The 115,343-nt window shown below is 48.1% G+C and carries 98 protein-coding genes, 2 tRNA genes, 2 pseudogenes and 1 riboswitch (2 of these 103 cut by a window edge); of the genes and pseudogenes, 64 read left to right on the top strand and 38 right to left on the bottom strand.

What is annotated here, in order from left to right; all coding sequences use genetic code 11:
* Positions 1 to 48 (top strand): annotated as a pseudogene (locus tag BLU97_RS16175) (inositol monophosphatase family protein); its annotated part reaches 738 nt to the left of the window's first position; the annotation flags it as partial.
* Between the two features lie 33 nt (positions 49 to 81).
* Positions 82 to 642: an HD domain-containing protein gene (locus BLU97_RS16180; protein ID WP_175456329.1), complete on the top strand. Its 561-nt coding sequence runs from the start codon at positions 82 to 84 to the stop codon at positions 640 to 642.
* A 46-nt stretch (positions 643 to 688) separates the two neighbouring features.
* Here BLU97_RS16180 and BLU97_RS04835 read toward each other — a convergent pair whose 3' ends face one another.
* A complete protein-coding gene (locus BLU97_RS04835) occupies positions 689 to 1,093 on the bottom strand; it encodes a DUF4890 domain-containing protein (RefSeq protein WP_074760505.1) in 405 nt (134 codons plus the stop codon).
* Between the two features lie 196 nt (positions 1,094 to 1,289).
* On the opposite strand from BLU97_RS04835, the gene BLU97_RS04840 reads away from it, so the two are divergent.
* Complete coding sequence (locus BLU97_RS04840) at positions 1,290 to 2,150, top strand: hypothetical protein (protein ID WP_074760506.1); 861 nt, start codon at positions 1,290 to 1,292, stop codon at positions 2,148 to 2,150.
* Between the two features lie 3 nt (positions 2,151 to 2,153).
* On the opposite strand, the gene BLU97_RS04845 is transcribed toward BLU97_RS04840, so the two are convergent.
* Positions 2,154 to 3,071, bottom strand: coding sequence for a 2-dehydropantoate 2-reductase (locus BLU97_RS04845; RefSeq protein WP_074760507.1), 918 nt, complete (start codon positions 3,069 to 3,071; stop codon positions 2,154 to 2,156).
* A gap of 102 nt (positions 3,072 to 3,173) precedes the next feature.
* On the opposite strand from BLU97_RS04845, the gene BLU97_RS04850 reads away from it, so the two are divergent.
* The 3 genes from BLU97_RS04850 to BLU97_RS04860 all read left to right on the top strand — a co-directional run bounded on the left by BLU97_RS04850 (position 3,174) and on the right by BLU97_RS04860 (position 5,202).
* Positions 3,174 to 3,569 carry a hypothetical protein gene (locus BLU97_RS04850; RefSeq protein ID WP_139208824.1) on the top strand — a complete coding sequence of 132 codons (396 nt, stop codon included), beginning with the start codon at positions 3,174 to 3,176 and terminating at the stop codon, positions 3,567 to 3,569.
* Between the two features lie 105 nt (positions 3,570 to 3,674).
* Positions 3,675 to 4,625 carry a glycoside hydrolase family 43 protein gene (locus BLU97_RS04855; protein WP_410543907.1) on the top strand — a complete coding sequence of 317 codons (951 nt, stop codon included), beginning with the start codon at positions 3,675 to 3,677 and terminating at the stop codon, positions 4,623 to 4,625.
* Between the two features lies 1 nt (position 4,626).
* Positions 4,627 to 5,202 (top strand): hypothetical protein, encoded by a 576-nt coding sequence (locus BLU97_RS04860; protein ID WP_139208826.1) that lies wholly within the window; start codon positions 4,627 to 4,629, stop codon positions 5,200 to 5,202.
* A gap of 329 nt (positions 5,203 to 5,531) precedes the next feature.
* Here BLU97_RS04860 and BLU97_RS16360 read toward each other — a convergent pair whose 3' ends face one another.
* A complete protein-coding gene (locus BLU97_RS16360; protein ID WP_317039886.1) occupies positions 5,532 to 5,777 on the bottom strand; it encodes an adenine-specific methyltransferase EcoRI family protein in 246 nt (81 codons plus the stop codon).
* 728 nt (positions 5,778 to 6,505) lie between these two features.
* Here BLU97_RS16360 and BLU97_RS04870 point away from each other — a divergent pair.
* From BLU97_RS04870 to BLU97_RS04880, 3 genes are all read left to right on the top strand, one after another.
* Complete coding sequence (locus BLU97_RS04870) at positions 6,506 to 6,865, top strand: hypothetical protein (protein WP_139208827.1); 360 nt, start codon at positions 6,506 to 6,508, stop codon at positions 6,863 to 6,865.
* Positions 6,862 to 9,141 (top strand): VapE domain-containing protein, encoded by a 2,280-nt coding sequence (locus BLU97_RS04875; protein ID WP_081352876.1) that lies wholly within the window; start codon positions 6,862 to 6,864, stop codon positions 9,139 to 9,141. The genes BLU97_RS04870 and BLU97_RS04875 overlap by 4 nt, the downstream gene beginning before the upstream one ends.
* Positions 9,142 to 9,326: 185 nt before the next feature.
* Positions 9,327 to 9,542, top strand: a complete 216-nt coding sequence (locus BLU97_RS04880; RefSeq protein ID WP_074760512.1) for a DUF4248 domain-containing protein — start codon at positions 9,327 to 9,329, stop codon at positions 9,540 to 9,542.
* An 86-nt stretch (positions 9,543 to 9,628) separates the two neighbouring features.
* Here the strand turns inward: BLU97_RS04880 and BLU97_RS04885 are convergent, their stop codons facing one another.
* From BLU97_RS04885 to BLU97_RS04900, 4 genes are read right to left on the bottom strand one after another with little or no spacing between them, the layout of a single operon-like run.
* Complete coding sequence (locus BLU97_RS04885) at positions 9,629 to 11,041, bottom strand: aspartate ammonia-lyase (RefSeq protein ID WP_074760513.1); 1,413 nt, start codon at positions 11,039 to 11,041, stop codon at positions 9,629 to 9,631.
* A gap of 33 nt (positions 11,042 to 11,074) precedes the next feature.
* Entirely contained in the window at positions 11,075 to 12,241 is a 1,167-nt protein-coding gene (locus tag BLU97_RS04890; RefSeq protein ID WP_074760514.1) for a porin, read from the bottom strand.
* Positions 12,242 to 12,262: 21 nt separating this feature from the next.
* Positions 12,263 to 13,312 carry an L-asparaginase 2 gene (gene ansB / locus BLU97_RS04895; protein WP_074760515.1) on the bottom strand — a complete coding sequence of 350 codons (1,050 nt, stop codon included), beginning with the start codon at positions 13,310 to 13,312 and terminating at the stop codon, positions 12,263 to 12,265.
* A 36-nt stretch (positions 13,313 to 13,348) separates the two neighbouring features.
* Complete coding sequence (locus BLU97_RS04900; protein ID WP_074760516.1) at positions 13,349 to 14,695, bottom strand: anaerobic C4-dicarboxylate transporter family protein; 1,347 nt, start codon at positions 14,693 to 14,695, stop codon at positions 13,349 to 13,351.
* Positions 14,696 to 15,092: 397 nt separating this feature from the next.
* Here BLU97_RS04900 and BLU97_RS04905 point away from each other — a divergent pair, with 397 nt between their 5' ends.
* The 3 genes from BLU97_RS04905 to BLU97_RS16420 all read left to right on the top strand — a co-directional run bounded on the left by BLU97_RS04905 (position 15,093) and on the right by BLU97_RS16420 (position 17,362).
* The gene (locus BLU97_RS04905) at positions 15,093 to 15,674 is read left to right on the top strand and encodes a DNA-binding protein (protein WP_074760517.1); all 582 of its coding nucleotides are present in this window, start codon (positions 15,093 to 15,095) and stop codon (positions 15,672 to 15,674) included.
* 568 nt (positions 15,675 to 16,242) lie between these two features.
* Positions 16,243 to 16,668 (top strand): N-acetylmuramoyl-L-alanine amidase, encoded by a 426-nt coding sequence (locus tag BLU97_RS04910; RefSeq protein ID WP_074760518.1) that lies wholly within the window; start codon positions 16,243 to 16,245, stop codon positions 16,666 to 16,668.
* Positions 16,669 to 17,017: 349 nt separating this feature from the next.
* Positions 17,018 to 17,362, top strand: coding sequence for an acyltransferase (locus BLU97_RS16420; RefSeq protein WP_410543909.1), 345 nt, complete (start codon positions 17,018 to 17,020; stop codon positions 17,360 to 17,362).
* Positions 17,363 to 17,539: 177 nt separating this feature from the next.
* Here BLU97_RS16420 and BLU97_RS04920 read toward each other — a convergent pair whose 3' ends face one another.
* Positions 17,540 to 18,415 carry an NmrA family NAD(P)-binding protein gene (locus BLU97_RS04920; RefSeq protein ID WP_074760520.1) on the bottom strand — a complete coding sequence of 292 codons (876 nt, stop codon included), beginning with the start codon at positions 18,413 to 18,415 and terminating at the stop codon, positions 17,540 to 17,542.
* Positions 18,416 to 18,603: 188 nt separating this feature from the next.
* Here BLU97_RS04920 and BLU97_RS04925 point away from each other — a divergent pair, with 188 nt between their 5' ends.
* Both BLU97_RS04925 and BLU97_RS04930 read left to right on the top strand, forming a co-directional pair.
* A complete protein-coding gene (locus tag BLU97_RS04925; RefSeq protein WP_074760521.1) occupies positions 18,604 to 19,467 on the top strand; it encodes a helix-turn-helix domain-containing protein in 864 nt (287 codons plus the stop codon).
* Between the two features lie 124 nt (positions 19,468 to 19,591).
* Positions 19,592 to 20,071, top strand: a complete 480-nt coding sequence (locus BLU97_RS04930) for a GNAT family N-acetyltransferase (protein ID WP_074760522.1) — start codon at positions 19,592 to 19,594, stop codon at positions 20,069 to 20,071.
* Positions 20,072 to 20,089: 18 nt separating this feature from the next.
* On the opposite strand, the gene sstT is transcribed toward BLU97_RS04930, so the two are convergent.
* Positions 20,090 to 21,307 carry a serine/threonine transporter SstT gene (sstT, locus tag BLU97_RS04935; protein ID WP_074760523.1) on the bottom strand — a complete coding sequence of 406 codons (1,218 nt, stop codon included), beginning with the start codon at positions 21,305 to 21,307 and terminating at the stop codon, positions 20,090 to 20,092.
* 167 nt (positions 21,308 to 21,474) lie between these two features.
* On the opposite strand from sstT, the gene BLU97_RS04940 reads away from it, so the two are divergent.
* Genes BLU97_RS04940 through BLU97_RS04950 form a run of 3 tightly spaced genes read left to right on the top strand, consistent with a single transcriptional unit; the run spans position 21,475 to position 25,473 of the window.
* The gene (locus tag BLU97_RS04940) at positions 21,475 to 22,578 is read left to right on the top strand and encodes a cation diffusion facilitator family transporter (RefSeq protein ID WP_074760524.1); all 1,104 of its coding nucleotides are present in this window, start codon (positions 21,475 to 21,477) and stop codon (positions 22,576 to 22,578) included.
* A 41-nt stretch (positions 22,579 to 22,619) separates the two neighbouring features.
* Entirely contained in the window at positions 22,620 to 23,081 is a 462-nt protein-coding gene (locus BLU97_RS04945) for a GNAT family N-acetyltransferase (RefSeq protein WP_074760525.1), read from the top strand.
* Between the two features lies 1 nt (position 23,082).
* Positions 23,083 to 25,473, top strand: coding sequence for a DUF3943 domain-containing protein (locus BLU97_RS04950; RefSeq protein ID WP_074760526.1), 2,391 nt, complete (start codon positions 23,083 to 23,085; stop codon positions 25,471 to 25,473).
* A gap of 32 nt (positions 25,474 to 25,505) precedes the next feature.
* On the opposite strand, the gene BLU97_RS04955 is transcribed toward BLU97_RS04950, so the two are convergent.
* Complete coding sequence (locus BLU97_RS04955; protein WP_081352877.1) at positions 25,506 to 26,903, bottom strand: hypothetical protein; 1,398 nt, start codon at positions 26,901 to 26,903, stop codon at positions 25,506 to 25,508.
* 88 nt (positions 26,904 to 26,991) lie between these two features.
* A pseudogene (locus BLU97_RS04960) lies at positions 26,992 to 27,192 on the bottom strand (pyridoxamine 5'-phosphate oxidase family protein); the annotation flags it as partial.
* A 174-nt stretch (positions 27,193 to 27,366) separates the two neighbouring features.
* Between BLU97_RS04960 and BLU97_RS04965 the strand changes: the two are divergent.
* The 3 genes from BLU97_RS04965 to BLU97_RS04975 all read left to right on the top strand — a co-directional run bounded on the left by BLU97_RS04965 (position 27,367) and on the right by BLU97_RS04975 (position 30,514).
* The gene (locus BLU97_RS04965) at positions 27,367 to 28,602 is read left to right on the top strand and encodes a permease (RefSeq protein WP_074760935.1); all 1,236 of its coding nucleotides are present in this window, start codon (positions 27,367 to 27,369) and stop codon (positions 28,600 to 28,602) included.
* Between the two features lie 39 nt (positions 28,603 to 28,641).
* The gene (locus BLU97_RS04970) at positions 28,642 to 29,157 is read left to right on the top strand and encodes a flavodoxin family protein (protein ID WP_074760528.1); all 516 of its coding nucleotides are present in this window, start codon (positions 28,642 to 28,644) and stop codon (positions 29,155 to 29,157) included.
* 88 nt (positions 29,158 to 29,245) lie between these two features.
* On the top strand, positions 29,246 to 30,514 hold the full coding sequence (locus BLU97_RS04975; RefSeq protein WP_074760529.1) for a serine dehydratase subunit alpha family protein: 1,269 nt from the start codon (positions 29,246 to 29,248) through the stop codon (positions 30,512 to 30,514).
* A 15-nt stretch (positions 30,515 to 30,529) separates the two neighbouring features.
* Here BLU97_RS04975 and BLU97_RS04980 read toward each other — a convergent pair whose 3' ends face one another.
* On the bottom strand, positions 30,530 to 32,758 hold the full coding sequence (locus BLU97_RS04980) for a glycoside hydrolase family 2 TIM barrel-domain containing protein (protein ID WP_254771663.1): 2,229 nt from the start codon (positions 32,756 to 32,758) through the stop codon (positions 30,530 to 30,532).
* Between the two features lie 256 nt (positions 32,759 to 33,014).
* Here BLU97_RS04980 and BLU97_RS04985 point away from each other — a divergent pair, with 256 nt between their 5' ends.
* From BLU97_RS04985 to eno, 3 genes are all read left to right on the top strand, one after another.
* Positions 33,015 to 33,359 (top strand): hypothetical protein, encoded by a 345-nt coding sequence (locus BLU97_RS04985; RefSeq protein ID WP_139208829.1) that lies wholly within the window; start codon positions 33,015 to 33,017, stop codon positions 33,357 to 33,359.
* A 55-nt stretch (positions 33,360 to 33,414) separates the two neighbouring features.
* A complete protein-coding gene (locus BLU97_RS04990) occupies positions 33,415 to 35,622 on the top strand; it encodes a TonB-dependent receptor (protein ID WP_254771664.1) in 2,208 nt (735 codons plus the stop codon).
* A 160-nt stretch (positions 35,623 to 35,782) separates the two neighbouring features.
* Positions 35,783 to 37,090, top strand: a complete 1,308-nt coding sequence (gene eno / locus BLU97_RS04995; protein ID WP_074760530.1) for a phosphopyruvate hydratase — start codon at positions 35,783 to 35,785, stop codon at positions 37,088 to 37,090.
* A gap of 96 nt (positions 37,091 to 37,186) precedes the next feature.
* On the opposite strand, the gene BLU97_RS05000 is transcribed toward eno, so the two are convergent.
* A complete protein-coding gene (locus BLU97_RS05000; RefSeq protein ID WP_139208832.1) occupies positions 37,187 to 38,692 on the bottom strand; it encodes a pectinesterase family protein in 1,506 nt (501 codons plus the stop codon).
* A gap of 291 nt (positions 38,693 to 38,983) precedes the next feature.
* Between BLU97_RS05000 and BLU97_RS05005 the strand changes: the two genes are divergently transcribed.
* The 4 genes from BLU97_RS05005 (at position 38,984) to BLU97_RS05020 (ending at position 41,703) form a co-directional block, all read left to right on the top strand.
* Entirely contained in the window at positions 38,984 to 40,162 is a 1,179-nt protein-coding gene (locus BLU97_RS05005; RefSeq protein ID WP_074760531.1) for a PDZ domain-containing protein, read from the top strand.
* A 21-nt stretch (positions 40,163 to 40,183) separates the two neighbouring features.
* A complete protein-coding gene (locus tag BLU97_RS05010; RefSeq protein ID WP_013064104.1) occupies positions 40,184 to 40,501 on the top strand; it encodes a heavy metal-binding domain-containing protein in 318 nt (105 codons plus the stop codon).
* A 147-nt stretch (positions 40,502 to 40,648) separates the two neighbouring features.
* Entirely contained in the window at positions 40,649 to 41,080 is a 432-nt protein-coding gene (locus BLU97_RS05015; RefSeq protein WP_074760938.1) for a hypothetical protein, read from the top strand.
* A gap of 140 nt (positions 41,081 to 41,220) precedes the next feature.
* Entirely contained in the window at positions 41,221 to 41,703 is a 483-nt protein-coding gene (locus tag BLU97_RS05020; RefSeq protein ID WP_139208834.1) for a hypothetical protein, read from the top strand.
* A 73-nt stretch (positions 41,704 to 41,776) separates the two neighbouring features.
* On the opposite strand, the gene BLU97_RS05025 is transcribed toward BLU97_RS05020, so the two are convergent.
* The 4 genes from BLU97_RS05025 to BLU97_RS05040 all read right to left on the bottom strand — a co-directional run bounded on the left by BLU97_RS05025 (position 41,777) and on the right by BLU97_RS05040 (position 45,095).
* Positions 41,777 to 42,883, bottom strand: a complete 1,107-nt coding sequence (locus tag BLU97_RS05025) for a radical SAM protein (RefSeq protein ID WP_074760533.1) — start codon at positions 42,881 to 42,883, stop codon at positions 41,777 to 41,779.
* 6 nt (positions 42,884 to 42,889) lie between these two features.
* Positions 42,890 to 43,294 (bottom strand): ferritin family protein, encoded by a 405-nt coding sequence (locus BLU97_RS05030; protein ID WP_074760534.1) that lies wholly within the window; start codon positions 43,292 to 43,294, stop codon positions 42,890 to 42,892.
* A 152-nt stretch (positions 43,295 to 43,446) separates the two neighbouring features.
* A complete protein-coding gene (locus BLU97_RS05035) occupies positions 43,447 to 44,193 on the bottom strand; it encodes a peptidylprolyl isomerase (RefSeq protein WP_074760535.1) in 747 nt (248 codons plus the stop codon).
* Positions 44,190 to 45,095, bottom strand: coding sequence for a LytR/AlgR family response regulator transcription factor (locus tag BLU97_RS05040; protein WP_074760536.1), 906 nt, complete (start codon positions 45,093 to 45,095; stop codon positions 44,190 to 44,192). Before BLU97_RS05040 ends, BLU97_RS05035 begins: the two co-directional genes overlap by 4 nt.
* A gap of 269 nt (positions 45,096 to 45,364) precedes the next feature.
* On the opposite strand from BLU97_RS05040, the gene BLU97_RS05045 reads away from it, so the two are divergent.
* The 7 genes from BLU97_RS05045 to BLU97_RS05075 all read left to right on the top strand — a co-directional run bounded on the left by BLU97_RS05045 (position 45,365) and on the right by BLU97_RS05075 (position 56,356).
* Positions 45,365 to 45,718 (top strand): hypothetical protein, encoded by a 354-nt coding sequence (locus tag BLU97_RS05045; protein ID WP_074760537.1) that lies wholly within the window; start codon positions 45,365 to 45,367, stop codon positions 45,716 to 45,718.
* A 111-nt stretch (positions 45,719 to 45,829) separates the two neighbouring features.
* On the top strand, positions 45,830 to 47,953 hold the full coding sequence (locus BLU97_RS05050) for an outer membrane beta-barrel protein (protein ID WP_175456308.1): 2,124 nt from the start codon (positions 45,830 to 45,832) through the stop codon (positions 47,951 to 47,953).
* Between the two features lie 191 nt (positions 47,954 to 48,144).
* On the top strand, positions 48,145 to 49,092 hold the full coding sequence (locus BLU97_RS05055; RefSeq protein ID WP_254771665.1) for a DUF418 domain-containing protein: 948 nt from the start codon (positions 48,145 to 48,147) through the stop codon (positions 49,090 to 49,092).
* Positions 49,083 to 49,577, top strand: coding sequence for a GNAT family N-acetyltransferase (locus BLU97_RS05060; RefSeq protein WP_081352878.1), 495 nt, complete (start codon positions 49,083 to 49,085; stop codon positions 49,575 to 49,577). The genes BLU97_RS05055 and BLU97_RS05060 overlap by 10 nt, the downstream gene beginning before the upstream one ends.
* A gap of 87 nt (positions 49,578 to 49,664) precedes the next feature.
* A complete protein-coding gene (locus BLU97_RS05065) occupies positions 49,665 to 50,495 on the top strand; it encodes a radical SAM protein (protein WP_254771666.1) in 831 nt (276 codons plus the stop codon).
* Between the two features lie 21 nt (positions 50,496 to 50,516).
* Positions 50,517 to 52,883 (top strand): TonB-dependent receptor domain-containing protein, encoded by a 2,367-nt coding sequence (locus BLU97_RS05070; protein ID WP_081352879.1) that lies wholly within the window; start codon positions 50,517 to 50,519, stop codon positions 52,881 to 52,883.
* A 254-nt stretch (positions 52,884 to 53,137) separates the two neighbouring features.
* Positions 53,138 to 56,356, top strand: a complete 3,219-nt coding sequence (locus BLU97_RS05075) for a S41 family peptidase (protein ID WP_074760543.1) — start codon at positions 53,138 to 53,140, stop codon at positions 56,354 to 56,356.
* On the opposite strand, the gene cobT is transcribed toward BLU97_RS05075, so the two are convergent.
* The 3 genes from cobT to BLU97_RS05090 are packed head-to-tail and all read right to left on the bottom strand — an operon-like array spanning position 56,353 to position 58,650.
* The gene (gene cobT, locus BLU97_RS05080) at positions 56,353 to 57,375 is read right to left on the bottom strand and encodes a nicotinate-nucleotide--dimethylbenzimidazole phosphoribosyltransferase (RefSeq protein ID WP_074760544.1); all 1,023 of its coding nucleotides are present in this window, start codon (positions 57,373 to 57,375) and stop codon (positions 56,353 to 56,355) included. The genes BLU97_RS05075 and cobT overlap by 4 nt on opposite strands.
* A 1-nt stretch (position 57,376) precedes the next feature.
* Positions 57,377 to 57,874 (bottom strand): bifunctional adenosylcobinamide kinase/adenosylcobinamide-phosphate guanylyltransferase, encoded by a 498-nt coding sequence (cobU, locus tag BLU97_RS05085; RefSeq protein WP_074760545.1) that lies wholly within the window; start codon positions 57,872 to 57,874, stop codon positions 57,377 to 57,379.
* On the bottom strand, positions 57,871 to 58,650 hold the full coding sequence (locus BLU97_RS05090) for an adenosylcobinamide-GDP ribazoletransferase (protein WP_074760546.1): 780 nt from the start codon (positions 58,648 to 58,650) through the stop codon (positions 57,871 to 57,873). Before BLU97_RS05090 ends, cobU begins: the two co-directional genes overlap by 4 nt.
* A gap of 76 nt (positions 58,651 to 58,726) precedes the next feature.
* Between BLU97_RS05090 and BLU97_RS05095 the strand changes: the two genes are divergently transcribed.
* Both BLU97_RS05095 and BLU97_RS05100 read left to right on the top strand, forming a co-directional pair.
* Positions 58,727 to 59,833 (top strand): ABC transporter substrate-binding protein, encoded by a 1,107-nt coding sequence (locus tag BLU97_RS05095; protein ID WP_074760547.1) that lies wholly within the window; start codon positions 58,727 to 58,729, stop codon positions 59,831 to 59,833.
* Positions 59,830 to 60,849 carry an iron ABC transporter permease gene (locus tag BLU97_RS05100; RefSeq protein WP_013064059.1) on the top strand — a complete coding sequence of 340 codons (1,020 nt, stop codon included), beginning with the start codon at positions 59,830 to 59,832 and terminating at the stop codon, positions 60,847 to 60,849. The genes BLU97_RS05095 and BLU97_RS05100 overlap by 4 nt, the downstream gene beginning before the upstream one ends.
* Here the strand turns inward: BLU97_RS05100 and cbiD are convergent.
* Genes cbiD through BLU97_RS05120 form a run of 4 tightly spaced genes read right to left on the bottom strand, consistent with a single transcriptional unit; the run spans position 60,773 to position 66,829 of the window.
* Positions 60,773 to 62,542: a cobalt-precorrin-5B (C(1))-methyltransferase CbiD gene (gene cbiD, locus BLU97_RS05105; protein ID WP_074760548.1), complete on the bottom strand. Its 1,770-nt coding sequence runs from the start codon at positions 62,540 to 62,542 to the stop codon at positions 60,773 to 60,775. The genes BLU97_RS05100 and cbiD overlap by 77 nt on opposite strands.
* Positions 62,539 to 64,314, bottom strand: a complete 1,776-nt coding sequence (cobM, locus tag BLU97_RS05110; RefSeq protein WP_074760549.1) for a precorrin-4 C(11)-methyltransferase — start codon at positions 64,312 to 64,314, stop codon at positions 62,539 to 62,541. The genes cbiD and cobM overlap by 4 nt, the downstream gene beginning before the upstream one ends.
* Positions 64,302 to 65,555 (bottom strand): precorrin-6y C5,15-methyltransferase (decarboxylating) subunit CbiE, encoded by a 1,254-nt coding sequence (gene cbiE, locus BLU97_RS05115; protein ID WP_074760550.1) that lies wholly within the window; start codon positions 65,553 to 65,555, stop codon positions 64,302 to 64,304. Before cbiE ends, cobM begins: the two co-directional genes overlap by 13 nt.
* Complete coding sequence (locus BLU97_RS05120) at positions 65,552 to 66,829, bottom strand: cobyrinate a,c-diamide synthase (protein WP_074760551.1); 1,278 nt, start codon at positions 66,827 to 66,829, stop codon at positions 65,552 to 65,554. The genes cbiE and BLU97_RS05120 overlap by 4 nt, the downstream gene beginning before the upstream one ends.
* Positions 66,830 to 66,910: 81 nt before the next feature.
* Positions 66,911 to 67,101: riboswitch (cobalamin riboswitch) on the top strand.
* A 54-nt stretch (positions 67,102 to 67,155) separates the two neighbouring features.
* On the opposite strand from BLU97_RS05120, the gene BLU97_RS05125 reads away from it, so the two are divergent.
* Genes BLU97_RS05125 through cbiB form a run of 6 tightly spaced genes read left to right on the top strand, consistent with a single transcriptional unit; the run spans position 67,156 to position 76,248 of the window.
* Entirely contained in the window at positions 67,156 to 69,270 is a 2,115-nt protein-coding gene (locus tag BLU97_RS05125; protein WP_074760552.1) for a TonB-dependent receptor plug domain-containing protein, read from the top strand.
* Positions 69,257 to 70,417: a sirohydrochlorin cobaltochelatase gene (locus BLU97_RS05130; protein ID WP_074760553.1), complete on the top strand. Its 1,161-nt coding sequence runs from the start codon at positions 69,257 to 69,259 to the stop codon at positions 70,415 to 70,417. Before BLU97_RS05125 ends, BLU97_RS05130 begins: the two co-directional genes overlap by 14 nt.
* Before the next feature lie 20 nt (positions 70,418 to 70,437).
* Positions 70,438 to 72,501, top strand: coding sequence for a TonB-dependent receptor plug domain-containing protein (locus tag BLU97_RS05135; protein ID WP_074760554.1), 2,064 nt, complete (start codon positions 70,438 to 70,440; stop codon positions 72,499 to 72,501).
* A gap of 6 nt (positions 72,502 to 72,507) precedes the next feature.
* Positions 72,508 to 73,908, top strand: a complete 1,401-nt coding sequence (gene cobJ / locus BLU97_RS05140; protein ID WP_074760555.1) for a precorrin-3B C(17)-methyltransferase — start codon at positions 72,508 to 72,510, stop codon at positions 73,906 to 73,908.
* Entirely contained in the window at positions 73,905 to 75,326 is a 1,422-nt protein-coding gene (locus tag BLU97_RS05145; protein ID WP_074760556.1) for a cobyric acid synthase, read from the top strand. The genes cobJ and BLU97_RS05145 overlap by 4 nt, the downstream gene beginning before the upstream one ends.
* Positions 75,319 to 76,248: an adenosylcobinamide-phosphate synthase CbiB gene (gene cbiB, locus BLU97_RS05150; RefSeq protein WP_074760557.1), complete on the top strand. Its 930-nt coding sequence runs from the start codon at positions 75,319 to 75,321 to the stop codon at positions 76,246 to 76,248. Before BLU97_RS05145 ends, cbiB begins: the two co-directional genes overlap by 8 nt.
* On the opposite strand, the gene BLU97_RS05155 is transcribed toward cbiB, so the two are convergent.
* A complete protein-coding gene (locus BLU97_RS05155) occupies positions 76,226 to 78,679 on the bottom strand; it encodes a glycoside hydrolase family 2 TIM barrel-domain containing protein (RefSeq protein ID WP_074760558.1) in 2,454 nt (817 codons plus the stop codon). The two genes, cbiB and BLU97_RS05155, sit on opposite strands and share 23 nt — an antisense overlap.
* A gap of 127 nt (positions 78,680 to 78,806) precedes the next feature.
* On the opposite strand from BLU97_RS05155, the gene ilvD reads away from it, so the two are divergent.
* The 4 genes from ilvD to BLU97_RS05175 are packed head-to-tail and all read left to right on the top strand — an operon-like array spanning position 78,807 to position 83,634.
* Entirely contained in the window at positions 78,807 to 80,609 is a 1,803-nt protein-coding gene (gene ilvD / locus BLU97_RS05160) for a dihydroxy-acid dehydratase (protein WP_074760559.1), read from the top strand.
* Between the two features lie 25 nt (positions 80,610 to 80,634).
* On the top strand, positions 80,635 to 82,344 hold the full coding sequence (ilvB, locus tag BLU97_RS05165; protein ID WP_074760560.1) for a biosynthetic-type acetolactate synthase large subunit: 1,710 nt from the start codon (positions 80,635 to 80,637) through the stop codon (positions 82,342 to 82,344).
* Positions 82,345 to 82,358: 14 nt separating this feature from the next.
* A complete protein-coding gene (ilvN, locus tag BLU97_RS05170; protein WP_074760939.1) occupies positions 82,359 to 82,901 on the top strand; it encodes an acetolactate synthase small subunit in 543 nt (180 codons plus the stop codon).
* A complete protein-coding gene (locus BLU97_RS05175; RefSeq protein WP_074760561.1) occupies positions 82,894 to 83,634 on the top strand; it encodes an acyl-[acyl-carrier-protein] thioesterase in 741 nt (246 codons plus the stop codon). The genes ilvN and BLU97_RS05175 overlap by 8 nt, the downstream gene beginning before the upstream one ends.
* A gap of 39 nt (positions 83,635 to 83,673) precedes the next feature.
* Here BLU97_RS05175 and BLU97_RS05180 read toward each other — a convergent pair.
* Positions 83,674 to 83,747: transfer RNA gene (locus tag BLU97_RS05180), tRNA-Arg, on the bottom strand.
* A gap of 103 nt (positions 83,748 to 83,850) precedes the next feature.
* Positions 83,851 to 84,342: a hypothetical protein gene (locus tag BLU97_RS05185; protein ID WP_139208837.1), complete on the bottom strand. Its 492-nt coding sequence runs from the start codon at positions 84,340 to 84,342 to the stop codon at positions 83,851 to 83,853.
* Between the two features lie 129 nt (positions 84,343 to 84,471).
* Here BLU97_RS05185 and BLU97_RS05190 point away from each other — a divergent pair, with 129 nt between their 5' ends.
* Both BLU97_RS05190 and BLU97_RS05195 read left to right on the top strand, forming a co-directional pair.
* Positions 84,472 to 85,656 (top strand): tetratricopeptide repeat protein, encoded by a 1,185-nt coding sequence (locus tag BLU97_RS05190; RefSeq protein ID WP_074760563.1) that lies wholly within the window; start codon positions 84,472 to 84,474, stop codon positions 85,654 to 85,656.
* Positions 85,657 to 85,782: 126 nt separating this feature from the next.
* The gene (locus BLU97_RS05195) at positions 85,783 to 87,528 is read left to right on the top strand and encodes a phospho-sugar mutase (protein ID WP_074760564.1); all 1,746 of its coding nucleotides are present in this window, start codon (positions 85,783 to 85,785) and stop codon (positions 87,526 to 87,528) included.
* A 58-nt stretch (positions 87,529 to 87,586) separates the two neighbouring features.
* On the opposite strand, the gene BLU97_RS05200 is transcribed toward BLU97_RS05195, so the two are convergent.
* On the bottom strand, positions 87,587 to 89,035 hold the full coding sequence (locus BLU97_RS05200; protein ID WP_074760565.1) for an anaerobic C4-dicarboxylate transporter: 1,449 nt from the start codon (positions 89,033 to 89,035) through the stop codon (positions 87,587 to 87,589).
* A 204-nt stretch (positions 89,036 to 89,239) separates the two neighbouring features.
* On the opposite strand from BLU97_RS05200, the gene ileS reads away from it, so the two are divergent.
* Genes ileS through BLU97_RS05240 form a run of 8 tightly spaced genes read left to right on the top strand, consistent with a single transcriptional unit; the run spans position 89,240 to position 98,696 of the window.
* Positions 89,240 to 92,800, top strand: coding sequence for an isoleucine--tRNA ligase (ileS, locus tag BLU97_RS05205; protein ID WP_074760566.1), 3,561 nt, complete (start codon positions 89,240 to 89,242; stop codon positions 92,798 to 92,800).
* Between the two features lie 30 nt (positions 92,801 to 92,830).
* Positions 92,831 to 93,211 carry a TraR/DksA family transcriptional regulator gene (locus BLU97_RS05210; protein WP_013065585.1) on the top strand — a complete coding sequence of 127 codons (381 nt, stop codon included), beginning with the start codon at positions 92,831 to 92,833 and terminating at the stop codon, positions 93,209 to 93,211.
* 29 nt (positions 93,212 to 93,240) lie between these two features.
* Positions 93,241 to 93,855 (top strand): lipoprotein signal peptidase, encoded by a 615-nt coding sequence (locus BLU97_RS05215; RefSeq protein WP_013063735.1) that lies wholly within the window; start codon positions 93,241 to 93,243, stop codon positions 93,853 to 93,855.
* 37 nt (positions 93,856 to 93,892) lie between these two features.
* Positions 93,893 to 94,795: a DUF4296 domain-containing protein gene (locus tag BLU97_RS05220; protein WP_139208839.1), complete on the top strand. Its 903-nt coding sequence runs from the start codon at positions 93,893 to 93,895 to the stop codon at positions 94,793 to 94,795.
* A gap of 5 nt (positions 94,796 to 94,800) precedes the next feature.
* A complete protein-coding gene (locus tag BLU97_RS05225; RefSeq protein WP_074760568.1) occupies positions 94,801 to 96,111 on the top strand; it encodes an MFS transporter in 1,311 nt (436 codons plus the stop codon).
* Between the two features lie 22 nt (positions 96,112 to 96,133).
* A complete protein-coding gene (locus tag BLU97_RS05230; protein ID WP_074760569.1) occupies positions 96,134 to 96,853 on the top strand; it encodes a 16S rRNA (uracil(1498)-N(3))-methyltransferase in 720 nt (239 codons plus the stop codon).
* Positions 96,854 to 96,909: 56 nt separating this feature from the next.
* Positions 96,910 to 98,232 carry a phenylacetate--CoA ligase family protein gene (locus tag BLU97_RS05235; protein WP_074760940.1) on the top strand — a complete coding sequence of 441 codons (1,323 nt, stop codon included), beginning with the start codon at positions 96,910 to 96,912 and terminating at the stop codon, positions 98,230 to 98,232.
* A complete protein-coding gene (locus BLU97_RS05240) occupies positions 98,229 to 98,696 on the top strand; it encodes a DUF3256 family protein (RefSeq protein ID WP_074760570.1) in 468 nt (155 codons plus the stop codon). Before BLU97_RS05235 ends, BLU97_RS05240 begins: the two co-directional genes overlap by 4 nt.
* Positions 98,697 to 98,945: 249 nt before the next feature.
* Here the strand turns inward: BLU97_RS05240 and proS are convergent, their stop codons facing one another.
* Positions 98,946 to 100,427 (bottom strand): proline--tRNA ligase, encoded by a 1,482-nt coding sequence (gene proS / locus BLU97_RS05245; protein ID WP_013064667.1) that lies wholly within the window; start codon positions 100,425 to 100,427, stop codon positions 98,946 to 98,948.
* A 79-nt stretch (positions 100,428 to 100,506) separates the two neighbouring features.
* Positions 100,507 to 101,004: a hypothetical protein gene (locus BLU97_RS05250; protein ID WP_139208842.1), complete on the bottom strand. Its 498-nt coding sequence runs from the start codon at positions 101,002 to 101,004 to the stop codon at positions 100,507 to 100,509.
* A gap of 531 nt (positions 101,005 to 101,535) precedes the next feature.
* Here BLU97_RS05250 and BLU97_RS05255 point away from each other — a divergent pair.
* Positions 101,536 to 102,591 (top strand): linear amide C-N hydrolase, encoded by a 1,056-nt coding sequence (locus BLU97_RS05255; RefSeq protein WP_081352881.1) that lies wholly within the window; start codon positions 101,536 to 101,538, stop codon positions 102,589 to 102,591.
* Here the strand turns inward: BLU97_RS05255 and BLU97_RS05260 are convergent.
* Together BLU97_RS05260 and BLU97_RS05265 are read right to left on the bottom strand one after the other, a co-directional pair.
* Positions 102,578 to 102,763, bottom strand: coding sequence for a hypothetical protein (locus BLU97_RS05260; RefSeq protein ID WP_074760573.1), 186 nt, complete (start codon positions 102,761 to 102,763; stop codon positions 102,578 to 102,580). The two genes, BLU97_RS05255 and BLU97_RS05260, sit on opposite strands and share 14 nt — an antisense overlap.
* On the bottom strand, positions 102,760 to 104,181 hold the full coding sequence (locus BLU97_RS05265; protein WP_074760574.1) for a DNA methylase: 1,422 nt from the start codon (positions 104,179 to 104,181) through the stop codon (positions 102,760 to 102,762). Before BLU97_RS05265 ends, BLU97_RS05260 begins: the two co-directional genes overlap by 4 nt.
* A gap of 153 nt (positions 104,182 to 104,334) precedes the next feature.
* Here BLU97_RS05265 and BLU97_RS05270 point away from each other — a divergent pair, with 153 nt between their 5' ends.
* Together BLU97_RS05270 and mtgA are read left to right on the top strand one after the other, a co-directional pair.
* A complete protein-coding gene (locus BLU97_RS05270; protein ID WP_074760575.1) occupies positions 104,335 to 105,015 on the top strand; it encodes an OmpA family protein in 681 nt (226 codons plus the stop codon).
* Positions 105,012 to 105,698, top strand: a complete 687-nt coding sequence (gene mtgA, locus BLU97_RS05275; RefSeq protein ID WP_074760576.1) for a monofunctional biosynthetic peptidoglycan transglycosylase — start codon at positions 105,012 to 105,014, stop codon at positions 105,696 to 105,698. Before BLU97_RS05270 ends, mtgA begins: the two co-directional genes overlap by 4 nt.
* A 4-nt stretch (positions 105,699 to 105,702) precedes the next feature.
* Here the strand turns inward: mtgA and BLU97_RS05280 are convergent, their stop codons facing one another.
* Genes BLU97_RS05280 through BLU97_RS05290 form a run of 3 tightly spaced genes read right to left on the bottom strand, consistent with a single transcriptional unit; the run spans position 105,703 to position 108,106 of the window.
* Complete coding sequence (locus BLU97_RS05280) at positions 105,703 to 106,509, bottom strand: TrmH family RNA methyltransferase (RefSeq protein ID WP_074760577.1); 807 nt, start codon at positions 106,507 to 106,509, stop codon at positions 105,703 to 105,705.
* A complete protein-coding gene (locus tag BLU97_RS05285; protein ID WP_074760578.1) occupies positions 106,506 to 107,738 on the bottom strand; it encodes a M64 family metallopeptidase in 1,233 nt (410 codons plus the stop codon). The genes BLU97_RS05280 and BLU97_RS05285 overlap by 4 nt, the downstream gene beginning before the upstream one ends.
* Positions 107,735 to 108,106 carry a 2-amino-4-hydroxy-6-hydroxymethyldihydropteridine diphosphokinase gene (locus BLU97_RS05290; RefSeq protein WP_074760579.1) on the bottom strand — a complete coding sequence of 124 codons (372 nt, stop codon included), beginning with the start codon at positions 108,104 to 108,106 and terminating at the stop codon, positions 107,735 to 107,737. Before BLU97_RS05290 ends, BLU97_RS05285 begins: the two co-directional genes overlap by 4 nt.
* A gap of 297 nt (positions 108,107 to 108,403) precedes the next feature.
* Between BLU97_RS05290 and serC the strand changes: the two genes are divergently transcribed.
* From serC to BLU97_RS05315, 5 genes are all read left to right on the top strand, one after another.
* Positions 108,404 to 109,471: a 3-phosphoserine/phosphohydroxythreonine transaminase gene (serC, locus tag BLU97_RS05295; protein WP_013064757.1), complete on the top strand. Its 1,068-nt coding sequence runs from the start codon at positions 108,404 to 108,406 to the stop codon at positions 109,469 to 109,471.
* Positions 109,472 to 109,481: 10 nt separating this feature from the next.
* Entirely contained in the window at positions 109,482 to 110,399 is a 918-nt protein-coding gene (locus tag BLU97_RS05300) for an NAD(P)-dependent oxidoreductase (protein WP_013065456.1), read from the top strand.
* Between the two features lie 79 nt (positions 110,400 to 110,478).
* Positions 110,479 to 110,904 (top strand): HIT family protein, encoded by a 426-nt coding sequence (locus tag BLU97_RS05305; RefSeq protein ID WP_074760580.1) that lies wholly within the window; start codon positions 110,479 to 110,481, stop codon positions 110,902 to 110,904.
* A 4-nt stretch (positions 110,905 to 110,908) separates the two neighbouring features.
* Positions 110,909 to 112,156: a DUF1015 domain-containing protein gene (locus tag BLU97_RS05310; RefSeq protein ID WP_074760581.1), complete on the top strand. Its 1,248-nt coding sequence runs from the start codon at positions 110,909 to 110,911 to the stop codon at positions 112,154 to 112,156.
* A gap of 4 nt (positions 112,157 to 112,160) precedes the next feature.
* The gene (locus BLU97_RS05315) at positions 112,161 to 112,433 is read left to right on the top strand and encodes a TIGR03905 family TSCPD domain-containing protein (protein WP_074760582.1); all 273 of its coding nucleotides are present in this window, start codon (positions 112,161 to 112,163) and stop codon (positions 112,431 to 112,433) included.
* 46 nt (positions 112,434 to 112,479) lie between these two features.
* Here BLU97_RS05315 and BLU97_RS05320 read toward each other — a convergent pair.
* The 3 genes from BLU97_RS05320 to carB all read right to left on the bottom strand — a co-directional run.
* Positions 112,480 to 112,567: transfer RNA gene (locus BLU97_RS05320), tRNA-Ser, on the bottom strand.
* 142 nt (positions 112,568 to 112,709) lie between these two features.
* A complete protein-coding gene (locus tag BLU97_RS05325) occupies positions 112,710 to 113,294 on the bottom strand; it encodes an IMPACT family protein (protein ID WP_074760583.1) in 585 nt (194 codons plus the stop codon).
* A gap of 17 nt (positions 113,295 to 113,311) precedes the next feature.
* Positions 113,312 to 115,343 carry the 3' portion of a carbamoyl-phosphate synthase (glutamine-hydrolyzing) large subunit gene (carB, locus tag BLU97_RS05330; RefSeq protein ID WP_074760584.1) on the bottom strand. The gene runs 1,229 nt beyond the window's last position, so 2,032 of the gene's 3,261 nt are visible here — the last part of the coding sequence; its start codon lies beyond the right edge, outside the window — the gene reads right to left on this strand; the stop codon is at positions 113,312 to 113,314.

Here is a 115,343-nt window from a genome sequence, read left to right on the forward strand (position 1 = left end):
GGCATCATTCAGAGTGATTTGCTGAAGCATCTCACCAACGAGAAACCTCACGACAAGAAAAAGCAAACCATCGATTCAAGCATGGTTGATCGTGCTATCTGTTTTGCTACCAAAGCCCATTCGGGTGTGGTTCGTAAGGGTACTAAAATACCTTACATTGCGCATCCTCTCGAGGCGATGGCTATCGTGGGTTCTATTACCGACGATCAGGAACTGTTGGCAGCAGCCGTACTGCACGATGTGGTTGAGGATGCCGGCGTAAATGTGGCCGATATCCGCACCGAGTTCGGCGACCGTGTAGCAGCTCTGGTTGATTCCGAGACCGACAGCGAGGTGCCCGGCATGAGTCATATCGATAGCTGGCAGATACGCAAACAGGCTGCTATCGATCATCTCGCAGCAGCCAGTCGCGATGTTAAGATTGTGGCGCTTGGCGATAAACTGTCAAACATGCGTGCCATGCTCCTTCATTATCATGAGCAGGGCGAGCAGGTATGGCAGCGCTTTAATCAGAAAGATCCAGCGTGCCACGCCTGGTATTATCGCCAATTGGTAAAAAGTCTCTCGTCGCTCAGCGACACCGATGCTTTCCAGGAATTCGCAGCTCTGGTAGATCAGGTATTCTCAAAATACGAAAAATAATTATAAAAGCGGGCTTGTTTGATAACAGGCTCGCTTTTATATTTGTTTATTCTTTCTTTCCCGGTCGCTTACCGTGTGGCGGCTGCATTTTCTGGTAATTTTTGTACTGCTCGTCGGTAAGAATCTGCTTCAGCTTCTTCTCGTACTCCTGTCGCTTAGCCATGTGCTTGCTGTCGGGTTTCTTTGGCATAGCCTTGTCGCCATTCTTTGGTGGCTCAGGTCTGCTGCCATCGACATTCTTAGGTGGCTCGGGTGGCATCAGTATATCCTGATACTCCTTGTTCAGCGCAGCCACTTTGGCTTTCTGTGCATCGTTCAGCTTCAGTTTACTGGTCATCTGGGTTGTCATCTCCTGATGCGTCATCTTCTTGGGAGCCTTACGGTCCGATGGCTGAGCCATTGCTGAAGTCATAGTCAGCAGGGCCACCATCATTACAAAAATCTTCTTCATTGTCTCTAAGTTTTTATAATTGTTATTACTATCAATATCGCCGATGTTGTATTTCGACGCTGCAAAGATAGTAATATGCTCAATACCAGCAAAATAATTTCAGCCAACCTGCATTTTTCTTCAGCAAGCACTTGTATGTTTCAAAATAAAGTACTATCTTTGCCGCCAAATATTAATATTAACCATATTACAACGTATGAGAAAATTGCTGCTAATGGCCCTCTGTCTGGTTTTTGGACTGGAAACTTGGGCACAGGATGAGAGAAATGCCCGTGTAGTGGTAGGTATGAACAATCTTACCTACACGGTGAAAAAGACAAAGACACTTGAAAAGGTACTGGATGTACTGCTGACAGGTGAGGTTTCGAAGGATCAGTCGAAGTATCAGGATGCCGTTAGGGCTGCTATCCTGAAGGGAATATCGCAGTCGCACCGCATGTCGGCTATCGACGGACAGCTATCGGCTCAAGAGGCTGCACTCCCAGGCGCACGCTATGTAGATGCTACTGTATCTACCTTATCGACCACATCTAAAACCGAAACAGAGTATATCGACAAGGAGAAGAAAAAGACCCGCACCAAGACCTATTACAAGGCTCTGATTGGTATCACCATGCAGTTTAAGAGCGCAAAGACCGACGAGATTCTGGCCAGTCCTACGTTCAACGTAACCGAAACCGACTTGTCTTGGATTGAGACCGAAGACGGTGCTATGCTGAAGGCCCTTGACCGTCTTTCATATTATGTAAACAGATACTGCAACCGCTGGCTGCCTTTGCGCGCTAACGTACTGGAGGGTGCTCGCGACAAGAAGGACAAACAGAAGGAAGTGTATATCGACCTGGGCAGTGCCGAGGGTGCTTACAAGGGTCTGCACATGGGTGTATATACCGTAAAGACCGTTGCCGGTAAGGAGGCCAAGAAGCAGATTGGCAAGCTGAAGATCGAGGAAGTTCAGGGCGACGACATCAGTCTGTGTAAGGTGCAGAGTGGTGGCCGCGACATCAAATCAGCTCTCGACAACGGCGATACACTCGTTATCGAGACTACTGATTAGTTTTCAGCTATTCAGCTGGGCTTCTATAAACTTTAATTCGGCTTCGAGCATGGCTAGTTTCGGCATCTCGAAGCCGACTTTCTTTGCTTCTGCTATTGGGCGCGAATAGAGATATTCAATCTCCATGGGACGATGATAGTCGAAATCAAGTTTCATCGACGGACTATAGGGTACCATCTCGTCGGTCATCTGCATCATCTTATCAGCAAATTCAGATGTCAGGGTGTTTACACCTAAAGCATTAGCGGCGCCAATCACCTCCATCATCTGGTCGTATATCAGCTGGCGTGTGGCTGGGTTCTTCAACAGCTTGTCGGTACTGGTGTTCAGGGCTACCGTCATACCGTTAAATGGCATGTTCCATACAGCCTTCTTCCATCGTGCTTCCAGATATGGTACCTCGGCAGCTTGGATGCCGGCATCTGTCATATCCTGCAACAGCACCTCGAACTTTTCCTGCTGGCACGAGTAGTTACCCAGATTAATGCTACCATAGCACTGATGCGAAACATGACCTGGACCAACCTTGGCCGAACATATAAATGCCAAGCCAGCCACAATCTGCAGGCCTGGGAACTCTTTCTGCATATCATCCTCCAGTCCTATACCATTTTGTATAAGTATTACAATCGAATTCTGGTGTACGATAGGGCGTAGTAGCTCTGGTAATACATCGTGGTTTTTAACCGATTTCAATCCTACGATGATCACATCTGTCTTTGGCATATCCTTCTGAGTAGCGTAGGCATTAATATGTGGAAGATAGAAATCGCCGTCGCACGAATCTACTCGCAATCCATTCTGTAACACATATTGATAGTCACTATGTGAGAGGAAATATACCTCACGTCCTGCCTTTGCCAAACGTCCGCCATAATAGCCTCCGATGGCTCCCATACCTATTATCGAATAACTTAACATGCTGATACTTTTTAATTAAATCCGTGCAAAGGTAAACAAAAATCTGTAAATCCTTGTAAATTCCAAAACAAAATTGTACATTTGCCCTCAAAATATACGTGTATGATATCAGCAAAAGGATTCTTTACATCTTTAATAGCGCTATTGTTGGTGACTCCTGTTGCAGGCTTGGCACAGAGCTTAACAGCCGAGATGCATCATGTCGACTCTGTGATGGTGGAGTTGCAGGCGAAGTACGATCCGTATCATTTGCTGCGTATCGAATCCGAGCATCAACAGTCGTTGCTTGTTAATCGCTATGGCCATCTTAAAGCCAATCCCAATGCCCTCAAAATTCCAGGAGTGGTATGGGTGCCTGAGCAGAAAGGATTATTTGAAGATCAGGAAGAGCGCCAGAAACTGTATGGAGATTACTCCTTTGGCGATGCCATCCTCGACACCACACTTGACATTATCTCCGACATCTTCAGCCCCAAAAGAAAAACCAAGAAGAAATAATCTTATGTACCATCTGTATATCGTGGTATGCATCTGGTATATTGACTAATAATATTTTGTATGAAAAGAGTATTTCTCAGTATTGTCGCTTTGATGTGTCTGACAATGGTTCAGGCTCAGCCGCGGGCCTTTAAGGTTCGCAGTAATATACCAACCGACTCCATCCGTTTGAGCGATCCCGCCATCCTGGCAGACCAGAAAACCAAGATGTACTACATGACGGGTACTGGCGGTATGATGTGGCGTAGTGCAGATTTAAAACTGTGGGAGGGACCATTTCGCGTTACCGAGTTCGATGCCAACTCATGGATGGGCGCACATCCTATGATATGGGCTGCCGAGCTGCACCAGACGGGCGATGGCTTTTATTACTATTTTGCTACGTTCACTAATCAGGCTGTAAAGATTGATACCGTTCGTGGCAATGTTATCGAGCGCCGTGCCAGTCAGGTGTTACGTGCCGATAACCCTATGGGACCATATCGTGCTTTTGGCGATGCCACCTATCTACCTGCCAATCGTCCTACACTTGATGGTACGTTTTGGCGTGATACCGATGGTAAACCATATATGGTGTTCTGTGGCGAGTGGCTGCAGAATTGGAACGGCACCATCGAGAAGATTGAATTAAAGCCCGACCTGAGTGGTACCATAGGTGATCCTAAGTTGTTGTTCCGTGCCAGCGATTCGCCCTGGAGTCGCGAGAAAGACGAACAGGGCAACATCACCTGGAATAAAGTGACCGATGGTCCATGGCTTTTCCGCACCGGTACTGGTCGTCTTGGTATGCTGTGGACATCGTGGGTATATGATGTTTATACCCAGGGTGTGGCTTATTCGGCTAGTGGCACCCTTGATGGCCCATGGATTCAGGAGCCCGAGCCCATCACACCTCCCACTTACGGTCACAGTATGCTGTTCCAGCGTTTCGATGGCCAGTGGATGATGTCGGTTCATAGTCATGCTAAAGATGCCCAAGGCCGTACCGTCCGCATTCCCCATTTCTTCGAAGTAGATCTCTCCGGCGATAAGCTCGTGGTAAAAAATTCAGATTGATATGTCACCAATATTTTCAATAGGCACAATAGTAATTGCGTTCTTATTGTTCTATATCTGCTATGTTATTCATTGCAGACAGAAAAAGAGAATAGTAACAGAGTCGTTTATCGATGATGATAGCTATATAGAGTCGATCCAGCATTTATCTGGTAAGGTAGGTATCTGGGTTTGGCAGCAGTACGATATCTTGTTGGCAGCTCAGCCGTATGGATGGGAAACCATGGTTGATTTAGCAGCATATCTTGAAACGGCAGATATCAATCCTATCGACAGCCTGACAGTATCTGACATGCCAAACGACGAGGCTGTTGAATTATCCCATGTTTACAACCAGTCGAAGGTGGAACTTATGAATTTCGACAAGTTGAACGAAGAACGAGGCGTATTAAGCATCGCTGGTCATAGCCGAACATTAAATAATGACGTTAAAATCGTTTGGTTCAACCAATCTCGAGGGCTGCGTCTCTTCACCCGTAGTAACGACGAAACCCTCGTCCGCAAATACGTCGAAACCCTTATCCGTAGAACCTTCGGCACCCCCGATGCCATGAAACTTGCCCAACGCCAAAGATAAAAAACGACCACCACTCAATCGAGTGATGGTCGCTATGTTTATAAAACCAAGCGGCAAGGTCGAATTGCTCATCATCACACAGATGCCACCGTTCCGCACATCGTGGCTCTACTTGGTTCCACCTTTCACGCTGCAAAGATAGGAAGATATTTTGAAACTTCCAAATAATTTCCTGTTTTTTTATTATTGATGGCTTTATATCAATACGGTTGTCACCAGTAATGTCGCGTTCAAGAACAAATATCTTGCCATTCGTTTTGCTCATATCTACGTTGTAATGTGGTTGCGACGTTTCAAATAGGGTAGGTTGGTAAGGCATTTTGTACTTCTTACTTTCGGGAGCATAACTGGTAGAGATGAGTTTTCTTAAGTCCAAACAGCTGAAAGTTCTGAGCAAAAAACTTAGTGAAGTTACTCCACTCAGGATCGTCGCAAGGCAGTAGCACCGTCTTGTTACGAAACACATCTGGATTATAGTCCAGGTAAGCGTTTATTTCTTTCTGTATGTCAGCATACTGCGTGTAGAACTCATCGTTCTTTGCATTTTTTGCGTTTGCTAAGTTCGTATTTGCCATATTGCGATTGATAGTCTTTTAAATGGCACTCAACTATCAATCACGCTAAGACGCAAAAAAGCGTGATGCACCTTTTGCGTCCAGCTATGAGGCAGCCTCGGATGGAAACCCCAGTCGTCTTTACAAGTATGCACCACGCCGTAGCGTGAATGCATTGCTATACAAAAGACGACTAAGATGCTCCATACCGAACACCTTATCACTTATTATCTCAGTGCGTTGTTATTTCCAAGAAGTTTCCGAGGCTTTTGGCTGAACGCGAAATAATAGCGAATGCTTTATAATTTACCCACAAAAGTCACACCGGCCATTCCCGAACAGAGTTCGCCTACCCGTGGCCTTTCACTATGGTATGTGCCGGCGATCGTTTGCAAAGGTAGTTAAAAGCGGACAATAATCAAAGAAAAATGGCGTTTTTCTTGCTTTTTAGCATCAAAATTGGGCTGTGGGTACAACAATTTGCAGGTTTTAGGGATGTTTTTAGTAAAAACGTCCCTAATTATTTGTAGGTTTGATTTCTTGTTGTTAACTTTGCGTGTAAATATGACACAAACTGTAATTAAATATGACAACTAACAGTATTCACCCTGGCTCAGCTTCATGGAAGGCTTTCCTTGAGATGGGCGCCAGATTCGAACATTCACCCGACTGATCGGTTTAACTTATCAGTTCCTGTGTGTGTGCTGACTGATGATCTCAGGCACACTTAATGTTAAACAAAAACAAATATGAATATGAACAACATTGAAAAGAGGGAATACTCTCTTTATGGTATTCTGTACCCATGCGACATGCATAAATTGCGTGATTCGCTTAGTAAATTGGCTAAAGCTATCAAAGAGATTCGTAGCAAGAGTAACCCACAACAACTGGTTAAGGTAGTGTTTGATTTTAAGCTCATTAAAAAAGGCGACGTGTATAAGTTTTTGGTAACTGCATCTAAATCGCCTAATGGTTTAAAATGCTCACAGCGTAAACTGGCTGTTATTCTGGCCACGTTTACCAATCTGGCTGATAATCCTGTTTGCAGCAAACGGGTTAACACCATACTGCGCAGTTATAAACGCTATAAAAAGTTATTGAAATGATGGATATCAACAAACTAAAGGTATCACTATTTGCTAACCATACAAGCTACTCTAACGTACTTAAAACTCTAAATGAGATTGTACACCTTATACGTTACGATAAAATTGTTGCCGCCAATACCGTTAGCTATCGTAAAACAATGGCAGCGATGGGCAAAAAGCAGGCTGATAGTTATATCAAATCGCAACTGCAGCCTGCCTTTGGTGTGGCAGTAAATTTTAGTGGGTTAGGACATAGTGCGGCGCAGGCCTGTGGATGGACGAGGCTTGCCCTGTGTGATATCGATCAATTTGAGAGTGTGGAAGAATTGGAGGCCGCCATCGAGCGGCTCTCCAAGGATCCGCATGTACTGTTGATGTATCGCTCGATAGGCGGATTAGGTTTGCACATCATCTATTGTTACGAGCGCGAGGGTGGTAAACGTATCGATGATACCTCGTGGCAGGGCGCTTTTATCAAGGGTAATGAGTATCTGGCTGCCGTGGCACAGCACCCTTACGATAAGGCCAACAGCGATTTTACACGCTTGTCGTGTTTGGCTGGCGATCCCGATGTGTATTTTAACGAGCAGGCCGTACCTTTCGTTATTTCCGACGATATGATAGTGGAACAGAACTGCGAGCATCAGGAACACGGCCGTCCCCGTAAGGTTTACGATGCTAAATCGTTCGAGGTAAAAGCTGAAGAGGCGTGGCAACATATCGAGCAGCAGTTGTCGCAGAAACAGATACGCTATGAGCCTGGTCACCATCACGATTACATACTGCATGCCGCTTACCTGTTTAACCGTTACGGTGTGCCGAAAGACGAGCTTGTGAAGTTTGCCGATGTAGAGTGGCGCGACCACACAAAGAAAGAGCGCGACAGGGCCATCAGTCATTGCTATAAAAAGGAAGCACTGCATGGCACCTGGCGCCTGCCCGGGATGGAGAAACCACGCGGTAACGTACTGATGACACTGCCCGAAATAAGAAAATGGCTATCCGAACGTATCGTGTGCTGCTTTAATATATTAACCAACGCCTTGCTATGGTGCTCGAGGGATGATATCGCCGAAACTGAGGGGGATGATGATGACGACTTGATTTCTTCGTTGCCGCCATTAACATCCGACAAATGGCAACCTGTTGATGATGTAGAGATAAACACCCGCATGTATCAGATAGAACTTGATACAGGAAAGCGTGTAGAGGAGAAACATCTGAGGGCTGTTTATAAAAGCGACTTTGCGCTGAAAGTGCATCCCATCCGACAATATATGAAGCTGCTACCTGAGTGGGATGGTATCGACCGTGTGAAAGAGCTATCCGACCATATCCATGCTGTTTCGGCCACACCGGATATGACCGACAAGGAGGCACAAGAGGCCATGCACTGGGCTTTTCATAAATGGATGGTGGCTGCGGTGGGCACATGGCTCGACGACCGTGTAATGAATCACTGTATTTTTACGCTCGTTGGTCCGCAGGGAAAGTATAAAACCGAGTTCTTCCGTCATCTGCTGCCACCACAGCTCCAATCCTATTTTATGGAGAACCGCACCAACTCTGTATCGCAGAAAGACGATCGTATAGCTATGCAGGAGCACTGTGTGATAGAGCTCGAGGAGGTGTCGGCTTTTGAGGGCACGGAGCTGGCTAAATTGAAAGCATTGGTTACTGCCGATAAGATAAAAGAGCGCCCTGTTTATGGTCGCGCACGTGAGGAGAAACCACGTTTAGCCTCGCTATGCGCATCAACCAACGAGCAACAGATATTGACAGATGCAACCGGTAACCGGCGATGGCTTTGCTTTAAGTTAAGCGAGATTGACAGTCCGTTTGAGTGGACCATCGATTACGCACAGTTGTATGCTCAGCTACAAAAGGAGTACTATGAGGGGTTTAAGTATTACTTTTCGAAAGCCGACGAGAAGCGTGTAAAGCAACTTAACGAGCCTTTCAGGGTTATCAGCCCCGAAGAGCAGATGATTGTAATACGTTTGCGCAAGCCAAAGAAGAATGAACCTTATCAATTGATGAGTTCGCAGATGATAAACCTGTTTTTAAACTATGGCAGGCATAATAACTTTTTCTCAAATCGTAAGATAGGGGATATTATGATCGAACTGGGATATGAAAGCATGCATAAGCGTAATGGCAACTTCTTTAAGGTTGTTGAAATCCCGCTCGACCATCAGCAAGTATATATTGCCTCCGAAGATTTTAACTTTGAATTTAAAGAGGCGGATGACGACGAAGCGGCTGAATATCAGCAACTTGGACTGCCTCTGTGATCGAAAGTGTGAATCAGTGATTTAGTAATATGCAACTTTTATCATACAAAAAATAAAATGTTGCACATTTTCCTTTTTTGTATACAAAACTTTGTATTTCTCTAATTCACAAAATCACACTATTATATATAAATAACTGAATACCAATAAGTTAAATAGTAAAATTTTAAATAATATAAGTAATTATGTTAGAAGTAAAAGACTATTCTAAGCAAGAACTGGCGGATGCTTTGTATGCCGGTAACATTAAACCTGAGAGCCGAATGAAAAAGTTGTGGCGCGACGTTAACGGGTGCCCCGACTTGTTGCGCGATTTGTATCGGCTGCACTACCATTCGGGCGATTCGGGGTTTACAGCCCAGATGGTGGAGCGCATTAAATACTGGCTGTGTATTGACTAACGGGGTGGGGGCGATGCATCATAAAAAAATCTCCAGCCGCAAAAACTATGCGACCGGAGATTTTTATCAGGAAATCCTTAAGTATCTTACTTGATAAACTTGTGGGATACAAGCATGTTCTTCGGGTCGAGGGCCTCGTCCAGTTTCTCCTGTGTCATCAGGCCCTTCTCCAGCACAATGTCGTAAACCGAGCGGTTGGTCTCCAGCGCCTCCTTGGCCACCTTGGTAGAGGTCTTGTAGCCAATATAAGGATTCAGGGCGGTTACGATACCGATAGAGTTCTTAACCATCTCCATGCAGCGCTCCTTGTTAACGGTGATGCCCAGGATACACTCCTCGGTCAGGGTCTCGATGGCGTTCTTCAGCCAAATCAGGCTCTCAATAAGGCACTCGGTAATCACTGGCTCCATTACGTTGAGCTGCAGCTGACCGGCCTCGGCAGCAAAGCTAACAGCCGTATCGTTACCAATAACCTTGAAGCAAACCTGATTAACCACCTCGGGGATAACTGGGTTAACCTTACCTGGCATGATAGATGATCCAGGAGCCTTTGGTGGCAGGTTGATCTCGTTAAGACCGCAACGAGGACCCGAAGCCATCAGTCGCAGGTCGTTACAGATCTTAGAGAGCTTCACGGCCAGGCGCTTCAGGGCCGACGAGTAGCTTACGTAAGCACCCGTATCAGGTGTAGCCTCTACCAGGTCGGTAGCGCTTACAAATGCCTCGCCAGTGAGCTTAGCCAGATTGGCAGCACACAGTTTGGCAAAGCCAGGAACGGCATTCAGTCCGGTACCGATGGCTGTACCACCCATATTAATCTCGTGCAGCAGCTTTACGTTACGCTCCAGGTTCAGAATCTCCTCCTCCAGGTTGTTGGCATAGGCATTAAACTCCTGGCCGCTGGTCATTGGCACAGCATCCTGCAACTGGGTACGACCCATCTTTATGCAATCTGCAAACTCATCGCCCTTGTAGCGCAGGGCACTAATCAAGCCTGTGAGTGCTGCTACCAGACTCTTGTTCATACGTATCAAAGCCAAACGGATGGTGGTAGGATAAACATCGTTGGTACTCTGACCGCAGTTACAGTGATCGTTAGGATAGCAATGCTGGTAGTCGCCCTTCTCGTAGCCCATAATCTCAAGGGCACGGTTAGCAATCACCTCGTTGGCATTCATGTTTACCGATGTACCTGCACCTCCCTGCATCATGTCGATAGGGAAGTTATCGTGCCACTTGCCATCGATCAGCTCGCGACAGGCCTGCGAGATGGCGCCGGCTATCTCGTCGTTAATCACGCCCAGGGTGTGGTTGGTCTCAACAGCAGCCAGCTTTACATAAGCAATGGCAATGATGAAGTCGGGATACCACGACATTTTTTTGCGCGAGATGTGATAGTTGTTAATACCGCGCTGTGTTTGTACGCCGTAGAGTGCATCGGCTGGTACTTTGAGTTCGCCTAAAAGGTCAGACTCTACTCTATATTTCTGTTCTGCCATAATCTTAAATCTTTAATGTATAATTTTAATGTATCAGAACATCGGCAACTGCCAGATGTAACCTAACGAAATGCGATTGGTGCTGTAATCATCGGCACCATATGCCTTTGCCTTATCGGTATAGCTGTAGTGACGGCCTACGTAGGTAAGGAAGAAATGCAGGTTGCTATTCTTGAGTGGATAGAACTCTAATCCTGCCAGATAGCCGTAAGCTGTGCGATACTTTCCTTTCCTGATGTTGCCGTTGGCCTTACTGAAGCCTTCGTTCTCAAGCATACCCTTTACAAAGAAGTTCCACTGAGGGCTGAAGCGATACTGTGCCTTCATAACCAGCGACAGATACTCGGCATCATTCTGATGACCACCCGCAGCATTGTTGCCTACGATGCTTGATACGATACCCTCGCGATCGATGCCCTCGCGCATGTACATCACATCAAAGAATGCATCGAAATTGTTGATGGTAAGCTCGTTACCTAATGCCAGATAATGACTCTGATGACCTCTGGCCTGACTCATGATAGAGTAGCTCCAACGGGTGTTAAACACACCACCAAAGTTACCATTCCAGTTAACGGTATAAACCAGGGGCACCTTCGACTGCTCGTAACCTGCACCATACATATCGTTCATGCTGGCACTACGGCTGTCGAGAATCTGTAACTGCAACTGGTGGTTGGGGTTAAGCTGGAACTGGAAGTTGGCACCTGTCAGGAAGTTGCTCATATTGTCAACCATATCCGAGTACTCGTAAATCTCGATGGGGTTCAGGTCGAACTCGATACCACCATAGGCGGCACACTGCTTACCTAAGAACATCGAGAAAGCATCGCTTACCTTTACACCGATACCAGCCACATCGATACTTGACGAAGGCATGTTATCGATACCGTCGGGAGCCGGCGAGTTGTTACGGTTCAGGCGCTGACGCCAGCGGAACGAGAATGTCTCGTTGATGTTACCCTTGGCCTCGATACGCAGCTGGCGCATGTTGAACTTGGCATTCTCGAATCTGCCATCGCCCTGATTCACGTCGAAGCTGTTGTTCATGTTCAACAAGAAGTGGAAATTATCCTGCTTCTTCTCCATCTTCATGACCTTCTCGAATAGCGACTGCTCGCCTGCCGAAGCGTCCTTATCCTGCTGGGCCATCATGCTTGTTGGCACCAAAAGCAGTGCTATCAAAAATATCTTTTTCATAATGTTCAATGATCAATGTACTTAGTATTTCTTGAAGTATTCCTGAATCTGCTTCCAGTCGCGTGTCTTAGTGAGCGCCAGCATCAGCAGTACGCGCGCCTTCTGTGGATTCTGATCGAGAGCTGCAACAAACTCATATTTCTCGTCGTCGACCTCGCCATTCAAGCAGGTAGGACCTGTTGGGCAGCGACTTGAGCGAACCACGTTGATACCCTTCTGACGAGCCTTTACAGCTACATCGAATACCTCGTGATAGAAGTTGCCATCACCTACACCAGCCAGTACTACACCATCAAATTTGGCATCAACAAATGCCTGGAAGGGCAGAGGAGAGCAGTTGGCATAACCATATACGATACCTACCTGTGGCAGCTTTTCGAGATTGGTTACATCAAACTCACTCTGTGTAGTGTGCAGGGCCTCGGGCTTGGTAAAGTAGTGAGCCTCGCCATTGTAAACGTAGCCTACAGGTCCGGCGTTGGCAGCTTCGAATGTTGCCACATCGGTGGTGTGCACCTTAATCACGTCCTTGGCATAAATCAGGCGGTTGTTCATGCAGCACAGCACGCCACGACCCTTTGTGTTTGGACTTGCAGCAGCAGCCACACCAGCATACAGGTTGCCAGGACCATCGGCACTGATGGCTGTAGATGAACGCATAGAACCTACCAGGATAACAGGCTTGTTGCTCTTCACCGTCAGGTTCAGGAAGTAAGCCGTCTCCTCCATGGTATCGGTTCCGTGAGTGATTACCACACCATCGTAACCCTCTTTGTTAAGCAGCTCGTTAATACGCTTAGAAAGTTTAAGCCAAACCTGGTCGTTCATGTCCTGTGAGCCAATGTTTACCAGCTGCTCGCCAGAGATATCAGCCAGATACAGCATCTGCGGAACGGCGTCGATGAGCGTCTGTACGCCTACCTGACCTGCCGTGTAGGCCGACGATGTAGAAGAAGCGCTTACACCAGCGATGGTACCGCCGGTAGCAATAATACGGATTTTGGGTTTGGCCACGATGTTGACCGAAACCAACACTGCTAAAAGCAGCAATACATTACGCCATGTTTTCATACAATAATTGTTTTAAGAAGTTAGTAAAATATAAGTTTAATATAGGAATGTTATAATAAGATAGCCTACGCCAATGCTCACAAAAGTGGTGATAAAGCCCGAAAGCTGGAACGAGTGGTTAAGCACGTACTTGCCGATACGGGTAGTACCCGTGGTATCGAAGTTGATGGCTGCCACCTCGGTAGGATAGTTGGGGAAGAAGAAGTAGCCGTTGACAGCGGGGAACATAGCCACGAGTGCCAATGGCGGAATGCCCAAGCCAATACCCAGCGGGAAGAGCGTGCGTACCGTGGCTGCCTGCGAGAACAGCATGATACTCATGATAAACAGGGCCACGCTGAACAGGAACGGATACTGTGTTACCACGTCGGCTATGTGACTCTTAAAGAACTCCAGGTTGCCATTAAAGAAGGTGTCGCCCATCCAGGCAATACCAAAGATGGCAATCATGGCATTCATACCTGCACTGAATATATTGCCGCTCACAGCCTTCTTCACACTGGCCTTACCAACCAGCAGAATCACTGCTGCCATCGACATCATCAGTATCTCGATGGTCTCAGGCATCGATAGCTGGGTAACCACGCCGTCAACCTCGAACGATGGGCGCAGCGAAGGAGCGCTACCAAAAACAATCACTAGCACAACGCCCAACAGGAATGCCAGCACACTCCACTTGGCATGTGGATTGGGACTCTGTTCCATCTGTGCCATCGCCATGGCTTCGGCTTCCGGGTCAATCAGTCCTTCACGTACTCGGCGCTGGTATTCGGGGTCATCTTCAAGTTCCTTGCCCACACGGTTCTGCACAAACGATGCCACCAGGATGGCTATCAGCGAGGCAGGGATACACACCAGCAGGATATCCTTCAGTTCTATGCCCTGTCCGCCAAGCAGATCGGTACTAATCACAGCTGCCGTAGCCGCCGACATGGGCGAACCAGTGATACCCAGCGAGGCCGCGATGGTGGCCACTGTCATGGGGCGCTCCGGACGTATCTTAGAATTCTTGGCAATCTCCGAGATAATAGGCAGCAGCGAGTAAGAGGTATGGGCTGTGCCTGCTACCAAGCAGAACAACCAGGTGGTGAGCGGACCATAATAAGTAATGTGTGTAGGGTGCTTACGCAGGAACCTGGCTGCCAATCCTACCAGGTAATCCAAGCCACCAGCAGCCTGCAGCGCCGCCGTAGCCGTAATTACCGATGCTATGATCAGCATCACATCAATGGGCACCTTGCCGGGATGCATGCCGAAGATAAACACGAGTATGAACACTCCCACCATACCGTAGATGCCCAGTCCGATACCACCAACCCTGGCGCCGATAAATATAAGGGCCAATACGATAAACAGTTGTAAAATAACCAAGAATGTCACCATAGATTGTAAAATAATTAGTAGAGTAAGATTGTTATATTGCGCAAATATACGATTAATTATGATTGCAACAAAGAAAAAATCGATTTTTTTTCGAATGAATGTTAAATTAATGCAGAATCTGCCGATTGTACGGATAGTGCTGAATATGCAGACAAAACGCTCTCCGAAATGTGGTATCTTTGTAAGCGGTAAGCAAGATGAGCCGTGGGGATGGCACTTATGCCTCGCTCAGACGTCACGAACCACTCGTTCAGATTATCTCCATACCCCTATAGGGATTATCCGAACACCTGGTAAAGACTATCCGGATAGCACACGCAGACTATCTGAGCAACCCACAACCTACCTCGGCTGCCGAAAAATGTAAAAATTCAAAAATGTAACAATCAAAAAAATTATGAGTCAGAAGTTTATTAAGCTTAAGAACAACAACCGCGCCAATGTAAAGGCCTACGGTAAGTATTTTGCCACAGCGGTTTACGACAACCATTTTGTGGGTACCGACGAGATTGCTGATTTTATCCAGCGCCAGGCCTCGGTTAAGAAGAGCGATATCAAGGCTGTGCTGCAGGAGCTGGGCGAGGCTATGAAGCATTTCTTTGAGATGGGACAGAAGATTAAGCTGGAGGGCATCGGTATCCTGAAGGTTGGTTTCTCGAGTATCGGTGTGGCAAAGGCCGAAGAGTGTTCGGCTTCAACCATCACTACCCGCCGAATTCTGTTCCAGCCTGAGACAGAGCGTGTTGTGGTTGGTCAGCAGAAGCGTGGTGATGGCACCGTTAAGCAGAAGTATGTTACTGCCATCAGTCTGCTGAAGGATGTTACCTTTGAGGAGACCCACGATAACTCGATGAACGTGGAGAGTGAGTCTAATCAGCCTTCGACTGGTGGTAATACCAATGGTGGAAATACCTCAGGCGGCGGTAGTGCCTCTGGTGGTGGTAACACCGGAGATGATGATGAATCATATGGTGACTAATTGAGCAGGGGCTTCCCCCTGCTTGGGGGACCCCAAACCCAATCTGTCCTTTTCTCTGGCGCAGAGAAAAGAACTAAAAGAGACATCCACCTTCCCCAAGCCCCTCCCTATATGGAGGGGATGTAAATGATTCCGAGGGAAAACCCTCTTCATCATAGTTTTGGTATGGCTCTCCAGCCTTTGTCCCTTCGGGATTCGCCATATATTGCTTAATAGGGGCTGCTCGCCCCTAATACCCTCGGTGTTTAAACATGGTATAGATTATAAGGGGTTTGGGGGCATGCCCCCATTAAGGAAAAACACGCCAGGGCTTTGATGCCCTGAGCGTACCTTAATGAAAGAGCGACAGGAGGAGCGGTTAAGTCCCTTGCCAAAGATTGGCGAGGGGTTTGGGGAGTGGTTTGAAGCCCTCCTTAGGATGAAGGAGGGTTGGGTGGTTGTGAAAAAGATTATTAACGTATTAAAAAGTAGATTTTATGATAAAAGTAAATTGGAATAGAGTAGCTAAGTGGTTGCGATTTGCAGCAACAGTGATTACAACAGCTCTGGGAACTATTGCTGTACAGTCATGCGGATAATAACCCTTATTGTGATTCATTGTTCGGCAGTGCGGCCCGACCAGACATCGTCGGTGGCCCAGATAGATACCTGGCATCGTGATAGAGGCTTTAAGTTTGGCGTAGGCTATCACTACGTGGTCCGTCGTAACGGAGAGATTGAGCAGGGTAGGCCGGAATGGCTGGTGGGAGCTCACTGCGTGAACCATAACAAGTACTCCATCGGTGTGTGTTACGAAGGAGGACTGAATGCCCGCGGACAACCCGCCGATACTCGTACACCTGAGCAGAAGGCTGCCATGCGCACACTACTGGAAGATTTGCACCGCCGCTATCCCCGAGCGGTTATCGTGGGCCATCACGATCTAAACCCGCTTAAGGCCTGCCCGTGCATCAACAACGTAACCCAGGAGTACGCCGACCTTCAGCCCAAGTAAAAATTCTAAATCCCAAGGCAAAATAAACCTGCCTTGGGATTTTCTTCTCGTATCCTAAATAATGTTAATTAATGCCATTTTGTTATCACTTATTCGTATCTTTGCCAAATAATAAAAACAATAAGGTATGTTTGATATCATAGATGCTACGGGTTCTGTCTACAAGAACGACCCTCGTATGCGCAACGTGGAGGGTGAGATGATAAGAAGTCATGAGCTGTGCCTGAAAATCTCTGCCAAAAAGCCCACTGATCCTGATTATAAAGGACTGTTGGAAGAGCTGTTCCAGTGCAAGATTGATGATAGTGTCGCTATCGTCTCCCCATTCTATTGCGACTGCGGATGTCGGATGACAATCGGCAAGAATGTCACTATCAACAAAGGTGCCACCATTCTCTCGCCTGGGAAGGTGGTGATAGAGGACAACGTACTGATTGGCCCCGAAGTTAAGATTGCAACGGTGGATCACGATCTCTATGATCGTCACAACCTGTTCCATTTCGGACAGGTGACCATCAAAGAGAATGCATGGATCTGTATCGGAGCCATCATCTGTCCAGGCGTAACCATCGGTAGGAATGCCGTCATTGCCGCTGGTGCTGTCGTCACAAAGGATGTACCTGACAATGTGGTCGTCGGCGGTAATCCTGCCCGAATCATCAAAAAGATTAATCCCACACAAACTGGACTTTAATACCACCAACTATTTCACCCGATACGTATATGTCAGGGACCTGGTACCTGGCATAAAGGTACTTGGCATAAAGGACTACAATACTTTAAGAAACCACTCACTGCATGATGTTAATTGTTTACAACAAGCAGGAGTGGCGCGATTAACATATAATGCTAAAAAAAAAGAGATAACGTGTTATTTTTTGAAATATTTTTCTGCCCATTGTCGCATTGTTGTACCAGGATGTCCTGTAACAGCTAGTACATCATCGCATATCGCAGTCTGAGGTCTGAATTTCATTTCGCGTGTCAAGCGCATGGTTATCATGGCGCTGTTCATATAGGCTCTCGCTCCTGCATCAGGAATAAGAGCAAAACTCTCTTTTTGGGCCGTCTCGTCAACATATGTATATGTGATAGGGCGGCCTAGCACCTCTGTTAGTATCTGTTGTACTTCGGTTGCAGTAAGCACCTCGATACTCAGATAGTAGTTGCGGAAAGCATGTACTTTTGGCCCCTCACGTAGTACGGTAGCTACAACTTCGGCAATATCGTCGGTGCATACCCATCCTTGTGGGGCGTTGTCGCACAATGAAATGAATGTTCCAGTTTCGCTAACAGAAGGATTGCCATCGAAAATGGATTCTGTTACTACGTTGGGATGGATGTTGGTCCACGCTATGCCACTATCATTGATATAGCTCTCAATAAGATCGTGCCATGAAAAATGAGGGATTGGGTCATGTCTCGATGTATAGACTCCAAGATGTACGATGTGACTCACGTTGGATCTTCGAGCAGCATCAACTAGTTGCTTGGCTTGAAAGAGCATGTCTGATGTATAGCCTGTTAGTAGAAATAGACTATCTATTCCCTGAAGAGCTGTACAAAACGTTTCGGCTCGATTCAAATCCAGCAATACCGCTTGTTTCCCTTCGTTTTGCCATTTGGCTACTGTATGTTCGCGGCTCGAGGCGAGCACAACCTCAACCCCCTCATGGTTCTTCTCTAACATCTTAATAACTTTTGAGCCAATTCTTCCAGAGGCTCCGATAATCAAAATCTTTTTCATTGTCTTATTTGTATATTAAAATTGTTTTCGATTGCAAAATTACGACAAATATTACATTTAATTATGTAACATTTCGGAACTATAGTGGCGTATTTTGAGTTTATGCGTCATATTTTATATTAAAAATTCCAAATAGTACATTTGTTTATGGATTTTTTTTCTCAATTTTGCAATCAAAAAGTAATTATATGGAAAATTTTAGACCCGTGTACGACGACCAGGATGTTCAGATTTACTACAATCCCGGGTATTTTGCTATGAATCAGTCAGGTAAGCTTGATACTCATCTGATAGTTATTTGTAGGCGTGGTATGTTGCAAGGAGAGTATAGCAACAAGAAGTTTGCGCTTGAGAAGGATGAGATTCTGTTTATCTCGCCAGGAATTTCCCTTTCGCATGTGATGCTATCAGCTGATTTTGAATGCATTGTTCTGCGTATCAGCAGCACAATGATGAATACATTTCTACATAACAACTCTAACTTGTGGAATCGGACGGTATATATTAATAATGTGAATAAATACCATCTCGACTCGTTCTCCATGCAGTTCACAGATAAGTTTCATGAACTGCTTAGTATGCTAATAAACAATGAAGACGATGGATTTATACATAGTGATTTGGGACATGATATGATTCATAGTTTGTTGAAGAGTAGTATTCTTGGTCTTTGTTATGTGATGTCGGTGAGATCGAATAACTTTGATAATCCGGTAGATAAAAAACATCAACCCACAGTGTTCTTCAACAAGTTTTTGGCATTATTGCAAGGACGTAGAATAAAGCATTGTAAGGTGGAGGAATATGCTTCGGAACTATTTATCACGCCAAAGTATTTAACGGTATTATGTAAACGTGTTTCTGGAAAAACTGCCAACGAGTGGATTAGAGAATATACACTTGCTGATATAACCTATTATTTGGATAATACAAATCTGAGCATCAAAGAAATAAGTCATCGTATGGGATTTGAAAGCCCAAGTTTCTTTGGCAAGTATGTAAAGCAGTATCTTGGGTGTACTCCACAACAATATAGAGAAAGAACGGAATAACACCCTTAGCCCCTGATAGGTGCGAATTCAAGTAACAGATAAATATCCAAATTTTCCTAAATTCCAAGGCAGTGTTGACCTGCTTTGGGATTTTTTGTGTACATTTGTAACCAAAAACAAAACTATGATAAGAAGAGCAGAAATAAAAGATATACCAGGTATCATTGAACTGTTGCATCAGGTTAATATGGTGCATCATGTGTTGCGTCCCGATTTGTTCAAACCTTATACCACCAAGTATAACGAACAGGAACTGGCGGCTCTGATAGGCGATGACAGCAAACCTATCTTTGTTTTTGAAGATGGGGTGGTGTTAGGGCATGCTTTCTGCAAGATAACCGAAGTAAAGGGCGACAAGTTGTTGCAGGACATCAAAACGCTATATATTGACGATATCTGTGTGGATGAAAAGGCACGCGGCAGACATGTTGGCAAAGCCTTGTACGAATACGTACGCGATTACGCTGCATCGATTGGTTGTAATAACATCACCCTGAATGTATGGGAGGGCAACGATGCCGCGTTATCATTCTATAAAAACATGGGCATGAAAGTGCAGAAAACAACAATGGAAATTATAATATCTGAATATATAATGACATAAAGATCTCCAGCCGCACGACTAAGCGGTTGGAGATTTTTTCATCCTGTCATAGTACTCGGCTGTGGCGGTGAAGAATACGTCGCCACTAGAGTTGAGGGCTGTTTCAACACTATCCTGTATCACACCGATGATAAAGCCTACGGCTACAGCCTGCATGGCGATGTCGTTGCCAATATTGAAGAATGAGCAGGCCATGGGGATGAGTAGTATAGAACCGCCAGCAACGCCCGATGTGCCACAGGCGGCCAGCGTGGCGATGATGCACAGGAAGAAGGCCGATGCAAACGTCACCTCGACACCCACGGTATTGGCAACAGCCAGCGTCATGACCGTAATCGTAACAGCAGCACCATCCATATTGATAGTGGCACCGAGCGGGATGCTCACGGAGTAGAAGTCCTCGTCGAGCCCCAGCTTCTTGCACAGGTTCATATTTATGGGGATGTTGGCAGCCGACGAGCGGGTGAAGAAGGCCTGCAGTCCGCTCTCCTTCAAGCAGGTGAACAGCAGAGGATAGGGATTGCGACGCAGCATGAGGAAAGAGATGAGCGGATTGAAAATCAGCGTGTTGGCCAACATACAACCTACGAGCAGCAGTACCAGATGACCATAGGTGGTGAACACATCGAGACCACCCTCGGATACGGATGTGAACACTAGTCCGAGGATACCGAACGGAGCAAACTGAATGACCCACTTAACGGTGAGCGTGATAATCTGCGAGAAATCCTGCACCACGTTTATGGTAGGCTGGCTGGCTTTCAACTTCAGGGCGACACCAATCAGGATGGCCCAAAACAGGATACCGATATAGTTGGCCTGCGAAACCGACAGAATGGGATTGGTTACCATATTGGTAAGGAGGTTAGAGAATACATCGGTAAGCGCCCCTGGAGCCGAACCTTCGACGACATCGCGCAGCTGCATTTTTACAGGAAATGCGAAACTGCCCACCACGGCACAGATGGCCGCAATAAACGTGCTGAGCATATAGCGCGAGATGACGACACGGAAACGCGAACCAAGACCATTGCTGGCCTTTGCGATGCTAGCAGTCACTAAGACGGCCACCAAAACGGGGGCTATGGCCTTGAGCGCACTTACAAACACTACGCCCAGGATACCGATGCCAGTAAACTGCGGTACGAAGAGTCCAAGACAGGTACCAATGATGATGCCAATGAGTATACGGAGTACAAGGCTCGTCTCACTCCACTTGCTTAAGATTTGTTTCATGTTTCAGGTGTTTTTGATGCAAAGATAAAAACAATTCTTCAATCCGCCAAATATTCACGCAGAAAAAATTCAGCCCGAATAAAATCAAAAAATCCTAAATCCCAAGGCAAATTTGTTTTGCTTTGGGATTTCTTTCGTATATTTGCCACATATTTTTAGAAGAGATAATGGATCGTAGTCAAGAAATCATCCGTACCAGTTGGATTGGTATTGTAGCCAATGTGCTGTTGGCAGGCTTTAAGGCCGCTGTAGGAATACTGGCCAGTAGTGTAGCTATTGTGATGGATGCCATCAACAACCTGAGTGATGCACTGTCGAGTGTCATCACCATTGTTGGCACTAAACTCTCGCAACGTCCTGCCGATAGGAAGCATCCCTTTGGCTTCGGGCGTATTGAGTATTTCAGCGCCATCATCATTGCTGTTATTGTACTGTCGGCAGGTATCACCTCGCTCATCGAATCGGTGAAGAAAATCTTCGACCCCACAGAGCCAGAGTACACTACCACAACACTGGTGGTTATTGTGGTGGCTATCGTGGTAAAACTCATCCTTGGCCAGTATGTGAAGAAGAAGGGTGAACAACTGAAGAGCGATGCCCTGATTGCCTCTGGCTCTGATGCGCTGTTCGATGCTGTTATCACGCTGGCAACGCTTATCTCGGCTGGTGTTATGCTGCTGTGGGGTGTATCGCTGGATGGTATTTTGGGTGCACTGATATCGGTTGTGATTATCAAGGCTGGTATCGAGATGCTGGCTTCGCCTGTCAACGAACTGCTGGGTACGAGTATTTCGGAAGACTTTGCCAAACAGATACAGAAGGAGGTCGCAGATTTCGAGGGTGTTCATGGTGTATTCGACCTGATACTACACAACTACGGTCCAGACGTCAAGATTGGTTCGCTGCACATCAATGTTTATGATACGATGACAGCCCACGAGATTCACGGACTGACACGACGGATTTCTACGCAGATGTATGTGAAGCATGGTATTATCATGACTGTTGGCGTATATGCCATCGCTACAGGCGATAACAAGCGGGCTGAGTTACAGGCAACGGTGACACAGACCCTCGCAGCCCACAAGGACATCGTACAGGTGCATGGCTTCTACTATTCTGAGAAAAGGAAGTATCTGTCTGTAGATGTCGTGCCTGATATCTCCGTCCACGACGAGGCCGCCTTTATCAGTCAGCTTACTAGTGAACTTCAGCCGTTAGTGCCCGACCAGCAAGTGGTTGTCGTAGTGGATCATAACTATAGTGAATAGCACTTTCCGTAATATTGGTAATCCATAAAAATAACAAGACTATGATTAGAAGAGCTGAAATAAAAGATATACCAGGTATCATTGAACTATTGCATCAGGTGAACATGGTGCATCATGTATTACGCCCCGACTTGTTTAAACCTTATACCACCAAGTATAACGAACAGGAACTGGAGGCCTTGATAGGTGATGACAGCAAACCTATCTTTGTTTTCGAAGATGGGGGAGTGTTAGGCCATGCTTTCTGCATGATAACTGAAGTAAAGGGCGATAAGTTGCTGCAGGACATCAAAACGCTGTATATAGATGATATCTGTGTGGATGAAAAGGCTCGCGGCCAGCATGTGGGCAAGGCTTTGTACGAATATGTGCGTGATTATGCCGCATCGATTGGTTGCAATAACATCACCCTGAATGTGTGGGAGGGCAACGATGCCGCATTATCATTCTACAAAAACATGGGCATGAAAGTACAGAAAACAACTATGGAGATATCATTTTAATATGAAACGATTTATACTGAGTGGATTAATCCTGATTCTAAGCACGTTGCTTTGTGTGGCCCAGCACCTGCATGGTATGACTATCGACGTGGGGAAGAATCATCCAGCTGACTCGTCGCATATAACACATTTCAGCATCGGTTTAAGCAACCACACCGATACGCTGAAAGGCGTGCAACTGAATGCGATATCAAACTATGCATATAACGCCAGAGGACTACAACTGTCGGGCTTCTCAAACATCTCGTCCTCGCCAATGAAAGGTTTACAATTAAGCGGTGTTACCAACATATCTATGGGCGTGGAAAAAGGTGTACAGCTATCAGGAATCCATAACATCTCGTCGGGCTATATGCGAGGTGTGCAACTGGGAGCTTCGAATTACGCTGAAGAACTTAATGGGGCGCAGATTGGACTGTTGAACACAGCACAGAAGCACACAAAAGGTTGGCAAGTTGGTTTGATTAACTACACCAAGGACACCGGCGGGCACAAGATTGGATTTGTAAACGTAAACCCTAAAACCACCATCGATGTGATGGTTTTTGGAGGTACCAGTTCAAAATTGAATGGTGCCATCAGATTCCGCAATAAGAGTACTTACAATATCATAGGTGTTGGTACACATTATATGGGTTTTAACGAGAATTTCTCGGGGGCTATCTTCTATCGTATCGGACAGTACAAGCAGCTGTCGCCCAAACTGTCGCTCAGTGGCGATATAGGCTATTTCCACATCGAAACATTTAAGAAACGCAGCAACGACGGCCCTTCGCAACTGTTCTCGATACAGGCTCGTGTAAATGCCGACTATCAGCTTTCGCCAACCGCTGGATTGTTTGCTTCGGTGGGTTATGGCGATACGCGCTATTATCATCACGAACAAAAATACCGTCGGCGTATGCTGGCCGAAGCCGGACTTACTATCCGCTATCCGCACAACGTCAACCGCGAGAGTGCCGTAATGAAGCGAACCGAAAAACGTGCGCCTGCCGACTCGGTGATGGCAATAGGGGTGGGGAAGAAGCACCCATGGTGGGCACTGGGACAAGTGACAGGTGTGAATGCATTTGTACATTTCTTCGACCGTTGTATTACCAACCAGGACTTTGCGCAAACCACGCTACACACCTGGGGTGAGAACTTTAAGAACGGATTTGTATGGGATAACGACGTGTTCTCGACCAATCTGTTTATGCATCCCTATCATGGCAATCTTTATTTCAATTCTGCCCGAGCCCAGGGGCTCAACTTCTGGGAGTCGGCCCCGTATGCAATGCTCGGCTCTCTGGAATGGGAGTTTTTGGGAGAGATTGAACCACCTGCGCTTAACGACCTGATAGCCACTACCTTTGGTGGTATATGTATCGGCGAAATCACCAACCGTATCAGCAAGATTTTTCTGAACGATTCGAAGCGTGGATGGCCTCGATTCTGGCGTGAGTTGGGAGCAACAATCTTTAACCCTATGGGTGAATTGAAGCGATTTGCCACCGGCGATGCGTGGACAGTGCGCAGTCGCAATTACCGATACCACGATTATAATCGTAATCCTATCGATGTGTCGATATCGTTGGGCGATCGTTACCTGGCCGACGATGGTGGTTTGTTCAAGGGCGAGCATAACCCATATATTAATCTGTATATGCAATATGGCGACCCAGTGAACGAGGGTGAGCATAATGCACCTTACGACTTTTTTGAGATGGAGTTTACGGGCGGTATCTCCAGTAATCAGCCCGTACTTAATCAGATACATCTGCTGGGCCGGCTGTGGAGTACACCGATGATAGAACGCAGGAACATCAAAGCCGAATTCGGTCTGTATCAGCATTTCGACTATTTCGACTCGAAACCTGTAAAAGACGGTTCCGACCTGACTCCTTATCGTATCAGCGAGGCGGCTGCCTTTGGTCCTGGTGCCATTATTCAGATGCCCGAGGTTGGCGCACTCTCACACCTTGAGCAACGTATCTTTGCCAATGTGGTATTATTGGGTGGAACCAAAAGCGACTACTATAATATCATCGACCGCGACTACAACATGGGTAGCGGCTTTAGCGTAAAAACAAAAACCCATATGGAGCTGCGTAACTTCGGACGTTTTATTCTTAATGCCCATTACTATCGTATCTATACCTGGAAGGGATACGATCCTGATACGGATTTTGCTAACATGACACACGAAGATATGCTGCATCTGAACTCACAAGGCGACAAAGGTAACGCAGCCCTGCTGGTTATCAACCCATTGACCGAATTCGACATTGCCCACAAATGGAGTATTGTGCTTTCAAGTTCATACTACGTCCGCCGAACCCATTATAAATATTATGATGATGTGAAAGCCAATACCTTCGAGATTCGTCTCGGTGCCACTGTACATTTGTAATCTAAGATAATATGACAGTCCCTGACATATTCTTACTGCCATTTCTGAGCTCGGAACGCTGCCCATCGCTTTTCAAACGAAGCGAGATGCTGTTGTTTAAGATCCTCTGTCAAGAATGACTTCGTGATGCTCAAGCGGAAGAGCTGCTCCAGTTCGTCAAGACTGAGATTCCATGCCACTACTGCAGCAAAAACATCATCGACATAGGGGTTGCCCTCTAAGTAGGCAGGGTCGTCGTCGCAAAGCACCACACTAACTCCCTGACGGATATAGTCTTTGGCAGGATGCTGGGTGAGGTCATCTGCATAACCCAGGTAATGGTTCGAGATAGGACACACCTCCAGGGGGATACCCTTTTGTTTGACTTGCGCAAGTACATCGGGATATTTATACAGATTGAAACCGTGACCTATACGCTCTGCACCCAGCGACAGGGCACTGCTTATCTCAACGTTGTCTGACTTCAGACTCTCTCCTGAATGAAGTGTGAGGTGCAGGTTAGGATTCTGTTTGCGGGCATTCGCCAACAGCTCTTTGAAATCCGTAAGCCTCACGCTCAGGTCTTCTTCATTGACCAAGTCTAAGCCGACGAGGAAATCCTTGAGCCCGGCTACGGTGTCCTTCAGATTCAGACTTACATAGACGGCATTATCAATAAGCATTTCGTTATATTGCGTTTTGTCATACGCGTCAGTCTTGGCCTTGAGTCCACAGCCTATAAGGCGCACGCTGAACTCGGGGTTCTTCTTGCGAGCAGTGTTCATGGCACGATAGAAAGCACGGCCTCGTTCCAAAGCCGCAGCATGGTCGCCGAAGAACAGAGGCCTTAGCTCCATGTGAACCACGCCTTGATCAAGATAGAAATTGAAGGCGCGTGTGTAATAGTCCTCTAACAAAGAAACCGATGATGTCAGGTTTATGTTTTTGTCAAAGATTCCCTCAAACCAGTCCCATGCACGCTGAGTTCCTGTGCCTTTTATCGTCCAAGCGCGGACGAAATCATCTTGCGTGCATCCGCTTTTCAATGCATCGGCCATGGTCTTGTAACCTTCGGGACAAGGCGTACCGTCGCCAATATAGCGCAACATGCCAAAGTCCTTTCCCGCAACACAACAAACAACCAATTCGTTTGGATGATCGCTCACAAACTTTATCTGCTCCACGATGGGCAATAATGCATCACAATGCACATGCAGGTCGGCTCCCTTAGGCATTGCCTGACACATTCTGTAGAGCAAACTTTGACGGAACGATGCTTCAGGTTCAAAGAAATTCGCCTCAGCCAACTGATAGCTTATATACGATGATTTATACTCGTCGAAAGCCTCTTGAGTGGACAAATCTTTTACCGGGTTATCGACAGGGTTATCGACCGTACAACCAACCATAGCCAATTGTAATGTAAGTGATACTAGTAGTAGTTTTTTCATTCTTCCAATGTGTTTATGTTAATTTGATTGTTCAAAAGTAGTAAAAATCCAGCAGAATTCAGTACTTTTGTGGCAACATTTAAGATGATTTAAGTATATTTAATCGTCCGAATTTGTTCGTATACTTCTTTGGCTGCACATCATCCTGCTCGATGACACAGAAAGATGCCTTGTCACACTTGCGGATGGCATCCACTTTGTGCCCAGCCAGAGCGCTGTGGAAATACAGTTTCCCTTCATAATAGACATAACTGATGGGAACGGCATAGAGGTAGTCATCATATGATAGACCAGATTATTGAATACAACAAGACATTTGTGGCTCAGAAGGGCTACGAGAAGTATCTTACTGACACCCATCCTAAAACAAAAGAACAGTTAAATTCCAAGGCAAAGTGATACTGCTTTGGGATATTTTTCGTATCTTTGCAAATGATTACAAAACAATATGACTATGACAAATATGATTATAGATTTACAGAGTTTCTTTATATCGCTTTTGAACGTAGTTTGCGAGATGGCTCCCTATCTGCTGTTAGGATTCTTCATCGCAGGCGTGCTGCACGTGTTCGTGCCACAGAGGTTCTATGCCAATTATCTTTCGCGCAACAATAAGTTTTCGGTGCTTTGGGCGGCACTGTTGGGTGTACCCCTGCCGTTGTGTTCGTGCGGAGTAATCCCAACTGCTATTGGTTTGAGGAACGAGAAGGCTTCGAAGGGAGCCATTGCCTCGTTCTTGATTGCCACACCACAGACGGGTATCGACTCCATTTTGGCCACCTTCTCGCTGATGGGACTTGGCTTTGCCATTATCCGTCCTGTGGCTGCACTTATCACCGGTGTTTGTGGTGGACTGCTGGTGAACCGATTGGTTCGCGAGGATGATATCTCCAGCATCGACAACTGTTCGTGTGAGGTGGAAAGTGGAAACAGAATTTGGCGTGTTCTGCGATATGCCTATTACGATATGCTTCGCGACATCGGTCTGCGACTGCTTATCGGACTGATTGTAGCAGCGCTGATTCAGGTGGCTGTGCCTGATGAGTTTTTCCTCAGTTTCGGCAGTCAGCCATTGTTGCAGATGCTGGTGATTCTGATCATTGCAGTGCCGATGTATATCTGTTCTACAGGTAGCATCCCCGTGGCAGCCGCGCTGATGATGAAGGGACTCTCGCCTGGTGCAGCATTGGTGATGCTGATGGCAGGGCCTGCCGTTAATCTCGCATCAATCCTGGTGGTTCATAAGTCGATGGGGCGTCGTTTTACATCGATTTATCTGATGACCATCGTAGGCTTTGCCGTTCTCTTCGGCCTGCTGCTCAATGCCACGGGGCTCGACTTTGCCGTTGCCGTTCAGGATGCTTGCTGCATGAATGAATCGGCTATGCCAAGTGTGTTCAAGATTGTTTGTGCCACAGTATTAACATTATTAATTATATTTGCGCTTATGATGAAGTTTTTCAGCAAGTTTACCACCAAAAAAACGTTAGACTCAGATGTAACCGTTTACCGAGTTGAGGACATGCATTGCAGTCATTGCGAGGCAGCCGTGGTTCGTGCCGTTGAGAATTTGCCTGGCGTTGAGAAAGCTAAGGCCAGTTCATCTGCCAACACCCTTACTATCAAAGGTACTGCCACCGAAGAAGCTATCCGTGCAGCCGTTGAAGGTATTGGTTATACGTTCAAGGGACGAAAGTAGCACCTACCTTATTGGAATAATAACTAAACAATTACTATTATGAAGGTTTTGATTTTACAAGGCTCTCCAAGAGCGAATGGAAACACCGCTTGGATGGCGGAAGAGTACAAGAAGGCTGCCGAGGCAGCAGGTCATGAGGTGACACTGGTGAACGTAGCCAAAAAGAATATTGCAGGCTGCTTGGCTTGCGAGTACTGTCATACGAAGGGCAACGGCACATGCATCCAGAAGGACGACATGCAGGAACTCTGCCCCATGATGAACGAGGCCGAGGTAATTGTACTGGCTGCACCCATCTACTACTTTACAATCTGCGCACAGATTCAGGCTGCCATCCAGCGCATGTACTGCGTAAATAAGCCAGCCAACGTGAGGAAGATGGCGCTGCTGATATCGTCGTACTCGCCTGGTGTATATGATGGTGCTAAAGCCGAGTTCCGCGATATCTGTAACTACTGGAAGGTAGAGAACATGGGCTTTGTTACTGCCAAGATTGACGAGCAGAAGACCGAGGAAACCAAACGGAAGGTAGTGGCACTTGCTTCGATAATATAAACGATACCAAATAAATCATAAATCCCAAGGCAGAATCAACATGCTTTGGGATTTTTTCGTATCTTTGCAACCAAATTATTAAAAATCTATGATAAGTAAAGATATACGCGAACAGATAATAGCTTTGGTGCATAAAGAGGTGGTGCCTGCTATCGGGTGTACCGAACCGATGGCGGTGGCACTGTGTACGGCAAAAGCTAAAGAGCAGTTAGGCTGTAAACCAGAAAAGATTGTGGCACTGCTGAGTGCCAATATCCTAAAGAATGCTATGGGTGTTGGTATTCCAGGCACAGGTATGATAGGACTTCCCATTGCCATTGCCCTGGGTGCGCTCATAGGCAAGAGCGAATACCAGTTGGAGGTGCTGAAGGACCTTACTCCTGAGGCACTTGAAGAGGGCAAACAATATATCACGGAGGATAGAATTGACATCCGGTTAAAGGATGGAAAGTGCGACAAACTGTACATTGAGATTATTGCATCGGCAGGCGACCGACAGGAAACGGCTATCATCGCAGGCAGTCATACCCATTTTGTTTCGGGTGATGCCAGTTACGCCAGGACTGCGGCGAGCGATGAAGATGACGAGATAGCACTGAACATGCGACTGGTGTACGACTTTGCAACTACCGCTCCTTTGGACGAGATACGTTTTATTGAGGAGGCACGCACCTACAATATGAATGCTGCCCGCGAGGCGCTGAAGGGCAATCACGGTCATAATCTGGGTAAGACCATCGATCGTCCGCTGGCCAAAGGCATCTTCGGTAACAGCATCTATTCGCACATTATTTCGCGAACAGCTTCGGCTTGTGATGCCCGTATGGGTGGTGCCATGATTCCCGTGATGAGTAACTCAGGTTCGGGTAATCAGGGCATCTGTGCCACAAACCCCGTATGTGTGTATGCCAAAGAAAACGAGAATACGGAGGAGGAACTGCTGCGTGCCCTGATGCTGAGTCATTTGACGGCCATCTATATCAAACAGAGTCTTGGAAAGCTGTCGGCACTCTGCGGTTGTGTGGTAGCCTCGATAGGTTCAAGTTGTGGCATTACCTACCTGATGGGAGGCGACTACGAGCGTATCTGCTATGCTGTAAAGAATATGATTGCCAATCTGACGGGTATGATCTGTGATGGTGCCAAACCATCGTGCTCGTTGAAGATTACCAGTGGCGTCAGCACGGCTTTACTGTCAGCACTGCTGGCTATGGAGGGCAAATGCGTATCGCAGGACGAAGGTATCGTGGACGACTGTGTTGACAAGAGCATCCACAATCTTACCAGCATTGGTGCCGAGGCCATGTGTAAAACCGATGATATGGTTTTGAACATCATGACCTCGAAAAAGCATTGAATATCTCAATAGAATTTATTTGATAGTCAGCTTGGCAGTGGGCAGGGTGCTTTTGATGCTTACTGTAGCCTTGCCTTTGTTCTTGCTGCTGCGTACAACGAGTAGGGCGCGCCCCTTCCAAGTGGTTACACGGGGTGAGGTTTTAGGCTCGCGGTCTTGCAGATTGGCTGTAGCAAAGGCCATCAGGCAGCCTTGTCCCTGAACGAGAGCCTCGCAGGGAATGGCGGCATCGGGACAAACACGGCCTTGGGCATCAACCACCTCGACGGTGATGAAAACAAGGTCCTGACCATCGGCCTTGAATGCTGGTTTATCGGCTGTGAGACGCAGCTGAGCAGGCTCACCGGCCGTGCTCAGCGTAACGCTCTTACCTCCTGCCTCGGCACGCAGTGTTCCTGCCTCGTAAGGCACACTGAACACAGCCTTGAATTCTGTGCTGATATCAACATTCTTTTTACCTATCTGTTTACCATTTAAATACAATGTTACCTCGGGTGCCTTGGTGTAAACCTCGACCTCAACGGGTTTGTCTTCCCATCCCTGCCAATTCCATGATTCCCAAGTGGGCCATACACTCCATGATGTCATATTTATCTTACCACGATAGCCATCGGGCTCTTTTACGGCCATGTACAAATCCTTAGAATCCTTCCACAACATCTCGCGATAATGACTGATGGGTTTGCGCCAACCAGTGATATCCACATCGCCACAATAGGCACCATGCCACTCAGGTACACCACCATCGCGCCAAGATTCGCCAGGCGTCTCGCCATCGTAATAGTAGCGACCAATACCCGACTCGCCAAGGTAGTCAAGGCCAGTCCACACCATATCACCAATGACGTATGGATAGTCGTGAACCAGTTTCCAGTTTCTGAAAGCATCACGCGGATAGCTCTCGGTCTGCCACATCACGCGTTTAGGATTGCGCTGATGGTCGCTGGCGTGCTTGAATATCATATAGTTATAGCCACCGATATCGAGTACATCAAAGTGCGGATCATAGATCTCCCAATCTCTGTCCCAGGCACAAAGAGCCTCGGTAACAGGACGTGTAGTATCGTATTTGAGTATTTCCTGCTTCAATAGCTTTGCGGTATGTACCACACGTATGTCCTTGCGCTCTATCACCTCGTTACCAATGCTCCAGCTGATGATGCTGGGATGATTGCGGTCGCGTACCACCATGGCACGGATATCCTCCTGATAGCAAGAGTCGATCAGCGTAGAATAGTCGTATGGTTTCTTAGCAGTGCGCCATCCGTCGAAAGCCTCGCCGATGACCAGCATACCGATAGAGTCGCAGGCATCGAGGAAGGCACGTGTAGTGGGGTTGTGCGAGGTACGGATGAGATTGAAACCGGCATCCTTCATCTGGCGCACCTTTCGGATTTCGGCAGCGTCGAATGCCATCGCACCCAGCACGCCATCGTCGTGATGCACGCAGGCACCATTGATGAGTATAGGTTTTCCATTAAGCAAGAAGCCCTTCTCGGCAGAATACTCAATGGTACGGATGCCATATGTAACGGGTAATACATCGCCCTCAGCCTCGATGGTAGTATGGTAAAGATAAGGATCTTCTGGCGACCACAGGTGAGGATTCTCTACATGCAGTGTCTTCGTAATCGGTTTGCGAGAACCATCCTTCATAACTACCTCGGCTTTGATGTTTACGGTGTGGATATCGGGTGTAGTAACGTACAGGCTCTCTTCGTCGATGTACTGATTTCCTTTTGTCAGAAGCCACACATGACGGTAGATGCCCGAGCCGGTATACCAACGACAGTTGGGCAGTTCGGAGTTATCAACCTTTACCAGCACCTCGTTCTGGCGCTTATCTTTATACAGGTAAGGTGTAATATCCACTGTGAACGGCGTGTAGCCATAGGCATGCTGACCGGCTTTCTGTCCGTTGATAAATACCTCGGCCTTCTGATACACGCCCTCAAAGTGCAGTTTTACTATCTCGCCCTTGGGAGTTGCAAACATCTTACGATACTCGCCTTTACCACCAGGATACCAACCACCATCGGTACCATTGGTCGCTTCGGCTGTTGGGTCGGAGGCATACGATATGGCCCAGTCGTGAGGCAAATCTACACTGATAGTCTTACCTGCGTGGGTAAACTTCCATCCGTTGTCGAATAACTGCTTGGTTCCAGCTGTGGCGCTTATGAAGGCCGCCAGCATCATGGTGCATAAATAGAAACGTTTCATATTATAAATTAAACTATTCATAATGATTAAGTTTTGGCTGCAAAGTAACTAAAAAATCTGTTTCATTCCAAATTTCTTCTATATTTTCTCTAAATAAAACGTATTAACGCCTATATTTTCTACCATAATATCGTTATAATCCTATTACACCACCGGATGCCGTTTCGTTATCACCCTGCCAGTGAATAATTAAATACGACAGAATTCAACAAAAGTTAAATCCCAAGGCAAAACAATTGTGCTTTGGGATTTTATTTGTACTTTTGCAGCCGAATATATGAAACTAGCGAATAAACGACATATGGCGGCTTGGATGCTATTGGCAGTTTTTGTGCCAATACTGCTGCTGTCGTCTATTCACATTCATGAAACTGGCAATACAACAACTACCGAGTGTAACGACTGCGTGCACCATAGTTGTCATGGTCACCTTTCGTCGGTGGCCTCGTGGGATCACGACTGCGTGCTGTGCCAGTTCCTGACGCTGACTATGTTGGCAGCCGCTGTGATGGCTGTTACGTTATATGTTCATGTATGTATTAAGAGTTATGCCCAGCCTTTGTGCGGTTTTCGCACCTACAGCTGTGGCAACATAGTAACTCGTGGTCCTCCAACACTCTAATTACCTCAGATTATTTACATACATATATATAACATAGAATTAATTAGATAACAGAATGAAAGCAAGATATATCATTCTGCCATTGTTGTGCGTATGCATGGCAGTGGCAGCTCAGGATAATAGTAAACATCACCATATAGAAGATTCAACAGATGTGTTTTTCCGCCATCTGAACTTAAACGAAGTAACAGTAACAGGCGTAACGGGCGATACGAAACTGAAACACGCCACAGCACCCGTGAGCATTGTTACACCACAGATATTAAAGGCCACGGCCTCTACCAATATCATTGATGCCATCGCCCATCAGCCTGGTGTGAGTCAGCTCACTACCGGTGGTAGCATCTCGAAGCCCATCATCCGCGGACTGGGCTATAACCGCGTGGTAGTGATGAGCGAAGGTGTGCGCCAGGAAGGACAGCAGTGGGGCGACGAGCATGGTGTTGAGGTAGATGGCAGCAGCGTGGGCAGTGTTGAGATACTGAAAGGTCCTGCCTCGCTGATGTACGGCTCGGATGCCATGGCAGGTGTGGTTATCCTGCACGCTCAACCAACACTGGCCGAGGGTGAGCTGAAAGGTAATATCAGTACCGAATACCAAACCAACAATGGTCTTTTTAATTACTCGTTGCAAATGGCAGGCAACCAGAAGGGGGTTGTGTGGGATGCCCGCTATAGCGATAAAATGGCACATGCCTATAAGAATAAATACGATGGCTATGTGCCTGGCTCGCAGTTCCGCGAAAGAGCAGGTCGACTGATGCTGGGCCTGAACAAAGGGTGGGGGCACTCGCGCTTGACGTTGACCGCCTATCACTTAACACCGGGAATCGTAGAAGGAGAGCGTGATGCTGAAACCGGTGAACTAGACCATGAAGATGGTTGGACCGGACATCAGTACTCGAAAACACTCCCATTCCAGCAGGTAAAGCACTACAAGGTGGTATGGGACAACTCGCTGAACCTGTCGTCGGGCTATCTCAAGGCCATCATCGGCTACCAGCAGAACCGCCGTCAGGAGTTCGAGGAAGAGATGGATGAGTACGAGCTGTATTTCAAGTTGCACACACTGACATACGACCTGCGTTACGTTACCAACGAGTTTAACGGCTGGAAACTGTCGACTGGTATTGGTGGTATGTATCAGAAGTCGGGTAACGAGGGCGAAGAGTATCTGATTCCTGACTACCGACTGTTCGACTTCGGTTTCTATGCCACTGCCACCAAGAGTCTTGGCGACAACTGGACACTGAACGGTGGATTGCGTTACGATCATCGCCGACTGGAAGTCTCCCCTTGCCCCTCCAAAGAGAGGGGAATAACAGAATTGTCGTTGAATTCACCCCTCCTTTTGGAGGGGGCGGGGGAGGCTTTCGCACGCCATTTCAACGGCGTAACAGGTAGCATCGGTGCCGTATGCAACATCAATGAGCACTTTAACCTGCGCCTGAATCTGGCTCGCGGTTTCCGTACACCTAACATGAGCGAACTGGCTTCAAACGGTGTACACGAGGGTTCTTTGCGCTACGAGATTGGAAACCAGGATCTGAAGGCCGAATACAGTATGCAGGCCGACCTGGGATTGGAGTTTACTTCGCAATATGTATCGGCACAGTTGTCACTTTTTGCCAATCGTATCGACAATTACATTTTTACCCACCGACTGGCAGATGAGATAGAGGAAGGCTACCTGACTTACGCCTACACCCAGAGCGATGCCCGATTGTTAGGCTTCGAGGCGGGCGTGGACTTACATCCTGTACACAGCGTGCATTTCTCGAACACTTTTTCGTTTGTTGATGCACAGCAGATGCATGCCGAACCGGGTACGAAGTATCTGCCCTTTACGCCGGCACCTAAATGGGCCTCGGAACTGAAGTGGGAGCTGTTCCATCACTCGCATACCACGGTAAATCATCACCATACTACCGATGCAGCCCACCGTTCGGTACTGAATAACCTCTATATTGCCGCTGGTCTCGACTGTTATCTGAAGCAGTCGCATATCTATAGCGCCGACGATACAGAAACAGCGACACCCGGTTATGCGCTACTCAATCTCTCGGCAGGAACCGATATTCAGGTAAAAGGTAAGAAAATAGCAGAGTTCTACATTACCGCCGATAACCTGCTGAACAAGGCCTATCAGAACCACCTGAGCCGTTTGAAGTATGCCGACGAAAACGTGGTTACCGGCCGTCGAGGCGTATATAACATGGGCCGCAACATCACCTTCAAGTTGGTAGTGCCCATCTCTATGTAACGCGAATACCTACTTATGGTTAATCGCAAATGTTGCGTTTAAATGTTGCGCAATGCTTAAAACCCCGTGTTTTAGGTATTGCGCAATTCTTTTTTTCGCCGTACCTTTGCAGCCGAAAAAGATTTTGTTAGTTATTAGTTATAAAAGTAAGAAGTAAAATATGAAAATTGAAAAGATTCATGCGAGAGAGATTCTCGATTCAAGAGGTAATCCAACAGTAGAGGTAGAAGTAACACTCGAGAATGGAGTCATGGGCCGTGCCGCTGTGCCATCAGGAGCATCGACTGGCGAGAACGAAGCCCTTGAACTGCGCGATGGCGACAAAGAACGCTATCTGGGTAAGGGTGTATTGAAGGCCGTCGACAATGTAAACAAAGTGATTGCACCTGCGCTGAAGGGCGACTGTGTGCTGGAACAGCGTGCCATCGACTATAAGATGCTGGCTCTCGACGGTACTCCTACCAAGTCGAAACTGGGTGCCAATGCCATTCTCGGTGTATCGTTAGCTTGCGCTCAGGCTGCAGCTAAGGCACTGAATATACCTCTTTATAGATATATAGGTGGCTGCAATGCATACACCTTACCTGTGCCTATGATGAATATTGTAAATGGTGGTGCACACTCTGCAGCCCCTATCGCTTTCCAGGAGTTTATGATTCGTCCTGTAGGTGCCAGCAATGAGCGCGAGGCCATCCGTATGGGTGCCGAAGTATTCCATAACCTGGCCAAGCTGCTCAAGGCACGTGGTCTTTCTACAGCCGTAGGTGATGAGGGCGGCTATGCGCCTAACTTCGACGGTATCGAGGATGCACTCGACACCATTGTAGAGGCTATTAAGAAAGCTGGTTATGAGCCTGGTAAGGATGTAAAGATTGCAATGGACTGTGCCGCATCTGAGTTTGCTACCTGCGAGAATGGACAGTGGTTCTACGACTATCGTCAGCTTAAGAATGGTGCGAAGAAGGATCCTAACGGCAAGAAGCTCTCAGCCGATGAGCAGATTGCTTATCTGGAGCAGCTCATTACTAAGTATCCTATCGACTCTATCGAAGACGGACTGGACGAGAACGACTGGGATAACTGGGTAAAACTGACCGAGAAGATTGGCGACCGCTGCCAGCTGGTGGGCGACGACCTGTTTGTGACCAATACCAAGTTCCTTGAGAAGGGTATCAAGATGGGCGCTGCTAACTCGATATTGATTAAAGTGAACCAGATTGGTTCGTTGACAGAGACCTTGGAGGCTATTGAAATGGCGCACCGACACGGCTACACCACAGTGACCTCTCACCGCTCGGGTGAAACAGAGGACACCACGATTGCCGACATCGCAGTAGCCACAAACTCTGGACAAATCAAGACTGGTTCACTTTCTCGTACCGACCGTATGGCCAAGTACAATCAGTTGATACGTATCGAGGAAGAGCTTGGCAGCACAGCTTCATACGGCTACCAGCGACTGAAATAAACGCATTAACTTTTTGAGTAAATCATTTATAATAAAACAACTTAAAAATGCAGATAAGCTGTGAAGCTTGTCTGCATTTGTATTTCCTATATAATCTTAAATCCCATGGTAAAGTACCCAGTTGGCATCCGAGTATTTTCCAATCAGCTCGGCATCGCGGACTGGATGCAGTTGACGCATGAGAGGGTTACGTTTGGTAGTATCTACAGGATATCCTTCGGTATCGTGACTGTTAAACTCGAGGATGGTGGCTGTTTGGGCACCATTATCAATCACGCCCCAGCCTCTTGCAGGGATGTTCTCGAGTGTGCAGTTGAGTAGTACGCACTCGGCATGGGGATAGTTACGCCCCTTATTGTCGGGTAAACGACCCAATTCTGCGTAATCCGACAAGCCTTTGAAGTGACAATCAACAAACACGTTACCATGGTTTTCGGCAGTGTTGCGTATCCACATAAACGCACCATAGCTGGTTATCGTACAATGATTAAAGAATGAAGGACCTCGACCTAATATCGTATCGCCGCCACCATCAATCTGGCAGTTTAACCAGTAACAGCTACCATTGGCCTGCAGGGCATCGCCGTCGCCGATAACATGAACGTTTTCAAAGTAGTTCCGTTCGCCATTAACCAAGAGTCCTTCGGCCTGACCTTTACAATCGGTCTTAATGGTGATATCCTTGAAAATCAGATCGCTACAGTTGTCGGCTGCAAAGGCTGCTCGTCGAGATGGAAATGTGCCACGCACCTCGTTGGTCTTGATATCAGATGGATGAGGATTAAACACCTCGTTGTTGGGGTAATGGATAACCACGCTATCGCGTGTTTCGCCTTGGATGGTTACAAAGCGCTTGTTGCGGAAATATACCAACTCCTGATAATCGCCATTTTTTACCTGCACGCAATAACGGCTGTATTCTGTAGCTAGCGAATCAGGGATAAAATCCATGGCACCTTGTATCGTAGAGAAATCACCTTGTCCATCGGCAGAAACTGTTAGCGTGCGTTTATTTGCATCGGGAGCTTTACTTTTTGTCTTGAAAGACCACGCATTTTTTCCTTTTATACCTTTAAAACCTTTAATGACGTTGTTATCAATGGTTACGTAATATTCGTGCCCGTACTCCAACATGTTATGATGTAGGTAGATGGTAAAGCGTCGCTCGTGAGCGATGATGGGGTAGAAGTGGAAGGCATCGGAGAATCCGCCAATGATATCCAACTGATAGCGCGACCTATCGATAGCGTTTACGCCCGATGGTGTTCCGGCTTTGGTGTTACGGTTGGTGATGTTTTGTGATGCCTTATACATATAAGGTATAGACGTGTATTGTGCTGCAGGATTACGCGACTGTCCTTGTGTAGGACCGGCAGGTATGCTTAAGTCCAAGCGATCAACCAGTTTGCCCGATTGTTTATCGTAAACCGAGATGAAACCTTTCTGGCCGATCGAGGCAGTGTCGGAAAGTGTGAGCTCCAAATGGGTATCGATATTTACATCCTGTGCCCCACATGCGGGTTGCATTTTTACCATACTTACCTGAGCCAATGCGCTATTACTGGCTCCAATCACCAGTGCAAAAATCAGTTTTTTTATCATCTTGATTGCTGTTTGTTTTTGATATTTATTGTTTGTTTTCGCTGACAAAGGTACATATTATTTTGTTTACCACCAAATATTGCTTCTTTTTTTATGCTAATTTGATACCTATTTGTGATTAACTAGCTTGGGCAGGATTGCCATCTCATCTTTTAGCCGTTTACGTATAGGCCATGACCGTTTGAATTAATTGGTTAAGCAAATTATTACCAAAAAACGCTAATATTTTTGGGCCTTTCAGGAATTATGCTTAATTTTGCAACAGATAGGATTATTTAAAAACGCTATTTTATGAAACTGTTATCAACTATCATACTTGCATTAAGCAGCCTGAATGGTTTGGCACAGAATAATGCCAACGATAATACGATGCCGTTTGTGTATCACGGCCATATCTATCTGCAGACTACCATTAACGATAATCTGCGCGTAAATACGCTGTTTGATACAGGTGCCGCTAACATCTTTGGTATCGATAGTGTGGCACTTGCGCAATCATCCTGGCATCCGCAGAAAGTTGGTAAGGCCAGAGCTGGTGGTGCCGCAGGATCGACCATGGTACGTGTGATAGCCGATGGCACCAAGGTACAGATGGGAAATATGGTGCAGCAATATCAGATAGTGCCGATATTTAAGTTGCGCGACATTGTTAATCGCCATGTGGATGGTATCTGGGGCATCAAGGATATCTCGAAATATCAGCTCGAGATCAACTTCGAAAAGCAGTATCTTAAGCAGTACACCAGCACCAAGCCCAATACCGAGGGCTATCAGCAGTTACCCATAAAATACGAGAATAATAGGATTATGCTGCAGGCTGAGGTGCAGTTGGGCGGCAAGAAGATACGTGGCTGGTACTTGATGGATACGGGCAGTGGTGGTTCGGTTACCTTTACATCGGGTGCCGTGACCGAGTTCGCTCTTGATAAAATTGAAGGCAAGCGCTACCTGGCAGATATGGCTCAGCCTGGTATTGGCGATAAGGCGATGGAGACGTCGGTTGAGATGATGAGCGACCATATCCTAATAGGTGGCGACACCATCCGTTATGCTGATATCAGCTATGTGCCTGAGGGGGTAGGGGCTATGAGCGACCGACCTTATCTGGGTATTATCGGTAACGACGTTTGGGATAGGTTTAATATCATTATCGATGCCAAGAAACAGATGCTTTATCTTCGCCGACATAAAGCCGATGACCCCATCGGTAAGAGATATGGTTATGGCTGGCGAAACCGTACGGATATCTGTCGTGGTTGGGTGGTGTTTTATATGAACCGTTCGAGCGAGGCCCACGAGGCTGGTGTGGAGATAGGCGACACGATTACCACCATTAATGGTCGCGATGTAAAGGATTACAGCTGGGACGAGGAGGAAGCCCTGCACAAAGCACCACGCCACGAACTTGATATCGTGACGCCACAGGGCCAGCAAAAACATGTGATACTTGAAGCAAAAGAATATTGGTAATAATAACTTAATTTTTTAATTATGGTACTTTCAACAACTCCAACAATCGAAGGTCACACTATCCGTGAGTATAAGGGTGTAGTGACAGGTGAAACAATCATCGGTGCAAACATGTTTAAGGACCTGTTTGCTGGTATTCGTGATATCGTAGGTGGTCGTGCCGGCAGCTATGAGAAAGTGTTGCGCGAGGCCAAGGACGAGGCTATGCGCGAGATGATGGAGCGCGCCCAGATGTTAGGTGCTAACGCCATTGTAGGCATCGATCTGGATTACGAGACCATCGGAGCCAACGGCTCTATGCTGATGGTAGCCGCCAGCGGCACAGCAGTTGTGCTATAGCTTTAACTACCATAGTTTAGCTAAACATATCGCGAGCGATATTTGGTTAATTCTTATTAAAGTTTTAACTAAATCGCTTGCGATATAAATTATTCTATGTACCTTTGCAGCGCAATTAAGATAATAGGATCAAAAAAACGAATGAATATGAAGTACGTTAAGATTTTAGCACAAGTGCTGTTAGGTATGTTTATGACCTATGCAGGTTTTAGTCATCTGACAATTGCACGTCAGGAGTTTGTGGCACAGGTGCCCACATGGTTACAGTTCTCGCCAGCGTTTACCGATTTTGTGGTACTGGCGTCGGGTGTAGTTGAGATTTGTCTGGGCCTGGGCATGCTGCTGATGTGGAAGAAGTATCGCCCTGTGGTAGGTGCGTTGCTGGCTCTCTTTTATGTTGCCATCTTCCCAGGTAACATCAATCAGTACGTAAATCATATCGATGCCTTTAACCTGAATACCGATACGGCTCGTTTGGTAAGATTGTTCTTCCAGCCAGTACTGATAGTATGGGCATTATGGTCGACCGGTGGCTGGGCTTATTGCAAGCAACTATATAGCAAATGCGGAAACAAATAAATAAGCAGAATCATTGAACAAATAAAATGCAGACCTTTGGTACGAATCCTGAAAAATATACAATGAATGTTATAGGATTTGGGCATAAGGAAATAATACGTTACCTTTGCCAGCGAAATTATTCAATCAAAATAACAAAAATGAAGAAGATAATTTTAACTATGACTATTGCTTTTGCGGCAGTAGTAAATGTATGCGGTCAGAGTGAACTTATTGGTCGAGTGTATCATTGCGACAATATGTTTGCTGCAGGTATTAAAGAGGTAAAGGCGCAAGCCGACAAAAATGAAATGAGCAATATCCAAGCCATCACAAGCGCTATTACAGCCAAAAGAACGGTAAAGTTCATAGATGGGAAAACGGCGCACGTAACCACCGTCTTGAAATTCGATGAAGATAAAGCCAAAGCCAATGGCGCCTCATGGTTTTATCGTAAGATGGCGAAAATGAAATTTAAAACAGGACAATCGAGTGGAAATACCAGCTATACTATTAAAGGAAATAAGTTAACCATCATCAGTGTAAAAAGCCAAAAGCCCATTAACTACGAGCTGAGTCAGGATGGACAGACGCTTACCGAAATCAGTAGCAGTCCACAAGCTATATTAAAACGCATCAAATAATATAAAAAGGGCTTGCCATATTACAACGGCAAGCCCCTCTTTTTTCAATCCATTAATCAATATATGAGCTTATTTATTTGTTCATCATCTGCTCTATTTCTTCGCGATGCTCAAAAAGAGTGCAACCGCCGGTGTGCTCCCAACCTAATGCGCGGGCAGTTCGAATCTTCTTGAATAAAGGTGATTTAAGTGCCTGGCGTACACCAAGTTCTACTACGTTACTATCGCTAAATGGCGAGAACGGACAGGGCTCGGCCGATCCATCGGGACCTATATGGAAGAAGCCGCGACCTGAGGCCAAACAGCCACCTAAAGCCTTCTCGTCGCCAGGGAACGACAGGAAGATGATATCCTGATAAGTTGTGCGGCGTTCTTCGAGTACCTGTTCCATCTGGGCCACATGTGCATCGCTAAATGCCAAATGCTCAGTGCCTGGTTCGGTGGGCACATACTCGATATAGAACACAATCTTACAACCATAGTCGCGCAGCTGATTAATGAAATCAGCAGATGTAACCAACTGCATGTTCTCGGTAGTAACGGTGATGCTGGTACCGAAGAAGAGATTCTCGGACTTCAACATCTCCATCGACTGCATAGCACGTTTAAATACTCCCTGACCACGACGCTCGTCGGTACCGATGGCAGTACCCTCAAGACTGATGATGGGCACCATGTTCAGATTCTTGCGCAGAAACTCCAAGTACGATGGACCAATCAGTGTGCCATTGGTGAAAATGGGGAATATCATGTCCTTAACCTCGGCCACTTGCTCCAGAATATCCTTGCGCATCATAGGCTCGCCACCGGCCAGCAGCGAGAAGTTGATACCCATCTCAGCAGCCTCTTCAAAAATGTGACGCCACTGTTCAGGAGTAAGTGTGGCCTTGCGATCGGCCTCGTTATCCTCGGCTATTCCATTGGAACGGGCATAGCAACCCTTGCAATGCAGATTGCAGGTGGTTGAGATACTGCTAATTAAGAAAGGTGGCACATCCAAGCCTTCGCTCTCGGCCATCTTCTTACGGCGTTTCTCCGATTTCTCGAACAGGCGCTGCATCTTGAAGGCAAACTTCGCTTCACGGGGATTGCTCAGCACATTCTTATAGGCTGTAGCCATGATATTGCGAATGCTGCCATTCATGTACTCTGCCAAATTGATGGCACTCTGACTTTCCATACTGATTTATTTTTTATACTTGCTAATCAACTCTGTAAGCGTATCACCATGATGACGCTCCTGCTTGGCAAACACATCCATCTCGTCGGCAGCTTCATCCAGTCCTATAGCACGTAATGCCTGGGCAAACTGGTTTACCTGCTGTTCGCCGTGATATTCACCCTTGGCAAAGTTCTCGGCAATCTTCCAGATATCGCTATCGTACTTAGCCATCAGTGTAGCATAGAATCCTGCATGCACTGCCTCTTGATTCGCCATCTCGATAAACGTAGTCGAAACCTCTTCGGGATAACCTTGTTCGCGCGCCATTCGAGCCAGCGCATAATAAACCATTACTCCCTGCGCCTCGGCCTTAGCAGCTCCATCGCACAGCTTTTCAAAATCGGTATCTTTCGTTTTTCCGTAAATCATTGTACTTAATATATATTGTTGTTTTTGTGATGTTATCAACTAAAAAGCGATGCAAAGGTAACAAGAATAATTTATATCGCAAGCGATTTAGATAATACTTTAAGAAGAATTAACTAAATATCGCTTGCGATATGAATAACAATATATATGTATTATCTTCTTTTTTTAGGTGCTACTTTACGTTTGGGAGTAGCTTTTGGAGCAGGTGGGGCAGGGAGGTCCTTAGTAACGGTGGCCTTCAGAATACGGATATCCTCTAAGGGGCGATCGTTCTTATCTACGGCCACACCTTGGATAGCTTCGACTACATCCAAACCCTCGATAATCTCACCAAAAACAGTGTACTGGCCATCGAGATGGGGCGTGCCACCGATGGTTTTATATACCTCGCGCATCTCAGGGGTAATTTTTACCTGTCCGTCAGTTATCGAGTCGATCTTCTGCTGGGTATAATCCAGTCGGCGATCGTCGTACACCTTGCCCCAAACCATGTAGAACTGACTGGCACCAGAACGGCGCTCTGGATTCTTTTCGTCGCCCTCGCGTGCAGCGGCTACCACACCACGACGATGGAATATTTTAGGCAGGCGGAACTCTGCCTCGGTGGTATAGTCGTAATCACCTGAACCTAACAACTGTCCGGGTTTGGCTTTCTTACTAAAGATATCGCCCGTTTGGATCATAAAATCCTTAATCACACGATGGAACAACAGCGAATCGTACGAGCCCATTTTGGTAAGCTTCAAGAAGTTGTCGCGGTGCTGTGGTGTCTCGTCGTAGAGTGCGATACGGATGTTGCCCTTCGTGGTTTCGAAGAGTACTTCGGTGGTTGAAGTCTGAGCGCAGAGCTGGCTCCAAGCCAGACCCAAAGCGCAAGCTAAAATAGAAATACGTTTCATATTGAATGTTTTTTTATTTTTTCCTTGAAAATGGAAACATTTGACTTTGATACCGGCAGAATTTTGTCGGTACTGAACAGTTCTACTTTGTAGCCAGCGGCATTGCCGGATATTTGTGTGATGTAATTGATATTGACCATGAATGCGCGGTGGATACGGAAGATGTAAGGGTAGGGTGCCAGTATGTCCTCGATGTCTTTCAGAGTGCTTCGCAAACGTTTCTGGCGTAACTCTGAATCATCAAAATACTCGACATTCAGGTAGTTGCCCATCGACTCTATATATAGAATATCCTGTGGATCCACTATCAGCGTGTCATTCCGATAGCAACTGATCGTAATCTTACTGGATGCACCTTCAGCTTGCGGCTTGAGGTAGTTCTGCTCAGTCTCAAGTGCAGAGTTAATCTCCTGCAGTTCGCTGATGACGTATTTCTGCATGCGCAGATGAGTGACGAATAGCATGTAGGCTAATAAAAACGAGCCAACAAACAAGGCCTCCATCAGATCGCACATGATGCAATAAAGAGAGAATTGGCCCTGCTCGTCAAACCAGATTGTGCGCCATCCGCTCCATCCATTACTTACTATAGAAAAAAATTCTCCATCGAAAAGCGCATTGAGCACAATGCAGGGTATAAAGATATGTAGAAGGCGACGTATCTGATATTCGCGTGGCATGGAATAATCGCACGGCAGATGAAATCTCCATGTGGTGACGACTTCGCACAACATGAAAATCACAAAAAACGATATCGCCTCTAACCCAAACCACAAGTAGGCATGCGGGGTGGTCTTGATAAAATCACGGGTGTTGAATGGTTCGAGCGTGACAATCATCAAGAATAGACCGATGCTGAAAATGAGATAGTCTTTGATAATGACCTTGGGTATCTGTTTCATTTCTCTCGTATGATATGTTTAATTTGGTGCAAAGGTAGCTATTTCTTTTATAATAATTGCACAAAACACTGAAAAAATAAGGGTTTGGGGATGAATGGAAAGGATTCGTACACGAATGGAAAATCACGCGTCCCAAAGTATTCATCCCCAAAATGGTGCATCTGTCCCAGTTATTTGGATGGTATTATTATTCCTTTTATCTTTGCCGCGGTTTTTCTGCGGTGATTGAAGTGCTACAGTTATTATAAATAGATAAAATAGGATTAGAAATGAAACTTAAAATGCATGTTAAATGCCATGTCTTCATCGTATTCATGATGTTGTTGGCCAGTGCTCCTGCTGCTATATCGGCGCAGGACGAAGTGAATGATTCGTCTGCTCACAGTCGTCTGGATGAAGTGCAGCAACTTGAAGAAGTAGTTGTTACAGCTCCAGTCAGAAGTAAGGTGAAATCCAATCCTGTTAAAACCTGCAAAGTGGAATCAGATTCAGGGCATGTAGAAAGGGGGGATGATAAGCTTTGCAATCTCTCTGAAAAGATGGAATACGCCCCAAGCGTAGGAGATGTTTTGATAACGCTAATCATTTTTATTATAATAGTTATGCATCTTTTTTTGCTGTAACTTACTCTGTTGTGAATGATGTGCTAAAGTATATATTCTTTTTGAAATGAAATATAAATGAAACAGAAAGGTATTGTTAAATGCCATGTATTTATTGTCTTAATGATGTTTATGGCAAGTGTTCCTGCTGATTTGTCAGCGCAAGGCGAAGTGATGGATTCGGCTGCTCACAGTCGTCTGGATGAAGTGCAGCAGCTGAAAGAGGTGGTGGTATCAGCACCAGTCAGAAGTAAGGTGAAGGCCAATTCTATAGAAACCCGTATCGTGGGCTCCGATCTGGAGCATGTGGGCAGTGCCGAGGATGTGCTCACAAGAGTGCCAGGCATGATGAAGAATGGCGAAACCCTGGAAGTAATAGGGCGTGGCGCACCTATATATTATATAAACGGTCGGCGCATCTACGATCTGGGAGAATTGAAGCAGATCAATTCTGAGCAGATACGTGCTGTTGAAGTGATTAATAATCCTGGTGCCGATTATGATGCTACGGTCTCGGCTGTAGTGAAAATCAAAACCCGACGTATTCAGGGCGAAGGCCTGGGACTGGATGCCAAAATGAGGCTGGAGCAGTCGCTCTATCGTGAGCAAACCTCTCCTGGACTTAATCTGGCACTGAATTATCGTCATAAGAATATAGATATCTTTGGTGGTGCCAATAACTGGATAGGTCACTATAATGAAGGAGGAGAAATGGCTGCTACAACCAAATCCACAAATGTCAGCAGTGAGCAGATTGGAGATTACAGCATCCATGAACGCTCGGCTGGCTACCAGTTTAATTTGGGGAGTGCCTGGCAGCTGAATGACAGCAATTCGGTTGGCGCTATGGTGCGGTTTGATGGTTGCTGGAGTGATAAATCCGATAAGACTGTATCAGAAACAGTATGGTTTAATGGTGAGCTGAAAGACCGCCTGACGACGCTCGACAATTGGCGTATTCGTCCCAATAGTGGGTATCTGTTCAATGCCTATTATAACGGGAAAATTGGAAACATATCTATCGATTGGAATTTCGACAGGTATCACCATAAGGCATGCCAGAATAATGACATCAAGGAAAAGGGCACGATAGAGTCGCGCCAGTTTCCTACCAGCACCTATACAAGAAATAACCTGTGGGCTACTAAACTGGTGTTATCCTATCCTTACAAGAAGAGCAGCTTCAAACTCGGCGGTGAATATGTGAGCGTCAACAATGACAATGCTTATGAATCACAATCGCTCTCTATGGTATCAGCATCAAATACACACGAAAAAACGGCATCCTTGTTTGCTGAATATTCGCTCATGTCGCCTATCGGTCAGTGGATGGCAGGATTAAGATACGAGCATGTTGTCCGTGATTATGAGGACATCCATGAATCTGCCAACAATAACAAGACGAGGCAGGACGAACTGTTTCCTTTCTTCTCATGGAGCAAAGGCTTCGGACCGTTGAACCTCTCCCTCAACTATACCGTGCGAACGGTCCGCCCGCAATACTGGCAGTTGATCGACGCGATGAGATATCATAGTAAGTTTATCTATGAGAATGGTAATCCGCAACTTGATAATACCATCGATCAAACGTTGTCGCTTTCGGCCAATTATAAGTGGTTGGTGTTTGCTTTCGATTATCTTAATGCCAAGCGTGCCATCATGGACTGGGCTGGTTCTTATTACGATTACGGACCTATCTTGTTGAAACCAAAGAATCTTCCTGAGCCAGTAAAATGTATCACCACCTATATCGTGGCACAACCAAGATTAGGATGCTGGATGCCCAATTACACCATAGGCTTTTCGAAACAGTTCCTGACGCTTGACTTAAAAGATGTTTCCGAGCCTTTAGGTGTTCGGACGGCCTCTTTTTCTCGGCCTATGTTCGTCGTGATGGCCAACAATACCTTTAAGATAGATAATCGGGATAATATCCCATGCCAACTGGAAATCAATCTTCAGTACCAAAGTAAGATGAGCTATAAGAACTCGTTACTCCAGCAACCTAAATGGATATTGAATGTGGCTCTTCAACGAACATATATGAATGGCAATCTCACATTCCGATTGTCTGGTAATAATCTGCTCGACCGTATCGTTTACGATGCCGTAGCCGATTATGGCAACTGCTCTGTTCGTAAAGAATTCAATCAGCATAAAAGCAATATCACGCTCGACATTCATTACCGTTTCAACGCATCACGCAGCAAATATCGTGGTAGTAATGCTGGGCAGGATGCAATCAATCGAATGTAAATTACAATCGTCTCATAAAGAAAATGTATAGAACTCAAAATCTTCCTAACGACCGGATACAGGTGGCAGATGCACTGAGAGGTATCGCTGTGGCCGGCATCATTTTATTTCATTCTGTTGAACATTTTAATATTTTTACGCAGGATCAGATAGCGCATACGTTAGCGTACGACCAGTTGGTGGCCGATGTCTTGACATGGCTGTTATCAGGTAAGATGTATGGCATCTTTGCCATGCTATTCGGCTTGAGCTTCTTCATCATGAATGACAATCAGCAGCAGAAGGGCAAAAGTTTTTCTGGGCGTTTTGCCTGGCGGATGTGCTTGCTATTCCTTTTTGGCATCATTAATATGGCCTTCTACGATGGTGACATCCTGATGCTCTATGCATGCTATGGCTTACTGCTTATACCCATCAGCTATCTGCCATCTAAATGGGTGTGGTGCATAATCGCTGTTTTAGCCATCCAACCAGTGGAACTTTTTTGCCTCCTTACTGGCTATAGCATTGATAATAGCAGGTTTTACATGTTGTTTGGTATCGCCAATGAGGCTCATGAGCATGCTTCGTTTTGTGGCAATATACTCACCAACCTACTATATGGATTTGAAATGAACCTACGCTTCAATATTGTGAGCGGTCGACTGACGCAGTTGCTCTGCTTCTTCATCCTCGGCATGCAGCTTGGGCGCCAGCGACTATTCTATAATGAGAGAGATAACCTGGGGGCTTGGTGTATCATTGCTTGTGTGTCGACATATTTGGTTTTCTCATACAATCTTGTTGATCTGAGCAGACTGGAATCATGGTTTACCTCCATTTACAATTTCTCAATGATGATGATGATGGTATCGTTAATCGTTTTTGCATGGTACATTTTTAAGGGTTTCAGGCGTGTGCTCCATTGTTTCTGTGTGATGGGGCGGATGAGTCTCACCAACTATCTGCTCCAGTCTATCATCGGTAGCTTTATCTTTTGCGGCTATGGACTGGGGTGTTACAACTATTTAGGTACTACCTATGCCGTTATGATTGGATGTGGGATAATTGTCTGTCAGTATCTTTTTGCACGTTATTGGTTCGCTAATCACTCTCGCGGGCCATTAGAGGGTATTTGGAGGAAATTGACATGGATATAAGGACGGCATCAGAGGAACAGTTAGATGAGGTTTTCGCCGTTTATTCCGAGGCGATTGTCGCTATGGAGAAGAACGGTATCCACCAATGGGACGAGGTCTATCCCGACAAGCAGATTATTTCTGAGGACATTGCTGAAAACCGAATGTTCATCGGCATTGAGGATGGCTGGATTGCCGTCTGCTTTGTGCTTTGCGAGGAATGTGATGACGAGTACAAGAACGGCAGATGGCTCTTTCCAGGCTCGCGCTACATCGTGATACATCGGCTTTGTGTTGCACCATCGTTCCAGCACCAAGGCATTGCTGCCCGAACGCTCTGCTATATCGAAAAGATATGCAAATCCAAAGGATATGATTCTATACGTCTCGATAGCTTTACCCAGAATCCGTATTCGCGAAAGCTTTACAACAAAGCCGGATATGCTGTTACGGGATATGCTGCCTGGCGCAAAGGCAGATTCGAACTGAGAGAAAAGAAAATTTGATTTTATACAAACTAATTTTGTTTACTTATGGAGTTACTGCATTTCAATGGTCCAGTTTGGCGGCCACCTTTCGAGGCCACATCTCAATTGCTTCAAGTAACGGCAGGTTGCTCGCACCATCGCTGCAAATTCTGTTCGCTTTACGGAACACAGAAGTTTCGTATGTCGCCAATGGAGGAAATAGAGGAAGATTTGAAGGTCATACAAGTATATCAACCCCGTGCTCATCGTGTATTCCTGACTGGGGCTAACCCGATGGTACTAACATTCAATCGACTGGCAGACATTGCCTTGCTCATCAGAAAATATCTGCGTGATGGACAGCCGACAATCGGATGTTTCGCCCGTATTACAGACATCAGTCGCAAAACGGAAGAAGAACTTAGGAATCTTCGTCAACTAGGCTTCGACTATATCAGCATCGGCACCGAGAGTGGTGATGACGATGTACTCGTCCGAATGAATAAGGGCTATCTGTCGGCCGACATCGTAGAACAATGCCATAGGCTTGACGATGCGGGTATTCATTATAACCTGACATATCTCACAGGGCTTGCCGGTCAAGGTCTTGGTAATCGGAATGCGATACGCACAGCCCATGTATTCAGCCAGATACATCCGGCAAGTGTAAATTTCGTCTCGCTGACTCTATTTCAAGACAGCATCCTGTATGACGAAGTGAAACGCGGTGAATACACCCCCGCCACAGAGCATGAGCGGATAGATGAGTTGGTTACGCTCATTCAAAATCTCAACTGCAAAACTCAGCTCATTGGCAACACCGTGAGTAATCCTGTCACATTTACTGGCGGTCTGCCTGCGGACAGAGATTTACTCATTCACGACCTTCAGGCTGCTAAGGCCGCTTTGAGTGAAGATAACCTCGAACAGTATCGGATGAATATTAAATCGTTGTAATATAATTAATTGACAATAGTTATGAAAAAGTTTGTTTTGAAAATGGTGGTCTGGATGGCTGCAATAATGATGACAGTGACAGCACAGGCAAAGACCGAAGATGTTGGTGGACGAGTAGTCGATGCGCAGGGTGAGCCCATGCCATTCGTAAGTGTGGCATTGCTCACGGCCGACTCAACCTATATACAAGGTGCAACAAGCGATGAGAACGGGTATTTCCTGATTCAGACAACAGATGCATGCTGCATCTTAAGATTATCCTATATCGGCTATCGCACTAAATATGTCGATGTGAAAGGCACGGAAGTGGGTATCGTCCGTATGGAGAAAGACCAGCACATGTTGAAAGAAATAACCGTTAAAGGTCATATGCCGAAGACCAAACTAACGGGCAACTCGATGATCACCACCATACTGGGCACCGTACTTGGCAGCTCGGGCACAGCAAAAGAAATGCTGGCAAAAGTGCCAGGCATGACGCTGAGAGGCGATGAACTGGAGGTGCTGGGCAAGGGTACACCTATTTTTTATATTAATGGGCGCAAGATGCAGGATAATGACGAATTGAAACGGCTGCGCTCTGAAGAGATAAAGAGTGTAGAGGTGATCACTAACCCAGGCGCAGAGTACGATGCTACCGTATCGGCTGTGGTGCGTATCAAAACGGTAAGAAGACAGGGCGAGGGCTTCGGCTTCGACCTGATGGCAGCCAACGAGCAAGATCTGGTGTTCGGCTACAGCGCCCCTAGCAGTACCTTGAACCTGCGTTATCGTCATAACAATCTCGACTTCTTTGGAATGGTGAACTATTGGGAGAGGAATGATCCTAACGACTTGAGCATCAAACAGTCCACCTTCCTCGCAGATAACGGCAGCATCAAGAACATCCTTCAAGATAGCCATATCCGCGACAATTGGCACAGAATGTGGGTAAAATCCAATCTGGGCTTCAACTGGCAAATCAACAACCGGCACTCACTGGGTGCAAGGGTGGAAAACCACAACCAGTTCAAAGCGTATAACAACATGTGGGAAGATACAGAGAACAATCTGACGGGGCGTGATCGTTCGAGTCAGGAGAGTCATAACCGTTATCCTTATAATTGGCAGGGAAACGCCTACTATAACGGTCAGATGGGCAAACTTAACATCGACTTGAATGTGGATTTCCTGACAGAGAAGGAAAACTCCGATAACCTTATCAAAGTATTACTGCCTGCCCCCCAACAGATGGAGCAGAAAAGTAATTCTTCGTCACGCCTCTGGGCTGCTAAAATGGTGTTGAGCTATCCCGTGTGGAAAGGAAATCTGCAGGTAGGTACGGAGATGAGTTTTGCCAAGCGCGAGAGCTGTTCGAGCATCACCAACTATCCTCTTCCCTCGAACGATTCTGAGGTGAAGGAAAACAATGTGGCTGCCTTCGTGACCTATAATGCTAACTTGCAAAAATGGGGTTTGTTGAGTGTAGGACTACGCTATGAGCATGTGGGCTTCGACTATACGGATCATCTTAACGACAAGAACAGTATGACGCGCTATCAGGATGAGTTCTTCCCTAACATAACGTGGTCAAAGCAGTTGGGCCCTGTCCAGACTTCGCTGACTTACGCCATGAGAACCATGCGCCCCAACTATAGCTTACTCAGCGACCACATCATGTATATTAATTCCTTAACATTGCAGCAGGGCGACTCGAAGCTGAAGAATTCCATCAGACAGGAAATGAGCATCAATGCCCACTATAAATGGCTGAGCCTCTTTGTGCACTACGAGCGTCGCGACAATAGCATCACCCAAATGCCTATGGCTTATAATAATGAAGGTATCATGCTGGTGAAGCAGGCCAATCTGAAAGATCCCGTACGCAATCTCGGCATTTTTCTCTCAGCCAACCAAACATGGGGAATCTATAGTCCTTCGTGGACCATCGGTGGACAGAAGTTCTGGAACACGATATCCTACGACGACCCTCGCACAGACACTGGCAAGAAAGATGTGACCTACAACAAGCCCTTCTTTTTCTTCAACCTCAATAATACCTTCCGCCTGAGACATCGTTGGCAGTTGGAGGCCAATACCAACATCATGACAAAGGGCGACGTGCAGAATATCCGTACGCTCTCCCCATCTTTCTATCTTCGATTTGTGGTGCAGAAGTGCTGGCTCAAAAACGATGCTCTCTGCCTGAGAGCCAGCATAAATGATGTGCTTCAGCGCGACGTACAGAATGTGGCTATGGACTGTGGGTTCTTCTATGTCGAACAGAAGACCCAAGTGCGTAGTCATAGGTTGGATATCACTATCCGCTACACCTTCAACGCTACTAAGAGCAAGTATAAGGGCAGCGGAGCAGGTAAAACTGAACAGGAGCGCCTGGGCAGTAATTAGTTATGATAATAAATTTATGTTTGGTTGAAATCAGCAGTGGTATCGGTATATGTGATATATACCTTATATCACTGCTGATGGTTTGTTATATCGATACTTATGTCAAATTGAATGGTTTTGGGGTGTAAAAGTAACAAATAGTAATGAAATGAGCGAAAATATTACGTATTTTTTTGCATTTTACGTATTATTCCTTATCTTTGCAGCAGTTTTCGCGATGATAACAACTTGAGATAAACTTTATAAATAACGTAATGAAAACAACTAAATTGATTTTGGCAGCAGGGCTCCTGATGGCGGGGCTTAGTTCGCATGCCGAAGAAGGGCCGCTGTGGATGCGGTACACAGCCATCTCGCCCGATGGCAAAACGATTGCCTTTTCGTATAAAGGTGATGTATATACAGTAGCTGCCACTGGCGGACAGGCTCGACAGCTTACCACCAATGCTGCTTACGATGCTTGTCCGGTATGGAGCCCCGACGGCACCAAACTGGCCTTTGCGTCGAGTCGCGAAGGTAGCATGGATGTATATGTGATGGATGCGCAGGGTAGCGAACCTGTGCGATTGACTACAAACAGCACCAACGAGATGCCTATGGTATGGCGAGACAACGAACATGTGCTGTTCTCAGCCTCATGGATGCCGTCGGCTCAGTCGATTCTGTTCCCTGGCGAGAATCAGGTGTACGAGGTGAGCATCAAGGGCGGTCGTCCACGTATGTTCTCAACCTTGCCTATGGAGGATATCAGCTTTGCCAAGGACGGTCGTCTGCTTTATCACGACTATAAGGGCTACGAGGATCCTTTCCGCAAGCATCATCAGAGTCCTATCTGTCGCGACATCTGGTTAGTACAGGATGGACACTATAGCAGACTGACTGACTTTAAGGGCGAGGACCGCACACCACGCTGGGCCGATGCCAACTCGTATTATTACACTAGCGAAGAAGATGGTACTTTTAATGTGTATCGCCGAAATATCGACGGCACAGGTAAAAAGCAGCTCTCGCACCACACAATGAATCCCGTACGCTATCTCTCGGTAAGCAACGAGGGGACACTCTGCTACAGTCAGAATGGCGAGATTTACACCCTGAAGGAAGGCTCAGAGCCCCAGAAGGTAAAGGTAACTATTACTGGCGACCGACAGGATAAGGATCTGATTCGTCAGCTCCGTTCGAGTGGAGTAACCGAATTTAGTCTTTCGCCCGATGCCAAAGAGGTGGCCTTTATTCTGCGTGGCGATATCTTCGTGACATCGGTTGAGTACAAAACTACCAAGCAGATTACCAACACACCACAGCAGGAGCGCAGCGTTGACTTTGCGCCCGATGGACGCAGTTTGGTTTACTGTGCAGAGCGTGGTGGCGTATGGCAGATTTATCAGACCAAGCTGAAGAATAAGAACGAGAAACTCTTTACTTACGCTACTGCCCTGCAGGAGGAGCGATTGACAAACAGCAACGAGACATCGCTGCAGCCAAAGTACAGTCCCGATGGCAAGGAGGTGGCTTACTTCAAGAACCGTTCGGAGCTTTGTGTGATTAACCTGAAGACCGGACTAGAGCGCACTGTGCTTGATGGTAAGTATAACTTCTCGTATCGTGATGGCGATCTCTGGTTTGAGTGGAGTCCCGACAGCAAGTGGCTGTTGGCCAGCTATATAGGTACTGGCGGTTGGAACAGCAGCGATATCGCTCTGGTAAATGCCAGCGGTAATGGTGAGGTACACAACCTGACCGAGAGTGGCTATAATGAAAGTTCGGCCCGTTGGGTGCTTGGTGGTAAGGCGATGCTGTTTGAGAGTGATCGAGCCGGTTATCGCAGTCACGGTAGCTGGGGAGCAGAGTCAGACTACTACGTGATGTTCTTCGATGTAGATGCCTACGACCGCTTTACCATGAGTAAGGAGGATAAGGAAATTCTGGAAGAGGCTGAGAAGGAGGCTAAGAAGAACGAGAAGGCTGACGATAAGGATGCCAAGAAGAAAAAGGACAGTAAGAAGAAAACTGCCGAGAAGCCAAAGACCGAGAAGCTGCTGGCATTCGACTTGGAAAACTGTCGCGATCGCATTGTGCGCGTAACTGATAACTCAGCTCGCATGGGCGATGCTGTACTGAAGGGCGATACATTGTATTATCAGGCCTCGTTCGAAGGTGGCAGAGACCTGTGGGTACACTACCTGCGCGAGGATAAGACCGAGCTGCTGATAAAGGGTGTTGGCGGCGGCGCTATGCAGCCTGACAAGAAGTTTAATAACCTGTTCCTGGTTTCGCGTGGTGGTATCAAGAAGTTGGATCTCGGAAAGAAATCTACTAAGAACATTGACTTCGAGACCGTATTCAACTATCGTCCTTACGAAGAGCGTGCTTACTTGTTCGACCACATCTGGCGCCAGGTTAAGGATAAGTTCTATGTAGAGAATCTGCACCAGGTTGACTGGGAAGGCTATCGCGATAACTATCGCCGTTTCTTGCCTTATATTAATAATGAGTACGACTTCAGGGATATGCTGAGCGAGATGCTGGGCGAGCTGAATGCTTCGCACACAGGTGCCAGATATTATCCTAATGGTGCATCACTCAGTACTGCCACATTAGGTGTGTTTATCGACCAGAACTATCAGGGCGATGGACTGCGTATCGAGGAGGTTATTAAGCGTTCGCCATTGGCCCAGAAAAAGACAGGCGTGATAGCCGGATGCATCATTGAGGCTATCGACGGTGTGGCTATTAAGGCTAACGACGACTATTTCCCACTGCTGGATGGTAAGGCTGGAAAACGCGTACGTCTGACCATTCTGAACCCTTCAACCGGTAAGCGTAACGACGTGACTATCAAGGCCATCAGTCGTAGTGCCCAGACAGAGTTATTGTACAAGCGTTGGGTTGACCGTCAGCGTGAGATGACCGATAGTCTCTCAGGTGGCAAGCTGGCCTACGTGCATGTTAAGGCGATGGACAGTCCCAGCTTCCGTACGGTTTACCGTGAGCTGCTGAGCGACAAGAACCGCAATCGTGTGGCTGCTGTAGTTGATGAACGTCACAATGGTGGTGGTTGGTTGCACGATGACTTGTGCACCCTGCTGAGTGGTAAGAAATATCAGGAGTTTGTGCCTCATGGCAAGTACGTAGGTTCTGATCCTTATAACAAGTGGCTGAAGCCATCGTGCGTACTGATTTGCGAGGATGACTACAGTAACGGACATGGTTTTCCATGGGTATATAAGGAGCTGAAGATTGGTAAACTGATTGGTGCACCTGTAGCCGGAACAATGACAGCCGTTTGGTGGGAAACCCTGCAGAACGGAATGATTTTCGGTATACCTCAGGTGGGCTGTCGCGACATGCGCGGCGTGTTCGGCGAAAACACTACACTGAATCCTGATATAGAGGTATATAACACACCAGAGGATTATATCAACGGTCGCGACCGTCAGTTGGAGCGTGCTGTAAAGGAGATGCTCCGTTAAAAATACTTGGTGATATTGGCGTTCTCGAAGTTGTTCATCTCGTTCATCATCCGAACGGCTGAATCAACTATCGGGAATGCGCAGAGAGCTCCAGTGCCTTCGCCTAATCGCAAACCTAGATGCAGCAAGGCATTTGCCCCCATCGCATCGAGCATGCGTTTGTGTCCGCTCTCATCACCACAATGCGTAAAAATCATGTAGTCCTTTGCTGCTGGATATAGCTGAATAGCAGCCAACGCACAGGCCGTCATAATAAAGCCGTCGACGAGTATCACCAGATGCTTCTCGGCGGCTTTAAGCATGGCGCCGATAGCAGCTACCATCTCGTATCCACCGAAGTAACTTAACGGCTCGCCGCGGAAGCGACGAACCGCTTCACTCAGCACCTTGTACTTGTGACGAATGCCTGGGGTATCGAGACCCGCACCAGCACCGATACAGTCAGCTAATGGAATGCCTGTAAACAGATGCATCCAGATACTAGAGGGCGAGGTGTTGGCTATCCCCATCTCACCAATACTCAGCACGCGACATCCTTCGGCGATACATTCATCTACCAAGTCACAACCTATCTGAATCGCACGGTCGAACTCTTCTTCACTCATCGCAGCTTCATACAGAAAATTCTTGGTGCCACGGGCTATCTTGCGGTCGATAATACCATCTATACCCGTTAAATCGTAATCTACGCCTACATCTACAATTCGTAACTTAAACCCGTGCTGCCTGCAGAACATATTTACGCCGCCACCGCCATGGGTAAAGTTAATCATCTGCTGCCAGGTAACGCAGCGAGGCGAAACACTCACACCCTCGCACTCAATACCGTGATCGCCACCCAACAGCAGGTGACAAGGATGGGCGAGTGAGGGTTCTAACGTCTGTTGGATCAAGCAGATCTGCAGGGCCAGATCTTCTAATCTGCCTAACGAGCCCTTAGGCTTGTTCAGGTTATCAATCTTAGCCTGGATTGCTGGCTTAATTGTTTGGTCAACGGATTGTATGTTGAATGACTTCATCTTATTTGATTTTTACGGGGATGCCGCTGACCATGAGAATTACCTCATCAGCTTTTTGGGCAATATATTGGTTCATCCAACCTTGCAGGTCGGTGAATCGACGTTGCAAGGCATTGGTAGATGTGCCGCCACTACCAATCTCATTGGTTACAAAGATAAAAATAGCATCGGGCGTGGTAAATTTATCGAATTCAGCTTTGGCCTGTTCTAGGGGATTGTCGCTGGCTTGTAGCCAATTAGTGAGCCACAACGTTACGCAATCTATCACTACCACACGACCGGTGAGGTTGTGCTTCGAGAGGTAGATCTCCTCTTCGATGTTGGTCCACTCGGGACCGCGACGCTCCTGATGCTTACGTACTCGTTCACGAAACTCATCGTCCCAGATGTGGGCAGTGGCCAAGTAAACGGGATTTTCGCTCAGTTGCAACGCTAGTTCTTCGGCCTTGGTGCTCTTACCCGAGCGCTGTCCGCCTGTTATCAAAATAATCTTTTTCATTGTGTACAAACTACCAAATAAACACTCAACTCAACCAACAGGCAAACGGCACCGCAGCAGTCGCCTGTGTAACCGTGAATCTTGCGCCAGATGAGCATATAAAGAAAATACATCACGAGGGCAGGGAGGAAGATAATGAGATCCCAGCGAAGGCCCGTGTACCAGATGTATGCCGCCATGGGGAGTAGTCCTTGAATAGCTAATCCGATGCCAGCCTTCACACTGATTTTTCGATACACGGTACGTGCTTTCGATTCTTCGATATTACGGGCATAAGGCATCATAATGATGAGCTGCGAGGTAACCATTTTGGCATACGGATCGGCAGCCAAGATGGTGAGCGCAGCCAAAGCGGGAGGCATGGCGAACAAGGCTGCAAATAGCAATAACTCGTAGCAAATCAAACCGATAACGCCATAAGTGCCGATATGTGAATCTTTCATGATGGCCAAGATGCGTTCTCGGTTGTTAACGCCACCACCAAAACCATCCAGGAAGTCGGCCAGTCCGTCCTCGTGTAGCGCACCAGTTATTAGCAGTCGTACCACTATTGCCAGTATCACAGCTACCATGTAAGGCAGATACCAGCTACCGAAATACAGCGTAGCTGCCATAGCACCACCTGTAATCCAGCCTGCCAAAGGCCAGTGTTCTACCACAGTTTTGTAGCATGCCTGTGGTGGCTGATGCAGTCGCCAGAATGGCAATCGTGTGAAAAATATCAACGCAGCCCAAATACGGTTGTACCAATGCGTCTGATCAATGTTTATTTGCATAATTTTCGTTTTTGAGGGCAAAGATACGAAAACTTTTTGTACTTTTGCCGACATAAATAATAAAAAAAAGAAAAGAGTGAAGAAAACTACTTGGATAATAGCCCTGGTGACAGTACTATGCGGTTGTGTAGGCAAGAATGCCCAACAGCAAGCTAAAGGTGAAGATGGTCCCGACTCGACAGTTGCCATCACAGTAAAATATGCTACAGGATTCAGCGTGAAAGATACGGCTGACATGCGATTGGTGGATGTAGGCGAAAAGTACCATTTTGCTTTAGTTAAAACCGATGTGTCTGTACCCGATGGCTACACTAAGATACAGGTGCCCATAGAGCGTACCATTTGTATGACTGCTTTACAACTCTCGAATTTTACCGCTCTGGATGCTCACAATGTGGTAAAAGGCATTACGGGTACCAAGAATCTGTTTGATAAGGATATTAAAGCCAAAGTAAAGGCTGGCAGTATTGTAAAGATAGGTATGGAGGGCAACTTTGATACTGAGATGGTGCTGGCTGCCAATCCGCAGGTGATATTTATATCGCCCTCGAAACGTGGTGGTTACGATGCTATCAAGGGAACAGGTATTACACTGGTGCCACATCTTGGTTACAAGGAACTTGATCCGCTTGGGCAGGCCGAATGGATTAAGTTTGTGGGTATGTTTATTGGTAAAGAGAAAGAGTCCAATGAGGTATTTGCAGGTATCGAGAGTAGATATAACGCGCTGAAAGCTAAAACGCAAAATGTGGAGAAACGTCCCACAGTGTTGAGTGGCGAGATGCATTATGGTAACTGGCATGCGGTGGGAGGTAAGAACTATTTGGCTCAGATATTTCGAGATGCCGGTGCTAACTATGTGATTGATGACCATGAGACTAGCGGCGAGGACCTGGAGTTTGAGAAGATGTACGCCTTGGCAGCCAATGCCGACTACTGGCGCATCTTGAACAGTTATCCTGGCGAGTTCTCGTACGAGGCGCTCAAGGCTTCAGAGCCGCGCAACGAACTCTTCAAGGCTTATAAGGAGAAAAAGGTAATCTACTGCAACATGAAGCAGACGGCCTATTACGAGATATCGCCCGTGAAGCCCGACGTGCTGCTGAAGGATTTTGTGGCTATCTTCCATCCAGAACTGGTGGAGCCTGATTATAAACCTACATTCTATCGCTTGCTGAAATGAAAGCACCGAAGTTCATAGCACTGTTGCTGGGTATCGCTGTGCTGGCGATTGTAAACCTGCTGCTGGGGTCGGTAGAGATTCCGGTGGGGGATGTGTGCCGCATTCTGGCTGGTGATACCTCCAACGAGATATGGACGAATATTATCTGGCAATCACGACTGCCACAGGTGATGACGGCTGTTGTGGCTGGTGCCGGACTGGCGGTGAGCGGACTGCAGATGCAGACGGTGTTCCGCAATCCGTTGGCAGGACCTTCGGTATTGGGTATCTCCAATGGTTCGGCGCTTGGTGTGGCTTTCGTGGTGCTACTGTCGGGTAGGATAGGTGGCGTGGCACTGAGCCGACTGGGTTATCTGGGCGATGCTGCCATGAGTGTGGCGGCTATCATCGGTGCCCTGGCGGTGATGATGCTCATCGTATGGCTCTCGCAGAAGGTGAAGGGAAATGTGACGCTGCTGATTATCGGTGTGATGATAGGTTATCTGGCCAATGCCATCATCGGTGTACTGAAGTTTCTCTCGCCCGAAGAGGATGTGAAGGCATTCGTGGTGTGGGGCTTAGGCTCGTTCTCGCGCGTATCGGGCGATGAAATGGTGCTGTTTGTGGTACTGATGTGTGTGCTGCTGCCGCTGGCCTGCCTGCTGGTGAAACCGATGAATCTGCTGCTTCTGGGCGATAGATATGCTGCCAATCTGGGACTGAACATCAAGCGTGCCCGACTGCTGGTGATTCTGAGCTCGGGTGTGCTGGTGGCCATCGTCACAGCTTATTGCGGACCTATCATGTTTATCGGATTGGCGGTGCCCCATCTGGCGCGCGCCTTGTTTGGCAGTAGCGATCACCGCGTGCTGATGCCTGCCACGATGTTTTGTGGGGCGGCCTTGGCGCTGGTATGCAATCTCATAGCCCGTATGCCTGGTTTCGAGGGTGCACTGCCCGTTAACTCCGTGACGGCACTGGTTGGTGCGCCGGTGATAGCGGTAGTATTGTTCCGTCGTCGGCAATCAGAAGAATAGTCAACTCGCCATTGGGCAGTAGCGGTTGACAGTAAGCGGCGCAATGGCTGATGATGACGTCGGCAAAATCCTGTTGTTGTTCTGGGGAGAGTCTCTCCCATATCTCGCGTGCCAAGGTGATATCTCTGATGTCGATATCGCAATGAGCCTCGTGCAGCATCTCACTGATAAACGCCTTATCCATGGTGGCGCGTTTGCTATGCGTGTCGAGATGACCAGCCGCCAGTTTTACGGCTTTGCCTATCATCACGCCGAAGGTGATGCTGCGTATATCCAGTTCATGGGCTATCTTGAGCGTTTCGCCGATATAGTTGCCATACTCTACAAACGCCTGTTGGGGCAGCTCGGGGTAGAGGGCCTTCACAAACCGCTCACTCTTTCCGCCGCTATTGATCACCACTCTTGCCGATTGAGACGCCTTAGCCACCGTCATACACTTACGGATACTATCCACAAACGCCTCCTCGCTAAACGGCTTTACGATGCCCGAAACGCCAATGATGGAGATGCCCCCTTCAATCCCCAATCGCGGATTAAAAGTCCTGCGCGCAATCTCAGCCCCCTGCGGCACACTAATCACAATCTTCAATCTTCCATCTTCAATCTTCAATCTTCCTAAGTTCTGGCGAATCATCTCCCGTGGTGCCTTGTTGATGGCAGCCTCGCCTGGGGGATAATCGAAGCCAGGCAGCGTAAACCTGCCAACACCCTCGCCACCAAGAATCTCAAAGTGATCGGATTCGGTGACCTGAGCCCTGACCTCGATGCCATTGGTAACATCCGGGTCGTCGCCGGCTTCTTTGATGCAGGCGGCATAGTCGTCGCCATAGCTCACTGCTACATGGATGGTCTCGCCGTTAGGCAGCATCACAGGCACCTGAGCGGGCGTCTCACCTGTAGAAAGACGAATGCAGGCTGCCACTGCTGCTGCCGTGGCACAGGTGCCCGTGGTGAGTCCGCTATGCAGGGGATAGAACTCTGGGAGCCATTTCTCTACCGACCTCCGCAGTCCGTAGGGACCGTCAACCACGATGAATGACTCGGGCAGTGCTGGTCGCTTGATGGCTATCACCTCCATGCCGCAGGCTTTGGTTGCTTCTACCTTTTCTGTAAAGCTGCCTGATAAACCGCTTTCTTTCAATAAGATAGCGTCTGATTGAACGGGTATATCGTTGGGGTCGTCGTAATAGCATAGCTGCGCTTGGGTGGCACCTTGTTTCAGGGCTAAGGCGATCGACGACGGCCGGTTGAGGATGCGATAAAAGATACTGATTCCATCGGCCTCGAGCGGTTTTAGTTTACTGATGCTCTGTACACCGGTGGTGGCCAGCAGCGAATGGATATGGTGTGGTATCTGGGTGTAGTCATCAATCCAGGTGATGGCCGGGTCGCGTGGCGGGTAGATGCGCTCGAAGCGCACTACGGGCAGCGAGAGTGCGCTGGCAGTCGTGGCGATGGTCCGATGCAACAGGGCTGCAAAGGGATGGGCGGCATCCACAATCATGCGGATGGCGTGCTCCGTGCAAAAGCGCGTCATTGCCGCTTCATCGAGCGCACCGTCTATCCGCACACCATGCTGCAGCGTGATGTCCTGTTCACCGGTCTTGGTGCTGTAGAAGTAGGGCGAGCCTCCTTCTTCCAGTACTTCCACAGCCTTGCGACCCTCTGTTGTTCCGCCAAATACCAGTATCATGCTTCGCCTTTTCGGAATAGATGCGTGAAGTGTTTTGAATAGAGTTCCGACAGCCCTCGACGGTTGTCGATAGCCTCGCTAACAACGAGCATCGTGGTAAGTGTCAAGTTGTTACGGTGCACTATTTCAGCTAAATCTTTAAGTTTGCCGCGATAGATTTTCTGGTCGGGCCAGGTGAGGTGATAGCAGGCTGCCACGGGGGTGTCTGCAGGATATTCCTGCAGCAGTTCGCGCTGCACATCATCTACGATACTGGCTGAGAGGAAGATGCACATCGTGCTCTGACTCTTGGCCAACAGGTGCAACTGCTCTTTCTCGGGCATGGGCGTGCGCCCTTCGCCGCGGGTGAGAATAATCGTCTGGCAGCGCTCTGGAATCGTGAACTGGCTCTGCAGTTCGGCGGCGGCAGCGAGGAACGAGCTGATGCCTGGGGTGATATGATACTCCATCTGGTGGGCATCAAAAAAGGCCATCTGTTCCTGAATGGCACCAAAGATACAGGGATCGCCGGTGTGCAGACGAACGATGAAATGGCCTTTGTCGTAATGCTCCTTCATCAGTGCGCATTGCTCTTCGAGTGCCATATCAGCTGACGAACGAACTACTGCTCCTGGCTTGTGGCACTCCGTCAAAGCCTTTGGAACAAGTGAGCCTGCATAGAGTATCAAATCAGCCCTTTCGAGCATCTTGCGTCCTCGTACACTTACCAAATCGGGATCGCCAGGGCCTGCGCCTACAATCTCTATGTGTCCTTTCTGCTCGCGCAGGTATTTGCGGTCGATGGCCAAGGCCGCCGTCCAGTTCTTGCCTTTTATCTTCGTAACAACCAATTTGCCGTGGTTGGAACCGAGAATAGCCGCTGCCTCGCAGACAGAGGGCGTGCCCACATGTTTCTCTACGGTTTCGCTGGGATTAGGTACTTCTACCTTGGCCAACTCCTCGGCGGTGTAATAAACCACCTCGCTATTTGGTTCTTTTCTGAGCTCAGCGCAGAACTCCTCATCCCGCTTCACATCGATGGTGCAGAAGCGCTTGTAGCAAGGCATGATATCGTTGCCAGCGATGGCCTCGTCGATCTCGTCAAGGATATGCTCGTAGTTGGCTGGATGACTGGCCAGACCAAATCCTAGTACGCCTACCTTTGGCACATAGCACACCTCGAGTACGCCTGGCGGGGTGTCGATGATGAAGGGCGTCACCAGGATAAGCAGTCTGAATCTTTGGGGAGTGACCTCATCTATGCTGTTGACGATGGTGACATGGTCGGGCAGGGTGCGCTCCAGGAAGTCGGTACCTGCGTCGCGGATATCCATGAGCAGTGCAGTGGGCTCGCGATTCACGAAAGCGCTGATGCATGCGTTGATATCGTCAAGACCTGCCATATCCCAGTTGAACTGCTTGGCCAGGGTGTCGAGTGGCCACAATCCGGCATTGTCGCTCTGGGTGGTGATCACTTCGCGCGCACCAAGATGAGCGGCAATGCAGCGTGTCAGGTCGTTGGCGCCACCGATATGGCCGGAGAGAACGGAGATGACGTTGAGTCCAAAACTGTCGATGCAGACCACGGCCGGGTCGGTATGCTTGTCTTCGATGTAAGGGGCGATGGTGCGCACGCAGATGCCCATGGCACCGATGAAAACGAAGGCATCATAGGCTGCCCATTGGTTACCAACATCGGTTCGTTGGATGAGTTCGGCACCGAGCTCGCACTGCAACTGACTTGCGATTTCGCTGCCAGCATCGCTAATCTGAATGATGGCTATTTTTTGCATGATAATATCTCTATGGGGTTATAATCATTTAATTGTATGTGTTGGTGTGGGAATTGCTGCAAACCGAGTTCGGCACAGGCTTCATCCCAGAGCTGATGACTGTCGGTGGTGACCTTCGGTGAGGTGACGCTATTGAATACAATGATGCCGTTATCTGATATGACTGTCAGCAACTTAGCTATGATTTCTTTAAGTTTTCCTCCATGCCCGCCAATAAACACGGCATCGGGTTTTGGAAGGGTGGTCAAGTCTGTTTCAAGGAAGTCGCCTATATGGATATGGATGCCTGGCGCGCCAAACTTCCGGGTGTTCTCCTGGATGATGGATTCGCACTCAGGACGAATCTCGAAAGCCTCTATTTGCAGGTGTGGGAACTGCAGGCGCGCCTCGATGCTGACGCTACCTGTGCAGAAGCCGATATCCCAGAGCACATGGCGACCGGTCAACTGGAGGGCCTGCAGCGCCAACAAGCGGATGGGCATCTTGGTGATCATTTTTTCGCGCCCGTCGAGGAGCGTGAAGGCAGCATCGGGAATGCCGAATGGTCGTGGTGGCACTGCGCCACGGTGTTCTAGGATGATGCAATTAGGCATGGCAAAATCACGATGGATTGCCTCTTTCGGCGAAAGCGTAGAAAGGTGCTCTTCCGATGGATTGCCTAATTTCTCGCCCACATGCATGATGAAATCGGTATATCCGTAGTCGGTCATGCGCTGGGCTATCGTGGTAGGTGTATGTTCGCGGTCGGTTAGGATACCTATCTTCGGTGCGCGCTCGATGAGTGCTCTGTCGAATTCTGCCCAGGGGCGCCCTGTGAGCGACACGATACGCATTTCGTGATAGGGCATCACCAATCGGTGGGCCAGCAACTGCAGCGAGTTGAAGGTAGGATAGACGATGATTTCGGCATCTGGCATCTTCCTACGAATTGTATTCGCAAACCCAAAGAACAGCGGATCTCCAGAAGCAAAGACGATGATTTCTGTTGAGTGTCTAGTGTTCTCGCTTTGCGAGCGACCAAAGGTCGAGTGGAGTGATGCATGTTGAGAGTATTTGTCAAATACGGCATCGAGCGGTACAGTGATGTCTATCCATTCGGCATCTGCAGGCAGCAGCGGGGCTACGATCTCATGGTGGCGCTTGCCGCCAGAAAACACCTTTCCATCGCGTATGATGGCCATCACCTCAGGAGGGAAATAGGGGTTGGGGTTGTCTGTGATACCGATGACGATGAATTTCATAGGATGCTGGGTATTTGATAAAGGTGCGTATAGCTGGCCAGTACGTTGTGATATCTGAATACGGGCGTTGGTACAGGCTCACCTTTAGCGTTATAGACTTGGGTGATACTCTCAGGGGTATCGCCGATGAATTGCGTGTAATGGAATTCGTGCCCTCGATAGGTCTTGCCATCGAGCTCAAACTGGCGGTAGCCTAAGGACAGCTTGCGATCAGCTTTGCGGGCAGTGATCGAGTAGGGCAGTACACCGCACATGGGGTAGCTGCCATCGTCGGTAATGATGGCTTGACAAAGGTACATCATACCGCCACATTCGGCAACAATCCTGCCACCATCCTCCGCAAATTTTTTGATAGCATGCAGACAAGCCTGATTGGCCACTAATGCCTCCAGGTGCTTCTCAGGATAACCGCCGGGGAGATAGAGCAGGTCGATGCCATCAAAAGTTGGCACATCTTTCTCGGGATCGAAGAAAATGACGTCGCCAAACTGGTCTAGAGTCTCCTGATAGATGAACGAAAAACTTTCATGATTCCTGGCTATAAGCGTTTTCGTTTCCAGATGCCGGAACTCGCAGTTTCTTGTTTGGGACTCCACCTCGTCATGGAGCGTGGTAGTGAGACTTTTGAGAGATGGGAGGTCGATATTCTCCTCTAAAAGGGCAGTCAGCTGGTCTGACTCGGGTAGCTGAGAGAAATCGAGCCCCAGATAGCGTGAATTTTGCTCCAGGTCGGGCGATTTAGGCAGGTAGCCCAGGCACTTGACATGGAGCTCATCGCACACTTCGCGCAGCATGTTGAAGTGGCGCTGCGAACCAATTTTGTTAAATATTATACCGGCGATACGAACGTCGCCGCGGAAGTGGATAAAGCCCGATAAGAGGGCTGCCATCGAGTAGGCTGCCGACTTGGTATCGACCACCAGAATCACGGGAATATCAAGCACGCGGGCGATGTCGTACGACGAGCCCAGTTCGCGATCGTAGCCATCATAAAGGCCCATCATACCTTCGACGATACAGATGTCAGCATCAGCCCCGTAGTGCGCAAATAGCGCGCGTACGTGTGCGGGCGTAGTCATAAAGGTATCGAGATTGACCGACGGGCGCCCACAGACAACTGTGTGGAATTTAGTGTCGATATAATCGGGCCCGCACTTGAAGGGCTGCACCCGATAACCGTTCTGGGTGAACCACTGCATCAGGCCTCGGGCAATGGTTGTCTTGCCTGAGCCACTGGTGGGTGCTGCTATCATAAACGCTGTCTTGTTCGACATCTTCTGAAGTTGATTTGGGTGCAAATATATAAATTTTCTGCTAAATATGTGTGGTTAACCGAAAAAAGTTGTACCTTTGTCGCCAAAATAAGGTCATCTGGTGGCCGATGCCACTACGATGAAAAGGGAATACGGTGAGAATCCGTAACTGTACCTGCAGCTGTAATCCTCGCAAAAAGGGTTTGCCTGTATAACGCCACTGAGCCACAGGCTCGGGAAGGTAAGGCAGACTGAGGAAAGTCAGAAGACCTGCCGAATGTCAATTGAAGATTGACAATTTAACTTTAGACCGTTCAGGAGTTAGCGGTTGTGATAATTTGATAGTAATGAAACTAGAGAAGCAATTGGCAATAGGCCTGAGTTTGCTTGCTATTGGTGCAAATGCCCAGACGGACATTTGGCGTGCTGATAGTTTGCAGGAGGTGGTGGTGACAGGTACTGGTACGCAGCACCTGCTGAAAGATGCGCCCGTGCAGACCGAAGTGATCAGTCGCCGGCAGTTGCAGCAGTATGCCGGCAAGAGTATCGAGGATATCCTGTCGGGACTCACGGCATCGTTCGATTTCAGCGAGAACGATATGAGTAGCAGACTGCAGATGAACGGTCTGGGCAACGCGTATGTGCTGATACTGATAGACGGTAGGCGCCTGCATGGTGATAATGGTGGCGAGAACGACCTGAGTCTTATCGACCCGCATAATATCGAGAAGATAGAAATCGTGAAGGGTGCCTCGAGTGCCCTCTATGGCAGTGATGCGATAGCTGGTGTGATCAATATCATCACCCGCAAGCATCGCGAACAGGGCGTGATGGTGGAGAACACCACGCGCGTGGGCTCTTATGGCGACATCAGGCAGCATAACGGCGTGGCGCTCAACTATGGTAAACTGTCGAGCTACACCAACTTCCAATTGCAGCACTCCGACGGTTGGCAGAACACCGCCGAGGAAGCTATCCAACAAACGGAATACCACATCACCGACTCGCGCAACAAGACGGTGAACCGGCATACCAACTGGCAGATAGCTGAGCGACTGACTTATCAGCTCACGCCTGCCATCGAACTCTATGCCGACGGTAGCATATACTGGAAGCGCATCTATCGCCCCTGCGGTCATCATCCCGGTGTGGATGTTAAAACGTGGGATATGCAATACAACAATGCATCTATATCGGTAGGCGGAAAGTGGAAACTGAATAAAACGGATGTGATTACGCTTGATGCCGATTGGAAGAAGCATGCCTATAACTACGCCTATACCGACACCACGCTGACGGATGGCTATGTGAACGGCCGTTTTACCAATTATTTCCCTTACTTCCCCGGTGATAAGGAACTGCAGAGCGACCAGCGACTGACTAACATCTCGCTGAAAGGAATCTTTGCGTTGCCCTATGAGCAGCAGTTGAGTGCCGGACTGGAGTATCGCTACGACTGGTTGAAAGCGCCGATGCGTGTGGCTGGCGGAAAAGCGACTGACAATACCGAAGCACTGTATGTGCAGGACGAGTGGGCACTGCTGGATCCACTCTGCATCACAGGCGGTTTGCGACTGACCCGCAATGAGGGATTCGGCACCCGACTGACACCCAAACTGTCAGCCATGCTGAAGTTGGGCGACCTGCGACTGCGAGCCACCTGGAGTCAGGGTTACAAGACACCTACGCCTAAGGAGTTGCACTATCAGTATATCAAGAATATGAATGGTGTGTATCTCTACCTGGGCAATGAAGACCTGAAGGCACAGACCTCGAATTATTTCGGTGCCAGCGTGGAATATACCATCGGGCACCTGACGCTGACCTTGGCGCCTTATATTAATAAGGTGGACCGCATGATCACGCTGGTGACCATACCTACCAAGCAGGCTCCGGGCGAACTGATTACGAAATACGACCCCATCCGTGTGCGCCAATATCAGAATATGGAAGATGCCAAGACCTATGGCGTGGATTTCACCGTGCGTTATCAGGGTAAGCACTTCACCGCTGGTGGTAGCTACAGCTATCTGGACACCGAAGCCAACCAGTATGACACTGAGAACGACGTGATGCAGAAGGTGACCATCGACGGTATGGCGCATCACAAGGCTAACGTATATGCCACCTGGAACCATCAGTTCTCAAAGAAATACCAGTTGGGCGTGGGTATCTACGGACGCTTGAGCAGTAAGCGCCATTATCAGATAGACGGCGACGGCAAGGGTTATCAATTGTGGCGACTCTCAACCAATCATCAGATAGGCCGACTGCTGAAAGTGGATGCCGGTATTGACAACATCTTTGATTTCGTGGACCGCACGCCTCACGGACTGCATCTGGGCACCACCTCGCCAGGCAGAACTATCTATGCCTCGCTCACGGTGAGACTCAATCAAGGTAAGAAACTATCAAATAAGTATAAGTCTAATTTTAATTACAACAACAATGAAACAGATTAAGTTTTTGATGCTGGCCATGCTGACAGTAGTGGGCAGCGCACTGTTTACAGCTTGCGACAGCGATGATGACAACAAATCAACACAGTCGAACTATGACAGGTATCAGCAAGCTGTGAACCAGACAGTAAACAACCAGAAGAAAAATGATAAAGTGATTCTGCTGGTGGCCTTTGGTTCTACCTGGGAGCAGGCCTATGACACCTTTGATAAGGTGGTAGAGGATTACAAGGCAAGTTTCTCTGGATGGGATGTGTATCTCTCATTCTCTTCGGCTATCTGTATCAATCAAGCCCGTGCTGGCGAGAATGTGGAACCTAAGGACTATTACGACCCCGAGCACTGGCTCACCGCTATCGGCCTGGCTGGTTACAAGCAGGTGGTGGTGCAGTCGCTGCAGGTAATCCCTGGTGAAGAGTATCGCCGTGTGCGCGACAGCTATGTGAAGGACTTCATGAACAACCGTAATGGCGACTTCACTGATGCCTATATGAAGAGTCTGGACAGACAGGTGGTTGTAGGTACCCCACTGATGGCAGAGGAGAGCGACGCCAGAACACTGGCCGCCACACTGAACAACGAGGCTGATGTGAAGGCTGCTGTGGCTCAGGGCATCGTGGCTTTCATGGGCCATGGTAATCCAGAGGGTTACGACTACTATGGTGGTAACGTGCGCTACCTGCAGCTGGAGAACTACCTGCGTGACATCAATACCAACTACTATGTAGGTACTGTGGATATGGAGGATACTTATGTAGATAATGTGCTGGAGCATGTGGCTGGTGGCGACTTTGACATCGCTGTAGGTGACGTGACCGTGAGCATGAGCTATGCTGCCAATGGTGCTAAGAAGGCTCAGCTCTATCCGCTGATGAGTATCGCCGGTGACCACGCTCATAACGACATGGCTGACCCCGATGATGACGAGAGCTGGTTCTCTATGTTTAATGCTGCAGGCATTGAGACTGCTGCCTATGAGACCAACTACACTGAGGCTTGCTGGAAGAAGTATAAGAGCGGTGAGGAGTATATCCCCGGACTGGCTGAGCGTAGTGCCGTGCGCAAGTTGTGGATGAACCACACCCGTGAGGCTATCGCCAAGCTGGGCACCGACGAGGCTCTCTCGACACCAACAACAGCAGCAGAATAATCATGATTTAAAATTGCTAAATGAGGTATAATTTATTCGCATTACTAGTGGTACTCCTTTCGGGGAGTACCGCTTTTTCGCAAATTCATCAGACGGACTCGTCGGCTGTCCGTCGTTCTTACAACCTTAATCCAATTGTGGTTACCGGTTCTGGTCATCACCAGCGCCTGAAATCAACAGCCACACCTGTGAGGGTGCTCTCCAGTCAGGAGATGCGTGAACAAGGTATCACGACCTTCGACGGCGCACTCACACGCATGATGCCGCAGGCATCGATGGCGCCCAGTTCGATGGGTAGCTTTCTCAGACTGAACGGACTTGGCAATAAATACATCCTGATTCTGATAAACGGTCAGAAACTATCGGGCGACATCTCAAACAATGTGGATCTGAATCGTATCAACATGTCGCGCGTAAAACGTATCGAGGTGCTTGATGGGGCTGCCTCGTCACTCTATGGTAGTGATGCCATCGCGGGTGTCATCAATATCATCACCGATCAGCCTACACAGGATATGATGAGCGTCAGCAGCGACACGCGTGTGTCAGGGCATGGCGTGCTCACAGAGTCGGTTGGTCTCGACATCTTCAAGAATGGCTTCGGTTCCTACACCTCGTTCATGCATGATAGGGCCGACAGTTATCGTAACAACGACCTGGAACTGGTGAAAGGTTCCGACACAGAAACTCAGGCGTCGATAGCCCCGCTGTTCACCGGCTATCGCTCTGATATCATCGGACAGAAATTTACTTATACCCCCAATAAGCATTTGGCGCTGAATGCGGGTATAGACTATTCATATAAGATAACCGATCGCCTAGAAACACGCAGCGATATCACTGGCGGTACCGACTACGAGATGCGATACAAAGGACTGCGATGGAACGTGGGTGGAATCTATAAGTTTACGGCCAAGAACTCGATTCAGGCCGATTTCGTGGTGGACCGTTTCCGTTATGGCAAGGAGTATGATGTGGCCACCAAGACCAATGCCATTGGCGACTACGTGCAGTCGAAGAAGCAGCGCATGATGGAGGGACAGTTGAAAGCCATCCTGGGACTGACAGCGCACTCTACCACCATCTTCGGTGCCGACTGGCGCAAGGAGTATCTCAATGCCACCAGCGGTAATATCGACAGTCATGTGTATTCGCTCGCTGCCTATGCCCAGCACGAGATGACGCTGCTGAAGAACCTGACGGCGACACTGGGATTGCGACTGACGCAACATGAGACGTTTGACCAGCATCTCACACCAAAAGCCACACTGATGTATGCATCGGGAAACTTCAGATTCCGAGCTACTTACTCAGCCGGTTTCCGTGCACCTGGGCTCGATGAACTCTACTACCACTATTTCTCAGTGAATCGTGGTAAGGCACAGATCAGCTTTGGCAATCAGGACCTGAAGCCTGAGAAGAGCAACTACTTCGCACTGAATGCTGAATATCGCACACAGGCTCTGGCTGTGAGTGTGACGGGCTATCTGAACCGTATCAACGATATGGTGGTGAAACAGAATGTGGATGTGGATGATGCCAGTAGGCAGATGCTCATGACAGAATTCCCGGAGATGACACAGGACCAGGCCGACAAGATGGTGAGCTACGCCCTGTATCAGAACAGTGATAAAGGCGACGTGAAGGGTGTGCAGATGAATGTGTCGGCTAATCTCTTCAGTGGTTTCAACCTCTCAGCCAACTATGTCTATACGTATGCCCGCACCCATAGTGGTGAGGTGTGGACGGTGCTGGAGCGCAGTATGCGCCACGCTGCTACGGTGGCAGCCAACTACCATCATGCCTGGGGCAAATATGCACTCACCGTGAACCTGAATGGACGATTGCAGTCGAAGACTTATTATACGGGCAGTTATGAAGATGCGCCTGGTTTCGGTTTGTGGAACCTGCATACCACGCATGCCTTTGATGTGGCCAAGTGGGCTTATCTGGAGCCTAGCATCGGTGTAGATAATATCTTCGATAAGGTTGACCGTCGCTTAGACTCTTCTACGCGCAAGTATGCGCTATACACACCAGGACGCATGCTGGTGGTAGGACTGAAAGTGAAATTCAAAAACTAAGAGGATATGGGAAAGATTATCGTAGCTGGCATTGGTCCTGGTTCGCAGCAGGACATCACACCTGCAGTGCTCGAGGCAGTGCGACAGGCCGACGTGATAGTGGGCTATCAGTATTACTTCCAGTTTATCATGCCTTATGTCAAGACTGGTTGTGAGTGTATCGACACGGGCATGAAGAAGGAACGCCAGCGCGCTGAACAGGCTTTTGAACTGGCCGAACAGGATAAGACGGTGGTGGTGATCTCTTCGGGTGATGCCGGCATCTACGGTATGACGCCCTTGATCTATGAGATGCGCCGCGAACGTGGCTCGGATATCGAAATCGTGTCGCTGCCGGGCATATCCGCCTTCCAGAAGGCTGCCTCACTGTTGGGTGCGCCTATCGGGCATGATATGTGTATCATCTCGATGAGCGACCTGATGACGCCTTGGGAGGTGATAGAACGTCGCATAGTGGCGGCTGCGATGGGTGACTTTGTGACGGCAGTCTATAATCCCAAATCGCATGGGCGCTACTGGCAGCTGTATCGCTTGCAAGAGATATTCCTGCAGCATCGTTCGGCTGAAACACCTGTGGGCTATGTGCGCCAGGCGGGTCGCGACGACGAGGTGGTGAAGTTGACGACTCTCGGCGCTTTCGACCCTGAGGATGTGGATATGTTTACCGTCATCATCATCGGTAATTCCCAGTCCTATATAGATGACGGCCGACTGATTACGCCACGAGGTTACTACCGTGAGGTGGTGGCTGAAGGCGAGAAAGTGGGGCAGAACATCATGATAACCTCATTCCGCACCATCACAAAGGAACTGAAACGACAGGACTATCCGCTCGACCATAAATGGGCACTGCTGCATGCCATCCATACTACAGCCGACTTTGATATGGAGAATATCCTGTATTCTGACGAAGGGGCGGTAGAAACGCTCTATCAGAAGGTGAAGGATGGCACACTGAAGACGATCATCAGCGATGTGACGATGGTGACCAGTGGTATCCGCAAGGGGGCAGTAGAGCGACTGGGTCTTGAGGTGAAATGTTATCTCTCAGACCCACGTGCCACTGAGATGGCTGAGCGCTTGGGTATCACGCGTACGCAGGCTGGCATTCGTCTGGCTGTGGAGGAGCATCCTGATGCACTGTTTGCTTTTGGCAATGCACCAACAGCGCTTATGGAACTGTGTGAACTGGTGCGCAAAGGCAAAGCGCATCCAGCCGGTATCATCGCGGCACCTGTGGGGTTTGTGCATGTGTGCGAGTCGAAACACATGGCGAAACCTTTCCGCGATATTCCCAAACTGATAGTGGAAGGACGTAAAGGCGGTAGCAATCTGGCTGCGACACTCTGTAATGCGATTCTGACTTTTGATGATGCTGCACAACTAAAACCTGGTCGCGACTTATGAAGAAGTTACACCCCCTGATGTTCGTTGGTACAGGCAGTGATGTGGGTAAGAGCATCCTAGCTGCAGCCTTCTGTCGCATCTTCCGTCAGGATGGATATGCGCCAGCGCCTTTTAAAGCACAGAATATGGCGCTTAACTCTTATGCCACACCCGACGGTTTCGAGATAGGGCGTGCACAGGCTGTACAGGCTGAGGCGGCTGGCATCCCTTGTGAGACGGATATGAATCCGCTACTTCTTAAACCCAGTTCTGACCATACGTCGCAAGTGGTGCTGCATGGCAAGCCATTGGGCAACAAGCATGCCTACGACTACTGGCGGCGGGGCTGTTCCGATATCGATTACCGACAGGAAGTATGCGGAGCCTTCGATCGCTTGGCGGCTCGCTATAATCCCATCGTGATGGAGGGCGCTGGCAGTATCTCGGAAATCAATTTGCGTGCAACCGACTTGGTGAATCTTCCGATGGCACGCCATGCGCAGGCGGATGTGATACTGGTGGGTGACATTGATAGAGGTGGCGTGTTTGCATCGGTCTATGGCAGTATTGCGCTGCAGACGCCCGAGGACAGAAAACTCATCAAGGGTATTATCATCAATAAGTTTCGTGGTGATATGCGTCTTTTCGACGAGGGGCGACGGATGCTCGAGGATCTGTGTGGAGTACCTGTGTTAGGCGTGGTGCCATACTATAAGGATATCTATATCGACGAGGAGGATTCGGTGGCGCTGGAGCAGAAGCGCCGGCAGTTGATAGCTGGTAAGGTGAACGTGGCAGTGGTGCTGTTGCGACATATCTCCAATTATACCGATTTCGACACCCTGGAGCGCCATCCGCGTGTGAACCTGTTTTATACCAATAATATCTCGGATCTGGAGCAGGCAGATATCATCATCCTGCCAGGCACCAAGTCAACGCTCGACGACCTGATGGAGTTGCGTCGGAACGGTTGTGCACAGACTATCATGCGCGCCCATCGCGATGGCAAGATGGTGATAGGTATCTGTGGTGGTTATCAGATGCTGGGACTTTCGGTGGATGATCCTGATGGTGTGGAAGGTTCGATAGCCAGTCTGCCTGGTCTTGGACTGCTTCCCATCCACACCACCATGAGCGCAGAGAAGGCCACCCGTCAGGTGAGTTTCCAGTTTAATGGTCAGACCTGTCAGGGTTACGAGATTCATCAGGGCGTGAGTGATACCGATGAGATGATCATGCAGACGGATCATTGTATTGGTACATATATTCACGGTTTCCTCGACAATCAGTCGGTTATCGACTATCTGTTGGGTACTAAGCAGACTGTCACAGCGCAGGATGCCGATTCTTTTAAGAACGAGCAGTATAATAAGTTGGCAGCCCACGTGCGCCAGCATGTTGATATACAGCGTATTTATGAGATAATGAGTCATGATTAATCCGATAGCATTATTGATAGGTTGGCTACTCGATTTAATATTCGGCGACCCAGTGAGGTTGCCACATCCCATCGTGTGGTTCGGACGGATCATTGCCTTTGGCGAGAAGCGCTTGAACCACGACCCTCACCGCCAACTAAAAGGAGCCCTATTGGCCGTATCCCTGATAGTCGGTGTTTTCGCTCTTGCATGGGGAATCCATTCATACCTCTCACTTCTCAGTTCTCAGTTATCAGTTATCTTCGATGTCCTCATTATATTCTATTGTCTCGCTGGCACCACGCTGATACGTGAGGTGCGACAGGTGTTTCTGGCATTAGACCGCTCATTGGACGAGGGTAGGGCGCAGGTAGCAAGAATTGTGGGCCGCGATACCTCAGAACTTACAGCCAAAGAGGTTCGTACAGCTGCACTCGAGACTTTAGCTGAGAACCTGAGCGATGGTGTGATAGCACCGCTGTTCTGGTTGATGTTGCTGGGTACACCAGGCATGTTGGCGTATAAAATGATTAACACACTCGACTCGATGATTGGCTACCATAGCGAACGATATCTGCAGTTTGGATGCTGGGCCGCCCGTATCGATGATGTAGCTAACTATATTCCTGCTCGTCTAACAGCGTTGTTGATGGTTGGCTTTTGTCCGAAACATCTTTGTTTTATTCGTAGATATGGCCGCCAACACGCCTCGCCAAATAGCGGTTATCCTGAGGCGGCATTAGCCAGCATACTGAATTGCAGGTTTGGTGGACCACATAAGTATTTTGGCGAAGTATTCGATAAACCTTATATTGGTGATAACGACAGAGAATTGACTACTGCGGATATGAAAACAGCTGTACGAATAAATCGCACAGCTGAAATCATCATGGTTGTTATCGTGTTAGCAAGTAGTCTGATTAGCCTACTTTTATCTCGATAGCCTTACTTAGTTTTCTGCTCTTATCAGTTACCTTCAAGATGGCTGTTCCTGGCTGTTTAGCACCACGAACAATTACTACCAACTGACCTTTAAACAACTTCATGGTAGGCTGCTTAAATGGCTCTAAGCTGGTGGCATCACCATTGCATACAGCTTCGAAGGTTCCTGCACCAGTTACCTCGAAACTAAGCTGATCATCAGCTTCGGGAATCATGATGCCATTCTTATCCGTAAGCGATACAGTAACGAAGGCTAAATCGTCGCCATCGGCTTTGAGGCATGGAACATCGTGCTGAGTCCAAACATCACAAGCGATGGCAGATGGTTTGCCAGCCGTGCGGATGGTCTGCTCGCCAGCCTTGTTACCCAGGGCATCATAAACAACAACTTTCACTTCGCCTGGCTTATAAACCACGTTGTTCCAACGCAGACGATAGCGGTCCAATCGCTCAGCAGGATTCTTGGTAACCTTACCCTGACTCTTGCCATTCACAAAGAGCTCGCCAGTAGGATAATCGGTGTAGCAATAAACTGGTGTTACCTTGCCAATACGCTCCTTGCTAAAACTCCAGTGAGGAAGCAAATGGATGGTGTGCTGCTGCTTGTTCCAGCGTGAACGATACAGGAAATAACGATCCTTTGGCAGACCGGCCAAATCGCAGATACCAAAATAGCTGCTGCGCGCAGGCCAGTACTCGTCGTATGGGGTAGGCTCACCTAGATAGTCGTAACCCGTCCAAACAAACTCACCAATCACCCAAGGCAGATCGTCCTGCATCACCCAATCGTCGTCGGGCAGATTACTCCACGAGCAATGCTCCACATCATAAGCCGAACACTGTCCGTCTTCCTTCAGTACGGCACCAGGAATATAACCAGGCGACCATGAGGCATACTGCGAGTTGTCCTTAATCTCGACAGGGAACTTATATACACCGCGACTGCTGACAGTTGATGCGGTTTCTGAACCTAACAGGAAACCCTGTGGCAGCTTGTCGTAATACAGTTTGTATTTGGGCAAACGGTAGTTATAACCAGGAACATCCATCACAGCTGCAAAACCATAGTTCACAGCTTCATCTACGCGGTCCATACCCTGTGTGACGGGACGTGAGGGATCTAGCTGATGACACAGATCCTGCAGGGCTTTGGCCCATTTGGGACCAACAGCTTTATTGCCCTGTTCTGGGATTTCGTTACCGATGCTCCACATGATAATGCTGGGGTGATTGCGATTGGCCAGTACCAGATTGGTAATGTCTTTTTCCCACCACTCATCAAAGAAACGAGCATAGCCGTTCTTGCACTTAGGATACTTCCACATATCAAAACTCTCGGCCATCACCATCATACCCAACGAGTCGCAAACATCCATCTGCATCTGACTGGGCATATTATGCGATGTACGAATAGCATCGCACCCCATTGCCTTCATCATCTTAATCTGACGGATAAGTGCACTCTTGTTGATGGCAGCGCCCAACGGACCAAGATCGTGATGCAAACAAACACCTTTGATTTTACGTGATATACCATTGAGTTGGAATCCGCCATCCTTTGAGCATTTGATGGTGCGGATACCAAACTTTTGTGTTACTTCATCGAGTAGTTCACCACTCTGTGAGTATTTGATACGAGCGGTATATAAATAAGGCGACTCTGGACTCCACAACTTGGGCTGATTAACGGTTATAGCCATTTGTGCGATGCCCTCGTTGTTCAAATCATCGCTACTGCCGCTTGCTACAACTTTACCAGTAGCATCGCAAATTTCTACATCGAATTTTAAACCACCATCCAATGCACTGCCGATACCCACGTTTACATCGAGCACAGCCTGGTTGGCATTCAGCTCACGGGTGCGGATATAAGTTTTCCAAGGATCAATCCATCCATATTTTGTAAGTACCAGTTTTACAGGACGGTAGATACCAGCGCCAGGATACCAGCGACTGCTTTCTTCTACGTTCTGCAGATCAACCTCCAGCAGGTTGTCGCCTGTTTGTATAAATGGGGTAATATTCACGCGGAAGGTATTGTAGCCGTAAGCCCAATAACCTGCCTGCATGCCGTTGATGCTTACGGTAGGTTCGGCCATAGCGCCATCGAACACCAACATAGCGTGCTTGTAACCTTCGGGGATGGTGATGGTTCGCTTATAATGTCCCTCGCCAATCCAGGGCAGGGCACCCGAACGTCCACTCTTTTCGGTTGCTTCGGTTTCACCATTCTGTTCGATAGCCACCTTCTGTAAGTCCCATTTCTTATCAAACGGTCCTGCAATAGCCCAGTCATGAGGCACACTAACGGTTTGCCAATCGGATTTGTTTTGTGAGAAGAGCCAGTTATCGCTCAGCATGAGTTCCTGTCGCTGCTGGGCAAACACCGATAATGGGGCTGCCAACAGCACTGTTAATAGTTCCTTTTTCATAACAATTTGTTATTAGTAATCATTATTTTGCTGCAAATTTACTAATAATTTTCTGAAATAGTTGGCTATTTGATAGTTTATTTGTATTTTTGCGGCTAAATTTCGGATTTTAAAAGTAAATAGGTATATGAAACACCAGTTACGCAGCGCAGTCTGCACAGAAGGACGTAGAATGGCTGGAGCCCGCGCATTGTGGGTGGCCACGGGTATGAAACACGAGCAGTTTGGTAAGCCCATTATTGCCATCGTGAACTCGTTTACCCAGTTTGTACCCGGTCATACACATCTTCACGAGATTGGTCAGATTGTGCGCGAGGAAATCGAAAAGATGGGCTGCTATGCTGCCGAATTCAATACGATTGCTATTGATGACGGTATTGCTATGGGTCACGATGGTATGCTGTACTCGCTGCCCAGTCGTGATATTATTGCCGACAGCGTAGAGTATATGGTAAACGCCCATAAGGCCGATGCCATGATTTGTATATCAAACTGTGATAAGGTTACGCCTGGTATGCTGATGGCTTCGATGCGACTGAATATTCCTACGGTGTTTTGTAGTGGCGGCCCAATGGAGGCAGGTAAGTGGCGCGGTGAGAATGCCGACCTGATTACCGCTATGATTAAAGGTGCTGATCCCAGTGTGACCGACGACGAAATTAAGGAGATAGAACAGTGTGCTTGTCCTGGTTGTGGTAGCTGCTCAGGTATGTTTACAGCCAATTCGATGAACTCGCTTACAGAGGCCATTGGTCTGTCGCTGCCTGGCAACGGAACGATTTTGGCAACTCACACTAATCGTATAGAACTGTTCAAGGCCGCTGCCCGTCAGGTAGTGAAGAATGCCTTTGCCTACTACGAGGATGGCGATGAGAGCGTATTGCCACGTAACATTGCTACCCGCAAGGCCTTTATGAATGCGATGGCTCTGGATATAGCTATGGGTGGTAGTACCAATACGGTGCTGCATCTGTTGGCTGTGGCTCAGGAGGCAGGTGCCGACTTCACCATGAAGGATATCGATGCACTGAGCCGCAAGGTGCCTTGCTTGTGTAAACTGGCTCCTAACACCCAGAAGTACTCGGTACAGGAGTGCGGTCGTGCAGGTGGTATTCTTGGTATTCTGAACGAACTGAATAAGGGTGGTTTGATTGATGGCAGCGCACCACGTGTTGACGGCATGACACTCAACGAGGCCATGCAGAAATATAGTATTGTGGATGGTGCTGTAGATGCCGAAGCTAATCGCATTTATCAGACGGCTCCTGGCAATCGTTTCTCAACCAAGATGGGATCGCAGAGCGAAGAGTGGGGTACACTTGATACCGACCGCGAAAACGGTTGTATTCGCGACTTGGCCCACGCTTACACCAAGGATGGAGGACTGGCTGTGCTGTTTGGTAATATAGCCCAAGACGGTTGTGTGGTGAAGACCGCTGGCGTAGATGAGAGTCTGTGGCACTTCGAGGGTCCAGCTGTGGTATTTGACTCACAGGAAGATGCTTGCGAGGGCATTCTGGGTGGTAAGGTAAAGAGTGGTGACTGCGTGGTAATTACCCACGAGGGACCAAAGGGCGGTCCAGGAATGCAGGAGATGCTGTATCCTACCAGCTATATAAAGAGTATGCACCTGGGTAAGGAGTGTGCGCTGATTACCGATGGTCGTTTCTCGGGTGGTACATCTGGCTTGAGTATCGGCCATATCTCACCTGAGGCTGCCAATGGTGGTAACATCGGCAAGGTAAAGGATGGCGATATCATCGTGATTGATATCCCCAGTCGTTCTATCAGCGTAAAACTGAGCGACGACGAACTGGCAGCTCGCCCACAGCAGCCACTGAAGCGCAACCGCGTGGTTAGCAAGGCATTGCGCGCCTACGCCCAGAGCGTATCAAGTGCCGATAAAGGCGGTGTTAGAATAATCGACTAAATGGTCAATGATCAATGTTCAATGAATTATGAAGGATAGAATAACAGGTGCAAAGGCGCTGATGAGGGCGTTGAAGGCCGAGGGTGTAAAAACCATTTTTGGTTATCCCGGCGGTTCGATCATGCCTACTTACGATGCGCTCTTTGATTATACACGAGGCGAAAAGAAATGTTTCGACCATATATTGGTGCGCCACGAACAGGGTGCGACCCATGCCGCTGAGGGCTATGCCCGCGTTAGTGGCGAGGTAGGTGTAGTTTTAGTAACCAGCGGTCCTGGTGTCACCAATACGTTAACAGGTATTGCTGATGCCATGATGGATTCTACACCTATTGTGGTGATTGCAGGACAGGTGCCTACAGGTGCACTGGGAACCGATTTCTTCCAAGAGGTCGATTTGGTTGGCGTATCGCAGCCTATCTCAAAGTGGAGCTACCAGATTCGTCATGCCGAAGATGTGGCTTGGGCTGTAAGCCGTGCTTTCTATATTGCCCGTACGGGGCGTCCTGGTCCTGTGGTACTCGACTTTACCAAGAATGCACAGGTTGAGGAAATCGATTGGGAGCCTATGAAGTGCGACTTTATCCGTTCGTATGTGCCTTATCCAAAGTTGGATAACGAGGCTGTACGTAAGGCTGCTGAACTGATTAATAATGCCAAGAAACCTTTGGCACTGGTTGGTCAAGGTGTTGAGCTGGGTAATGCCCAAAAAGAGCTGCAGTCATTTCTCGAAAAGGCAGATATCCCAGCCGGTCGAACCATGTTAGGACTTTCGGCACTGCCTTCAAACCATCCTCTTAATGTGGGTATGCTGGGTATGCATGGTAACTATGCCGTGAACCTGAAGGAGCAGGAGTGCGATGTACTGATTGCTATCGGCATGCGCTTCAGTGATCGTGTAACTGGTAATCTGAAAACTTATGCCAAACAGGCAAAGATCATCCATCTGGATATCGACCGTAGCGAGATAGATAAGAACGTAAAGACCGACGTTGCAGTTGTGGCCGATTGTAAGGAATCATTACCTGCTATCACAGCACTACTTGAGGCCAATAACCATCAGAAGTGGCGCGACTCGTTTAAGGAGCTGGATGCAATGGAGCGCGAAAAGGTGATTGAGCCCGCCATCCATCCTACCGAAGGTCCGCTGAAGATGGGTGAGGTAGTAAACGTAGTAGCCGAGATGTCGCCAGACGATACCGTTCTGGTTACAGATGTTGGTCAGAACCAGTTATTTGCAACACGTTACTTTAAGTATCACCATAAGCGCAGTTTGTGTACCAGCGGTGGTTTGGGAACCATGGGCTACGGTCTGCCTGCAGCCGTCGGCGCCACCTTTGCCGATCCTAACCGTACGGTATGCTGCTTTATGGGCGATGGCGGATTCCAGATGAATATTCAGGAGTTGGGCACCATTATGGAGCAGCAGAAACCTGTAAAGATGATTGTGATGAATAATCATTATCTGGGTAACGTGCGCCAGTGGCAGGATATGTTCTGGATGCGTCGTAAATCGTTCACCAAGATGATGAACCCGAACTACGAGCTTATTGCCAAGGGATATGGTATTAACTATGCAGCTGTGGTTGACCGTAAAGATCTGCCCGGACTTGTAAAGAAGATGCTTACGACAGATGGACCATTCCTGTTGGAGTGCGCCATTATGGAGGAAGATAATGTTCTGCCAATGACACCTCCAGGTATGGACGTTGACAAAATGCAGCTTGAGATTTAATGATTTTGACGATTATGGAAAATAAGAAGAAATTATATACACTGCTGGTTTACTCAGAGAACGTAGCTGGTATCTTGAATCAGATTACCGCTGTGTTCACCCGTCGCCAGGTAAATATCGAGAGCTTGAATGTATCGGCATCAAGTATTCCTGGCGTACATAAGTACACCATCACTGCTTGGAGCGACGAAGATCAGATTGTAAAGATTACCCGCCAGATTGAGAAGAAGATAGATGTGGTAAAAGCCAACTTCTTTACCGACGAACAGTTGTTTATCCGTGAGTCGGGACTTTACAAATTGTCAACCCCAATGGTACTCGATAATCCAGAGATATCGCGTACAATCCGCAGGTTCCAGGCCAGCATGATCGAGGTGAATCCCACCTATACCATTGTTCAGATGCATGGTGTAACCGAGGATATTATTTCGCTGTTCCGCGCCCTCGACACTTTTGGTTGCGTGCTGCAGTACACCCGCAGCGGACGTATTGCCGTAACACGTGGTATGCAGGAGCAGGTTAGTGAATTCTTAGAGTCGAGACAGGAGAATGGATAAAGTAGGAAAATATGAGTTTTTAGCAGAGCCCTTTCACTGCGACTTCTCGCAGCGATTGTTTATGGGCCATATGGGCAACCACATGCTGAATGCAGCCGACTATCACTCATCGGCACGTGGTTTTGGCATGAAATATCTCATGACCATCAAGCGTTCGTGGGTACTCTCACGTCTGGCCATCGAGATGGACGAGATGCCACAGATGTACACTAAGTTTAATGTTGAGACATGGGTTGAGAGCGCTATGCGTTTCTTTACCAGTCGTAATTTCCGTGTAGTAGGCGAGGATGGTAAGGTGTATGGATACGGACGCAGTATCTGGGCCATGATTGATACCGAAACACGTCAGCCTACCGATATTTTCGCGATTGACAACGGTGCCATCAACAACTGGATTGTAACTGACAAGGAATGTCCCATTGATAAGGGTGGCCGTGTAAAGATGGACGATAGCGCCCAGTTAGTTGGTACAGTAGAAACCAAATATAATGATGTAGATATCAATGGCCATATCAATTCCGTGAAGTACATCGAGCATGTGCTCGACTTGTGGGATTTGGATTGGTATCGTGAGCATCAGATCAAACGTTTCGAAATAGCTTACGTGGCCGAGGCCCATCAGGGTGATACACTCTCGTTCTACCGCATGCAGACAGGCGAGAGCGAGTATTGCATCCGCATCTGTAAGGATGGCGATACCGAATGTTGTCGAAGTAAAGTAATATTTAAGTAAAATATAAAAAGGTTAGCAATTCGCTAACCTTTTTTGTTGTGATTCCGTTGGGGCTCGAACCCAAGACCTACTGCTTAGAAGGCAGTTGCTCTATCCAGCTGAGCTACGGAACCGACCTTATTATCGACTCCCTTTCAAGAAATCGGCTGCAAAGGTAGTTATTTTTTTCGAACCTACCAAACTTTTCCCTGAAATCTTTGCAAAGTTTATACCAAACTACTTCTTTGCTGGCTTCCAGTTGCCGTAGATGATACGCCCATAAGGCGAATTCTTAGAAACCTGCACACCTACGTAGCTTGAGAATCCACCCACATAAAAGTCCTGATAGTGGTAGTTGATACTGTCGATTTCAACGCTCTTACAGCTGTCGTTTCCAACTTCAATACTCTTGGCACGCTCTTCGAACGAACGATAAACAGAGTCGGGGATACCCTTGTAGAAGAATACGATCAGTGTATCGCGGAACTGTCCACCTTCGAGATATTCGCCTGGCTTGTGCTCCTTAATGCGGAACTCCGGGAATTTCAGTCCTGTATCTCTGCTTACTTTGGCGGCCGTATCGTAGATACCTCTACGATTCTCCGGATTGGCCATATGATTTCGCGCTCCCTGAGCGCCTGCTATTGACGTGAGAGTGATGGCTAATAGAATGATAAAAATGCAGACTGCAATGACTGCGTAACCCCATAATAGATATTTCTTCTTCATGACCTAAATAGGTTATTAGTTGATAAAATATGCTGCAAAAATACTAAAAAATCTGTAGTTTGCAAACATTTTAAGCATTTTTTTATACCTTTGCACCCGCTTATATTATATAAATAAGGTATAAACTGGATGAAGAGATTAATTATTATGGCCATAAGCTGCGTGATAATGAGTGCCCCTATGAGCGCTCAGCGTAAGCAGATTGGCGAAGCACGAACAATACTGAAGAGTGGGAAGAATTTAGAGCAGGCAGAGAAACTGATGACCGACTTGCTGAAGGATTCTGCCAACCAGCAGAACATCCGTATTTACGATATCTGGTTGCAGTCTGTCGAGAAGCAATATCTGGCCATCAACGAGAAGATGTATATCAAGCAGAAGGTTGATACAGCTGCCTTCTTTAATCTGGCTAAGCGTATGTTTACCGTAGCCGAAAAATTGGATTCTATCGATGCCAAGCCTGATAAGAAAGGTAATTCTCACCCCGAATATCGTAAGGATAACGCAGCCAAGATGAACAGTTATCGCCCCAATATCTACTATGGTGGTGCCCACCATCTGAAAAAGGGTGATTTCAAAACGGCATTGGATTTCTTTGAGATGTATCTCGACTGCGATCGTCAACCGCTGTTTACAGGCTACGACTATATGTATAAGGATGCCAAGATGGGCGAAGTAGCATACTGGGCAACCTATTGCGGCTACCGCTTGAACGACCCTGTACTTACACTTCGCCATGCAGCAACAGCACAGCGCGATGAGCAGAAGCTGGAATACACCCTGCAGTATATGGCCGAAGCATGGGATAAACTCGACGACGACTCGATGCATATCTCAACCCTGTGGCAAGGCTTCAGGAAGTATCCAAAATCCAACTATTTCTTCCCCCGACTGATGGATGTTTACAACAGTCGCGGCAACTATCAGATGGCTGATAGCGTGGTAAACGAGGCTTTGGCTATCGACTCACTCAACGAGCTGTATCTTTTTGCCAAGAGCACCGTGATGCTGAACATGAAGAAGTATAGCGACTGTCTGAAGTTCAGCGAGCAGCTGATTGGAGTAAACCCAGAGCAGCCCGACATTTATTACACAGCCGGTTTGGCCTGCTTGAATATTGCCCAGCGCATGGATCCCCGAAAGAACAAGAAGCAGATTCTGAAGATGTACGAAAAAGCCCGTCCCTATATGGAAAAATATCGCGAAATGGCTCCTAGCGAGCTCGATAAGTGGGCGCCTGCTTTATATCGCATCTACTTCAACCTGAATATGGGTAAACAGTTTGATGAAATCGATAAACTGCTGAAGAAGTAAGATAAGAAGAATTAATTAGTTAAGGAATTATAAAACGAGAGATGATTTAGGTCGTTTCTCGTTTTATTTTTGTAATTTCGCAAAATAGAATTTATTTATAATCTAAAAAAATAAAACAGAAAGATTATGGCAGACAACGCTCAACTGATTGCTCAGTGCGAGGCACGGGCTAAGGAATGGCTTTCTCCAGCCTTTGATGAGGAGACACGTAAGGAAGTACAGGCAATGCTCGACAATGCTGACAAGACAGCGCTGATCGATGCTTTCTATCAGAATCTTGAGTTTGGTACAGGTGGCCTTCGTGGTATTATGGGTGCTGGTACCAACCGCATGAACAAGTACATTGTAGGTATGGCTACACAGGGTTTTGCCAACTATATCCTGAAGGCATTTCCTGGCAAGCAGAGCTCGGTTGTTGTAGGTCACGATTGCCGCAACAACGGTCGTATGTTTGCTGAGACTGTAGCAGATATTTTCTCAGCTAATGGCATTAAGGTTTATCTGTTCGAGAGCCTTCGCCCAACACCTGAGATTTCGTTCGCCATCCGTCAGCTGGGCTGTCAGGCTGGTGTTAACGTAACCGCTTCTCACAACCCTCGTGAGTATAATGGCTACAAGGCATACTGGGACGATGGTGCTCAGGTGCTGGCTCCACACGATAAGGGTATCATCGACGAGGTGAACAAGGTGAAGATTGAGGACGTAAAGTTCAATGGTAACAAGGAACTCATCGACATCATCGGTGGTGAGATGGACTGGGATTACCTGCAGGCTGTTAAGGAGGCTATGGTAGATCAGGATGTGATCCTGCGCCAGAAGGACCTGAATATCGTTTACAGCCCAATGCACGGAACAGGTCGTGTCATTATTCCTGAGGCTCTGCGTTCATGGGGCTTCCAGAATATCCACGTGGTTCCCGAGCAGATGGTTATCGATGGTAACTTCCCCACAGTAGTTAGTCCTAACCCCGAGAATGCCGAGGCTATGACACTGGGTATGAAGCTGGGTACACGCCTGAATGCCGACCTGGTGATCGCTTCTGACCCTGATGCCGACCGTTTGGCTATCGTATGCCGCAACGCCAAGGGCGAGTGGGAGATTCTGAATGGTAACCAGACCTGTATGATGTTCTCATGGTACATCATCGCCAACAAGAAGAAGCTCGGCCAGCTCAAGGGTAACGAGTTCCTGGTAAAGACCATCGTTACAACCGAGGTGATTGCCGAGATTGCTAAGAAGAACGGTGTAGAGTATCGCGACTGCTATACAGGCTTCAAGTGGATTGCCAACGAGATTCGCATCTCTGAGGGTGTTAAGAAGTACATCGGTGGTGGTGAGGAGAGCTTCGGATTCCTGCCATTCGATAAGGTCCGTGATAAGGATTCTCCAGCATCTATCTGCTTGATTTGTGAGATTGCTGCATGGGCTCGCGATAACGGTATGACTCTGTACGATCTGCTGATGAACATCTACAAGGAGTACGGATTCTCTAAGGAGGTAACCATCAACGTGGTTCGTCCTGGTAAGACCGGTGCCGACGAGATTAAGCAGATGATGACCGACTTCCGCGCTAATCCTCCAAAGGAGCTGGGTGGTAGCAAGGTTTGCCTGTGGAAGGACTACAAGACTCTGGAGGCTAAGAAGGCCGACGGTAGTGTTGAGAAGTTGAATATGCCTGACACCAGCAACGTTCTGCAGTGGTTCTGCGAGGATGGTACAAAGGTATCAGTTCGTCCTTCAGGTACCGAGCCAAAGATTAAGTTCTACACCGAGGTGAAGGACGCCAGCTTTAAGGATGCTGCCGATTACGAGCGCTGCACCAAGGCTGCCGAGGAGAAGATCGAGGCTATCAAGAAGAGCTTGAATCTCTAAAGCAAATACATAAAAAAAGAAGCCCTCGTCGTATCGGCGAGGGCTATTTTTATGCCTTTTAGTAGAATATCATTGAAAGCAGATAAGCTACTATCGTAGAGGTAAATACGCTGATCAAACCAGGCATCATGAACGAGTGGTTCAACAAGTATTTTCCAATCACCGTAGTACCCGAACGGTCGAAGTTAACGGTAGCGATATCCGATGGGTAGTTAGGGATAAAGAAGTAACCGTAAACAGCTGGCAGCACACCCAGCAGTACAGGACCAGGAATTCCCAGTTTATACGCCAACGGCAGCATGGCTACAACCACTGCACCTTGCGAGTTGATGAGCACCGAAACCAGGAAGAATACGATGGCGATACTCCATGGATATTCCTTGACAATGTCGGCCAGCATCGACTGCATCTCGCTCATGTAGTTCGAGAAGTATGTGTCGGCCAACCAGGCGATACCATAGATGGCAACCACCGCTACCATACCTGATTGCCAAACCGGACCAGCCACAGCCTTCTTGGGCTGAGCCTTACAGAAGATAATCATCAGCGCAGCAGCCGAAATCATGACAATCTGAATCACCAGGTTCATCTTCAAATCCACCATACCTTTCTCGGTAAATCCTTCGGCCACAACACCAGCTTTGGCCAGCGCCGAAGCCGTGATGGTAACACCGCTTGCAAGCGTCAGGTCGCCAGCATCCTTAACCGCCTTAACGGTGGGGTAAGAAGGCAGCAGGTCGGGTAGGGCAGCAAAAACTACGATAACAGCCAGCGCACCCAGGAAGATAAAAACGGCATTCTTGGCCGATTGTGGAATCTGTCTGTCGAGTGTGGTGGCATTCGAACCGTAGATATACTCGCGCTGAATCGGATCGGCAATCTTCTTTTGGAACTCAGGATCCTTGTCCAGATCCAGTCCGCGATGGTACGAAGCAGCAGCAGCAGCCATCAGTCCGCAAAGACAAGCAGGAATGCTGATCATGAGTACACGAGGAATGGTGATGTCGAAGTGGTTGGCATTAGAAATGGTGACGAAGGCCACCACAGCCGCAGCAATAGGCGAACAGGTGATACCAACCTGCGAGGCAATAGATGCTACGCCACAAGGACGCTCCGGACGGATACCCTTCTTCAGTGCAATGTCGCAGATGATAGGCATCAGCGTGTAAACCACGTGACCTGTTCCTACCAGCACCGTCAGGAAGAATGTGCATAGCGGTGCAAAAAACGTGATGTGGTCAGGATGCTTGCGCAGCAGCTTTTCGGCTATCTGTATCAGCCAGTCCATACCGCCCGAAGCCTGCATGATTCCTGCACACGTTACAGCAGCAATGATGATGTAAATAACATCTGTTGGTGGCGTTCCTGGTTTAAGTCCGAAGCCAAACACCAGAATAGCCAATCCAATTCCCGAAATAGCTCCCAAGGCCAGACTGCCATAACGGGAACCAACCCACAGCGCACCGAGTACGATACAGAGCTGCAGAACCATTGTAAATGTAATCATACGTTAAAATTCGATTGTTTTAAGTTGTTATTATTAGAATTATGACGGCAAATATAGGCAAATTATTTGGATATACGAAATTTTTGCGCATTTTTTCGCGGATAAATCTTAAAATTATTTATTTCTTTGGTCAGGTCAGATAAATTCACTACCTTTGCACGCTAAATAATAAAGGTTAAAAAATAGAAGCTAAAAAAGTAGGATATGGCAAAGAAGTTTGCAGAACATAACGGCTTGAATCTGACCCAGGTTAACAATGATATCCTGGAGATGTGGCGCGAGAAGAACGTATTCTGGCGTTCGGTTAACGAACGTGAGGGATGTCCACAGTTTGTATTCTTCGAGGGTCCTCCCTCGGCTAACGGTCATCCAGGTATTCACCACGTGCTGGCTCGTACCATTAAGGACACCTTCAACCGTTATAAGACCATGAAGGGTTATCAGGTAAAACGTAAGGCTGGTTGGGATACTCACGGACTGCCCGTAGAGCTGGGCGTTGAGAAGGAACTGGGTATTACCAAGGCTGATATTGATAATAAAGCATCAGAGAAGTACATCTCAACCGAGGATTACAACAAGAAGTGCCGCGAGAACGTGATGATGTTCACACAGGAGTGGCGCGACCTCACCGAGAAGATGGGTTACTTTGTTGATCTGGATAATCCTTACATTACCTACGACAACAAGTATATCGAGACATTGTGGTGGCTCCTGCAGCAGTTCTACAACAAGGGCTTGCTTTACAAGGGTTACACCATCCAGCCATATTCGCCAGGTGCCGGTACTGGTCTGAGCTCACACGAGCTGAACCAGCCTGGTTGCTATCGCGATGTAAAGGATACCACTGTTACAGCGCTGTTCAAGGCCCTCGATCCTAAGGAAGAGTGGACCAAGTGGGGCGAGGCTTACTTCGTAGCCTGGACAACCACTCCTTGGACATTGCCTTCGAACACCGCACTTTGTGTTGGTCCGAAGATTGATTACGTAGCAGTACAGACCTACAACGCCTACAATGGCGAGAAGATGACCATCATTCTGGCCGAGAGCCGACTGAATGCTTATCTCTCACCCGAGGGTAACATCACCGATGGCGACGAGATGCCTGAGTACAACAAGGGCGAGAAGTTCGTACCTTACCGCATCGTAGGCCGTTATACCGGTCAGGAGCTGGTAGGTATGAAGTACCAGCAGCTCATGCCTTGGGTTAAGCCATCGGCTAAGCTCGATCAGAATGCTGCCGACTACGTAAAGGAGTATGCAGCAGCACATCCTGAGAAGGTATTCGCCAGCGAGAATGGCAAGGATCAGTTTGTTGAGATGGAGAGCGAGGCCTTCCGCGTTATCCCTGGTGATTACGTAACTACCGAGGATGGTGCTGGTATCGTACATATCGCTCCAACCTTCGGTGCCGACGACGCCAAGGTGGCTAAGGATGCTCACATCCCAAGCCTGTTCCTTATTAATAAGAAAGGTGAAACACGTCCAATGGTCGACCTCCAGGGTAAGTACTATGTAATGGACGAACTGGATAATAACTTTGTTGAGAAGTGCGTAGATGTAAAGGCTTACGGCCACCACGCTGGCGACTACGTGAAGAACGCCTATGCACCCGAGTTCAACAAGGACGGTAAATACGACGAGCAGGCTGCAGCCAAGGCTGAGGACCTGAACATCGTGATCTGTATGGAGATGAAGCAGGAGGGCACCGCACTCAAGATCGAGAAGCACGTGCACAACTATCCTCACTGCTGGCGTACCGATAAGCCCGTACTTTATTATCCTCTTGATTCTTGGTTCATCCGCTCAACTGCCAAGAAGGATCGTATGTTCGAACTGAACAAGACCATCAACTGGCAGCCCGAGAGCACAGGTACAGGCCGCTTTGGTAACTGGCTGGAGAATCTGAACGACTGGAACCTCTCTCGTTCACGTTTCTGGGGTACACCACTGCCTATCTGGCGCGACGAGGATGGTAAGGAAATCTGTATCGGTTCGGTTGAGGAGCTCTACAACGAGATCGAGAAGGCTGTTAAGGCAGGCTTCATGCAGAGCAATCCATTGAAGGACAACGGTTTCGTTCCTGGCGATATGAGCAAGGAGAACTACGATAAGATCGACCTGCACCGTCCATACGTTGACAACATCGTACTGGTATCTGAGAGCGGCAAGCCAATGAAGCGCGAGACCGACCTGATCGACGTATGGTTCGATTCTGGTTCTATGCCATACGCACAGATCCACTATCCATTCGAGAATAAGGATTTGATTGATAAGGGTATCGCATTCCCTTGCGACTTTATCAACGAGGGTGTTGACCAGACCCGTGGTTGGTTCTTCACCCTGCACGCTATTGCTACCATGATTTTCGACTCAGTAGCCTTCAAGAATGTTATTTCTTCAGGTCTGGTGCTCGATGCTAAGGGTAACAAGATGTCGAAGCACGTTGGTAACGTCGTAAACCCATTCGATATGATTGGCAAGTACGGTAGCGATGCTGTACGCCTGTATATGATGACCAACTCAGAGCCTTGGGACAACCTGAAGTTCGACCCAGAGGGCGTTGACGAGGTACGTCGTAAGTTCTTCGGAACACTCTATAACACCTATAGCTTCTTCGCACTCTATGCAAATGTGGATGGTTTCGACCCCGCAACAGCACAGGTGGCATTCGATAAGCGTCCTGAGATCGACCGCTGGATTCTGTCTTGCCTGAACACCCTTATCAAGGGCGTAGAGGCCGAGCTGGATGGTTACGATCCTACACGTGCCGGCCGTCTGATCGACGCGTTTGTTAACGACGACCTGAGTAACTGGTTCGTACGTTTGAACCGCAAACGTTTCTGGGGTAAGGAGATGAGCGAGGATAAGCTCTCGGCTTATCAGACTCTCTACACCTGTTTGATGACCGTTGCCAAGCTGTTGGCTCCATTTGCACCATTCTATGCCGACCAGCTGTATAAGGACCTGGGTGGTGAGCTCGACTCAGTACACCTGGATAAGTTCCCAGTAGCCGACGAGTCACAGATCGACAAGGATCTCGAGGCTCGCATGCAGATGGCACAGAAGATCACCTCGATGGTTCTGGCCCTGCGCCGCAAGGTTAACATCAAGGTGCGCCAGCCACTACAGGCCATCATGATTCCTGCTGTGGACGAAACTCAGAAGAAGCACATCGAAGCCGTTAAGGACCTGATTATGAACGAGGTTAACGTTAAGGAACTGCGTTTTGTTGAGGGTGCTGGTGTGCTGGTTAAGAAGGTAAAGTGTAACTTCCGTACCATGGGTAAGAAGTTCGGTAAGCTCATGAAAAGTGTAGCTGCCGCAATGGATGCCCTGAGTCAGGAGCAGATTGCCGAACTCGAGAAGCAGGGTACCATCGGTATCAATGTCGAGGGTCAGGACATCACCGTCGAGGCCGTAGATGTTGAGATTATCAGCGAGGATATTCCAGGCTGGCTGGTAGCCAACGAGGGTAACCTTACTGTAGCACTCGAGGTAGAACTCACCGAGGAGTTGAAGAACGAGGGTATGGCCCGCGAGCTCATCAACCGCATCCAGAACATCCGTAAGGAGAGTGGTTTTGAGATTACCGACCGTATCAGCGTTGTACTGGCTCCAAATGCCGAGGTTGAGAAGGCAGTAAGCAGCTTTGCCGACTACATCAAGACTCAGGTTCTGGCCGATGATATTACTCTGCAACCTAATGACGGCCAGGAGGTTGAGTTCGATGACTTTAAGTTGAACATAACAGTTACAAAGAATTAAAAATAATCAATAACTAAACAATTAAGTATTATGGCAGAGAAGACTCGCTATACTGACGAGGAGCTCGAAGAGTTCCGTCAGATTATCAATGAGAAGATGGCTTTGGCCAAGCGTGATTACGAACAAATGATGCGCGTACTGACCAACGAGGACAGCAACGACGTCGACGACACATCACCCACCTACAAGGCATTGGAGGAGGGTAGTGCTACCCAGTCGAAAGAGGAGTTGATCTCAATGGCCGCCCGCCAGCAGAAGTTCATTCAGGGCCTGAAGGCTGCATTGGTTCGCATCGAGAACAAAACCTATGGTATCGACCGTATTACCGGTAAGCTGATACCAAAGGAGCGTCTGCGTGCCGTTCCTCATGCAACACTGAGTGTAGAGTCTAAGCTGAACCAGAAAAAGTGACGCACGGACCTCTGATTACAAAAGGAAGATTGGCGACATTAATCATAGTCGCCATTCTCCTTATTGACCAGGCTATCAAGATCTGGGTGAAAACGTCGATGACGCTGCACGAGAGTATCCGCGTTACCGATTGGTTTTACATCACGTTTATCGAGAACATGGGCATGGCCTTTGGCATGCAGTTAGGCAGCAAGATCGTGCTGTCGTTGTTCCGTGTGGTTGCCATCGGTGTGCTGGGTTATTACATCTGGCAGCAGGTAAAACGTAATGCCCGCACAGGCTATATCGTGTGCCTCTCGTTGGTGCTGGCCGGTGCTGCAGGCAATCTCATCGATTGCATGTTCTACGGCATGATGTTCAACGAGTCGTCGCCCTACTATCTGTCGTACTTAGTTGATTTTGGTACGGGTTATGCACCTTTCCTCATGGGTAAGGTGGTAGATATGTTCTACTTCCCGTTGATCGAAACCGAATGGCCCACATGGATGCCGTTTGTGGGCGGACAGCACTTTGTGTTTTTTAGTCCGGTATTTAATTTTGCCGATGCCAGCATCAGTGTCAGCGTAGTGCTGCTGTTGCTGTTCTATCGTGAAGAAATAAGTAAGATTACACTTAAGAAAGAAACGAATAACGTTGAAGAGTAAGGCTTTACATATTGTTTTGGTGGCCGCAGCTGCTTTGATGATTAGCTGTAAGCCATCGGTGCCATCGGAGTATATCCAGCCCGACGATATGGAGGATTTGATTTACGATTACCACGTAGCGCAAGGCATTGCCGCGCAGCAGGAGGGTAATCAGGATTACAACCGCCGTTTGACTTTCGAGTTAGTGCTCAAGAAGCACGGGCTCACACAAGCCGAATTCGACTCGTCGTTGGTATATTATTATACACGTGCCGACCGATTCCAAGAGATTTACAAGCATGTACAGGATCGCCTGAACGCCGAGGCTGAGAAATATGGTGCCGCTGTTAGCGATATGCAGATTACTGCTTCCTCGCTAAGTGGCGATACGGCTGATATATGGAAAGGCGACCGCGCACTCCTGCTGTTCAACGACCGTCCGTATCATCTTTATCAGTTTACTCAGAAAGCCGACACCTCGTATCGTGCAGGCGACAGCTTTATGCTGAGTATGAACACCACATGGCTTATGCAGCAAGGCAATCGTCAGGCCTCGGTGTATATGGCCATTACCTATGCCAACGATAGTACTGTTAAGCAGTTTTCTACCGTTGCGTCGAGCGGCATCACAACCCTGCGCATCCCTTATTGTAAGGAGCGTGTAAAGGAGATCAAGGGTTTTGTGATGTGTGGCATGCGCCCCGCAACCGACGACACCAACAATCTTTGTCTGCTGTTTGTGAACAACATCCAGCTGTTCCGCTTCCATAACAAGCTTATCGATCAGCCCGTTGTGCCACAGCCGCAGCCCGACACCATCGCCGAACTGAAGCCCGATACGGCTCAGTACGATTCGCTACGCCGCCCAGGCCGCCATGTAGCCGGGCATCCGCTGACTTTTGGCGAGCTTCAGAAGATGCGTAAGTTGGAACAAAATAAAGTAAAACCAGTATCTAAGTAATAATTATGAATCTGAAATTCCGTTTGTCATTGATGAACTTCCTGGAGTTCGCAGTTTGGGGAGCTTATCTTACATGTATGGGAAATTACCTCGGAGTGGCCGGACTGGGCGACAAGATTTCCTGGTTCTATGCTATTCAGGGTATCGTAAGTATCTTTATGCCCACATTGATGGGTATCATAGCCGATAAGTATATTCAGCCACAGCGCTTGCTGGGCTTGTGCCACTTGGTAGCAGGCGGCTTTATGCTGGGCTGCTGGTGGTTAGGCTATCAGGCAGGCTTCGGCAATGAGTTGGCCGATAAGTCGCTGTTCATCACGCTTTACACCCTCAGTGTGGCATTCTTCATGCCCACCATCGCGCTGTCGAACACAGCCGCGTTCACCATTCTGAAGAACAACGGACTTGATACCGTCAAGGACTTCCCACCCATCCGTGTGCTGGGCACCGTGGGCTTCATCGTCACCATGTGGTTTGTTAACTGTGCCGTATGGCAGGATGGCAGCTTTACGATGACGCTGGCCGACAGCGCCTATAAGTTCCAGTACACCTATATGCAGTTCTTTGTATCAGGCATCCTCAGCATTGTGCTCTGCTTCTATTGCTTCACATTGCCCGAGTGCAAGGTTGTGGTAAAGGAGAAGGTTTCGCTCATCGAGAGCCTTGGCCTCAATGCCTTCAAGCTGTTCAAGAACCGTAACATGGCTCTTTTCTTTATATTCTCAGCCCTGCTGGGTATGTGTCTTCAGGTAACCAATGGCTATGCCGGACCGTTCATTACCAGCTTCAAGGGTAGTGCCGATGCTGCTATTGCCAGCTCGTTTGCCGCCAACAACGCCACCCTGCTCACCAGTATCTCGCAGATTAGCGAGGCCCTTTGCATCCTCATGATACCATTCTTCCTCAAGCGTTATGGCATCAAAATTGTGATGCTCATGTCGATGTTCGCCTGGGTGTTCCGTTTCGGATTCTTCGGTGTTGGTAACCCCGCCATGCCAGGTGTTATCATGTTCATCCTCTCTTGCATCGTTTACGGTGTGGCCTTCGACTTCTTCAATGTGTCGGGTGGTATCTTCGTCGATCAGGAGTGCGAACCCAGCATCAAGGCTTCGGCTCAGGGTTTGTTCATGATGATGACCAATGGTGTTGGCGCTACCGTAGGTACGCTGGCAGCCGGCGAGATAGTAAACCATTACTGTTATTGGGAGAATGGATTCCTGCAGGGCGAGTGGCCCACATGCTGGTTTATCTTTGCCGCATTTGCACTCGCTGTAGGTGTATCGTTCGCCCTTGTTTTCCATCCGGAAAAGAAATAACACAGATTACTTTAAATAGAATATGAAGGAAGCAAGATATTTTTTTGTGCCTGATGCCGAGAACCAGACCGAGCTGCCTACCGACGAGGCCATGCACGCCATGCGTGTGCTGCGCTTGAAGAGTGGCGACGAGCTGTTTCTGATGGATGGGGTAGGTAACTACTTCCGTGCACAGGTAACGGTTGCAGCTACCCATCACTGCTATTACGAGATCTTGGAGAAGCTGCCTCAGGAGCCCCAGTGGAAGGGCCATCTGCACTTAGGTATTGCGCCCACCAAGATGATGGACCGCATGGAGTGGATGATGGAGAAGGCCACCGAGGTTGGTATCGACGAGGTTTCGTTCCTTAACTGTAAGTTCTCCGAGCGCCGACTGGTAAAGCTGGTGCGTCTGGATAAGATTGTAACCGCAGCCGTTAAGCAGAGTCACAAGGCCTGGAAGCCCCAGGTTAACGAGATGGTACACTTCAACCATTTCCTCGAGCAGCCCATTCAGGGCCGCAAGTACATTGCCCACTGCTACGAGGAGGTACCCCGTGTAGAACTGTTCGACGAGTTGCGCAAGCCATCCGAAAGCCATGATGTAACCGTGCTGGTAGGTCCCGAGGGCGATTTCTCGATCGACGAGGTGAAAGCAGCCGTAGCAGCCGGTTGGGTATCAGTAAGCTTAGGTTCAAGTCGCCTGCGCACCGAAACGGCCGGTTTAGCCGCCGTGATGATGATGCAGTTGGCACAGAAATAACAATTACATAGAACGATAAACCAAATAAACTATAAGATATGACTGACGAGAAGATTATGGCTACCATCAAGCCCGATGGCGAATACTGGCAGCCCGAACTCGAGACTATGCCAAGAGAGCAGCTCCAGCAGTTGCAAGTTAAGAAACTAAAGGACACGATCAACGTATGTCTAAAGTCGCCTTTCTATAAGAAACGATTAGGCGATGCGGGTATCACGGCCGACTCAATCAACAGTCTGGACGATTTGCGTAAGATTCCTTTCACCACTAAGCAGGACCTGCGCGATAACTACCCCTACGGACTCGTTGGCGGCAATCTCGACGATGCCGTACGTATTCACTCTACCAGTGGTACTACCGGTAATCCATGCGTGGTTGTTTACTCCGAGCACGACATCTGTTCGTGGGCAAACATGATTGCCCGCAACTTGTACATGGTAGGATGCCGTAAGAGCGACGTGTTCCAGAATTCATCGGGTTACGGTATGTTTACCGGCGGACTTGGATTCCAGTATGGCGCCGAGTGGTTGGGCGCCATGACTGTGCCTGCCGCAGCCGGAAACTCCAAGCGTCAGATCAAATTCATTAAGGATTTCGGTACCACCTGCCTGCACGCCATCCCGTCTTACGCCATCCGTTTGGCCGAGGTGTTCAAGGAAGAGGGCGTTGATCCCTCAACTACCAAGCTGCGCACCCTTTGCATTGGTGCCGAGCCCCACACCGAGGAGCAGCGCCGCCGCATCGAGCGTATGCTGGGCGTAAAGGCCTACAACTCGTTTGGTATGACCGAGATGAACGGTCCCGGTGTAGCCTTCGAATGTAAGTATCAGGACGGTATGCACTTGTGGGAGGACAACTATATCGTTGAGATTGTTGATCCCGATACACTCGAGCCTGTGCCCGACGGTGAGATGGGCGAGATGGTGCTCACCACACTCGACCGCACCATGATGCCTATCCTGCGTTACCGTACGCGCGACCTCACCCGCATCATCGCCGAGCCATGTAAGTGCGGACGTACCCACCGTCGTATCGACCGTATCAAGGGCCGTACCGACGATATGTTCATCATCAAGGGTGTGAACGTATTCCCCATGCAGGTCGAGAAGATTCTCGTGCAGTATCCTGGTTTGGGTAGCAACTATCTCATCACCCTCGAGACCATCGACGACAACGATGTGATGACCGTTGAGGTTGAGCTCGACAGCCTTGAGACCGAGATCTATCCCGAGATGCAGAAGATGATGAAGGATATCCAGCGTGCACTCAAGGACGAGATTCTGCTCACCCCAGTAGTAAAACTTGTTAAGAAGGGCTCTTTGCCACAAAGCGAGGGCAAGGCCGTTCGTGTAATAGATAAAAGACCCAGTCGCGGATGAAGAAATTCATGATGGCCCTTTTATTGGCCACAACACTTAATCAGGCATCAGCTCAGAGCGTCACCCTACGTGATGTGTTCAGGCAAATGCCTGACTCATTGATGCCTTATCTCTCCAAGAATAATCGTTTGGATTTTATCGATTTCCTGGATTCAGGGATGAAGGCCGAAGTAAAGAATCAGTTAGGCGGAACCAGCCAGATGATTGCGCTGGGCGATGATAGTCTCACTATCCGCATGAACCCGTCGTTGCGAACCGATATGTTGCTGATGGACAGCACCGTAGTGATGATCGAGACGTTTACCGTCGATTCCATCTACGGACAGAGTAGGGTGCACTACTTTACCACCGCCTGGCAACCCATCGCAGCACCACAGTTTACCGAAGCACAAAGCAAAAGAATTAAGCGTTTTGAAATGCAAAATATCCTGAAGCGGGATGATGAATTGCTAAACAAACGTTAAATTAATGTAGTTTATGGCTTCTGATTTTCCACTTTCAGAAGAAATGAATTACCTTTGCACATGTGTTTTTCATGGTATTAGATTATTAAGGTTAATTAGAAATGGATTTATCGTGAGGTAAGTGATATTTCGGCCTCCATAAAGTAATGTTTGAATAAATTGTTTTTTTAGAACATTAGTTTATGGTTAAAAAAAGAGGAACCTGAGAAGGTTCCTCTTTTGTTTTTTGCATTTTTGCATTTTTACATTTTAATAACTGCGAGCGATGATAACGCGAGCTTTCGCTGGCTTACCAGTTACCATATCCACACCAGGTGTCTGCTCTACGCCGAAAGGCACGCAGCGGATAGTGGCCTGAGTCTCCTCCTTAATCTTAGCCTCGGTCTCGGCAGTACCGTCCCAGTGGCACAGGAAGAATCCACCGTCTTTCACCTTCTCCTTGAACTCCTCGTAGTTCTCGCACTCGTAGATGCGGGCATCACGATAAGCCTTAGCCTTCTCAAAGATATTCTTCTGGATATCCTCAAGCAGCTGCTCTACATACTCGGTGATACCATCGATCGAGCGAGTCTCCTTCTCCAGCGTATCGCGGCGCATTACCTCGATAGTGCCGTTCTCCAAGTCGCGAGCACCCAGAACCAGACGTACGGGAACACCCTTCAGCTCGTAATCAGCAAACTTAAAGCCAGGACGCTTGTTGTCGGCATCGTCAAACTTCACGGTGATACCCTTAGCGCGCAGAGCCTCGATGATAGGTGTCACCTCCTTGTTAACCTGCTCCATCTGCTCGGGCTTGGTAGCGATAGGAATAATTACCACCTGGATAGGAGCCAGACGTGGAGGCAGAACCAGTCCGTTATCATCACTGTGAGTCATAATCAGCGCACCAATCAGTCGGGTAGAAACACCCCACGATGTAGCCCATACATACTCAGGCTTGTTCTCCTTATTCAGATAGGTTACCTCGAATGCCTTGGCAAAGTTCTGACCCAGGAAGTGGCTGGTACCGCTCTGCAGCGCCTTACCGTCCTGCATCATAGCCTCGATGGTGTAAGTATCCAGCGCACCGGCAAAACGCTCAGTCTCACTCTTCACACCCTGTACCACAGGCACAGCCATCCACTCTTCAGCAAACTTGGCATATACCTTCAGCATCTTCTGTGCTTCCTCCTCGGCCTCCTCGCGTGTAGCGTGGGCTGTGTGGCCCTCCTGCCAAAGGAACTCGCTGGTGCGCAGGAATGGGCGGGTACGCATCTCCCAACGCATTACGTTACACCACTGGTTGCACATCAGTGGCAGATCGCGCCATGAGTGAATCCAGTTCTTATATGTATTCCAGATAATAGTCTCCGATGTAGGACGTACAATCAGTTCCTCCTCGAGCTTAGCTGTTGGGTCAACCTCAACACCGCTCTTATCCTCCTTAGCGCGCAGGCGGTAGTGTGTCACCACAGCACACTCCTTAGCAAAACCCTCAACGTGCTCGGCCTCCTTCGAGAGGAACGACTTTGGGATGAGCAGTGGGAAGTATGCGTTCTGAGCACCAGTTTCCTTAAACATCTTGTCGAGCTGCTGCTGCATCTTCTCCCAGATGGCATAACCGTAAGGTTTAATCACCATACAGCCACGTACAGCGCTCTGCTCTGCCAAATCAGCCTTAACTACCAGGTCGTTAAACCACTGGCTGTAGTTGTCGGCTCTTTTCGTTAATTCTTTTAATTCTTTTGCCATATTTTTCTTCTATGATTTCTATTTTGCCTGCAAAGGTACTGAAAATCGAGCGAAATACAAAATAAAATAGCTTTTATTTTTATATTTTATCCCATACTATCGTTGTAACATTCATGGTAAACATGTAGCGATAGGTGCCCGATCGTGCCCCGAACGATGCCGCATCCATACCATTGGCCACCGGGTCGTAAGGCCGTCCACAGTCCTTGATGGTCATCTGGAAACCTTCGTCCAACTCTTTAAGCGAGATGTCCAGATATTTTAGCTCACTGCTTCTGCGCTCCTTTGCATTATTAAACAGCGCCTTGATGGTAGCATATATCTTTTTACTCACCTCGTCGGTCATCTCGCAAGTGTCGGCAAACAGCTTCATTATTCTTTTCATCTCGTCAAGATTCTGTCGCTCATAATCTATCGAGCACTCAAACTTAATACTCTGTAGCATCTTGTCAACCAGCGAAAACATGGTGTAGAACGGATGCTTGCGGTGCTCCCAATAGCCGTAAGCCAGACTCGCCAGTGTCAGCCGGTAAGTCTTGTCTATCAAATAGCTGTTACGAAATTTACTAATATTCATGTTATTGTCTTAGATTTGTTAGAATGTTTTAGATTATCTTGGGCAAAGATAAAAATAATTATTAATATCTACAAGAAAAAAATCTTTTCTTTAATTCATTTGCAAAGTACCTAAAGAAATATTGCAGCCTAAGTACTTTGCAATTGAAAACTAGTTGGATTTCAAAACGCCATAGAGATAGGCTTTATAGTTTGTTCAGACGTCACGAACAAGTTGTTCAGATAATCCCTATAGGGGTATGGAGATTATCTGAACAACTTACTAAGATTATCCGAATGTGTGAAAGAGACTATCCGGAACGATATAAACTTACCCTTTTACTAAAGGCGTTACACCCTTATACTAAAGGTTGTTTAGTGTTAGGGTATTTGATGTGTAAAGTAAACCCATCTAATATTTAATTCTTCGCAAATTATAGATTTCGGGTGTAAAATTAAGATTTTCTTCGGAAAAATGCAAGTTAGAAGATACTTTTTTGTATCTTTGCAGCATCAAACATAAATTTAGAACACTAATTAAAATTATAAACTGATGAAGAAAGCATTAAAAATCGCGCTGTTTAGCGTATTGGGATTGGTGGTATTATTGGGAATTGCCGTGTGGATGGAGTTTGGACAGTTGGTTAAAGGCGCAAACTCGTGTGTAAAACTGGACGACGGATTGTACTATATGGAGTACAAGGGCGACGACGGGTTTGACGGACTGATGGCCAAGGGGGGCATAGCTAAAGCCGACGAGCTGGCCGGATATGCCATCGAATTCCTGTCGAAGGGGCATTACAAGCCCGTAATCAGTACATCGAAGCAGGCATACGGATGCTCGGCACTGACCGTAAACACTCCTGAAGGCGACATTCTGATGGGGCGCAACTTTGATTTCACGTCGGCCATTGGCGTGATATTGCATTGTATTCCCGACAAAGGCTACGAAACAATCACCACCTTTAACGTGGAATTCTATAACTTTGGCGAGAATTACAAACCTGAGGGATTTCAGAATCAGTATATGGCGCTTACAGGATTGTTTGTGGCGCTGGACGGTATTAACGAGAAGGGACTGGCCATTGCCGACCTGATGGCTGGCGACACTGTGCAGACGCACCAGAACACCAGCAAACCCGACCTGACCACAACGGCTGCCATACCTTATATGCTGAAAAACGCCGCTACCGTTGACGAGGCACTGAAACTGCTGGAGGGGATAGATATGCACTCGGACATAGGTTCGGCTCACCATTACGCGATGGCCGATGCAACGGGCAAAAGGGTAGTAGTGGAATATGTTGACAATAAAATGGTGGTGGTGGAATCGCATGCTGTGGCTAACCACTATCTGTGCGAGCAGAAGCTGAATGCGGGTTTGGAGCCTGGCGATAAGCGTTACGACATGCTATGCGAGCGATATGCCGAAAACAACGGTGTGATGAACATGGAACAGCTTACTAACGCGATTGCATCGGTATCGCAACCACAGAGCGAAGGATTCCTGGGCACAGCGTGGACCATGGTGATGAACCTGAAACACCCATCGGTTACCTATTATTCGCACCGCCACTTTAACAAGCCATTCTGCTTCAGTCTGAAATAGGCTGCTGAGTAAACAGCTTCTCGTTTTCTTCGGCCGACTGTTTGATGGACTCTTCGTAACCGGTGAGGGCTGCGAAGGGGGCAAACTGGGCGGCGCGGCTCCACATCGACATCTGGGGATGACGCTTTGACACGTGATGTGGCAGGTGGATGATATCGTCGTAGTTACTCATGCTTTATGTCCTCCTATCTGATTGTTACGCTCTTTGGCGGTGGCTCCCTCGGAGAAGTTGAGTCCACGAAGGATGGCGTTCTTGCCAAAGCGCTGTTTGATTTTAAGTTGCACTTCCTGCATGCGGCGTTCTTTTTCCAATCGGGCCTGCTCTTGCTGCTTCTGCTTTTCGAGAGCTTCGTAGTCGGTAAACAAATCCAACTGCTGCGGCTCTGCCGGTTTGGCTGCTACGGCAGCCTCGGGCAACACGTGATTGGCAGTGATATTTAACCGACGGATGAGCAGATCGGGATTTACCAAACGCTGGAAGAGTTCGGCTGCAGCGGTCATCATCTGGCTCGACGAGGATGTGGGCTTATCAAAGTTGGATGAGCCATGGGCATGCTTGGGCACGGCCTTGCCATAGTAATTAGTGGTTATCTCGCCGTGATACTTGGCACGTATCTCAGTACGAGTAAGACTTTCAGCATCATAACCAACGGTGAGCACTATCTGGTCGGTAACCATCCGCTTCGACACCAGATTAAGGGCCATCCCCTCGGCCATCTCCTTAATCACCACCAGGGCTTTCTCAAAACTGTAGGGCTCCTGCAGAACTTGTCCGCTGCTGAAGGAGTTGGACTCAGGGCGATAGGCTTTTACATCGGCGATGGTGCAGGGTTCCCAGCCCCAGGCATGATCGATGAGCAATTCGGCATTTACACCAAACATCTGATAGAGCAGCTCCTCGTTCTGTAGCGACAGGCGGGCAATTTTTCCCATAGTGTCGATACCATACATAGCTAATTTGTTGGCGATGCCTCGGCCCACGCGCCAGAACTTGGTGATGGGGCTGTAGTCCCAGAGCTCGCGTCGGTAGGTCATCTCGTCGAGTTCGGCAATTCGCACGCCAACCTTATCGGCTGGCATCTTTTTGGCCATGATGTCCATTGCTACTTTGGCGAGATACATATTGGTGCCGATGCCCGCAGTAGCGGTGATGCCGGTTTGTTTGAGTACATCGCGTATCATGGTCATGGCCAGCTGATGGGCGGTCATCTTATAGGTTCCGAGATAGGCGGTTACATCCATAAACACCTCGTCGATGCTATACACGTGGATATCCTCGGGCGCTACGTACTTGAGATATACGCTATACACTTTGCTGCTTACCTCGATATAATGGGCCATGCGGGGTGGGGCAATGATGAAATCCACACCGCGCGCTTTCTGATACACCTCGAACAGGCGCGCACGTCCACCTATACCATAGGCCTTCAGACTTGGCGACACAGCCAGACAGATGGTTTTCTCGGTTCGGCTGGCATCGGCTACAACGAGGTTAGTGGTCAGCGGGTCGAGCCCTCTGTCCACGCACTCTACTGAAGCATAAAAGCTCTTCAGGTCGATGGCAATGTATGTGCGCTGTGTATCCTGCATGACTCCTGGAAATGTTTTTGCGGTACAAAATTACAAAAAAGAGTGCTTATTATTGCTAAAAAAATCGATTTATTTGTATTTGCTTAGAAAAAATATACTATCTTTGCAGGCAGAAACAATAGTAAACGATTAATTAACAAATTTAGAACGAGTATGAAAAGTATGAAATCAATCGCCGTAGCACTGTGCGCTTCGATGGTGCTGGCTGGATGTAACATGAGTAACACAGCTAAGGGTACAATGATTGGTGCTGGTGGCGGTGCTGCCCTGGGTGCTATTATTGGTAAGATTGCTGGTAACACAGCTGTTGGTGCCGCTATCGGTGGTGCTGTAGGTGCTGGTACTGGTGCAATCATTGGTAAGAAGATGGACAAGGCTAAGAAGGAGGCCGAGGCCGTTAAGAATGCTCAGGTTGAGACTATCACCGACGCTAACGGACTTGAGGCTGTTAAGGTAACATTTGATTCGGGTATCCTGTTTGCTACAAACAAGGCTGACCTGAATACCGCATCAAAGAACTCGCTGCAGCAGTTTGCTACCGTACTGAAGAACAACAGCGCTTGCGACGTTGCTATCTACGGACACACCGATAACACTGGTAGCGATGCTATCAACAATCCTCTGTCGGTTAACCGTGCTAAGAGCGTATCAAACTATCTGAAGTCGCTGGGTGTTCCTGCTTCACAGATTAAGTCGGTTGACGGTCAGGGTTCAAGCAACCCAGTTGCTGACAACAGCACAGCCGAGGGCCGCAAGCAGAACCGTCGCGTTGAGGTTTACATGTACGCTTCGGAGCAGATGATTAAGGATGCTAACGCAGAGGCAGCCAAGTGAATATTCTTAAGAACGCAATAAAATGGATAGTGGTGGTATTCTTTGCCTCCACTATTCTTGCTGTTATGGCACTACGTTTCCTGCCGGTTTACTTTACGCCGCTGATGTTTATACGCTGTTCGCAGCAGATTAGCGAGGGTAAGGACCTGAAGCTGAAACACCACTGGGTATCGCTGGATAAGATATCACCATCGTTGCCCATGGCGGTGATGGCGAGCGAGGATGCCAAATTCCTGCAGCATCACGGTTTCGACTTCCAGGCTATCGAGAAGGCTGCCAAACGTAACAGCAAGCACCCCGAGAAACGTAAGCTGGGTGCATCTACCATCTCGCAGCAAACGGCTAAGAATGTGTTCCTATGGCCGGGACGCTCGTGGGTGCGTAAAGGGTTCGAGGTGTATTTTACAGCACTCATCGAACTGATGTGGAGTAAAGAGAGAATAATGGAGGTGTATCTGAACTCGATTGAGATGGGGGATGGTATCTATGGTGCACAGGCCGTTGCCGAGCAGCACTTTAATACCGATGCATTGAACCTGACGAAGGCCCAATGCGCCCTGATAGCAGCTACACTGCCTAATCCACGTAAATTCTCGAGCAAGAATCCTTCGGGCTATATGTACAAGCGCCAGGCAAGGATTATGCGCGAGATGAAATACGTAGATAAACTATCTGATAAATAAGTACTTACTTTCTGAGTTCCCAGAAAGCCACTGCCGCTGCCGCTGCCACATTGAGTGAATCAACTTGGTGTGACATCGGTATGCGCACGGTGAAATCGGCGTTGGTGATAGTCTGCTGGGGCAGACCGTCGCCCTCGGTACCCATGATAAATGCCAGGCGCTCCTGCTGCTTCAGCACAGGATCATCGAGCGAGATGGATTTATCGGTAAGTGCCATTGCGGCTGTCTGGTAGTCCAATGAGCGCAGGGTGTCGTAAGAGTCGAGCCACGTCCAGGGAACTAAAAATACCGAACCCATCGACACACGAACAGCGCGGCGATTGAGTGGGTCGCAGCTGTTACGGGTGAGCAATACGGCATCGATGCCCAAAGCGGCTGCACTACGGAAGATGGCACCGATATTGGTGGTATCTACCACGCCATCGATCACCACGATGCGATGTTTCTGACCGCTGGGAATGCTGCCCAGCACCTGTTGTACGCTGAGTTCGGGTTTGCGACGCATGGCACAGAGCACGCCACGGGTGAGGGTATAGCCGGTGAGTTGGGCCAGCAGTTCGCGCTCCCCCGTATAAATAGGTATATCGCCACAGGCGACGATGATATCGGCAGCATCGCCCGTAATATGCTTACGTTCGCAAAGCAGCGCCTGAGGCTCATAGCCAGCCTGCAGGGCAACACGTATCACTTTAGGGCTCTCGGCAATAAACAAGCCGCGTTCGGCATCAAGCTTGTTTCGAAGCTGCGCTTCGGTGAGCGTTCCAAACACCTCAATGCCAGGCTGTTGTAAGGATTGTATTTCAGTAATCATTTAGTATAAAAATCAATTAAACGTTGCAGGGCCTGCTGGCAAACCAAGCAGAACTCGGGTTCCTCGTTGGTGCGCATGCGACAGTTCTCGTAACCACGCCAAACACCCTTTGAGAGGTAACCGCCGCCCTCGATAAAACCGGCCTTTTTATCCTTGATCAGGTTCTCCCATTTGCCGTTGAAATCGTGCTTTGTTGTGAGATTGGGCTCCCAAGGCTCGGTATCGGCAAAATACATGGGGTCGTCGTCGCCATAAGGATACTCATCACCCAAGCCGCCGAACGAATGACCAAACTCGTGAACCACTACAGGACGGAAGTGCTTGCCGTGGGCATAAGTAAGGTTGTAAGAGTTGTAGATACCGCCGCCACCATAGCGATCGGTGTTTACCAGCACGATGATGTGCTCGTAAGGGATGCCTGCCAGCACATCGTGCAGCTTCTTCAGATGCAGGGTAGTAAGGTAGCGCTCGCTATAGAAGGTGTCGAAATGCGAGCCGAGTGGGGTATTCTTCCAGATGCCTTTGTTGGGCTCGCTGGTGCCGCTCTCGACCGATGCGGGCATAGCAGCTACAATATTGAATTTCAGCTGGTTCCGCTTAAAGGGCTCGTGCTCAAACAGCGATTCCATCGCTATACAACAATCGTTCAGAAACACGTCCATCTCGTGCTGCTGATAGCCTTCGGCCACAAAAGCCACGCGAATGCAATGTGTGGTATCAGCTGCCTGCTGCAGGGTGACATGAGGCGTAATCTGGCGCTCGCCAGCCTTACGGATAAGAATATCCTTAGGATCCACTTTATGGGTAAGACGGGTGATGACGCGATCGTGATAATCAAAGAGCTCAACTTTGATTTCGACGGGCGTTTTGGGGAAAGGCACCAGGAATACGTTCTCGAACGATTTCTGTGTTTGCTTGGCTTCGGCAGTAGACACCCACTCCTGGAACAAGCTTGAGAACGAGTGGCGATAAATCACCATTCCATCGGTGAGCGAACGGACGGTAATCTGTCCGTTGCCCTTGAGTGGCAGCTCGGCCAAGTGCTGCTTGCGACCGTACCAGCGGGGCAGACTAACCAACTCGTCGACAAATATCTGCTGACGGGTGGCATCGCCTGCAAAAGTATAGTCTAATCGCAGGGTTTTATCCTCGAAATAATCGTCGAAATTCTGCGCTTGCGCGCTAACAGATAACAAAAGTAACGCGCTGTAAATAAGAATCTTTTTCATAATTCGTTAATTAAATCCTTTACATAGTTTCGTTCCCAGTCGCGATGGTGAAAACGCTCGCCATCGTACTCCAACAAATCAAGGTCGACGGTTACAATACCATCCTCGTTATGCGTGCGACCCAGACGTTTCTCAATCTCCTTCAGCACCTCGTTCAGCAGGTTCATACCCAAGGCAGTGGTGCCTTTGCAAAGCTGATTAAGATAAGGCTCCTGGCGGAGCGTGCCTACCGGTTCGGTGTAGATGGCCGATGTGAAATGTACCTCGCTGAGCAGCTGGGTGAGCTGGGTGCGGGCAGCCTCTAAGTTGGCCTCGTGATTGATATTCGAAGCCAGACTGATGATAATATGATGTTCTTTCTGTATCATAACGATTGCAAAGGTACAAATAAGCCTGCAAAATTCCAAATGATTTCAAAAAAAAACTATCTAACCCGCATTGAATACAAAAATATTCATTACCTTTGCAGGGTCGATATATATAATAAGGTGTAGCAAGCTATCAAAAGCGGTAGAAAAATGCTATATTGAGTTGACAAAATGAAAGAAAAAGAGGAAATATTGTGAATTTCTGCTTAAATATTTGGTGGAATGAAATAAAAAGTGTAATTTCGCAGCGTTTTTCAAAGACATAGAATATAAACCATTTAATAAATAAACAATCAAATGAAGAAGTACAACTTTAACGCCGGTCCCTCGATGCTTCCTCGCGAGGTGATTGAGAAGACCGCACAGCAGTGTCTTGATTTCAACGGCTCAGGTCTCTCTCTGATGGAGATCAGCCATCGTGCAAAGGACTTTCAGCCTGTAGTTGACGAGGCTGTAGCTCTCGTAAAGGAACTCCTTAACGTTCCCGAGGGTTACTCCGTGATTTTCCTTGGTGGTGGTGCCAGTCTGGAGTTCTGTATGATTCCTTATAACTTCCTGATTAAGAAGGCTGCTTACCTGAACACCGGTGTTTGGGCTAAGAAGGCTATGAAGGAAGCAAAGCTTTTCGGTGAGGTAGTAGAGGTGGCTTCTTCAGCTGATGCCAACTATACCTTCATCCCTAAGGATTGGACTGTTCCCGCTGATGCTGATTATCTGCACATCACAACAAACAATACTATCTATGGTACTGAGATCCGTAAGGACCTCGACGTTCCCGTTCGTCTGATTGCCGATATGTCATCAGATATCTTCAGCCGTCCTGTTGACGTTGCTAAGTACGATGCCATCTACGCTGGTGCTCAGAAGAACCTGGCTATGGCCGGTGTTACTATCGTGATTGTTAAGGACGACGCTCTGGGTAAGGCTCCACGTGAGATCCCAACTATGCTCGACTACCGTACACACGTAGATAAGGGTAGTATGTTCAATACTCCTCCTGTAGTTCCTATCTACAGCGCTCTCGAAAATCTGCGCTGGATCAAGGCCCAGGGTGGTGTAGAGGCTATGGACAAGCTGGCTCAGCAGCGTGCAGAGATTGTTTACGGCGAGATCGACCGCAACAAGATGTTCGTAGGTACAGCTAAGGCTGAGGATCGTTCGCTGATGAACATCTGCTTTGTAATGGCCGACGAGTACAAGGAGCTGGAGAAAGACTTCCTCGACTTCGCAGTATCAAAGGGTATGGTTGGTGTTAAGGGTCACCGCTCAGTTGGTGGTTTCCGTGCATCTTGCTACAACGCCCAGACCATCGAAGGCTGCAACGCTCTGGTAGCTTGCATGAAGGAATTCGAAGCAAATCATTAATTAAGGTAAAATGAAAGTATTAGTTGCAACAGAGAAGCCATTCGCAGCAGCTGCTGTTAATGGTATCAAGGCAGAGATTGAGGCAGCCGGCAATGAGCTGGTGCTGCTCGAGAAATATACAGAGAAGGCTCAGTTCCTGGCAGCCGTTGCTGATGCCGACGCTCTCATTATCCGTAGCGATAAGGTTGACGCCGAGGTTTTGGACGCTGCTAAGCAGTTGAAGATTGTGGTTCGTGCCGGTGCTGGTTACGACAACATCGATCTGGCTGCTGCTACTGCTCACAACGTAGTAGCCGAGAACACCCCAGGTCAGAACTCTAACGCTGTAGCCGAGTTGGTATTCGGTCTGCTCGTGATGGCCGTTCGTGGTTTCTACAACGGTAAGAGCGGTTCAGAGCTGCTGGGTAAGAAGCTGGGAATCCTGGCTTTCGGTAATGTTGGTCGCAATGTGGCTCGCATCGCCAAGGGCTTCGGTATGGACGTTTACGCTTACGACGCTTTCTGTCCTGCAGAAGTTATCGAGGCTGCTGGCGTACACGCTGTTTGCTGTCAGGAGAAATTGTTCGAGACTTGTGATGTTGTATCACTCCACATCCCTGCTACTCCTGAGACCAAGCAGAGCATCAACGCTGCTTTGGTTGGTAAGATGAAGAAAGGTGGCGTGCTGGTTAATACAGCCCGCAAGGAGGTTATCAACGAGCCCGAGCTGATTAAGCTGATGGCTGAGCGTGAGGACCTGAAGTTCGTGACCGACATCATGCCAGATGCTAACGATGAGTTCGCCAAGTTCGAAGGTCGTTACTTCTCAACTCCTAAGAAGATGGGTGCTCAGACAGCCGAAGCCAACATCAATGCTGGTATCGCTGCTGCCAAGCAGATCAACGCCTTCTTCAAGGATGGCGACACCAAGTTCCAAGTAAATAAGTAATTTACTGATATATCAGGTGCACAGGAGGGTTTAAGCCCTACTTGTGCACTTTTGTATTCTCCTAAAACCTATTTTAATTATGCAAAGTGATCCCAAGCAGTGCTTGTATTGCACGAATAATCAGACGCTTCACGACCTGATGATTGAGTTTGCTCAACTATCGGTGTCGCGAGCTTTTCTTTTTAAGGAGCAGACCTATCGCGGTCGTTGTCTGGTGGCCTATAAGGACCACGTTAACGACCTGAACGAGTTGAGCGACGAAGATCGCAACGCCTTTATGGCCGATGTGGCTAAGGTGACTCGTGCCATGCAGAAAGCATTCAATCCCGAGAAAATCAACTACGGTGCCTATAGCGACAAGCTGTCGCATCTGCACTTCCATCTGGCTCCCAAATATGTGGATGGTCCCGATTACGGCGGCGTGTTCCAGATGAACCCAGGCAAGGTATATCTTACCGATGCCGAATACAACGAAATAATAGAGAAAATTAAACAATACTTATAATAACATGGCTATTATCAAACCATTCAAGGGTATTCGCCCACCAAAAGAACTTGTAGAGCAAGTTGAGAGCCGTCCTTACGATGTGCTCGACAGTGAAGAGGCGAGGGCAGAGGCTGGCGACAACGAGAAGAGCCTCTATCACATTATCAAACCAGAGATTGATTTCCCAGTAGGTACCTCGGAGTACGACCCACGTGTGTACGAGAAGGCTGCCGAGAACTTCCAGAAGTTCCAGGACAAGGGTTGGTTGGTGCAGGATGCCGACGACCACTATTACATCTATGCGCAGACCATGAACGGTAAGACGCAGTACGGACTGGTGGTTGGCGCTTATGTGGACGACTACATGAAGGGCAACATCAAGAAGCACGAGCTGACCCGTCGCGATAAGGAAGAGGACCGCATGAAGCATGTTCGTGTGAACAATGCTAACATCGAGCCCGTATTCTTTGCTTATCCTGACAACACAGTGCTGAACGAGCTGATTATGCGTTATGCCGCTACCGAGCCTGAGTACGATTTCGTAGCTCCTATCGACGGTTTCCGTCATCAGTTCTGGGTAATCAGCGACGCTAAGGATATGCAGACCATTACTGAGCAGTTTGCCCAGATGCCATCGCTGTATATCGCCGATGGTCACCACCGTTCGGCTGCTGCCGCTCTGGTTGGTGCCGAGAAGCAGAAGCAGAACCCCAACCACAATGGTACCGAGGAGTATAACTACTTTATGGCTGTTTGCTTCCAGGCATCACAGCTCACAATTCTCGACTACAACCGCGTAGTGAAGGATCTGAACGGCATGTCGAGCGAAGAGTTCCTGGCTGCCCTGCAGGTAAACTTCGAGGTAGAGGATAAGGGTACCGAGATTTACAAGCCACAGCAGCTGCACGAGTTCTCGCTCTATCTGGATCAGCACTGGTTCAGTCTGAAGGCTAAGGAGGGAACTTACGATAATACCGATCCTATCGGCGTGCTGGATGTAGATATCTCGAGCCGTCTGATTCTGGACGAGATTCTGAATATCGGCGACCTGCGTTCTTCGCAGCGCATCGACTTTGTAGGCGGACTGCGCGGACTGAAGGAGCTGAAGCGTCGTGTTGACTCAGGTGAGATGCGTGCTGCGCTGGCTCTCTATCCTGTATCGATGCAGCAGATTATGGATATTGCCGATAGCGGTAAGATTATGCCACCAAAGGCTACCTGGTTCGAGCCTAAACTGCGTTCAGGACTGGTTATTCACAAGCTGAGCTAAGCCGATGAAGACTAAGCATATACAGCACGAAACTCAGGGCACATGTTCGAAACTGATCGACGTGACTGCCGATGAGAATAACGTGATACAGCAGGTATTCTTCCTTGGAGGTTGCAACGGCAACCTTCAGGGAATAAGCCAGTTGGTGCGCGGACAGAAGATCGACGATGTGATCCCCAAGATTAACGGCATTCGTTGTGGTGCCAAAGGTACATCGTGCCCCGATCAGTTATGCCGGGCACTTGAGAAACTCAAGGATGCTCCATTAGAGGGATAAAAAGAAATAAGGCTTCGGAAATTCCGAAGCCTTATTCTTTTCTTTGCGGAGAGTGAGGGATTCAAACCCCCGATACCCGAAAGGGGTATACCGGATTTCGAGTCCAGCGCGATCGATCACTCTGCCAACTCTCCGATTAAGCGAAGGCAAATCGAGCTTGCTCGTTTTGCTGAACGAAAGGAGAGTCAAACTTGTTTAACTCTTATTTCGTTTGCGAGTGCAAAGGTAATGCTTTTTTAGGAAACCACCAAACATTTTTTGCGGAAAATTCGATTTTTATTCGAATGACAGCTTAGATAGTCGGTTACGTAGTTGTTCAGCTTCCGATTTGCGGATGCTGAGTTTGATTTCGCAGGTATTATCATAGGTTTGCGAAACAATACGTGGCTGCATCTCTTTTACGATTCGCATCACATCGTTCATCAGCGGATAGGCGAAAGTGTAAGTCACAATCTCCTCAACCTGTCGGGTTTCAATCTCGGAGTGGGCTAGGGCATCGGCTGCCGCTTCGCGATAGGCTACAATCAAACCAGATGTACCTAAGTTCACACCACCGTAATAACGCACCACCACAATCAGTATGTCGGTAAGTTCGTTGCTGTTTATCTGTCCCAGAATAGGTTTGCCTGCTGTGCTCGATGGTTCGCCATCGTCGTTAGCGCGGAACTCTAAGCGTTCGGCACCTAACATATACGCATAGCAAACGTGGCGGGCATCGTAGTATTTCTTACGATATCCGGCTAATAATTCCTTGATTTCGTCAAGGGTTTCTACATGATGAGCGAAGGCGAGGAACTTGCTACGCTTTTCAGTATAGTAGCCCTCGCCTTCGGCCTTAAGTGTCTTGAATTCGTCTATCAATTGTCAACTATCAATTATCAATTATTATACTCCTGCCATGATTTGATCTTCACATCATCGATGCTCATAGCGGTGAAGGCCTCGATAAATGCCTTGGCCAAACGCACGTTAGTCATCAAAGGAATGTTATGATCGATGGCACCACGACGGATCTTGTAACCATTGGTGAGCTCGCGACTGGTGTGATTCTTTGGTACATTGATAACCAAACCAACCTTGTGCTGACTGATGAGATCCATCACATTATTCTCGCCGGTTTCATCGGGCCATGCTACAGCTACAGCCTTTACACCGTTATCGTTAAAGAACTTAGCGGTTCCTGCGGTGGCGTAGATGGTGTAACCCTTCTTGGCCAACTGCTGTGCTGGCTCCAGCAAGCTTACCTTACCCTTGGCACCACCCGACGAAATCAGAACGGCATCCTTAGGAATAGAGTAACCGGTTGCGATGAGCGAGTTGAGCAGGGCCTCGTTCAGGTCGTCGCCCAAGCAACCAACCTCACCAGTTGAGCTCATGTCGACACCCAGAACTGGGTCGGCATTCTGCAAACGGGCGAACGAGAACTGACTGGCCTTTACACCAATGCGGTCGATGTCGAACTCACTCTTGTCAGGCTTCTGATAAGGTGCGTCGAGCATGATTTTGGTAGCTGTTTCGATGAAATTACGTTTTAAAATCTTTGACACAAATGGGAATGAACGGCTGGCACGCAGGTTACACTCAATAACCTTAACCTCGCGGTTCTTGGCGAGGAACTGTATGTTGAACGGTCCAGAGATGTTCAATTCGGCTGCAATCTTGTGTGCAATTTTCTTTATCTGACGGATGGTAGAGAAATAGATATTCTGAGCGGGGAAAACCATCGTGGCATCGCCCGAGTGAACACCAGCATACTCCACATGTTCAGAAATAGCATACTCAATTACCTCGCCCTTATCGGCTACTGCGTCGAATTCTATCTCCTTTGTCTCTGTCATGAACTTAGATACTACTACAGGGAACTCTTTTGATACCTCAGTAGCCATATTCAGGAAGCGATGCAGCTCCTCTTCGTCGTAACAAACATTCATTGCGGCACCCGAAAGTACGTACGAAGGACGAACCAGAACGGGGTAGCCCACCTTGGCCACAAAATCCTTCACATCGTCGAAACTGGTGAGTGCCTGCCATGCTGGCTGGTCGATTCCGAGCTTGTCGAGCATGGCCGAGAACTTGTCGCGGTTCTCAGCGCGGTCGATGTCAACTGGCGAGGTTCCAAGCACGGGAACTCCCTGTCTATGCAATTTCATAGCCAGGTTATTAGGTATCTGACCACCCACTGAAACGATGACACCACGAGGCGACTCCAATTCGATCACATCGAGCACGCGCTCCAACGAAAGTTCGTCGAAATACAAGCGGTCGCACATATCATAGTCGGTCGAAACGGTCTCTGGATTGTAGTTAATCATGATAGATTTGTAACCCAGTTTGCGGGCGGTGTTGATGGCGTTAACCGAACACCAGTCGAACTCAACCGACGAACCGATACGGTAAGCACCCGAACCGAGTACTACCACCGATTTCTCATTATTATAATAATTAATGTCGTGCGCAGCTACATATTTCTCACCTTCAGGATTTCCGAATGCAGGAATATGAGTGTAGGTGAAGTAGAGGTAGTTTGTAAGCTCAGGATGCTCAGAGGCAACTGTTGGGATGCGCTTAACCGATGGTACTACGCCACGCTGCTTACGATACTTGCGAACAGCCAGATTCTCCTTCTCCATATTTCCACCCTGTGGCTTAAGAACGAAGCGGGCAATCTGGAAATCGCTGAAACCGCAGCGTTTTACCTCCAGCAGCAGCTCATCGGGCAGTTCCTCAAGCTGATTGTACTTCAGCAACTCGTGCTTAAGGTCGACAATATGCTTCAGGCGCTCCAGGAACCAAACGTCAATCTTGGTAAGCTGCTCGATACGCTCGATGGTGTAACCCTCTTCCAGAGCCTGAGCGATAGCAAAGATACGCAGATCGGTTGGGTTAGCCAACTCCTCGTCGAGGTTATCA

It is taken from the genome of Xylanibacter ruminicola (genome assembly GCF_900107775.1).
GTDB classification, from domain to species: Bacteria; Bacteroidota; Bacteroidia; order Bacteroidales; family Bacteroidaceae; genus Prevotella; species Prevotella ruminicola_C.

Bases quoted from the DNA above. Each gene is read 5' to 3' on its own strand.
- BLU97_RS04950 (WP_074760526.1), top strand. From the start codon at position 23,083: ATGAAACGATTTATACTGAGTGGATTAATCCTGATTCTAAGCACGTTG.
- BLU97_RS04905 (WP_074760517.1), top strand. From the start codon at position 15,093: ATGAGTCAGAAGTTTATTAAGCTTAAGAACAACAACCGCGCCAATGTA.
- BLU97_RS05290 (WP_074760579.1), bottom strand. From the start codon at position 108,106: ATGATACAGAAAGAACATCATATTATCATCAGTCTGGCTTCGAATATC.
- BLU97_RS04845 (WP_074760507.1), bottom strand. From the start codon at position 3,071: ATGTTAAGTTATTCGATAATAGGTATGGGAGCCATCGGAGGCTATTAT.
- BLU97_RS04855 (WP_410543907.1), top strand. From the start codon at position 3,675: ATGGTTCAGGCTCAGCCGCGGGCCTTTAAGGTTCGCAGTAATATACCA.
- BLU97_RS04860 (WP_139208826.1), top strand. From the start codon at position 4,627: ATGTCACCAATATTTTCAATAGGCACAATAGTAATTGCGTTCTTATTG.
- BLU97_RS04940 (WP_074760524.1), top strand. From the start codon at position 21,475: ATGGATCGTAGTCAAGAAATCATCCGTACCAGTTGGATTGGTATTGTA.
- BLU97_RS05090 (WP_074760546.1), bottom strand. From the start codon at position 58,650: ATGCAAATAAACATTGATCAGACGCATTGGTACAACCGTATTTGGGCT.
- BLU97_RS05270 (WP_074760575.1), top strand. From the start codon at position 104,335: ATGAAAAGTATGAAATCAATCGCCGTAGCACTGTGCGCTTCGATGGTG.
- BLU97_RS04945 (WP_074760525.1), top strand. From the start codon at position 22,620: ATGATTAGAAGAGCTGAAATAAAAGATATACCAGGTATCATTGAACTA.
- BLU97_RS04975 (WP_074760529.1), top strand. From the start codon at position 29,246: ATGATAAGTAAAGATATACGCGAACAGATAATAGCTTTGGTGCATAAA.
- BLU97_RS05310 (WP_074760581.1), top strand. From the start codon at position 110,909: ATGGCTATTATCAAACCATTCAAGGGTATTCGCCCACCAAAAGAACTT.
- BLU97_RS04920 (WP_074760520.1), bottom strand. From the start codon at position 18,415: ATGAAAAAGATTTTGATTATCGGAGCCTCTGGAAGAATTGGCTCAAAA.
- BLU97_RS05050 (WP_175456308.1), top strand. From the start codon at position 45,830: ATGGCAAGTGTTCCTGCTGATTTGTCAGCGCAAGGCGAAGTGATGGAT.
- BLU97_RS05020 (WP_139208834.1), top strand. From the start codon at position 41,221: ATGAAGAAGATAATTTTAACTATGACTATTGCTTTTGCGGCAGTAGTA.
- BLU97_RS05040 (WP_074760536.1), bottom strand. From the start codon at position 45,095: ATGAAACAGATACCCAAGGTCATTATCAAAGACTATCTCATTTTCAGC.
- BLU97_RS05210 (WP_013065585.1), top strand. From the start codon at position 92,831: ATGGCAGAGAAGACTCGCTATACTGACGAGGAGCTCGAAGAGTTCCGT.
- BLU97_RS05265 (WP_074760574.1), bottom strand. From the start codon at position 104,181: ATGCAGGATACACAGCGCACATACATTGCCATCGACCTGAAGAGCTTT.
- BLU97_RS04980 (WP_254771663.1), bottom strand. From the start codon at position 32,758: ATGAATAGTTTAATTTATAATATGAAACGTTTCTATTTATGCACCATG.
- BLU97_RS05000 (WP_139208832.1), bottom strand. From the start codon at position 38,692: ATGATAAAAAAACTGATTTTTGCACTGGTGATTGGAGCCAGTAATAGC.
- BLU97_RS04985 (WP_139208829.1), top strand. From the start codon at position 33,015: ATGAAACTAGCGAATAAACGACATATGGCGGCTTGGATGCTATTGGCA.
- BLU97_RS05285 (WP_074760578.1), bottom strand. From the start codon at position 107,738: ATGAAAAAGATTCTTATTTACAGCGCGTTACTTTTGTTATCTGTTAGC.
- cobM (WP_074760549.1), bottom strand. From the start codon at position 64,314: ATGCAAAAAATAGCCATCATTCAGATTAGCGATGCTGGCAGCGAAATC.
- BLU97_RS05010 (WP_013064104.1), top strand. From the start codon at position 40,184: ATGGTACTTTCAACAACTCCAACAATCGAAGGTCACACTATCCGTGAG.
- BLU97_RS05315 (WP_074760582.1), top strand. From the start codon at position 112,161: ATGAAGACTAAGCATATACAGCACGAAACTCAGGGCACATGTTCGAAA.
- BLU97_RS04955 (WP_081352877.1), bottom strand. From the start codon at position 26,903: ATGAAAAAACTACTACTAGTATCACTTACATTACAATTGGCTATGGTT.
- BLU97_RS16420 (WP_410543909.1), top strand. From the start codon at position 17,018: ATGACAATCGGCAAGAATGTCACTATCAACAAAGGTGCCACCATTCTC.
- BLU97_RS04965 (WP_074760935.1), top strand. From the start codon at position 27,367: ATGATTATAGATTTACAGAGTTTCTTTATATCGCTTTTGAACGTAGTT.
- BLU97_RS04900 (WP_074760516.1), bottom strand. From the start codon at position 14,695: ATGGTGACATTCTTGGTTATTTTACAACTGTTTATCGTATTGGCCCTT.
- BLU97_RS05135 (WP_074760554.1), top strand. From the start codon at position 70,438: ATGAGGTATAATTTATTCGCATTACTAGTGGTACTCCTTTCGGGGAGT.
- cbiB (WP_074760557.1), top strand. From the start codon at position 75,319: ATGATTAATCCGATAGCATTATTGATAGGTTGGCTACTCGATTTAATA.
- BLU97_RS04885 (WP_074760513.1), bottom strand. From the start codon at position 11,041: ATGGCAGAACAGAAATATAGAGTAGAGTCTGACCTTTTAGGCGAACTC.
- eno (WP_074760530.1), top strand. From the start codon at position 35,783: ATGAAAATTGAAAAGATTCATGCGAGAGAGATTCTCGATTCAAGAGGT.
- ilvD (WP_074760559.1), top strand. From the start codon at position 78,807: ATGAAACACCAGTTACGCAGCGCAGTCTGCACAGAAGGACGTAGAATG.
- BLU97_RS05100 (WP_013064059.1), top strand. From the start codon at position 59,830: ATGAAAGCACCGAAGTTCATAGCACTGTTGCTGGGTATCGCTGTGCTG.
- BLU97_RS05200 (WP_074760565.1), bottom strand. From the start codon at position 89,035: ATGATTACATTTACAATGGTTCTGCAGCTCTGTATCGTACTCGGTGCG.
- BLU97_RS04870 (WP_139208827.1), top strand. From the start codon at position 6,506: ATGAATATGAACAACATTGAAAAGAGGGAATACTCTCTTTATGGTATT.
- BLU97_RS04840 (WP_074760506.1), top strand. From the start codon at position 1,290: ATGAGAAAATTGCTGCTAATGGCCCTCTGTCTGGTTTTTGGACTGGAA.
- BLU97_RS04970 (WP_074760528.1), top strand. From the start codon at position 28,642: ATGAAGGTTTTGATTTTACAAGGCTCTCCAAGAGCGAATGGAAACACC.
- serC (WP_013064757.1), top strand. From the start codon at position 108,404: ATGAAGAAGTACAACTTTAACGCCGGTCCCTCGATGCTTCCTCGCGAG.
- BLU97_RS04910 (WP_074760518.1), top strand. From the start codon at position 16,243: ATGCGGATAATAACCCTTATTGTGATTCATTGTTCGGCAGTGCGGCCC.
- BLU97_RS05250 (WP_139208842.1), bottom strand. From the start codon at position 101,004: ATGAATATTAGTAAATTTCGTAACAGCTATTTGATAGACAAGACTTAC.
- BLU97_RS04880 (WP_074760512.1), top strand. From the start codon at position 9,327: ATGTTAGAAGTAAAAGACTATTCTAAGCAAGAACTGGCGGATGCTTTG.
- BLU97_RS04850 (WP_139208824.1), top strand. From the start codon at position 3,174: ATGATATCAGCAAAAGGATTCTTTACATCTTTAATAGCGCTATTGTTG.
- BLU97_RS04890 (WP_074760514.1), bottom strand. From the start codon at position 12,241: ATGAAAAAGATATTTTTGATAGCACTGCTTTTGGTGCCAACAAGCATG.
- BLU97_RS05045 (WP_074760537.1), top strand. From the start codon at position 45,365: ATGAAACTTAAAATGCATGTTAAATGCCATGTCTTCATCGTATTCATG.
- sstT (WP_074760523.1), bottom strand. From the start codon at position 21,307: ATGAAACAAATCTTAAGCAAGTGGAGTGAGACGAGCCTTGTACTCCGT.
- BLU97_RS04925 (WP_074760521.1), top strand. From the start codon at position 18,604: ATGGAAAATTTTAGACCCGTGTACGACGACCAGGATGTTCAGATTTAC.
- ansB (WP_074760515.1), bottom strand. From the start codon at position 13,312: ATGAAAACATGGCGTAATGTATTGCTGCTTTTAGCAGTGTTGGTTTCG.
- cobJ (WP_074760555.1), top strand. From the start codon at position 72,508: ATGGGAAAGATTATCGTAGCTGGCATTGGTCCTGGTTCGCAGCAGGAC.
- BLU97_RS05185 (WP_139208837.1), bottom strand. From the start codon at position 84,342: ATGAAGAAGAAATATCTATTATGGGGTTACGCAGTCATTGCAGTCTGC.
- BLU97_RS05060 (WP_081352878.1), top strand. From the start codon at position 49,083: ATGGATATAAGGACGGCATCAGAGGAACAGTTAGATGAGGTTTTCGCC.
- BLU97_RS05015 (WP_074760938.1), top strand. From the start codon at position 40,649: ATGAAGTACGTTAAGATTTTAGCACAAGTGCTGTTAGGTATGTTTATG.
- BLU97_RS05075 (WP_074760543.1), top strand. From the start codon at position 53,138: ATGAAAACAACTAAATTGATTTTGGCAGCAGGGCTCCTGATGGCGGGG.
- BLU97_RS05225 (WP_074760568.1), top strand. From the start codon at position 94,801: ATGAATCTGAAATTCCGTTTGTCATTGATGAACTTCCTGGAGTTCGCA.
- BLU97_RS04930 (WP_074760522.1), top strand. From the start codon at position 19,592: ATGATAAGAAGAGCAGAAATAAAAGATATACCAGGTATCATTGAACTG.
- BLU97_RS05005 (WP_074760531.1), top strand. From the start codon at position 38,984: ATGAAACTGTTATCAACTATCATACTTGCATTAAGCAGCCTGAATGGT.
- BLU97_RS05190 (WP_074760563.1), top strand. From the start codon at position 84,472: ATGAAGAGATTAATTATTATGGCCATAAGCTGCGTGATAATGAGTGCC.
- BLU97_RS05280 (WP_074760577.1), bottom strand. From the start codon at position 106,509: ATGATTACTGAAATACAATCCTTACAACAGCCTGGCATTGAGGTGTTT.
- BLU97_RS05125 (WP_074760552.1), top strand. From the start codon at position 67,156: ATGAAACTAGAGAAGCAATTGGCAATAGGCCTGAGTTTGCTTGCTATT.
- BLU97_RS05030 (WP_074760534.1), bottom strand. From the start codon at position 43,294: ATGATTTACGGAAAAACGAAAGATACCGATTTTGAAAAGCTGTGCGAT.
- ilvN (WP_074760939.1), top strand. From the start codon at position 82,359: ATGGAAAATAAGAAGAAATTATATACACTGCTGGTTTACTCAGAGAAC.
- BLU97_RS05035 (WP_074760535.1), bottom strand. From the start codon at position 44,193: ATGAAACGTATTTCTATTTTAGCTTGCGCTTTGGGTCTGGCTTGGAGC.
- BLU97_RS04835 (WP_074760505.1), bottom strand. From the start codon at position 1,093: ATGAAGAAGATTTTTGTAATGATGGTGGCCCTGCTGACTATGACTTCA.
- cobU (WP_074760545.1), bottom strand. From the start codon at position 57,874: ATGAAAAAGATTATTTTGATAACAGGCGGACAGCGCTCGGGTAAGAGC.
- BLU97_RS05145 (WP_074760556.1), top strand. From the start codon at position 73,905: ATGAAGAAGTTACACCCCCTGATGTTCGTTGGTACAGGCAGTGATGTG.
- cbiD (WP_074760548.1), bottom strand. From the start codon at position 62,542: ATGATACTGGTATTTGGCGGAACAACAGAGGGTCGCAAGGCTGTGGAA.
- ileS (WP_074760566.1), top strand. From the start codon at position 89,240: ATGGCAAAGAAGTTTGCAGAACATAACGGCTTGAATCTGACCCAGGTT.
- BLU97_RS05235 (WP_074760940.1), top strand. From the start codon at position 96,910: ATGGCTACCATCAAGCCCGATGGCGAATACTGGCAGCCCGAACTCGAG.
- BLU97_RS05175 (WP_074760561.1), top strand. From the start codon at position 82,894: ATGGATAAAGTAGGAAAATATGAGTTTTTAGCAGAGCCCTTTCACTGC.
- BLU97_RS04990 (WP_254771664.1), top strand. From the start codon at position 33,415: ATGAAAGCAAGATATATCATTCTGCCATTGTTGTGCGTATGCATGGCA.
- BLU97_RS04875 (WP_081352876.1), top strand. From the start codon at position 6,862: ATGATGGATATCAACAAACTAAAGGTATCACTATTTGCTAACCATACA.
- BLU97_RS05260 (WP_074760573.1), bottom strand. From the start codon at position 102,763: ATGAGTAACTACGACGATATCATCCACCTGCCACATCACGTGTCAAAG.
- BLU97_RS16180 (WP_175456329.1), top strand. From the start codon at position 82: ATGGTTGATCGTGCTATCTGTTTTGCTACCAAAGCCCATTCGGGTGTG.
- BLU97_RS16360 (WP_317039886.1), bottom strand. From the start codon at position 5,777: ATGGCAAATACGAACTTAGCAAACGCAAAAAATGCAAAGAACGATGAG.
- BLU97_RS05130 (WP_074760553.1), top strand. From the start codon at position 69,257: ATGAAACAGATTAAGTTTTTGATGCTGGCCATGCTGACAGTAGTGGGC.
- BLU97_RS05305 (WP_074760580.1), top strand. From the start codon at position 110,479: ATGCAAAGTGATCCCAAGCAGTGCTTGTATTGCACGAATAATCAGACG.
- BLU97_RS05255 (WP_081352881.1), top strand. From the start codon at position 101,536: ATGAAGAAAGCATTAAAAATCGCGCTGTTTAGCGTATTGGGATTGGTG.
- BLU97_RS05070 (WP_081352879.1), top strand. From the start codon at position 50,517: ATGAAAAAGTTTGTTTTGAAAATGGTGGTCTGGATGGCTGCAATAATG.
- BLU97_RS05220 (WP_139208839.1), top strand. From the start codon at position 93,893: ATGATTAGCTGTAAGCCATCGGTGCCATCGGAGTATATCCAGCCCGAC.
- BLU97_RS05230 (WP_074760569.1), top strand. From the start codon at position 96,134: ATGAAGGAAGCAAGATATTTTTTTGTGCCTGATGCCGAGAACCAGACC.
- BLU97_RS05155 (WP_074760558.1), bottom strand. From the start codon at position 78,679: ATGAAAAAGGAACTATTAACAGTGCTGTTGGCAGCCCCATTATCGGTG.
- cbiE (WP_074760550.1), bottom strand. From the start codon at position 65,555: ATGAAATTCATCGTCATCGGTATCACAGACAACCCCAACCCCTATTTC.
- cobT (WP_074760544.1), bottom strand. From the start codon at position 57,375: ATGAAGTCATTCAACATACAATCCGTTGACCAAACAATTAAGCCAGCA.
- BLU97_RS05025 (WP_074760533.1), bottom strand. From the start codon at position 42,883: ATGGAAAGTCAGAGTGCCATCAATTTGGCAGAGTACATGAATGGCAGC.
- BLU97_RS05120 (WP_074760551.1), bottom strand. From the start codon at position 66,829: ATGTCGAACAAGACAGCGTTTATGATAGCAGCACCCACCAGTGGCTCA.
- proS (WP_013064667.1), bottom strand. From the start codon at position 100,427: ATGGCAAAAGAATTAAAAGAATTAACGAAAAGAGCCGACAACTACAGC.
- BLU97_RS05195 (WP_074760564.1), top strand. From the start codon at position 85,783: ATGGCAGACAACGCTCAACTGATTGCTCAGTGCGAGGCACGGGCTAAG.
- BLU97_RS05240 (WP_074760570.1), top strand. From the start codon at position 98,229: ATGAAGAAATTCATGATGGCCCTTTTATTGGCCACAACACTTAATCAG.
- BLU97_RS05300 (WP_013065456.1), top strand. From the start codon at position 109,482: ATGAAAGTATTAGTTGCAACAGAGAAGCCATTCGCAGCAGCTGCTGTT.